This is a genomic window from Arthrobacter sp. 9V (assembly GCF_902506065.1).
Classification (GTDB): domain Bacteria; phylum Actinomycetota; class Actinomycetes; order Actinomycetales; family Micrococcaceae; genus Arthrobacter.
Genome location: NZ_LR732912.1, coordinates 4546867 through 4658424, shown reverse-complemented (window position 1 = coordinate 4658424; position 111558 = coordinate 4546867). Strand labels below are relative to the sequence as shown.

Below are 111558 nucleotides of genomic sequence, written 5' to 3'. Positions count from 1 at the left end.
TGATGTCGTCCACCAGCTTGGCGGTCATCAGCGATTCAAGGAGGCCCACCAGCGCCATGGACAAGGCGAAGGGTGCAATGATCTGGAACGTCTCCAGGTTCAGGGGGACGTTGGGCAGGAAGAACCCGGGCAGGCTGTCCGGGAGGTCCCCTTTGTCACTGACAGTAGGGACATCGATGCCACCCACCACGGTCACCAACGTGATGGCAACGATCGCTACCAGTGGCGCGGGAATGGCGGTAGTCAGCCGGGGGAGTCCGAACACGATCACCAAGCCCACAACTACAATGGGATAGACCATCCAGGGCACGTTGAAGAGCTCGGGCATCTGGGACATAAACACCAGGATTGCCAAAGCATTCACGAAGCCGATCATCACGGAGCGCGGGATGAAACGCATGAGCTTGGTGACGCCCAGGACGGCCAGGATGATCTGGAAAACGCCCGCCAGAATGATGGTGGCAATGAGGTAGTCGAGCCCATGCTCCTTCATCACCGGTGCAATCACCAGGGCCACAGCACCGGTGGCGGCGGAGATCATGGCCGGGCGGCCGCCAACCAAAGCAGTGACCACACCCATGGTGAAAGAAGCAAACAACCCGATGCGGGGATCCACGCCGGCAATCACTGAGAATGCGATTGCCTCGGGGATCAAGGCCAAGGCCACCACGAGCCCCGCGAGGGATTCAGTCAGCAGTCGGCGGGGCGAGCGGAACGTCGCCCGCAGTGACATGAGTTGCTCGGGAGTCATGGGTCCTTATGGTGCAGTTGTTCCTAGAGCGCAGTCTGGCGGTAGCGCTCAATCTGCTTCAGACGCCGCTGGAGGCTGTCGCGCCGCGGGTGCGGGACGACGTCGGGCGCCTCAGCAGTGAGATCAATGTGTTCGGTTCCGTACTGCCACAGCAGGAGGTCATCCAGTAGGCGGTCCGGGCCGGGGGAATAGCGGTGATCCAGGGCCTTGCGGACCTCGGTGATCCGGTTGGCGCTGAGCAACCCGGCAAGCTCCACGGTCTTGGTGAGTCCGTGGGCGGCAAGCAGTTCGGCAGCCCATCCCCAGTCATCATCAACTTTACGGTCAACGTGCGGCAGAAGCGTACGCCAGACGTCGCGGACCCGGTTGGGCGTCAGGGGCATGCCGCCATCACCTTCGAGGGCCCAGTAGCCCCGGACTTCCTCATACCGTTCGTGAAGATCGGCGAAGGCGCTCTCCACGGTCTCCAACATGGCTGCCGTGGCAGTGAACTGGCGGTCGAAGTGCGGCGTCCAAGCGCGGGGGTCTTCGGCCTTGAAACGGATGTCGTGCTCGATCTCGCTCCAAGCGTGCGCAAACACGGTACGGATCTGGCACTCGAAGAAATAGCTGCCATTGGCGGGCATGTCCGGGTTGAAGACGTGCTGGTACTCCTTCACGGCCTCGTTCTGGATGGTCCGCAGAATGAGGTGGCGGCTGGAGTAACCGTAGGTTCCGGACTCGATGGAGCCGATGTCCTTCTCGCGATCGCCGCGGCAATCAAAGAGTTGCCGCTGACGCTTGATGATGTTGGCCACCGCTGCGTTTTCCGCCGGAAGTTTGGTGATGACACGGATGCCCACCATGTCATTCAAGGTGCGGAACGGATCCGGGAACTTCAACATCCGCGGCCCGCCCGGCTCCAAAGGATCATCCGTGCGGGAAATCTTTTCGCGGAAGGACTCCACGGTTTTGGTCCGTCCCGTGACAAACAGGGGAGTCACCTCGGCGTCATTCAACATGTCCCGCAAAGTCAGCAGCACATCCCGTGTGACCCGCTTCAGTGCAGGGCGAACACGCTCATAGAGCGCCACATTCGCGTCCACTGCGTCCCGTTGAGCCTGGTCCAGGCTGTCCCAATTGCTTGCCATGCCCCCAGCTTACGGGCCGGGTCCGACACTGAACCGAGCCACCCGCCGTCGGGGTGCCTCTAGCCAAACTTCCGAATCGTCACGATAGGCTCAGTACAAAGGAGGGCGCAATGTTGCGGCACAAGTACAGCTACGGCGAACACCCCAGCCAATGGGGCGAACTCTTCATACCTGAACCGTCCAACGGAAACCATCGCGGCGCGGCCACAGTAGCCGGCGGAGTCGCCGTTGTGATCCATGGCGGTTACTGGCGGTCACAGTATGGCGCGGAGCTGGGCGAACCCCTTGCGCGGGACCTCGCAGCGCACGGCATTACCGCCTGGAACCTCGAGTACCGGCGGGCCGGCAACGGCGGTGGTTGGCCCCATACTTTCGAGGACATCCTCGCAGGAATCGACCATCTGTCCCATATCGCCGGGGATCACGACCTCAAGCTCGGCAAAGTGGTGGCGCTGGGCCACTCGGCCGGTGGCCATCTGGCCGTCTGGGCTGCGGGCCGGCAGAAGCTGTCCTCCATTGGAACGCCCGACGCCGATCGTCAACTTCAGCGCGGACCGGAGGACAATGCTGTGCACCTGACCGGCGTGGTCAGTCAGTCGGGCCTGCTGAACCTGGCGGCGGCGGAGAAACTGAACCTCAGCAACGGCGCAGTTTGTAACCTCATGGGCGGCGACTCCCATAGATTCCCCAAACGGCATAAATACGCCGACCCCATGAGTTCATTGCCTATCAACGTCCCCGTTTATGCCGTTCATGCCACGGATGACGACGACGTTCCTGCGAGCCAGTCCGAGGCGTACGTCGCGGCGGCAACGGCGGCGGGAAGCGCGGCGCAACTGCTTCGAGTCCCCGGCGACCACTTCGACCTCATCGACCCCAAAGCGGTGGCCTACAAGAAATGCCGCGAATTGGTGCAACGGCTCCTCTCGTAATTAGTGTTGGTCAGGGCCGGCCTCTGGCAGAGTTGTCCCCATGCTTACAGTCATTGGTGAAGCCTTGGTGGACGTCGTTCAGCGGTCCTCGGGAATTGAGGCGCACGTGGGCGGGAGCCCGCTCAACGTTGCCGTGGGCCTGGCGCGTCTGGATCACCCGGTTCAGTTCATCGGGCGCTACGGTCGGGACACTTACGGCGATTCCGTTGCTGCGCACCTGCGTTCGAGCTCGGTAATGGTCCCGCTTCCGCCGGATGAGAAGCCAACCAGCGTGGCCACCGCGCAGATCGACGACGACGGCGCCGCTACCTACGTTTTCGACCTCGCCTGGGAGCTGCCCGGGCTCGCCGGACGGTTGCCGCTCATGCTGCAAGGTTCCACCCTGCTGCACACCGGTTCCATTGCCACCTTCCTGGAGCCGGGCGCCGCGGAGGTGATTGCCGCCGTCGAGCATGCCCACCCGGGCAGCACCATCAGCTTCGATCCCAACTGTCGGCCCAGCATCATCACCGATGTTGAGTATGCGCGAGCCCAAGCCGAACGCTTTGTGGCGCTTTCCGACGTCGTGAAGGCCTCGGACGAGGATCTTGAATGGCTGTATCCCGGGGTTGATCCGGTGGAATCTGCGCGCCGCTGGCTGTCCTTGGGCGGGGAGGAAGGCCCGGCTTTGGTGGTGGTGACTCGTGGGGCGCTTGGTCCGTGGGGCATCACCCGGGCAGGTGAATCGCAGATTTCAGCCCCGGCCGTGGACGTGGTGGATACCGTGGGTGCCGGGGACTCGTTCATGGCAGGGCTGTTGTCCGCCCTTGTGGATCATGGCTTGGACGGCGCGCAGAACCGGCCCGATCTCCGGGCCATGCCAGTGGAGACGCTGGCCGCCATCATGGATCACGCCACCCGCGCTGCCGCCGTAACGGTGTCACGCGCGGGCGCGAATCCGCCCACTCGGGCTGAGCTCAACCACGGAGCGGCATAAACAGGGGCCCGGCGCGGGCGTAACGGCTTAACCGGCCCCGTGCCCTTCGGCCACCTCTTCGCCGGCCTTCACCGGTCCCGGAGGAGTGCCCTCACCGAACGGACTTCCGCCCAGCGATTCCCGTCCGTGATCGGTGAGCCAACCGGAGAGGTCCGGGCCCACGGGAACGATCTTGGTGGGGTTAATATCCTCGTGCACCATGTAGTAGTGCTGCTTGATCTGCACAAAGTCGATGGTGTCCCCGAAGCCCGGTGTCTGGAACAGGTCCCTGGCGTACGCCCAGAGTGCCGGCATTTCGCTGAGCTTGTTCCGGTTGCACTTGAAGTGGCCGTGGTAGACGGCATCGAAGCGGGCCAAGGTGGTGAAGAGCCGCACGTCAGCTTCCGTGATGGAATCACCCACCAGGTAACGCTGACCGCTCAGCCGCTCCTCCAGCCAGTCCAACGCAGTCCATAGCCGGTTGTAGGCGGCCTCGTATGCCTCTTGGGATCCGGCGAAGCCGCACCTGTACACACCGTTATTGACCTCGGTGAAGACACGCTTGTTGACCTGGTCTATTTCCTCGCGCAGGTGCTCCGGGTACAGCTTGGGTGCTCCGGGGCGGTGGAATTCCGTCCATTCAGAGGAGAAGTCAAGCGTGATCCGGGGGAAGTTGTTGGTGACCACTGCTCCGCTGGGAATGTCCACCATGGCGGGAACGGTGATGCCCCGGGGATAGTCCGGGAAGCGGCGGAAGAAGGCTTCCTGCAGGCGCTCGATGCCAAGTACGGGGTCCTTGCCGCCGGGGTCCAGATCGAAAGTCCAGGACCTTGCATCGTGCGTGGGCCCGGGTTGGCCAAGGCTGATGACATCCTCCAAGCCAAGAAGCCTGCGCACGATCACGGCGCGGTTGGCCCAAGGGCAGGCTCGCGCTGCGATCAGCCGGTAACGGCCAGGCTCTACAGGCCAACCAGGCTCACCGTTGGGTCCGGCCGCACCGTCACGGGTGATCCTGTCCTCGATGTAGTTGGTGTCCCGGGTGAACTCGCCGCCAGTGACGTAGGCCCCGCGGGTGCTGTGTTCTTCGACTTCGCTGGTCTTCTCACTCATGCCTTCACACTATGCCGCGGTCCCTGAACCGCGCGACCTTATGGGCCATTACGCCCACGTAGACTGGCATGATGCGGCTCGTAGCAAGCGATATTGACGGCACCATCCTCGGTCACGACGGCAAAATCAGTGACCGGACCATCAAGGCATTCCAGGCGTGCCGGGACGCAGGGGTGGAACTCGTCTTCGTTACGGGTCGCCCGCCGCGGTGGTTGTACCCGCTCCAGGACCAGCTGGGTCATAGCGGAATCGTGATTTGTTCCAACGGCGCCGTGGTGTGGGATCTCGAATCGGAGAAGGCCCTTTCCTCGTGTGTCCTGGATACAGAATCGGTCTTTGAAGCGCGCCGCATCATCAAATCCATCCGACCGGATGCCCTGTTCGCTGTTGAGACTCTCACGGGTTTCCAGCTTGAGCCGGGCTTCATCGAGAACGAAACCAGCGAGTTGCTCGCCGAATTCACCCCCGCACCGTTGGCCGAGACGCTCACGGCGGATGACGCCATCGTGAAGTTCCTGGCGATCACCCGGAAGGGTACGCCGGACGAGTTCCTGGCCGAAGTGCAGCCGGCGGTGGCCCATCTGGTGAGCACCACTCACTCAGCGCCGCGGACGGCGATGCTGGAAATGTCCGTCCCCGGCATCAACAAGGCCGTCACTTTGGCCAAGTACGCCGAATCGCTGGGGATCGAGGCCGCTGACGTTGTGGCGTTCGGGGACATGCCCAACGATATTGAAATGCTCCGTTGGGCCGGTCACGGCTATGCCATGGCCAGCGGCCACCCGGAAGCAATCCTCGCCGCCGGGCAGCAGGCGCCGCACTTTGACGACGACGGCGTGGCCCAGATTCTCGAGGCAAAGCTCACTGAGCAGCGGGTCTAGTTTCTTCGGAGGCGGGGAATCCAGCAGCGCACTGAGTGGCGGTATCGCTGGAACTCGGCGCCAAACCGGCGTTCCAGGTCAGCTTCTTCGTGTGGCCGGACGGCGTAATTCCACAGGAGTGAACCAACAACCGCGTAGGCCACCACAAGCCACGAACCCAGCATCAGTCCCACGGCTGCTCCTTGGGAAATGCCTGCCACTGCCATGGGATTCCGAACCCACTTGTACGGGCCGGCGATGACCAGGCGGTTGGGCATGGCGGAAGGCAAGGGGGTGCCACCTCCGGTGGAGGACATGGTCACCGCGGAAGCAATGCCGAGGGCACTGGCCAGAACCAGCAGCATCAGGCCGGTGGGCGCTGCGGCTGCGGGGAACGGCAGGGCAAGCAGCCACCGCTGCTCAAGCCACCAAATAGCTGATGGAAGAATCAGCAGAAAGAATCCCCAGAAGAAGAGCAACTGGCCCATGGTTGCCGTTACGTTGGCTGCAGTGCCGCGGCGGGTGGATGCAGGACGGAACGCGAACGGTCCTTGCACGATCAACTCCGTCGGGACGCGGCCCCGCACCACAAAGGACAGGGCGATGACTGAGCAAGCGGCGGCGGCAAGCATGATCAGGACGCCCCACCCTGCCTCGGTAGTGATGGTGGCGTAGGTGGCCAGGGCGATCGCAACCAGCACAGTCCACCCGGTAGCCACGGCAGCTGCGGCCCTGACGCCGAGGGCGGCGACACCCGAGCCGATGACAAACAAAGGAATGTCGAAGGCTGCTACGGCGACAGGATCCAGGCTGCCCAGAGTGGCAGTGCGAATGGCCGGTGACAGGAAGACTCCCACCCACCACGCCAGCCCGGCCATGGCTTGTACAGCGAAGTAGATCCGGCCCCACCCTTGTGCCCGCGATGTGGAAGGAGCCTGAGGATTCACGGGTGCCGCACGCCCTCGCCGGCCAGCAAAGCGCGGTAGCCCTCCTTGAACGTGGGGAAGGTGAGCTCAAATCCGGTGGCTCTTAACCGTGCATTCGAACAGCGCTTATCCCCGGGGCCGGCGTCGGACGCTCCGCCAGGTTCCGCCGTCGGGGGTTCCGGGAAGTTCATCTCTGAGGCGAGGAACCGCATGACGTCACCCATTTCCGCCGCGTAGTTATCCACGCCCACGTACACGTGATCCGGCGCCGCCTCCAGGGTGGTGAGGTGGACGATCATGGCCGCGGCGTCGTCCCGGTGCACGCGGTTGGTGTGGCGGGGTTGGGCAGGGATAACGGCTTTTCCAGTCCGCACCTGGTCGATCAAACGGGTGCGTCCAGGCCCGTAGATTCCGCCCAGGCGCAGCGAAATGGGCTGCGTCTTTGTTCCACGGGTGCGGCTGAACAACAGGTTTTCGGCTTCCACCAGGACTTTGCCGCTGAAGCGCGTGGGCTCCGTGGGGGTGGACTCGTCCACCACAGCTCCACCGGAGTCCTTATACACAGCCGTGGAGGAGACGAAGAGGGTGCGCCGCGGCTGGATGGATTGCCGGTCCAAGGCATCCAGCACGTTCTTTACGCCATTCACATACGCTGCCCCGTAAGCCTCTTCGGTGGAGGTATCGGCGGCGATGGCCACCACAACTATGTCCACGTCCTCAGGCAGTTCCGGCACTCTGAGGGAGAGGTCCGCGAAGACGCCCCTGATTTCGGCCGGCAGTTTCTCCGGGGACCGCCGCAAGCCCACCACCTCATGGCCCGCGGCCGCGAAGCGCAGTCCAACTTCGGTTCCAAGGTCGCCGCAGCCGGCAATCAACACAGTCATGCCCCTAGTTTGTCAGGTACCTCAATGTCACCTTGTTCCCAGCCTCCATACAACCTGCGTTCAACTTTGCTCCGTAGGCTTCCAGCCAAGAACCCGTTCGCACGGTTATCTGTCTCATTGAATTTTGTAGGGGGAACCATGGCTAAGCGTCGGATCAACAACGTCAACACCGCGCCTTTGCGGCGCATCGAACCGGATCACCACTGGCGCTCGCTTCGCCAGGGCGACCGCGTCAACGTCTCACTGACTCCTGGCTTTGAGTCGGCAGGCGTTGTGGACGCCGTTACCGGCGACGCCACGGCGGTTTGGGTGGAGCTCGACGACGGCCGCGGCCGGACGCTGGTTCACGTCAGTGACGGCGTGACTATTGTCCCGCAATCCACGACGGCGGTCCTCCCGCAGGAGAGCTAACCGCACCTTTGCGATGGGCTACGCTACGGGAGTGACGCTGCCCTATTTCCTTCGCAAGGACGGTTCTGTGGGTCCTTTGGCCTTGGCCCACAGGGGTTTCTCCCTGGATGGCCTGGAGAATTCCATGGCCGCCTTCACGGCGGCAGTGGACCTGGGAACCGTGCACCTTGAAACCGACGTGCACACCACCTCCGATGGTGTTCTGCTGGTGTTTCATGACTCTTCCTTGGACCGAGTGACAGACTCCGTGGGCAAGGTTTCGGAGCTGACGGCCGCTGAAGTTGCCCGCGCCCGTATCGGCGGGGTGGAGCCGGTGCCCACCTTTGACGAGCTGGTCACCGCGTTGCCGCATGCCCGGCTGAACCTGGACGTCAAGGACTGGAACTCCGTTGGCCCCATGGCAACTGCTATTGAGAAGCACGGCGTCCATAACCGGGTTTTGGTGACCAGCTTCTCGGACAGGCGGCGCCGCGCGGTCCTCGCCAGGCTGTCCCGCCGGGTGGCCTCCTCCGCAGGCAGTGCACTCACGGGGCTCTTCGTTCTGCTTGGGCCGGCGCTTCCGGTTCCTTTGGCGCGCAAGCTGCTCTCCGGCGTCGACGTCTTTCAGGTTCCTGTCCGCTACGGGCGGTTGCCTGTGGTGACGCCCGGCTTTGTTCGGCGCGCACACCGGCTGGGCAGGCAGGTTCATGTGTGGACCATCAATGATCCGGTGGAGATGGAGCGGCTGTTGGAGCTCGGTGTGGACGGGATCGTGTCCGATCGGCTCGACCTCCTCAAGGAAGTCCTGGTGCGTCGGGGTGAGTGGGTCTAGTAACCCCGCGCCGAGTTGGCACTTAATGCCAATCCCGGGCCCGCGGATTGGCATTAAATGGCATCTCGGCGAAAGGAATTACTCAGTACCCTTTCTATTTAAGTCGGATCGGCGCTAGGGTCGAAGTGTCCGTACTCTTCGTCGGCAGCATGACGCTCTCTGCGCCGGCACGGGAAGAAAGGAAGCTGAAAAATGGCTTCGGAATCGCAGACCACCACGGATCACGACGAAATCCGCAAATGGGTGGAAAGCAACGACGGTAAGCCGGCCAGCGTCAAGAAGACCGGCGACAAGAACGATGTAGGCATCCTTCGTATCGACTTTCCGGGAGGTGCCGGCGAGGACTCCCTGGACCACATCAGTTGGGATGAATGGTTCGAGAAGTTTGAGGACAGCAAGCTCGCATTCCTGTACCAAGCGAAGAAAGCCAGCGGCGAGGACAGCACATTCTTTAAGCTGGTCAGCCGCTGACAGCCATGCGTGCCCTTGTACTGAACTGCACCCTGAAATCCTCTCCGACGCCGTCCAATACAGACGTCCTGGCCAACGTCGTTATTGAGGCACTTCGGGAGAAGGGCGTGGACGTCGAAGTGATCCGGGCCGTGGATCATCGCATTCCGCCCGGAGTCGAAACTGACCTGGGGGAAGGTGATGAATGGCCCAAAATCTATGATTTGCTCATGGCTTCCTGGACGTATTGGAACATGGGCCCCGGGCCGGGTCCGTCCTACACGGAAACCGACCATGGCCACGAGTGGTCCGAGTCCACGGGCAAAACCATGGCGGCCAATTTGTTCGCAGCGGCCACCGCCCTTCAGGCAAACCCGCTGCCCCCGGCCGGGTAGCTCCCGGCCAACTCTGCAACACGTGTGAATGAACTAGTTCGAAAAGGAGATTGCCGTGGCTGAGCGAGGAAACACCAAGCACAACCAGGAACTTGACGACCAGATGGAACACGAAGTCCAGGGCATGGTGCGGGGAACCAAGCCCGCCCATGTTGAAGAAGCGCGTGAAACCGAACCCTTCCCGGACGAAACCGATCCGGAGGAGGTCAGGGACGCCCTGAACCCCAATACCGGCAAGGGAGAAGCAGGTGGGGGAGGGGGATCCAATGAGTGAGCAGCTTGCCAAATACTCCGGAATCTACCGCAAGCCAGGTCCATGGTGCGTGGCCTACGTGGACGCCAGCGCCGGCACCGTGGATGGTCTGGAGAACGCCGATGTGCAGCCGGACAACGTACGGAACGCCCTCGCCGGATTGGGTGCTTCCGAGGACGACCTTGAGGCCGTTCATGGAGCCATCCAGCCGGCAAAGGGTGAGCCCGCACCCGTGAGCCGTTTCGTTCTGGTTGCCCGGGGGGAGGTGGTGATTGACGAGGTCCTGCCCGGTGCGCTGGTAGGGCCGGAGATGATCTCCAGGGACGAGATTCCCAACCTTCTGCCGCTGCTGAAACACCATCCGAGCGGTTTTGCGTACGTGGTGGTGGAGGTCAGCCGTGACGAAGGCGAAATCCGCCTTTACAAAGCCGGCGCACCGGCCGTTGAAGAAAGCCAGCACATTCAGGGCGACGATGACTCCCTTAAGAAGGTGCCGGTAGGTGGATGGTCGCAAGGCCGCTATCAGCGGCACACGGAAGAAGTCTGGCGCCGCAACGCCGATCAAGTGGCCGAGGAAGTCAGCAGGATTGTGCGGGAGCGCCACGCCAAGCTCGTGATTCTTGCGGGAGACATCCGGGCGCGGCAGTTGGTGGCCGACCAGCTCTCCGAAGAGAGCAAAGCGGTCCTGTCCACCGTTGATTTCCATACCCTGGCAGCAGGATCGGACAGGGAAAAGTTCGAGGACGAGATCAACTCACTTGTCGCACAGCAGTGGGCCGAGGAACAGCAGCAACTCATGGACCGTCTTGCAGAACAGGAAGGGCAGGCCAACCCGCTCTCGGCCACCGGGATCGGAGCGGTTGTTCACGCACTCCAGCAGGCCCAGGTTGACGTGTTGATTCTCGACGACGGTTCCCTCGCCGGGCACAACTTGCTCGCATTGAGCGCCGAGCCATGGGTGGCCAGCTCCGAGGGCGAGTCGCTGGGTGCGGATGTTGTGGCGAAGGTGTCTGCTCCAGCGGCGCTTCTTCGTGCTGCCGCGCTGACCGATGCGCGTGTCCAGTTGGTTCCATCGGGCGCGCTGCCCGAGGGCGTCAACGTGGCTGCGTTGCTGCGTTGGCCAACCGGTCCCGAGGTGCCGGCGGGAACATAAGCACCTTTTGGCAACAGGGGCCGAGGCGCAAGTGCCTCGGCCCTTTTGCTGGATGGCAACGGGGGGACGTGGAAGGATAAATAGCGTGACCCGATTCCGTTTAGCCATCCTTGATGATTATCAGCAAGTCTCCGGCGATTATGCCCCTTGGGATTCATTGCTCGACGACGGCGTGAAGGTCAGCGTCTTCAGCTCACCTTTCCGCTCGGAAGAGCAAGCCGTGGCCGCCTTGGCACCGTTCGACATCATTGTGGCGATGCGCGAGCGAACCCGTTTTCCACAGGACGTCCTGGAGGCGTTGCCCAACCTGAAGCTGCTGGTGACCACTGGCATGGCGAATGCTGCGATCGATCTTGAAGCGGCGGCCGAACGCGGGATCGAGGTGTGTGGAACGGCGGGGTCACCCGCTGCGGCGCCCGAACTGACGTGGGCCCTGCTGCTCGCCTTTGCGCGCAATCTGTCTGTGGAGGAGAACTCGCTGCGGGCTGGTAACTGGCAGGCCGGCGTCGGGTTTGAACTTGAAGGCAAGACCCTGGGAATTGTTGGCTTGGGCAAAATCGGCAAGCGAATGGCGGGGTATGCCAAGGCGTTCGGAATGGACGTTCTCGCGTGGAGCCAGAACCTCACGGAGGAAACCGCGGCGACTGTCGGCGCCCGCAAGGTAAGCAAAGAGGAACTCTTCAGCGAGTCCGACGTCGTGACCCTCCACCTGCGGTTGTCCGAAAGGACCGAGGGAATCGTCGGCTCGGAGGAACTGCGACTCCTGGGTCCGGACGGGGTGTTGATCAACACTGCCCGTGGGCCGTTGGTGGATGAGGCGGCGCTGATCCGGGCTCTGGAAGAGGGGTGGATCCGCGGCGCCGCCCTGGATGTCTTCGACGAAGAACCCCTCCCGGCCGGGCATGCGCTGCTGCATTCGCCGAGGACCGTCCTTTCCCCGCACATCGGCTACGTAACGCATGAGAGCTACAGGCAGTTTTACGGCGGCGCGTTCGAAGATGTGAAGGCGTGGCTTGGAGGGGAACCGCTGCGGGTGATCGGCGGGTAGGTCCTGGAGCACTTGCGGCTTGGGACCGCATGTAAGCGCCAAGGTTACGCGGTTGGCAAGCGCTTTCCGAGTGAAGCTGGCAAGATGGACCCATGCGTATCCTCATCGCCCCGGACAAGTTCAAGGGATCCCTTACCGCCGCCGAAGCCGCCTCAGCCATGGCCGAAGGTGCCCTGCGTGTCTACCCGGACGCCGTAACCACCCAATTCCCAATAGCTGACGGCGGCGAAGGCACCTTGGACGCAGCAATTGCCGCGGGCTACGAGGAGCGGAACAACGCAGTTGTGGGGCCCATCCTCAAGCCTGTCGGAGCTTCGTGGGCCATCCGCAAGGACGCTTTCGGCGGGGCAACCGCAGTCATTGAGACCGCCATGGCCTCGGGCCTGGCGCACATGGAGCCGACACCGGAGAATTCGCTGCGCGCGCACAGCTATGGCTGCGGACAACTCGTCGCGGCGGCCCTCGACGCCGGAGCCACCGAGATCGTGCTTGGCCTTGGCGGTTCTGCCATGTCCGACGCCGGTAGCGGAGCCTTGCGTGCCTTGGGGCTCAAACCCCTTGATGCAGCAGGAAACATGGTGCCCCTCGGCGGAGGTTCCTTGGCCGACGTCGTGGCCTTGGATGTCTCCGAGCTGGATCCCCGGCTGTCCGCCGTGAAGTTCAGGATCGCCGTCGACGTTCAGAACCCGCTGTACGGACCCGAAGGTGCCGCGCATGTTTTCGGCGCCCAGAAGGGCGCTGATGAGGACGCCGTTGAGAAGCTCGACGCCGGTCTTCGCAACTGGGCATCGCTCCTTCGGGAGGCTTCGGGCCGGGACGTCAACATTCCGGGAGCTGGAGCAGCAGGCGGGTTCCCGGCGTCGTTCCTGGCATTTACTGACTCCGCACTGGAGGGCGGATTCGCGCTGGTAGCCGGGTTGACCGGGCTCGCGAAGCACTTGGGCGAGGCGGATCTGGTGATTACCGGTGAAGGTTCCATGGACGAGCAGTCGCTCACGGGTAAGGCGCCCATTGCGTTGGCCGATGCCGCGAGCGTGCACGGCATCCCGGTCATCGCAGTGGCTGGACGCATCACCGTGACGCCTGAAGACCTGGCCAAGCACGGCATTGTTGCTGCTGCCCAGTTGCTGGACGTCGCCCAGCGCAAGGACGGCATCCCGGACGTGGCCGATGCCGTGGCCAACGCAGCCAAATACCTCGCGTGGGCCACCAGTCAGGTGCTCGAGGGAGCCTAGTTACTGCCGGTAGCCCTCCACTTCGCTGATGGGGCGCGGCTCGGCTTCGTCAGGGTTCTCGCCGGCGTCTTTCTTGGCGCGACGCTGGCGTAGCAGGTCCCAGCACTGGTCCAGCTGGGCTTCGAGCTGAGCCAAGCGGGCACGACTGCCATCGCCGTCCAAGTCGTCCTCGCTTCCGCCACCTACTGACGCGGTGTCGCGGAGGCGATGCTCTTCCTCAACCAGAGACTGAATTCGCTCCAAAAGGTCCTGCTCGTCCATGTTCTCTCTCCTTGCTTCATGCGGGGCGTTACGTTGAACCTAGTCCTGCTGACCGGGTGCGTCTACGGGCGACCGGCGGCATACTTGGGACATGAAATTTACAACGACCATCGTGGGCGAGGGCAACAAGGCCGGCATTGAGGTTCCTGACGAGATTGTTCAGGAACTCGGGGCAGGTAAGCGACCGCCAGTGGTAGTGACCATCAACGGGCAGAGTTACCGAAGCAGCATCGCCGTGATGGGCGGGAAGTACATGGTGGGTGTCAGCTCGGCCAACCGGGAACTGACCGGGGCCGCGGCCGGGGACACCGTGGAGGTGGGGCTTGAAGTGGATACCCAGCCACGCGTTGTGGAAGTGCCCCATGATCTTGTGGCTGCACTGGACGCCGAGCCCGACGCTAAGGCTTTCTACGGAACGCTCAATTACAGCGCCCAGCGGCGTTATGTGGAACCGATCGCCGATGCGAAGACGCCCGAGACCCGCACGCGACGCATTGCCAAGGTGATCTCCGACTTGAAAGCCGGCAAGAAATAGCACTTTAGGCTGGCCCGTTCGCCCGAGCGATGGAAACGGCTTCCTCAATGCCCCTGGTCCACGGCTCGCCATGGCCGGGGAGAACAAGGCCGGCCCGCGTCTGCGCCAGCTGCTTGAGCGAGGCGAGGTTGAGCGCACTGTCAGCCGTTGCGGCGCCGGCCACAATTCTGGGGCCCGTGCGTTGCGTGTACGGATCCATGGTGACCAGCGCATCCCCGCTGAAGAGGATCCCGCGCTCGCGAAGAAAAAGTCCGCAATGGCCGCTGGTATGGCCGGGGGAGAAGATGATCTCCGGGCTGCCCGGCACGGGTAGCGCACCGGTTCCGGGGAAGTGACGGAGGTCGCTGAGCCCCTTGACGTTGAGCGCGCCAGCCTTGGTCATGCTGGCCATTACCGGCAGTCCCCGCGGATGGGTCAGGGCAAAGATGAATCGGGAGCGTTCATGCCGGTAGCGGTAGGGGTGGTTGGCAATGAAGGAATCCTCGGCATGCACCCACACGGGAATACTCAATTCCTGGTGAAGACGCTTGGCGAGTCCCAGATGGTCGAAATGTGCGTGGGTCAGCACCAGGGCGCGAATATCCTGGAGGGAGTGGCCTAAGGTTCTGAGCGACTGATCCAGCGGTGTCCACATGGCCGGTAGGCCGGAATCGATCAGCGTGAGGCCGTCGCGGCCCTCCACCACATAGAAATTCACGTAGGCGTCCGAGAAGCGATGGACACCGTCTGCCACCTGGGTCAGTGCCATGGCTGCTCCGCTCTCTGGTCTCGTCAGATAAGTGCCGGTGCAATCACTACCATAAGCTTGCTTAGTATTTCGGGGCAAGGTTCTGGTGGGTACTCGAACTGGTAGCGACTTCAGCTGTCGACTTCGTCGGCCATCTCATCCATGGATCCTTTGATAAGACCCGGAGAAGTGATGGCTCGCCTTGGATACGTCCGTGTCAGCCTGGCTGACCAAAACACTGATTTGCAGATCCGGGAACTGGAAGCAGCTGGGTGCGAGCGGATCTATAAGGACCAGGGGATCAGCGGGACCCGGGTAAGCCGCCCGGAACTGGACCGGATGCTGGACCGTCTCGGCGCAGGGGATGAAGTCGTGGTGTGGAAGCTGGACCGGTTGGGACGCAACACCCGCCACTTGCTCGAGCTCTTGGATGATTTCAAGGTGCGAGGCATCAAGTTCCGGTCCCTGCGGGATGGCATCGCCACTGACCCGGCCAGCGAGGTCGGGGGAGCGATGGCCCAGGCGATGGTTACCATCATTTCCGCTTTCGCCCAGCGTGAACGAGACCAGCTTTCCGAGCGCACCAAGGCTGGCATGGCTGCTGCAGCCGCTAACGGACGTAAAGCAGGCCGCCGGGAAGTCACGACAGACCACGAGAAGGTCAAGAGGGCACATGAACTGAAAGCTCGCGGTCTCAAGCCGACGGACATCGGAAAGATCATCGGAGCCAGCCGCGCCACCGTCTACCGATACCTCGGCATGGAATCCTGAGCCATAGAGGCAACTGTCCCGGAAGTTGTCTTGGAGTCTGCTGCTCACGGCAAATGATTTGGGACAACATCTGGGACGGAAATATTACGCGCAGGTCGGGCTGCGGATGGCAGAGCCAGTCGCCACCGGATAGTGACCATCCACGGGGGCGTCTCGGTTCTAAGGAAATGGCACATCCGACTGCACCGCCAATATCGGGTGACGTGCCTGTCTTGTAACTGACGATGATCACCGATCTCGAAACACTTAGTTGCGAGGCATAGTTGCAAGACCCGCCGGGGTTCAGAATGGCAAGCTGCGCAGGGGAGCAGGGCTACATCAGTGAGACGTCTCTTATCCCAAGGGTTACGAGACGTGAGCTACCGCCAGGTCTCATTGGCTGGTTAGACTCGGGCGGTGAAAGCTGCCGCAATTTTGGCGTTTCCTCACCGCTGCTTCAGGGCGCTCCTGTCATTGCGGGGGTTGCATGAGTCGAAACTCATTTCATTCCAACTCTCATTGTCACGGGTTCTCTACCGGAGGAGACTGAGGCGACGGCATCCCATCTCGGACCGCCTGCGAGGCCACCCGGCTGCGGGGCCTCACAGTAGCTTGTAGTGGCCTGGTGGATCAATGAGTTCTATGACACCCATCGAAAAGGCCGCTCAGCGGTCACGCCATCTCTTGCCCTTGCTGGCTATCGCACTGATTGGATGTCTCGGCGGGTGCGAGTATGAGTCCGACGACGCATCCCTGCCGTCTGCCAGTTCTCCGATGACGGAGGCTCGCACGGTCCCACCGCTGCCTGAGAGTCGCGACCCTCGCACGGTCCCGCCGCTGCCGAAGAGTGGCGATATCGACGCCGGCACATATCTAGTCCCCGTCGACGGCTACAAGGAGCCTTTCGAGATCACCGTTCCAGGCGGCTGGTCTGCTCTCGACGGCAACAGCCTGGGCAAGGATGACCCGGATCACCCGGCTGAATGGGCCGTCCGCCTGACCCTTGGGTCCGCGTTCTATGTGTCGATGGACGCATGCCACTGGAGGGGTGCCCTTGCCGATGTCGGTCCTGCGGACTGGGCCTTCACTAGGGCTATGGCGGCGCAATCGTCAACGGCAAGCACTCCTCCTGTCAAGATCATGGTGGGCGATTACCCCGGCTTCGAGTTCGACCACTCCGTCGAGGGCGACGTGGACATCCCGGCCTGCGACAGCGGCAAGTTCTGCATCCACTCAGAAATGATGTACCACTGCACACACTGGTACTCGACTCAGAATGAACACGAGACCTACCGGGTGGTCGACTTGGAGGGCCGGCGGGCTGTCGTTGCATTGGGCTATATCGACGAATCGATCAATCCGGAGCTGATAAGGGAGGCGCGCGCCGTTTTAGACTCGATCGTGTTCAGGTCCTTCAAGTGACCAGCTGATCCGATAGGCGATCCCGCCCGCGGTCTCCGACTCCTTCTTTGAACTCACCGGGGTGTCTCATAGCCTCTGTGTCTCGAAAAGCTGGGGTTTCGAGGCGAGTTGAGCGGGCGCCGGAGGAGGTTGCCTGCTGGCCAGCTCTAGCCCTGGGTGAGTGATCCGAGGCGACACGGAGCGACGCAAGAACAGCGCCATTTATCGCCAACATTCACATTCTCGCGTCTCCTGACCGATGGGGGAGTGTCCCGCTAATGGTGTCCCACTTCTAAGGAAATGGGACGGTAAGCATCTGGACCATACTCAAGAAGTGGACATACGAAGTGAAGTGCTGCTTATTTGGGGCCGCTCCGGCGTAGAAAAGAGTTCGATAGCGTTCGAGCTCCATGCCCAACAACTCGTCGCGGCTATGGGTGATGAACCTAGGGTTGTAGCCGTGCTTTTGACCGCTACCGTTGAGACTGCTCAGGCAAGATTAGGCCGCCGCAGCGCGGGGACCGATGTTCTCGAGCACATCAAGCGCAGTAATGCCAGAGCTCGCGAACTTGATGCGCTGACGCCTGAGTGGGTGCACCGGCTAGTCACGGATGGCCGCAGCGTCATTGATGCTGCCACACAACTGCGGTCAATTATCGGATAGTCCGCTGGCCGCCTCGCCGAGTAGAGGCGCCCCCTGGTGATCCCGGACCTAGTTGAACTGAGTGTCCGTCTGTCGTCCTGAACGGCTGCAAGTCTCCTGCAGCGACTTACATTAGTGCCATGTTCGTGGGCACTTTCCGAGGGCTTCGAAGTATTTGTCTTCACTCATTGCCGAGGGATACAGGTCGATGTATGGGTCCCATCCGCCAACGCCGCTTTGGACCTGCTCCACGAATGTCTGCTCAGATGGCGGACTTCCGGGGTCGTGGCCTTGGGCGGTGAGGCAGTCTGCCGTCGCCACCACCTTCGTGTACATTTCGCGGACTTGGTCGTCTGAATAGACCGGGGCGACGTCGTACCCGAAGGATGCTTCGCATGCTTTCAAATCAGCATTGTATGGTTCTTCCTGACCGGCCGGCACGGTCATGTTTACCCCGCCATCCGGCTTAACTTCTACGTCCCAACCTTTTTCCTGAAGACACCTCTCCATGTTTTCAGCCGCGTTGTCTAGATCTTGGGCTGTTGGAGTTTCGTCGCTCGGACTTGGCGAGCCGGTGCCAGCGCAGCCTGCAAGCAGGCCGAGGCTGACCATGCTGGCCAAGGCCAGCATGGTCAGCCTCGAAGATTTCGCTGCTACCAAAGCTTGCACCCGGTCGACCATCCGGCGCTGTTCCAATAGGCGGCGCTCGTGTAGGCATAACCATTTGTAGCTCTCTGGCTGTTGCCCGTGACAGAGTTCGTGCGGCTCGTCCCCGAGTGCTGCCACCAGCCTTGCGAGATTGAACCGTTGTCGTTGTAGACCTTGATATCTTGAATGCCGCTGGAGGTCAGGATCATTCTAGGGCTGTCGGGCCACCAGCACTCCCTGCCGCCGAAGTAGGCGCTTTGAGCCGCAGACGCTGGCACTGCTGATCCAAGCGCGAACGCCGTTGCCAGCACGGCCGCGCCAACAATGGTTTTTGTCTTTTTCAAGTTATTCCCCCCGGTTAGTAGACTGCACCCCTCGCGCAGCCTGTGGCTAGCTTTGCGACCCTCCGTCAGAAAGTCAAAGTTATTGGAGGAAAGACGATCTTCGATACCCGGACTGTCCATTCACGGCACGCGGAGTTCTCGGATGGGTTCTCGGGAACTGGCGACGATGGCCGGAAGAAGTGCGGCGGTGAGCGCGGTGGTTAGCGCGAGGGTTGCCAGCGCTGTAGTGAAACCGGCTCCTGGCCAAGGGTCCCCGCTGGCGAGGAGAATGATCATGGACGCGATGATGCCAATGACGATTCCGATGCCGGCTAACAGGGCTGTCTGTGTAAGGAGCAGCCCAATGATGAGACCTCGAGTGGCTCCGAGAGCGCGGCGCCGGCCGAAGTCTTTGCGGCGCATCATAACGAGGCCATAGAGGAGAACGGCGACCAGTAGGCCAGTCAACGCCAGCAGGGCGAGGATGAGTCCACGTGAGAAAGATCCAAGTTGCCCTTCGATCAACGAGCGAAGCTGAGCGAGCGTTGCGCTGGTCTGCACGTTTATCTTGCTTGGATCATCGGCGTCCAATATCGAAAGAACCGCGGCGCTTACTGGTGCGACAAGGTCGGGACGTTCAGCTATCACGATGAGAAGACCGATGCTTTCGGTCCCGGTTGAGTGCTGACGCGGTACTAAGACCACTGGTTCGAGGCCAGCTAGGAAGTCCGGCACCTCCATAGAGCCGACGAGGCTAAAGGAGTCTCCGGTGTTCAGTGAGATACCGCCGCTTTGATCGGGGAGGCCGAGCTGCTCGAGTGCCGCGGGAGAGGCCCAAGCTGATGTATCGGGTATCGCCGGATCTGTGGGGACCCCGAGTCGCTCAATGTGGGTGCCATAGAAGTATCGAACGGGCACTCGGGTCCCGCCTGGGATAGCGGCGTTGGTGGCGTCCACGGCTGTGGAGAATCCACCCGCCCATTCGATGCCTTCGATGGAGGCCAAGCGCTCCAGGACGCTGCTGGTGAGTCCGGATCCTGCTTCGGCTCGGAGCTTTATGGATCGTGTGTCGACGGAATCGATGGAGCCGAGTACCTGCTGCTCGGCTCCCACGGTGCGGCCGGTGGTGAGCATGACTGCGACGATCATAGCGATGAGAACGAGCACCGTAATCGACGAGGCCACGGGCTGGGATCGGGCCGAGGCCGAAGCTTCCCGGAGCACCGACGGGATCACAGTCGGATCTCCCTGTCGCAGAGGGTTGCGACGTCTAGTGAATGAGTGACCACAATGACGGCAGCCCCCGCGCGGGCGCGTTCGCGCATCGCTGCAACGACGGTCTCGGCGGTACCGGCATCGAGGTTCCCGGTCGGTTCGTCCGCTAGTACGATCACTGGGTCGTTCAGGAGCGCACGACACAGGGCGATGCGCTGGGCTTGCCCGCCGGAGACCTGCCCGGGCTTTCGAAGGACAGGAACGTCAACGCCAAAGCGCTCAAGGAGTTCTTGCGCCTGTGACGTGACCTTCGACCGCGGGAGCCCGCGATAGAGGGCCGTCTCAGTCACATTGTCGAGAACGGTTCGAGTTGCGTCGAGCGCGGAATCCTGGAAGACGAAGCCGTAAGAATGCGCGCGAAGCCTGGCCCGCTTGGTATCGCTGAGGTCCCCGCAGGTACGCCCCGAAACAAAGACCTGACCTGCACTAGGGCGTAGCATCAGCCCAAGCAGGTAGAGCAACGTGGACTTCCCCCGGCCCGAAGGGCCGGTGAGCGCGGTCATGGTTCCGGCTGGGAACTCAGCTGACCAGTTCTCGACGACCGGTCTGTCCGGTACGTACCCGAATGTCACATCGCGCGCTTCAAGGACGATGTCATTCATGGTGCGGCTTTCGCTGAGCCAGGGACTCGGACTGTCAACCCAGCCTCCGCGCCACTGATGACAGACATGCCCTTCGCAGATGCTTCCACGACGACTGGAATGCGGGTGCCCTCAGCATCGACTACCGCGGTCTGTCCGTTCGCAGTAGTGATCAGCGCGGATGAAGGTATGACGAGTCCGGTCACCTGTGGCACCGTGATGATCTTTGCCGGTAGCATCACCTCGCCCGCGACAGGAACCGTGCCACACTCCTCACCACAGATGACGTTGCCGCCATCTCCTGACACGCTCACCTGGATCGCGCCGGTCTTCGAGTCCAACGCCTGATCTGCCGCTACCCCAATCCATGTGCTTCCCTCAGGAGAGGTGATCTCGATACGAGTTCCAGCGCGGATCGTCGTGGCCTGAGTTTCTGTGACCGATAGTCTAAAGTCCGGGGACGTGGAAAGCCCGTTCACTAAGCGCTCACCCCCGACGAGCCTGGTGCCGAGTTGCACTCCGTCCGTGTCTAACGTGATGCGAGTGGGCAACGTCGGGACGAAAACGACGTCCCCGAGCTCCACGACACCGGATTTCTCCAGCCCAAGTGATCCTTGCCACTCCTTGATAGCACGGACCGTTCCGGTACCCGTCATCCCATCGATCGCGCCGCCATAGTATCCCAGGGCCGCGAGCATCGACTGCAACTGCTTGACATCCGCTCCAACGGTATTCGCCGCAAGGGCGCGGAATGCCGGGACTTCGCCTTGTGCAACCACAACCGGCCTGAGGTTCACGCTGTAGAGCCGCGTTCCCTGGACTACTTCTTGGCCACCTTCGACATCGATGCTGGTCACCACGCCCGTCGCCGCGTTTATGCCTGCTGGGACCGGTGTCCACTTCGCAATGGCGTTCAAGCTCAACGACGCACCCACCTCGCCCTGAGCAACCTCAGCAAAAGTGTGATCGGTCGCAACAAGCGGATCTTCAGTTGGCTGGAGCACCGTCAGCAGTGCCCAACTGCAGGCGGCACCAATGAGGAGCAAGAAGATTACCCCAACTCCAACGCTGAACCAGCGGCGTGCCGGGCGGCGGGGTTGAGTCATGACAGCAACTCTAAGTGATCGCTACGGGCTGCACCGCGATCAGTCCAGGGACTCTGCGGAGCTTTCTCATATGCAGGAAGGTTCCCCATGGTTCAAACCTAACCTTGCGGCTCACCGGCCGCCGTCAGGAGCCGCAGTTGCAGCCACTACTTGCCCGACTAGAAGTCCAAGGCTAATCATGCCCACGGATAGCAGGGCAGTTTTCTTCTTTGTCAATTTTCCCCCAATATGCAGGCACCTGCTGTGCCGGTTGCCGGTCACGATACCCAACTCCTTTTGAAGTCGCCAGTCACGTCGGCATCGGGCCCAATTCGCTGGTGCCACACCTTACAGAAGGCCGGATGCGACAATATCTACCAAGACACGATCAGCGGCACCAAGTCCCAACGCCCCGGCCTCGACCAAGCACTGGACAACCTGCGCGAGGGTGACACCCTGGTGGTGTGGAAGCTGGATCGTCTGGGCCGGAGCGTGAAAGACCTCCTGGACTTCGCCGGCAGACTGAATGACCGCGGCGTAGGGTTCGTTAGCCTCACCGATGTGATTGACACCACGACGGTCTCGGGACGTTTCTTCTTCAACGTCATGGCTTCCCTGGCCCAAATGGAACGGGGACCCATGGTCGCACGCACGCAGGCCGGACTGCCGGCCTCGCGCGAACCAAGGACGGGTCGGCGGCCGCAAACGCATCATGACGGATGCCAAGATCCGCTCAGTCCGAAAGCTCCTCAACCAGGGAACACCGCCCCGGGAGGTCGCCGACACCCTGGGAGTCTCCGTACCCACCCTCTACCGATGGGTCCCGGCAGCAACCGACCGCGGCACCAAAGAAGTAGTTCCTGCTGGTTGGTGCAAAGGACTACTGAGCAGAATGCTTTTCCGTGCAGGGCACTTCTGACATCTCAATGTCCATACTCGTCTGCACTACCTCGGAATTCCGCGGGTGCCAGTGCAGTCGACTTCTGAAAATGACGGGTCCGGGCCTGCGGGGGAGTATCTCGCCAGTGGTGTCCCAGTTCCAAGGAAGTGGGACGGCTAACCGTGTAGCGTTTAGGGCACCACGCCAGCCGAGGATGAGCGGTCATGGCGCAGGGTCCGCTTGAGGATCCCCGACCGACCGCAAGACGGCTGCTAAGTACGTAGAAGTGTGTCGTGGACCGCCACGTGCTCGCCGACCCGTACGATCAATTCGCCGCCCATTCCTTCCCAACGGGACCAGACGTGGAACTCAATGACGCCGCGCTCGTCTCGGACACTGATCTTCACCGGGGTCTCTCGTTCAAGAACAAGGCGCACTTCGTCACCGTTGAGCCAGCGGATGCTCGCTGACCCAGCTATCTCGTCCCAGGTGAGCGTTACGGTGCTTCCGTCGTTCCCCCACGCGACCAGAGAGACCACCCCAGGCTGATCAGACGGCTCGACCCCAACCCCGATATCACTCAGGTCTTCAAGCCTTGGAACTTCAAGCTGCGCGCTCATAACCACATGCTGCCATACCAGCCCGCCACAATGATCGGGCCAGCTGCACGCTGGAGGATCCCCTTACGTGCGGCACCGCACGGATTCCACGGGTCCGGCGAGTCTCTCCGCTCAGGCTTCGCCTTTACACGTCGCTATATCGTAGCCGGTAGCAGTGTTCTGGCTGATGACCTTACCATTCACCGAGATGCGGCAAATGACGTAGTTGCTCCCTCCGCGGCCCTGGGCGCTGATATAAACGAAATCCCCAGGATCAAAGGTGAACGTGAGGCCGGTGTCGCTGGCTCCGGCACTCTTCTTTTTCAAAGGGATGGAGACATCTTGCTGGCTGGTCCCGGTCGGCGTCTCCATGGTGATCGACGCACCCTTCTGCCCCCCGACCACTTCGTAGAGCACCTCGCTGGTGGTTGGGACGGTGGATCGGCTGCTGGTTGATGCCGCGGATGAGGAACACGCCGTGAGCGCTAGCGCGGAAATAACCAAAATGCCGACGAATACTGATGGCTGAAGCCTCATCGTGCCCCTAATACACTGTGAACACACCAGAAGCAGCAACCAGGAAAGTCTTGGTTGCGTGATCCAAGCAGGGCACAAGGCAGAATGGGCTCATGTGCGGCAGATACGTGATGTCCAAAGCAACAAGCGACCTTCTGAGCCACTTCGAGGCCAAAGAGGTCGATGGCAGCCCTCCAGGACCGAGCTGGAACGTCGCCCCGACCCAGAACGTGCCGATCGTGGCCGAACGCCTGGACGAGGGCACCCTTGACCGGCGCCTGCTGGTGGCCCGATGGGGTCTCGTGCCGTCCTGGGCAAAGGACACCAAAATCGGGTCCAAAATGATCAATGCCCGGAGTGAGACGATCCTGGAGAAGCCGTCCTTCCGCTCGGCCGCAGTCAAGCGCAGAGCCATTTTGCCTGCCGAGGGCTACTACGAATGGCAGAAGCCGAGGACGGGAAGAAGATCCCGAACTATCTGTTCTCGGAGAAAGAGCCGTTGCTGGGCTTCGCCGGCCTGTACGAGTTCTGGCCCGATCCGGAGCTGCCCGAGGACGATCCCGAACGGTGGCTACTGACCTGCACAGTCCTGACCACAACCACCCAGGACGCTTTGGGACACGTCCCTGACCGTTCGCCGGTCATTATCCAAAAGGATCGCTTCGCGGAGCCAGATAAAAGACCGCAACGGGTCTCAGCCCATGAAGCCACGAAGAAGGGCTGCTGAGAAGAGGACCAAGGAAATCGTTGAGGAGTCGGGCAGCCGGGGCGAGGCGGAGGTTTCATTCAGTAAGAATCAAATAAAAGCTCACAAAACCATGTCACGATTCGGTCAGTGGCTTCACTACTAAGTAAGTGACAGGCTGCTGGGTGCATTTCGGATGCGGAACCGCGGCCACGGTTGATGGGAAGACGAGACCCTTTCGTCGGCCGGTCACTGCGCACTGGCAAGGCCCCATATGTTGGCTGGCCGGCTGTGCGTAAAGTCCGCTTGCTCAGCGGACAGTGTGGCCGGTTCTGACTTAGACCCCCCGGGCCGGCCACACACCCCCCGAGTCCAGTAGGAATCCCGGTACCGTCTCGCGTAGTAAATCGTCCCTTGGCGCTACATATCCACCGAGACAGCGAATGCTTTTGGGGAGACGGGTATGGGGCAAAAGGACTGCCGGAACAACTACTGCCTGGAGGGGTGGATCTGGAAGCAAATGGGCGAGTTCCCTGATGGGCCTTGCCCGGATTGCTCGGCTGGGGATGAGCCCGTTGACCCGGACCATCCCGTCGGGCTGGCTGGGGAGCATGTTTCCGGCGGGGGGGGCAGCCACCAGGGCCTGTGACCGCTTAGGCTACTACCGCCGTCGTCGACGCCTTCCGCGCTATCAGCATGACTCCCGCCCCCGCCGCAAGGAAGACGGCACCCAGGATGCCCCAACCAAACGCGCCATGTTCGACGACGGCGGCGGTCACCACGAGCGGTGCGAGCATGGCCCCCAGGGCGGATCCCATGCCGAACATTCCTTGGTAAGCGCCTGCTTGGAGGGGGTTGGCCAGTTCGAAGCTGAGTCCCCAGGCTCCGGCTTGCGAAAGGATTTCCGCGAATGCGTGAAGGAGGGCCGCGCCGCACAGCAGGGCGATGGCGGCGACGACCGGCGCCCCGCCAGCCGAGGCGTAGAGCACGCACGCTACAGCCATGAGCAGGCCACCAGCCATGACGATATTTCCTGCACGACGGGGGTGGTCGGTGCCGCGCGACAACGGAACTTGCAGCAGGACCACACACAAAGTGTTAATGACAAGGATGGCGGATATCAGGACGTCCGGGGCGCTGGTGTCTTGGGAAATCCACAACGGGACGCCCATTTCGGCGAGGCCGAACTGCATTCCGGAGATACCGGACAGCACGGTCAGAAGCACGTAGCGGCCGTCCCTGAAGGGGGATACTCCGCGCTTCGGGGCGGGGTTGGCGGGATCGTGGCGCGGTGCGTCTACCCGCTTGGGGAGGCGGCGCAGGGACAGCCCGCTCAGGATGTAGACAACACCGGCGCCCACCATCATTCCCCGGAACGCGCCCGCGGTTCCGGCCAAAAGTGCCAGTCCGGCAACCATCCCTCCAACGGCGATGCCCAGGTTGGTGACGGTCCGGAGGACTGCGCGCGCATTCACCCGGTTCGGACCGTCGAAGGCCCGGGCGATGATCGCGGAGCGCGTGGCGTTCGCACCACGGTTGACCCCTACCGCGATACACGCAATCACGACGACGGTGCTGAAGTTCCCCGCGAACGTATAGCTTGCGATCGCGAGACCTTCGATGGCGACCATTCCAACCAGGAGCCGGCGTGCGGAAAAGTGGTCGGCGAGGCGGCCCCCGATATAGGACGTGGCGACGCCCACGCCGCTGGAGACGGAGAGGATCACAGCAATTTCAACGGCACTCAGTCCGACGAAGCGGCTGAAATACAGCACCGTCAACGTGAGGAAGATGCCGCGGCCCAGGGTGGACACGAGAATGGCAGAGGCGAGGATCCTCAGGGTGGGATCTGACAGCGCCGCGCGGAGGCTGTGCTGCGGGGCTTTGTTTATGCGGGATGTAGTCACGCCCCAAGTTCTTTCATTCCTGGAGGGTAACCGGTATTGATGTAGCGTTGTGCTTCATGTTGAAGTACGAGTTGTCAGACGCGGACTTGGGCGGTGTGCGGTTTGGCATCTCACCATTGTGTGAACTTGGGCTGTCCCTCAGAGCCATTCGAGACCCCGGCCACTATCCACTTCAGCTTCCTTGGTTGCGTCGGACAGAAGAGGCCCGCTCCCGCTTGGACCTGGACGGATTGCTGGCCTTGGTGGACAACCGATTGTGGACACCGGACTTCCTGAACCCCCGGCCTCACTCCCCGCTCACCCGGATCGATGACGAGTTCGCGGCCTTGGAGCAGATGTCAGCCGAGCAGTTCCATGGAGACCTGATCCGGGTGCACGGCGCTGTTCCCACGTTCTTTTCCGGCCCTGTCGCTCCGGCCATCCGGCGTATGGTCCGTGTCCTTCGGGAGTTCTGGGACACCTGCTTCGCACCTCATTGGGCGCGAATGCGCACCATCCTGGAAGCGGACATCGTCCACCGGGGCCGGCAGATTGCGCAGGGCGGGCTGTTTGCAATGCTGAACGACTTGTCCGGCGCGGTGGAGTTCGATGGTCGCGTCATTTCCGTGACACTGAAGAATCCGGCGTCGCGGACCGAGAAAACGGACGGCCTTGGGCTGACCCTTGTTCCCACCATGTTCACCCGCAGGGCCTCCGCACCCGTGAATCACGGCGACCCGCCGCTGCTCGAGTACCCGGCCCGGGGCCAAGGCGCCATGTGGGAGGCGGAGCGAATCACAAATCCGGCTGCAATTGTGGCCGTGCTGGGTGAGGTCCGGACCAGCCTGCTCACGGCACTGGCTACCCCGGCCTCGTCCACCGAGCTCGGCCTACGCTTCGGCGTCACAACGTCCGCAGTGAATCAACATCTCAGGGTGCTACGCGACGCCGGGCTCGTGACCTCAACCCGTTACGGCCGAAGCGTGCTCTACTTCAGGAGCGAGCTGGGTGCAGCGTTGCTGCAGGGGTGAGACGACTGAGGCGGGCCGACGGCGACTGGCGGGTGTCGCCGTCGTGCGTTCAGTCTTTTAGAAGGCTGTACGTGCTGACCACGTTGCCCTTGCTGGTGGCGTACTGGTTCTCCAGTACGAGCCGGTGCAAAGGATCGCCTTCTTCGAAAAGTCGTCGGCCGCTGCCAGCCACCACCGGGTGGGTCATCAGGGTCAGTTCGTCCAGGATGCCTGCGAACAGCAGCTGACGGACCAAGGAGATGCTGCCGCAAACGGCGATTTCGCCACCATCCCGGGACTTCAGGTCCGTGACGAACTGCTCAACATCGCCCTCGATCAGATGCGAGTTCTCCCATTCAAGAGGCTCAGACAAGGTGCGGGATGCGACGAACTTCTCCACAGGGTTGATAAAGGCGGCAAAGTCGTCGTCTTGCTGCGCATTCGGCCAATATCCGGCCCACTCCTGGTAACTGACGCGGCCCAACACCACGGTGTCCACAGTGTTGATCATCTTGGTCAGTCCGGTGCCGAGTTCGGCGTCGAAGCTGTCGAACTGAAACTTGAAGGGGTCCTGAACTACGCCGTCCACTGAGTGGAACAGGCCGGCGGTGACTTTGCGCATGTGTAACTCCTGTTGGACGGCGGGTACTTGACTTGTTGGGGTTAGGCGGCGCGGTTGGCGGTTTGAAGGCTGCGGGCCGGAAGTGCGGTCACGTTGCCGAAGTCCGCCGCGAGGCGCACCGGAACAGCGTGGAGTGCGGCGTAGCCCTGCAGCTGTTCGAGGGCATCTTGGTCAATAGTCGCCTTGGATAGGTCCATTTCGACGCCGAGTCCGCCGCCAAGGCTCCTGGTGCGTTGGACCACCGGGTAAAGCCCCTGGAGGCTCAAAGCGGTCACCCGACCGGTTGCTGCGATCTGGATCTGTTCGCCGTCAACGTCGACGCGAACAACTACGGAGAGCTTGTCGCTGGCCAATGTACTGCCTTTCATCCTTGCTGCCACGCTGCAGCGTCCCCCAGCGTATGCGGCGAGTGTGACCTGCGCAACATTACGACGGTACTTCGCTGCCCAAAGCTTTAGGCGGGGGACATTAGCCCCGTGAAGTTCAGCGTGCCGGCTCCGGTGTTGACGAATGGAACGGGAGCGACGATGCCGGTTGCGGTGGTGCGGATATCCCAGCAAAGCTTAACCGGGCATTGCAATTGAATAAGGCTGGGAAGGCCTACCAGGACCATGTTGAAATTCACGCAAAGCTTGGTGGGTACCACCGGATAGCCGGAGACGAGTGAGCCGCCTACCGGGAAATTGGTGCCTGAAAAGATTGCATTCATGTTGAATGCGCTGATGGAGCCGAACGTTCCAACGCCGGTACCAAGCCCGGCAGTGGAATTGTAGGTGCTTCCATTGGACATGGTCAGTATGGCGCTGGTCATGATGGCGGAGTATGCCGGTTGGAAAAGGCTGACGTCACAACCGCTGGAATCCACGTTCAGCGCAGAAACGATAGCGAGAGTTCCAGATTTGTTGGACACGAGAACCTGCGAGGTGAACGGCAGTGGGATAGCGCCGGGCTCAAAACATCCGGGGCAGGCTGGGGGTGGAACAGAAGCCGCAGCGGCCGGAGCTGCAACGGCCGCTGCGATGGCGGGCAGCGACCAAGCTGCACCCTTTGCGACCTTGCGCCTGGTAATCTTGCTTATTTCTTGAGGATCGGTCATTTCAATGAAACCTTCCCGAGACTGGGACCAGTAAAATTCGATTGCTGAAATGCACTCGATAAGGGATGTCAGCAAGCACTCCCACGGGAATTTACATCAGGTCAACATAGTGAATGAACTCGCTAACTCAAATGTCCTATTCCGCATTTCCTATCTGATCCCGAGGATTTGCGCGGCGCCCTCTCATCCCTAGTCTTGGGTAGTGGACTTTCTCATGTCTTTTTCGTCCTTATTCGGCAGTCTCGCCGGCTGTGTTGCGGTCATGTTCCTCGTCGCGGCCTGGGCCAAGCTCAGGTCCCCCGGAGCGGTCGCTGCCGGAATGGAATCCCTGGCTGTCCCTTCCTTCCTCAGGCGCCCACTTATTGCCCAGGGTCTGCCGTGGCTGGAGATGCTCATTGCGCTGGGCCTACTGGCCGCTCCGGGAAAGTGGTACTTCCCCTTCTCGGCAGCGGCACTGATGCTTTCCGGGGCGTTCCTGGCCGCTGTGTGGCGAGCAGCGGTTCGGGACCAGCCGGCGGAGTGCAATTGTTTTGGTGCCAAAAAGACCACCATCAGCTGGTGGACAGTCGTCCGGAATGCTGTGCTCACTCTTGTGGCAGCAGGGGCCCTGGTGGGAGGCGGCCCGGGGATCCTCTGGCGTCACGACCTATCTACTGTGGTTGTGGGCTTCCTGGTGCTGGCCCTGGCCGTACTGGCTGGAGTTGCGATGGCTCCCGAAATAGCCGGTGGAGAAAAGGGCGTGCCAGCCGTTAAACGGGCCGCGGAATTGGGCCTTCGGGACATCCGGCTTCAAACGGTGAACCTGCAAACAATTGCTCGTGATTGCCCTGTAGTGCTGCTGTTCACCAAGAAGGGTTGCCCCTCATGCATGATCGCCGGTGACGCACTGAATGCATGGAGGAGCCGAGCGGCCGGCCTTGCCACCGCGCGCCTGGTGCTGGACGAATCACCTCACAGCGCCCTTGAAATGCATCCGGACATGGCGGATTATCTGCTTCTTGATTCCGGAAGGATGGCGGCCCGCCTGATGAACATCAGCAAGTTCCCCAGCGCATTCCTGATCGGACGCGATGGCGATTTCGCCACCCCCGCGATTGAAGGAGCGAAGGATATTGCCGAGTTCCTGGATGTTCTGGGCGACACCTTGGTTGGTGGTGCCGGGTGACGTGGTGCCCCTTGATTGCGCCGACCCCTACCGGAATTTGTGATGACTTGGAGCCAGCGCTCACCTTAGTCGTCCGTTGAAGGCCGGGGCAGGGATGCCGTGGCCGTAACGTACTTGTGCAGCAACCTGGCGAATTGGATCCGCTCCTCATGTTCCCAGTCCTTGGTGATGTAGTCGAACGCCTGCCGCTGTTGACGGCGGGAGTGCGCGAGTGTCTGGTGCCCTTGGGAGGCGAGTCGGAGCGTGATGCTTCGCCCATCCGTTTGGGAAGCGACGCGCTCTAGTAGACCTTCAGACACGCAGCGGGCTACGAGCCGGCTGACTGCGGTCCGATCCATCGATAAAGCCGCGGCAACGGCGTTCACGCTCAAGAGGCCGTCGGATTCTTCAACCACCGCCAAGAGAAGGTCACGTTGGATATTGGTTCGTTCGATCGGGGGGTCCAAGGGAACGCTTGAGGTCCGCCGCCGCAGTTTGGAGAAAGCTGTGCCGATCGTCTCCAGAAGCGCCTCATCATCGGGAGCCTTCATGGAGTCGGGGCTCTGCTCATTCATAACTTCTCCTAAAACTGCGTGCAACTTGTCACATAGATGATACTATGCACGTATTGAAGCGAGGCCATCGACTGATGCATAACACGTGAAACGGGGACTATTCCTATGCGCACTGCAATTGTGGCTGACCGGGTATTTGACGGTACCAAGAACCTGGGCCGGAAGGTGGTAGTCCTCGCTGACGGTCTCATCGAGGCAATTATGGAGAGAGTCCCGGAAGGAACCGAGGTTATTGACGCCCCGGGGACAACGCTTCTCCCGGGTTTGATCGATGCGCACGTCCATACCGACGTCAATGGGCTGCGGATGGCGCTGCAGTTCGGTGTGACCACCGAGCTGGAAATGCAAGGCGTCAACACGGCCCGGGACCGGGACCATATTATGCAGAACGACTCATTGGCGGATGTGCGTTCTGCCGGTTTTGGGCTGACCCCGCCCGGTGGCCATCCGGAGGAGTTGTTCCCCAAGGACTTCCGTCCGGAGCGCGGAAGCGGTGGCCGGGGCGGGGGCCTGGCCGCCCGGCCGAGGGTGGACCCCATTGTGCGTGCGAAGGTCACTTCGCCGGAGGAAGCCATCTCCGTTGTACAGCAGCTTGCCGGCGCCGGCTCTGACTACATCAAATTCATGGTGGACGACGGAACTGTCGAAGGGCACCCGGGCCTGCCAATGCTCGATCAAGCCACACTGAACGCCGGAGTAGCGGAAGCACGCCGGCTAGGCATGACCACGATCGCGCACGCCCTCACTCTTGACGCGACGCGGATGAGCATCGAGGCCGGAATTGATGGTTTGGCACATCTGTTTATGGATCGTCCCCATACCCCCGAGATAGTGGACGCGATCGCTCAGTCCAACACTTTCGTGGTTGCGTGCGTGGTTCTCAATGCTTCCATGATGGGGATAACAGGGGCCCCGCTTGCAGATGATCCGAGGGTAGCGTCGAAGCTCTCAAAGGAGTGGGATGAAACTTTGCGCAGTAGCTTCAACCGTTTCCCTCAGGGCAGTCTTCAGGACGTTCTGAACACCTTGCGTGCGCTGGACGAGGCTGGAGTTGACCTGCTCATAGGTACGGATGTTTCCCAGCCACTGCCGTTCTTGGGCGGCTTGGCCCACGGTGCCAGCGTTCATCAGGAGCTCCAGCACTTCGTGGACGCCGGCCTGGCGCCCACGAAAGTGCTCAGCTCTGCAACGGAAGTCACCGCCCGGCGTTTTGGGCTCACCGACCGTGGAACCATCGCGGTGGGGCAGCGCGCAGACCTGCTCCTGGTCGACGGCGACCCCACCATTGCGATCAGCGACACCTTGAACATCCGCGACGTCTGGCGGCGCGGAACACGCGCCGGCCGGTTCGAGCACGCGGTGTCTGTGCCCAATTAAGCCCCATTTATTGGGGGCCGGTGACCCGCTAGGCGGTCTGCCCTGCGTGCTGCCCCTCGGAGATTTCCTCGACCACCTTGGCATTGAAGGCGGGGAGGTCGTCCGGGTTGCGGCTTGTGACCAAGCCCTGGTCCACCACCACTTCCTCGTCCGTCCAAGTGGCACCCGCGTTCTTCAGGTCCGTCTGGAGCGTGTGGTACGAGGTGACGTTGCGGCCCTTGATCACGCCGGCCTCAATGAGAATCCACGGCCCGTGGCAGATGGACGCCACCGGCTTGTGCTGCTCAAAGAATGCGCGCGTGAAGTTCTGCGCGTCTTTATCAACGCGGAGGTGATCCGCGTTGATAACGCCGCCGGGAAGAACCAGGGCGTCAAAGTCGGAAGCGTTGGCATCGGCGACGGCGAGGTCGACGTCGAACGTGTCACCCTTGTCCACGCCATTGAAGCCTTGGAGTTTTCCCTTGGAGGGAGCCACGAGCGTTGGCTCGCCTCCCGCGTCCTTGACCGCCTGCCATGGGCTGGTGAGTTCCACCTGCTCCACGCCGTCCGTCAACAGGAATGCGACCTTCTTGCCTGTGATGTTGTGTTCTGACATTGTTCCTCCTCCATGGCGCGGCGGACTGCTTTTTAGCGCGTGCCGCCGCTGTGAGAGTTGTTTGTCTGACCTGTTCAAGCCTAGGGAAAGAGGCTTTAGTAAGCAAGCTGACTATCTACGGGAGCCATAACTCCACTTGCTTAACTATCGAATATCGATAGAATAAGGTTGTTCTTCGATAAAGGAGTTCCCATGGGAAAGCTGACCATCCTCGCCTTGAGGGTAGTAATCGCACTGCTGCTGGCAGGTGCAGTATTTGTGCAGGTACGGATGGTGCCGCTGCTCTCAACTGACCTTATTGAGGCCGGAGCTCCGGACGGTCCCCGCATTGCGCTGCTGGCAATCGTGGTCCTGGGAATTCTGTGTGTCCAAGTGGTTGCAGTGTGCGTATGGCGTTTGCTGACCATGGCGCGCCGCGGGACGGTGTTCTCCCACAGGGCTTTCCGATTTGTGGACGTCATCTTCGGAGCCATCGCATTCGCAGCGGTGCTGATGTTTGGCATCGCAGTGATCCTGGCGCCAGGTGAGACAGCCCCTGGCATTGTGTTGCTGATATGCGGGGCGGCGTTGATGATCGGGGGAGTGGCCCTGATTGTGCTGGTGATGCGAACCCTCTTGGCCCAGGCTGTGGCACGGGATGTTGAAGCCGCTGAACTCCGGGCCGAGCTGGATGAGGTGATCTGATGGCCATCATCGTGGACATCGACGTCATGCTGGCCAAGCGCAAAATGCCCGTACGAGTTCTCGCCGAGAAGGTGGGCATCACCCCGGCGAACCTGGCTGTACTCAAGAACGGGCGTGCGAAGGCGGTCCGTTTTACTACGCTCGAAGCGCTGTGTGAGGTGCTGGAGTGTCAGCCAGGTGATCTGCTGCGATGGGAGTCTGAGGATCGCTGGGATAGCGGAGGCCCATCTGCCGACGAGCTTCATCCAACAGCTCCATGGTCCCAACCGACTCCTCAGGAGTCATGAACGGGCTCTGGGTCAGCCCGGCTTGGAGGCAACGGGTCACCTCGCGCAGCTCGTAAATGAACCCATGCCCGGACGCCTCAAATTTCTCCGTCCGCAGCGTGCCGCTACGAGGCTGAATGGTGAGCTCGGCCGGATTGAAAAGGGGAGCAGAGGACCGCAACCAACCCTCGGAGCCTCCTACCGTCACTACGCTGGGGCACTCTGCACCGATTGAGGTGATGACCTGTGCATATGCTCCGCTCGGGTAGCTCAGGGCCAGTGAATTCTGCAGGTCCACGCCCTCAGGAGTTATAACTCCGCTGGCAAGCATGCTGCCGGGCTCACCGAAAACTCCCAGCGCCCACGTCAACGGGTAAATGGCGAGGTCCAGCAACGCTCCACCGCCGGCGGCCGGATCCCAAATCCGGGCTTTGGGATCGTAGGCAGGCACGAAGCCAAGATTGGCCTGAAGCCAGCGTGGTTCTCCGATTTCTCCCGAACGCAGGATCTCCAAGGCTCTGCAGAAGCTCGGCAGGAACCGGGTCCACACAGCCTCCATCAGGAACAGTCCCTTGTCCCGGGCCAGGTCAGCCAGTTCACGGGCCTGCACGGCATCCATGGCGAGGGGCTTTTCGCACAGGACGTGCTTGCCCGCCTTGAGTGCGGCCAAAGCGACCGCGTAATGCTGCGCGTGCGGCGTGGCAACGTAGACCACCTCGACGGCGGGATCAGCGAGCAGCCGCTCGTAACCGAGCGTCTCTCCGACGTCGGAATACGCCGCAGCAAAGCCGAACTTCTCCGCGAAGGTCCGCGCCGATGCCTCCGAGCGGGAGCTGACAGCCTGGAGCACGGCGTCTTCAAGGAGCGCGAGGTCTTCCACTACGCGTTGGGCAATGGAGCCTGTGGCCACTACGCCCCAACTGATGGGGCGCCCTGTTGCCAGCGAAGGTGCGACGGTGCTGATTGGAGCAGGAAGCATGAAACAGCCTTTCGAGGCACAGTATGAAAGAGCTAAACGGAGTCCCGGATCACGATCGAGGTGGGCATTCTGGTGACGCGTTCTGCCGGTTTGCCCTCGATCAGGTTCACCAGGGTCTCGGCCATCTTCTTGCCGAGTTCAACAATGGGGTGATGCACGGTGGTCAGGGCAGGTGTTACGGAGGTAGCAAACGAATCATCGTCAAAACCGACCACGGCGATGTCCTCCGGGATGCGCAGGCCTCGCCCTTGGATGGCGGTGTAGGCACCGGCAGCCATCTGATCGTTCGCAGCGAATACGGCGTCAACGGGTACACCACGATCCAACAGGCGGTGCATTGCCTTGGCGCCGGAGGCCAACGTGAAGTCGCCTTCCTCCATCAAGCCCTCCCCAAGACCCGCCTCCCGTACGGCTGTTCTCCACCCGGCGAGGCGGTCCAGGCCCGGGGGCATGTCCTGCGGGCCGGCAATGGTGGCAACGTTCTTCCGGCCACTTTCAGTCAGGAGCCGTGTGACCTCGTAAGCCGCTTGCTCGTTGGCAACATCCACGTAGTAGCTCTCCTTGCCGCCCACCAAGGGGCGACCAGCGAACACCATGGGAAGTGACCCCGAGAGGTGCGTCCACGAGTTATCACCACTGTGGTGGGACACCACCAGGACGCCGTCCACGTTGCCACCGAGCAGGAAGCTGCGGGTCTTCTCCGGTTTCGATTCGGAGGAGATCACCATGTTCAGCGTGTACTCGGTGTCAGTGAGATACAAGGCGATGCCCTGCACTACCGAGGCGAAGAAGGGATCCGCGAAGACCTTGGACGTGGACTCCGGAACGATCAGCGTGACCGTGTTCGCGCGGCGTTTGGCCAGCGAACGGGCAGCACGGTTTGGTGTGTAGTCCAGCGCCAGGATGGCTTTCCTCACGGACTGCGCCAACTCCGGGTCCACGCTGGGGCTGTCATTGACCACGCGGGACACGGTGGCCCGCGACACCCCGGCCAAGGCAGCCACCATTTCAAGGGTGGGTACCGGCCGGGGGCCGCTGGTGTCCTGCGTCATGGTCATCTCCGGAACGTAAGAAAAAGTATGCCTCTGAAGGCTACTTTAGGCGTTCACTGTGGCGTCGGCCGATGCCTTGGCCGAGGCGATGACCCGGGAATATGCCAGTCCGCTGTCCTTTACCGTGCGCTCAAAGGTGCTGTAATCCACGCGAACCACTCCGAAGCGCTTGCCATAGCCCCAGGACCATTCAAAGTTGTCCAGGAGGGACCAAACGAAGTAGCCCCGGACGTCCGCACCTTGGTCCAATGCCTCACCGACTGCCGTGATGTGGTCCAGGACGAACTGGGTTCGCTCGGCGTCGTGGACGGCGCCGTCCGGACTGACAGTGTCGTCGTAAGCCGCACCGTTTTCCGTGATGTAGAGCGGCGGCAGCGTGGCATATTCCTCACCAAGGCGCACCAGCAACTTCCTTAGCCCATCCGGGTTGACCTCCCAGTTCATGGCGGTGCGGGGCAGCCCACGGCTTGGGAACGCGATGTCCTCGGAACCGATCCAGCACGACGACGTCGGGCGGGTTGCGCCGCCAGAGTGGCCGTCGCCGTGTTCAGCAACGGGGTGACCGCTGATCAGGTCATCGTGATAGTGGTTGACGCCCAGGAAATCGATGGGAGTCCCAATGATGTCCAGGTCGCCGGGCTTGATGACGTCCCGGATGCCGAACTGCTCGAGGTCGTTGAGCGTGTCCTCAGGGTAAGCGCCGCGGAGGATCGGATCGAGGAAGATCCTGTTCTGCAGCGAATCAAAGCGGCGGGCGGCATCAAGGTCCACAGGATCGGAAGGATCCCGCGGGATGGAATTGCTGAGGTTGAGTGTGATCCCCAACTGCCGGGCGCCGCGGCTCCGCAGCTCGTTGACCACCAGTCCGTGGGCGAGGTGCTGGTGATGGATTGCCGCGACGGCAGCCTCGGGTTCCTGACGGCCGGGGGCATGCACGCCGGCCGCGTAGCCAAGAAGTGACGAGCAGAAGGGTTCGTTGAACGTGGTCCAGTGCTGAACACGGTCGCCCAGCGCCGAATAGACGTCGTTCGCGTAGTCCACAAAGCGGTAGGCGGTGTCCCGGTTGGCCCAGCCGCCCTTCTCCTCCAGCGCCTGCGGCAGGTCCCAGTGGTAAAGGGTCAACCAAGGGAGGATGCCGGCGTCGAGCAGTTCATCCACAAGGCGGGAGTAGAAGTCCAAGCCTTCGGCGTTCGCGGCCCGGCCACCAGGCCGGACGCGGGACCAACTGGTGGAGAACCGGTAGGAATCCAAGCCCAGCTCTTTCATGATCCTGACGTCCTGTGGCATGCGGTGATAGTGCTGCACCGCGTCCTTCAGCGTCTCGCCGTTGGCTATGGCGCCCGGGATACGGGCGAAAGCATCCCACACGGAGTCTTCCTTGCCGCCTTCGTGGCTGGCGCCTTCCACTTGGGCTGCGGCGGTAGCCGAGCCCCAGAGGAAGCCCTTGGGCCACACCCTGTTAAAGGGGGTGATCGCGGGGTGGGTTGTTGCTTCGAATGGCATTAGCCCTTCACTGCTCCTTGCATGATTCCGGAAATGAGTTGACGTCCCGCCAGGACGAAGAGGGCCAGCAGCGGAAGTGTTGCCATGACGGCGCCGGCCAGGACAATTGAGTAGTCCACGTACCGGGCCGACTGCAGTTGGCTGAGCGCCGTCTGCAAGGTGGGGTTGCCGGCGTCGAGCACCAGCAGGGGCCAGAGGAAATCAGTCCACGCCGTCATGAACGTGAACAAGCCCAGGATTGCCATGGCCGGACGCGCCGCGGGCAGCGCCACATGCCAGAACGTGGAGATCATGGATGCGCCGTCCATGCGAGCCGACTCGATCAGCTCGTCCGGGATCACATCCACCAAATACTGCCGCATGAAGAAGACACCAAACGCTGTGACAAGAGTAGGAATCACGACGGCGCCGATCTCACCTGTCCATCCCAGCGTGCGCATCAGCATGAACAAAGGAATGATGCCCAGTTGGGTGGGGATGGCCATGGTGGCGATCACGGCCACCATCAGCCAGTTCCGGCCCCGGAAGCGCAGCTTGGCGAACGCATATCCGGCCAAAGTGGAGAACCCCACCACGGAGATGGTGATGATGCCCGAGATCAGGACGCTGTTGCCGAGCGCCAGCCAGAACGGGACGGTATCAAAAACTTCCCCAACGTTGGTCCAGAAATTGCCGCCCGGAGACAGCGGCGGCCAGGTTTCCCCGAGCGCTTCGTTGGAGCGGCTACCGATGATCACGGACCACCACAACGGATAGGCCGAGGCCAGGAAGAACGCCAGCAGCAACCCGTAGGTGAGGAAGCCGGGCCGGCGGCCGTTGCCAAAGAGGGCTTTGCGGGTGGCCAGGGCTCGGGAGGTCTGCTGCTTGGCCGGGGTTTGTGGCCGGTTTTGTGTGAGGGTCATTTCCCGCTCCTCGGGGTCGAGTCTGGTGCCGCTGCTGGTGCCGCTACCGCCTGGGCGCTGAGTCCGGCGTCGTCGGCTTTTGTGTGCGCAGCGGAACGCTTACGACGGCGGCGGCTGGCTGCTCCGCGATCGTCGCCATTGGTGGCGATGCGGCGGGAAATCAGCCAGTTCACGATGCCGAAGAGCAGGATGATCAGGAACAGGAGCCAGGCAATGGTGGAGGCCTTGCCGAAGTTCTGCCGCTGGAACGCCATCTCCCACAGGTACAGCACGGTGGTCTGGAACTGGCGTGCCGTTCCGCCGGCCGCCACGGGATCGAAGAGCCTTGGCTCGGTGAAGATCTGGAGCCCGCCGATGGTGGCTGTGACAATAACAAACACCATGGTGGGCCGGATGCTGGGCAGCGTGATGCTGAAGAACCGGCGGACCGAGCCGGCGCCGTCGATTGCCGCGGACTCATAAATATCGCGCGGTACCGACTGCATGGCGGCCAGGAGGATCAGCGCGTTGTAGCCGGTCCAGCGCCAGTTCACCATGGTGGCGATTGCGATGTGGCTGGGAAGGGTGTCGTTCTTCCACATGATGGGATCGATGCCGAAACTGGACAGGATGTTGTTGATCAGCCCGTATTGCTCGCCGAACATGTTGGTGAAGATCATGGCAACAGCCACGGGAGTCACAACGTAGGGGAGCAGGATGCTCATGCGCCAGAAGGTCTTGGCGCGGAGGTTCTGGTCCAGCACCGCAGCGATGATGGTGGCCATGATCAGCTGGGGAATGGTGGAGATCAGGAAGATGCTGACGGTGTTGAACAGGGAGTTCCAGAAGAACCTGTCCTGCAAGACCTCAACAAAGTTTTGGAATCCCACGAAGTCGCCCTGGCCTTTGAGCAGGTGCCAGTCGAAGAGGGAGACGAAGAATGTGTAGCCCAGGGGGAAGAGGCCCACCAGGGCAAACAGGATGAAAAACGGGGCAATGTAGAAGTACGGGGACGCCTTCATATCGAAGACGTTCAGGCGTTGGCGGAAGGTGGGTTTTGGCTTGGTGGCGGCCGTTCTGCCGGCTGCCGGGCGGTTCAAGGTGGTGGTCATGGTCGGGTCTCAGACTCTGTGAGGGGGCCTCCGGTTTCCCGGAGGCCCCACGGCCGGGTGCTGCTAGTTGTTGACCACGAGGTCGTTGAGGAGCTTGACGGCTTCATTCCACGCTTCATCGGCGGTGCCCTTGCCCGAGTCGAGCATCTTGAGGGCGGGGCCGAAGACGTTCTCCTGGATTACGGAGTCATCCGGACCCTTGAACTGGGCAATGACACCCTCAGCGCGTGATTCAAAGATGGCGCCATAGGGAGCATTGTTGAAGAGTTCGTTCGGCTTGGCTGCTTCAACGATCTTTGCCTGTGCTTCGAGGGTGCTGGGGAAGTTGTTCGCCGCAGCGGACTGCTTGATCTGCTGCTCAGGTGCGGTCAGCCATGCTGCCAGCTTGGCCGCTTCAGCGGGGTGCTTGGAGGTCTTGGGAACTGAGAGGAAAGCACCGCCCCAGTTGGAAGCACCGCCCGGGAAAACGTCTGCAACATCCCAGCCACTTGCTGCTCCGCCACCTGCTGACTCGAGCTGGCCCTTGATGGTGCCGAGCATCCACGCAGGGCAAACGTGCGTGGCGAAGGAACCGTCCACGAATGCCTTGCCGTTACCCCAATCGAACTGGGTCTGGTTGGCGGACAGGCCATCGGCGGTGCCGGCAGCGAGCATGTCGAACTTAGCCCGCATTTCCTTGTTGCCCTCGACGTTCAGCTTGCCGTCCTTGGTGTAGTAACCCTCATCCATCTGGTTGACCATGGAGTTCCACACAAAGCCGGACTGGTCATACCAGGCCTTGCCCGTTGCCTCTTTGTACTGGCGGCCCAGCTTGAAGTACGTTTCCCAGCTTCCGTCCTTGCCGCCGAAAAGTTCCGCCACTTTCTCACGATCACTCGGCAGGCCGGCAGCTTCAAAGAGCTTGCCATTGAAGCACAAGGCCTGCGGCCCGATGTCCGTGCCGTAACCAATCACGCGGCCGTTGGGGTCCGTGCCCTGCTTGAACTTCCAGTCCACCCAGTTGCCCTTGATGTCCTCGGCGCCGTACTCCTTGAGGTCCACAAACTGGTCCGAGACCTCCATGATGGAGCCGAGCCAGCCTTCCTCGATAGCCGTCACGTCGCTGAGTCCGGAACCTGCTGCCAGCTTGGTAAAGGCATCCGTCCGGGCGTTGGAGCCGCGGTCAATATTGGTGGCCTCGATAGTGACGCCGGGGTTCTGCTTCTCATATTCGGCATACAGGTCGTCGTATCCGAAAGTGCCGAAAGTGGTCACGGTCAGTGTGACGGGGTTGTCGGCGCTCGCCGCCTTGTCGCCGCCCCCGCCGCTGCAGCCTGCGGCCACGAGGGCCAGTGAGGCTACGCCCGCCAGGGCAGTGAATTTCCTTAGTCGCGAAAACTCCACGATCACTCCTTTGTGTGTTCGAGCGACCGTACGCCAATGGCGAGAGAGCGCTCTCTGGGATGTGGGACCACAGTATGTGCTGCAAGTCACGTGCGTCAAGAGAGCGCTCTCTGGCGATTCGATTTGTGTCATCAGAAGTCTGCCCGGATCCCCGGCTATGCCAGCGCTCAAGAAGATGGGCGGAGCTCCGGGATAGTAGGCTGTGCTGGATGACGTGGGGGCGCCGGTTCCTCCCGCACCCCCGAAGGAATTGTCGAATGAAGTTCTCCCTGTCCAGCTGCTCACGTTTATTGAAAACCTCAGGCAGACCGCCGGGAAGCGGGTTCTCCGGCGCAAAAGCCCTGGCTGGTTTGCTCACCAGCGTGGCTCTCGCTGCAGGGGCAGGGGCAGGGACGGCCAACGCGTCCGAAGAATCGCCCGTAGTCCGGAACGACCACGCCATGGGATCCACAATTCGTGGTCATGAAAGCGCAGACCAAATGTTCTCCACGCAGGCCATACAGTCCGCTTCGTCCATGCCTGGTGTGCCCGGTATGGACGTCAGTAGCCACCAAGGGGTGGTGGACTGGACCAAGGCCGCGGCCAACGGGGCCAAGTTTGCGTACGTCAAAGCCAGCGAGGGGACTGAATACAGCAATCCATACTTCGCCGACCAATACGCCGGAGCCGCTTCTGCGGGAATGCTGCGCGGCGCTTACCATTTCGCACTCCCCAACGCGTCGTCCGGTGCAGCTCAAGCCAACTACTTCCTCAAGAGCGGCGCAGCCTGGTCACCGGACGGCAAAACACTGCCTGCTTTGCTGGACCTGGAATACAACCCGTATGGCAGCGCTTGCTACGGAATGACCCCTGCTGAGATGGTTTGGTGGATCTCCGACTTCTCCACCACCATCCTGTCGCGAACCGGCCGTCTTCCTGCCATCTACACCAGCACCGACTGGTGGAACGGGTGCACGGGTATGGCCGATGGATTCGGCAACCACCCTTTGCACATCGCAAGGTGGTCAGCCACGCCCGGAGTGCTGCCCGCTGGTTGGAAGGCGTACACCCTGTGGCAGCACGCCGATTCCGGTGTGTTCCCGGGTGACCAGAATGTTTTCAACGGAACGGTCCAGCAGTTGGCAGCCTTCGCCGCCAACCCGGGCCCCATCTTTTCCGACATAACCGGCGGACAGTTCACCACCGAAGTCAATTGGCTCGGGTCCCGTGGCATTTCAACAGGATGGACCGAGGCCAACGGAGCCAGGACCTACCGGCCCCTGGCCCCAGTTGCCCGCGACGCAATGGCCGCTTTCCTGTATCGCTTGGAAGGCAGTCCGGAATTCAACGCTCCCACGAAGTCGCCGTTTACGGATGTTGCCACCACTAACCCGTTCTACAAACACATCACGTGGCTTGCCAGCCAGGGCATCAGCACGGGGTGGACTGAGGCAAACGGGACCAAGACGTACCGGCCGCTTGAACCGGTAGCCCGCGACGCCATGGCCGCGTTCATGTATCGACTGGCCGGTTCGCCCGCTTACACGGCGCCAGCGGAATCACCGTTTACGGATGTTGCCATTACTAACCCGTTCTACAAGCAGATTACGTGGCTTGCCAGCCAAGGCATCAGCACCGGGTGGACTGAGGCAAACGGGACCAAGACGTACCGGCCGCTTGAACCGGTAGCCCGCGACGCCATGGCCGCGTTCATGAGCCGCTTCGACGCCAAATACGGGAGCAGCCAGTGATGATTGCAGCGGAAGTGGCGCATCGTCTTGCGATTCCCGCCCTTTCCGGCATTGAGGCAGCCCCTACTTCCCCTTCTTCCCGCCCCGCTTAGCCGCAGCGTTCATGGCCGACTTCATTGCAGGCGGCAGCCCCGCCGTCTCGGTTTCCGGCTCAGCGACGGTCCCGCGCCAGCGAGCCAGCCCCTTCATGCCGTGGTAGATCACCAGTGCCGCAGCGGAACCAAGAGCGATGCCCGTGAACTTCAGCTCGCCAATGGTCCACGTGTAGTCAGCGATGCCGATGATCAGGGCAACAGCAGCGGTGGTCAGGTTGATCGGGTTGGAGAAGTTGACCTTGTTTTGCACCCAGATCTTCACGCCGAGCACACCGATCATGCCGTACAGCATGGTTGCTGCGCCGCCCAGCACGCCGGCCGGGACGGTGGCAATCAGTTCGCCGAATTTCGGGGAGAAGCTCAGCAGGATGGCGAACATGCCGGCCACCCAGTAGGCCGCCGTCGAGTAGACCTTGGTGGCGGCCATGACGCCGATGTTCTCGGCATAAGTGGTGGTGCCGGAACCGCCGCCGAAGCCGGCAAGAACCGTCGCGGCGCCGTCGGCCATCAGCGCGCGGCCGGAGACGGCGTCGAGGTTCTGGCCGGTCATGGCGGCCACCGACTTCACGTGCCCCACGTTCTCAGCCACCAGAACCAGCACCACTGGCACGAACAGGCCCACCACGCCGATGTGGAATTCAGGTGTTTGGAACAGCGGCAGCCCAATCCACGCGGCGGCGTCCATCTTCTCGTAGGACACTTCACCTCGCATCATGGCCACGAGATACCCCACCACAACCCCTACCAGGATGCTCAGTCGTCCGAGGATTCCGCGGAACAGAACTGAGACCAGGATGATGGTCACCAGCGTGATCAGCGCGGTGACGGGGGCGGCGTCGAAGTTGTTCTTCGCGGCCGGCGCGAGGTTCAGGCCGATCAGCGCCACAATGGCGCCGGTGACGATTGGCGGCATCAGCCGGTTGATCCACTCGGCGCCAAACTTCTGTACTACCGCACCAATAAGCGCCAGTACGACGCCGGCAAGCACCACGCCGCCTAAGGCGCCACTGACGCCGTACTGCTGCTGCGATGCCATAATGGGGGCGATGAACGCGAAGCTCGAACCCAGGTAACTGGGCACACGGCCCTTGGTGATCACCAGGAAGAGCAGTGTGCCGATACCCGAGAAGAGCAGGGTGGTTGCCGGGGGCATGCCCGTGATGATGGGGACCAGGAACGTGGCGCCGAACATGGCAACCACGTGTTGCATGCCGATGCCGATGGTCAGGGGCCAGGCGAGCCGCTCGTCGGGAGCCACCACGTGGCCGGGGCGAATGGACTTGCCGTTGCCGTGGAGCTTCCATTTGATGCCGAGCATGCTCATGGCGGGGCCTTCCTCAGAAGAGTTTTGGGATTCGGTGCAACATTACCGCCAAATGCCCGCCCGCATGCGTCCGTAGAGGAGGCTTACCGCGGGACCAGTTTGAACAGGAACTCGGTTTTGACCATCACCCACAGGGTGGCGAGCAGCGCGATGTACACGGCAGTGTTCAGCCAGAGGTTTCCATCCCGCAGGGCAGGGATGTTGGCAATGGCCACAATGAAGAACACGTGCATGATGAACACGTAGAGCGTGGCCTGGCCCAGAGGAATGAAGAACCAGCCGACAGCACGTGACAACGGCTTCCAGAAGGCACTCAACAATGCGTACAAGGCGATGGTGATGAGGAAGACATTCAGTACCCGCCCCGGGCCGAGGTAGGTCCGGCTGAAGAAGGTGTCGTAAACGTACCTGAAGGTTGCCTCGGGGATCAGCGCGAGACGAACGTCCAACTGGTTGGTCAGATAGGGACCGCTCCAAGAGAAAAGGGCACAAGCTGCTGCCAGGAAAATACACGCTCCAAGCAGGAGGCGTCGCCGTGGGTCACCGAACCACTCAATGATCTGACGCCGATAAAACCCTGCGGTCATCCCCGCAACGAACAGGAACTGCCATACGAGAAGCGGGAACGAGTCCTCAAACTGTGAGGGCAGCAGGCGGAAGCGGAAGACTGAGCCTGCAATGTAGAGGCCAACACTGAGCATGAGGACCAGCCACGTAAAACCACGGGAAAGCGCCACAAGGATCAGCGGGCTGATGAGCAGCAGGACCACGTAAAGCCCCATGATGTTGAACTGCCACGGCCCAACTTGCAGCAAGAGGAGAGCCGGAATGAGACCTTGCGGGACCGGGAACTGCAGCAGCCCCTCCATCCCGGCGTAGAGGTCATACGTTGTGCCCGCAGCTGCGCGTCCTGCCCCGCCGGTTCCTTGATCGGTAAAGGTTGTGACCGCTGCGGCATTGATGAAGGGAAGCAGGCTCAGGCCGTAAACGATCAGGACCACGGCCAGGGCCGTGAAGTACAACTTCCAGGCGCGTTTAGTGGTCCCATCCACAACGTCGCCAAGGTTAGTAGCGATCCGTGGTCCGTAAACCATTCCCAGGACCACTCCGGAGAGCATCACGAACAGTTCCGCCCCGGAGACTACTCCTATGGTCTCTTGGCTAAGTAGTTGAAACACTGAGTTGATGCCCACATGGTTGACCACAACAAATACGATGGCGAGCCCGCGGAGCATGTCGATCCGCGCGTCCCGCTTGCCCGTGCCGGTGTAGGACCACTTGCTGGCGAAGGCCCGGGAGGACAACAGCCACAACGCCGCAACAGCAACCAGCACAGAGCCGGCTGAAGCCCACGCGGCCCAGCCCTGAATGACGGTCCCCTTCTTCGGCTGTGGAGCTTCAAGACCGGGCACGTCCTCCAAGCCCTTCTCAGTAACGGGACCAAGGGTGAGGCCTGAGGTGTCCAACGAGGTTCGGAAGGGGTCTGCCAGTGAGGGCTCCGCCGTGGCCCTCCAGTCGATGGGCACCCGCCCCGGTTCCCGCACATCCGTGGTTTCATTCCAAACCACTGCCCGGACAGCCCCGTTACCGGGCTCGGCTACCGAGGCGAACACCTGGTGCCACCACGTTTGCTTGACGTCGAGCTCGCCGGCGCCACCGGCTCCGGGTGAGAAGAAGGCACCGCTCTCCACCAAGAGCGGCTTGTTGCGGGCCTGGGCGTAGATGTTGTAAAAATTGTCGGTTCCGGCCTCACCGGAGTTTCTGCTGCCGGACCCATGCAGCGCGTCATTGAACTCTCCCGCCGCGGGCTGGGTGTTGTTGGCCGCACCGGAGCCGGTGGTGTCGTGATAAACGGACAGGCCAACCCAGTCCACCACATCATCGCCCGGATAGTAGGGCTCGAACGCGGAATCATCCTGATCCCACATGCCGTTCCCGCTGGTGTCAAGCGAGGTGAGGGGCACACCCTTGGGAGGGGCGGACGTTGCTACCTGGAAGGGGTAATCTTTCTCAGCTGTGGGAGACCACACCATCACCGGATCCGGCAGGGTAGCCCTGAGCGCTGCCGCAACCTTGTCAAAGGCAGCCCGGTAAGCCTCAGGCTGCTGCCCCCAGCTGACCCACGGAGCGTTCATTTCCGGTGCGAAGCGGACGAACACTTTCCCTCGGAAGGCGGCCGCCGCCGTCGTGATTTGACGGGCAAAAGCGGACGCGACGTCGTCGTCGATGTCCTTCAGGTCGATCCCGGGGCGGACCGTAAGCAATGCGTGCGAGCCTTGGTCTGCGACCTGGGAGAAATAGCCCTTCAAGTATTCCCGGCCGCCATCGTCCAAAGGCATGGACACGTTCTGGCCGTAGAGGGCCGCCGGCTCACCGAGCCGCTGGGCGTAATCGGCTGCTGAATCCTTGTCCCAGTCCAACAAAGCACCAAAGAAACGTGTTCCGGAATCCTCGACGCCCGGCTGCTGCTGCACGGAACCCCGGGTCTGAGCCGAGGCCCGAGCCTGACCGCTTGGCATCAGGAACATCATCAAAAGCATGACAAGAACAGCCAGCGCCCGCTGACGGGCCGCTAAGGGAAAGGTAGGCATCAGGCCCCTTCTGGTGTCGTCAATCCCACGGCTGAATGTCCCCAACACGGGTGGCAGCTCGTATGCATGATGCTACCGACTTTTGCGCTGTGCCCAACGTCACGGGCCGTCATGGGAAGAGGACAAGGGAAGTTGAAGTTGCAACCATGGAAAGCAGAAGTGCCCGGCCGGCTCAGGGTCAGGCCAAGCGAAAGGTTCACCAAATGACGATCGCCCACGAAGAAGCAGTCATTGACGCCGCAGCAGTCGACGCCATTTTTGCCGAAGCCCGCACCGCCAACAGCTTCGCCGGTGAAGTCACCGACGAGCAGGCACGAGCCATCTACGAGCTCACCAAGTTCGGCCCCACCGCGTTCAACTCCCAGCCGCTCCGCGTGACCTACGTCCGCTCGGACGAAGCCCGCGCCAAGCTGGTGGACACGCTCTCCAACGGCAACAAGGCCAAGACCGCTTCCGCGCCGCTGGTAGCCATCCTCTCCTACGACACCGACTGGCAGGGTCAGTGGGACAAGTTCCTCCCCGCCTACGGCGCGCCCAAGGCCATGTACGACGCCGACCCCGCTTTCGCCGCTGCTACGGGCAACAACAACGCTCATTTGCAGGCCGGCTATTTCATCCTGGCCGTTCGCTCGCTCGGTTTCGCCGCCGGCCCGATGACCGGTGCCGACTTCTCCGCAATCGACGCCGCATTCTTCCCCGCCGGCGATCAGAAGAGCTTCCTGGTGGTCAACATCGGACAGCCAGGCCCGGACGCCTGGGGCGAAGCCAAACCCAAGTTCGCCTACGACGACGTTGTTCGCACCGTCTAAGTTTTCTCAGCAAAAATGCCCGCTCACGATCCTGTGAGCGGGCATTTTGCATTCACCGGTCTTTAGGAAGCTTCGTCGAAGTCATCGATGCCCGCAGCTTCAGCATTCCGGCGGCGCTGGACACGAGACGGCACCACCAAGGCTGCGAGGAGGGCCAGCACGCCAACTCCTGCCGAGACCCAGAAGCCCATGGTGAAGGCATCGTCCGCAGGTGCGCCCTGCGGGGTGATGTTGGAGGAAATGAGTGCTGCGATGACTGCCGTGCCAATGCTGCTGCCGATGGTCCGCAGCACTGTGTTGGCGCTGATGGCCTCGCCGGTCTGCGTCGCCGGAACACTTTCAACAATTGCGTTTGATGTTGCCGCGAGAGCCATTCCGATGCCAATGCCAGTGAGGATTCCTGAGAGAACAATCTGCCATTCCTCACCATGTCCCAGTGCCGGAATGACGAAGGCGAAAGTGACGGCCACTGCACCAAGGATCATGGGAATTTTAGGTCCCACCTTGCGGATGAGGGCACCTGCGATGACACCGGAGATGACCATGGCGACGACGGTGGGAAGCAGATAGAGACCTGCCTCGCTGACGGTTTTGCCGAAGCCGTAGCCAAGGACCGTGGGTAGCTGAAGAATCGTGGGAACCAGGACGAACGTGCCAAACATGGCGAATCCGAAGGCCAGCGCCACGATGTGCGCGGTCCACACGCCCCGGTTGCGGAACAGCCGGACATCGATCAGCGGTTCTGCCACCCGCAATTCCACCAGGACAAAGGCGATCAAGGCGATACCGCCACCAATGAGTAGGCTCAGCGTCTTCACATCGCTCCAACCCCACGTCTGCCCCTCGCTGATGGCGAGCAGCACGGCCACCAGGCCCACGGAGAGGATGCCGGTGCCGAGGAGATCCAGTTTGCCAGGGGTTTTGACGGGTGATTCGGGCATCCCGAAAATCGCTCCGAGGAGGGCAATGAGCACAAGGCCTGCGGGCAACCAAAACAGCCAGTGCCAAGATAGGGCCTCAACGATAGGACCGGCTGCGACAATCCCGACGCCGGCGCCGATGCCGAAGATCGCGGACAGCAGGCCGATGGTGACGCTGACACGCTCCTTGGGAAGTTCATCGCGGACAATCCCGATGGAAAGCGGCATCACTGCACCTGCCGCCCCTTGAAGAACACGCCCAATGATCAGCACCGTCAGGTTGGGGGCGATGGCGGCGAGAACTGCGCCTGCCAAAAGCAGCGAGAGAACAACGATCAGGACCTTGCGCTTACCCACCATGTCGCCCAAGCGTCCAAGGATGGGTGTGAGCACCGAAGCGGAGAGCAGATAAGCCGTGAGCACCCAGCTCGCATCGCTGGTTGAAACGCCCAGGTCCTTTCCGATGGTCCCCAACGCCGGCGCAACCAAGGACTGGAGGACGGCGAAGGAAAGACCTCCCAGGGAAAGGTAGGCGATGATGGCCGAGCCACGTTTGCGGTGAGCCTCCGGCCCCCGCGTGGAGGCGCTCTTGGGGCGCTCAATGGTGCTGGACATGGTTCTCCTCGGGCATGTAAACGATTGATTACATTGACTGTAAGCGTCGATGGTTGCCTATGTCAACAACCGTTTACTTGTGGGTTTGTCCGGCTAGAGTGGGGGTGTGGGCAATGAAGTACAGGAACCAAGAACACTCAACTTCGCGGCATCCTTGGCGGAGGACGAGTTGGTCCGCTCGGGACGGGACGCGCACGTCACCCGTCGGGCGCTGGTCCGTGCCGCCCGCAGACGTTTCGCCACGGAGGGCTACCGGGCCACCACGGTCCGGCATATCGCCGCAGATGCAGGCGTCAACGTCGCCCTCATCAACCGATATTTCGGTTCCAAAGAGGGACTCTTCGAAGCATGCATGAGCCGTACGGTGGACGAGCTCGATCCCAATATCAGGCCGCGGCCAGGCAGCGTGGACGAAGTCATTGCCCGGCTTCTGACCCACGTAGTCGAAGGGCCCAACGCCGACGATCCGCTCCAACTGTTGCTCCTGCTGCGTTCATCCGGCGATGAGAATGCCGATGCAATCCGCCGAAGGACCCTCGAACACTTCACGGAGCAGCTCGCCGCGGCAGCCGGATGGCGCGCTGAAGACGCCCATTCCGGGCCGATTCTCCTCCGCGCCCAATTGGCCATCGCCCTGATGCTCGGGCTGGTGATGCTCCGGACGGCCACGGAGGTGCAGCCTCTGGCCTCGGCTTCGGCCGATCAACTCACCGAACCCCTGGAGCAAGTGCTCCGCGTGCTGCTGGACACCCGGGACTAGCCGAACGCTCTTTCACATCCCTCGGGCTTGAGGCCAGCGCTCGCGCACATCCCTCGGGTTTCACAACAAATGTTGGAATCGCCTTGAGGGTGTCGGGCAATGGTGGGTGCGAGAGGGATCGGGATTTGCGCCCGGGATGTGCGCGAGGGATCGGGATTTGCGCCCGGGATGTGCGCGAGGGATCGGGAAAGCGGCCCGGGATGTGAGCGGGGGTTCGTGCCGGGCGGGCGGGGCCAGTGGCAAACTATGCCTATGCGGAACCTCATTTGGGTGGCTTTCACGGAGCCCGTCTCGCAGGGGCTGGTTTTTCCGCGCAGCGACTGGCCGCTGCACATCACGCTGTTAAGGTTCGACGTCGGCGCTGACGTTAGTGCCGACGTCGCGGATGTATTGGCGAACCTTGCCGAAGCGCCCGTCAAAGGTGCGCTGGGCACCAGGCTGTGGGTGGGCGAAGAAGCGGGTTTCGGGCACCTCGGTTCCATTCCGGTGAGCCTGATCGAACGCAACCCCCTGCTTCAAGGGCTGCACGAGGAAATTGTGGAGGCGGCAGCGGGCGTTGGAGCCAGGATTGCTACCCCTAACTACATCCTTGAGAACTATCGGCCGCACATCTCGCACCACGACGGCAAGCGGCCCAAGCCCGGAGACGTCGTCGTGCTTGACCAGGTAGCGCTGGTGGACATGGCGCCCGAAGGTGACCACAGCATTCGCCGTATCCTCAGGCTCTGGACGCAGGAAGCCCAGAGCCTGAGGAAGGGGAGCAGCTGAAAGCTAGGCGATAACGCCGTCTACCAGCGCCTTGGCCTCTTGCTGCACCTGAGCCAGGTGATCCGCGCCCTTGAAGGACTCGGCGTAGATCTTGTAGACGTCCTCGGTACCGGACGGGCGTGCCGCGAACCATGCGTTCTCTGTGACAACCTTCAGGCCACCGATCGAAGCGCCGTTGCCGGGAGCCTCGGTGAGCTTGGCCGTGATCTCTTCACCGGCAAGGGAAGTCGCGGTGACGTCCGCAGCGGAGAGCTTGCCCAGCTTGGACTTCTGCTCGCGGGTGGCCGCGGCGTCAATGCGGGCGTAAACGGGTGCGCCGAACTGATCGGTCAAGCCCTTGTACAGCTGTGAAGGCGAAGACCCTGTGACGGCAGTGATCTCTGAGGCAAGCAGTGCGAGCAGGATGCCGTCCTTGTCCGTGGTCCACACGCTGCCATCAAGCTTATTGAAGGACGCGCCGGCGGATTCTTCGCCACCAAACGCGCCCTCGCCGGACAACAGCCCGGGCACAAACCACTTGAAGCCCACAGGAACTTCAACCAACTTGCGGCCAAGCCCGCCCGCAACGCGGTCGATGATCGATGAGGACACCAGGGTCTTTCCCACCACGGACTCCGGGTTCCAGCCGCTGCGGTTCCGGTACAGGTAATCGATGGCGACGGCGAGGTAGTGGTTCGGGTTCATGAGGCCACCGTCAGGCGTCACGATCCCGTGGCGATCGGCGTCGGCGTCGTTACCGGTAGCTATGTCATAGGCGGAGGTTCCGTCAGCACCAGTGGCCATCCGCTTGATCAGGGACGCCATGGCCGACGGCGACGAGCAATCCATACGGATCTTCTCGTCCCAGTCGAGGGTCATGAAAGCCCACTGCGGATCAACGGTGGGGTTTACAACCGTGAGATTGAGCTGGTGGCGCTCGCCGATTTCACCCCAGTAGTCAACAGAGGCACCACCCATGGGATCTGCTCCGATGCGGACGCCTGCGTTGCGGATTGCCTCGAGGTTCAGCACGGAAGGGAGGTCATCCACGTAGCTGCTGAGGAAGTCGAACTTTCCGGTGGTGTCAGCGGCAAGGGCATCATTCAAAGGCATGCGCTTGACGCCGCGCAGGCCGTTCTCCAGCAGCTGGTTTGCGCGGTCGGCAATCCACCCGGTGGCGTCCGTGTCCGCCGGGCCGCCGTGGGGAGGGTTGTATTTGAAGCCGCCGTCGCCCGGCGGGTTGTGGCTGGGGGTGACCACGATGCCGTCCGCCTGGGGAGTGCCCGGCGCGGCTTCGCGGTTGTACTTAAGGATTGCGTGGCTCAGTGCCGGGGTGGGGGTATAGGCGTGGCGGGCGTCAACCAGAACGGTCACGCCATTTGCGGCAAGTACCTCCAGTGCAGAGTTTTGCGCCGGCTCGCTGAGGGCGTGGGTGTCGCGCCCGATGAACAACGGCCCGGTGATGCCCTGACGGCCGCGGTACTCAACGATTGCCTGCGTGATCGCGAGGATATGCGGCTCGTTGAAGGACGCCTTCAAGCTGGATCCGCGGTGCCCGGACGTACCAAACGCCACGCGTTGCGCAGGGTCACCCACATCCGGAGTCACGTCGAAGTACGCGTCCAGCAGGGCTGTGATGTCAACAAGGTCCTGGGGAAGGGCAACTGTGCCCGCTCGGCTAGCCATGGGGTCCAGCATGCCAGACCACGGCCTCTGCTGACACGTAATGTCCGCGGATCCGGCCCCTGTGACGCCGAATGGCGCCGGTCCTGCCGGGAAAATCCGGCGAAAACGGCCTGGCCGGCAAAGATTCACTCCTTGTTAAGCCCCGGCTGCTAGCAAAAAAGATTCGCCCCGCCCTGCCCCTGAACTCAAAAGTGCAGGATCCGAAAAGGACCAACAGGGGCAGGCGGAGCGAAAAATACCAAAGAGCTAGACGGCGGTGTAGCCGCCGTCCACCAGTACGTAGGAGCCGGTCATGAAGCTGGCCTTGTCCGACAGGAGGAAGGTAGTGACGTTTGCGACCTCTTCCGCCGTGCCAAGTCGGCCGAGCGGGTGCTTCGCTTCAAGTCCGCTGACAACTTCCTTTGGAGCAGCGGCCAGCAAGGGAGTGTCAATGTAGCCGGGGCCCACAGCATTGACGCGAAGCCCCTGCGCGCCGTATTCGGCAGCAGCATTCTTGGTCATGCCCACCACGCCGTGCTTGGCGGCGGTGTACGCGGCGTTGCCGGGTGCGGCTACAGCGCCATGGATGGATGCCATGTTCACAATGGCGCCTTCGGATGCTCCTGCGGCAAGGATGGCCGGGACTTGGTAACGCATTCCGTAGAGAACGCCGCTCAGGTTAATGGCGATGACGCGGTCCCAGTCTTCGATGTCGATCTCTCCAACAGGAGCGCTGGCGCCGCCGATGCCGGCGTTGTTGACGGCGTAATTGAGGGCTCCGTACGTTTCCACTGCGAAGTCCACCGCCTTCTTGCTGTCCTCGGCCACAGCTGTGTTGCCTTGGAACGGTACTGCTTTGCCGCCGTCGGCCGTGATCTGCTCGGCAACGCGGGTGGCGGCGTCCAGGTTGAGGTCTACAACGACTACGTTGACGCCGTTCTTCGCGAGGTCCTTGCTGATTGCTTCCCCGAGACCGGAGCCTCCGCCGGTGACGAGCGCGGTTTTGCCTTCGAAGTTACCCATGATTCCTCCTTTGCGGGACAGGTCCCGCAGATTTCGTTAGTGAGCGCTGTTTACGTCGCTATGGATGAAAACCAAGTCCGCCTCGGAAAAATTCCATGCGTATGCATGAATGTGATGATCCTCGCATTCGGGGCACACGCGGGGAACGCACGCTGCCTTCTGTGGCGCCCCCAGCGGCGGTAGTGTTGGGAGCAAAGACCACATTCAGGGGGATACCTATGTCAGACCAGCCATCAAAGGACAACGAGGACAAGCCCGCAGGCTACGAACCGCCTCAGTACGTCCCGCCCGCACAGTTCAGCGCGCCGGAGTCGAGCACTCCCCAATTCAGCGCGCCGGAGTCGAGCACGCCTGAACAGGGCGCACCGGGATACGGCGCACCTGAACACGGCGCGAACGCCACCCAGCCGCTCCCGCCGTACGAGCAGAGTGCGCACGGCCAGAACCCGTACACGCCGGGCGATTACAGCCAGCAGCCCCCTTCGCCGTACGGCCAACCGCCCAGCCCGTACCAGCAGCAGGCGTTCAACCAGCAGCCTTACGGTCAGCCGCAGTCACCCTACGGCCAGCCCGCTTACTACGCCATGCAGGCCGAGCCCAAGGGCCTGAGCATTGCCAGCATGTGCTGTGGCATCGCCGTCTACGTTGGCTTCGGGTTCTTCATCCTCCCGCAGATCGCCGCCGTGATCCTGGGCCACCTCGCCCTGAAGCGTGAGCCCGCCGGCAAGGGCATGGCGATCGCCGGCCTGGTGATGGGCTACTTGGGCGTGGTTCTGGCGCTGATCTTCATCATCTTCATTGTTATCGGCATCAACGCCTCAAACAGCAGCCGTTACGGCTACTGAAACGCGTACGACGGCGGCCCTTGCCTCAGGTGGAAATCCCACCGGAGGCAAGGGCCGCCGTCGTTAGGTGCGTGACGTCAGCCGAAGGGGCTAGCGAACGCCGCCCATCAGCTTCTTGATAGCGGGCGATGCCGCAGCCAAGCCAACGGCCAGGACCACAGCCACGCCGCCGATTCCCAGGAAGTACGGGAGTTCATCCTCGGGGTTGTACAGCCCGGCGAGGATGCCGGCCAGCGTGGTGCCGAGTGAGACGGACAGGAAGAACAGCGCCACCATCTGCGTGTGGAAGGCCTGCGGGGCGAGCTTGGTGCTCACGGACAGGCCGATGGGGGAGAGGAACAGCTCCGCCAAGGTGAACATGAACAGGATGCCCACAAGCGCGAGGAGCGGGGTTTTGCCCTCGCCGGCCAGCGGGATGAACGCCAGGAATGCCAGGCCCATGATCAGCAGGCCCGCAGAGAACTTCAGCGGGGAGCTCGGCTGCTTGGAGCCCAGTTTGGTCCAGAGGGCAGCCATGACGCCGGCGAAGATGATGATGAACACCGGGTTGATGGACTGGACCCAGGCAGCCGGCATTTCCCAGCCGAACAGATTGCGGTCCAGCTTCTCCTGCGAGTACACGGCAATGAACGTGAACTGCTGCTGGAACAGTGCCCAGAACCCGGCCGATGCGATGAACAAAGGGATGAAGGCGATCACGCGCTTGCGCTCCACGCCGGTAACCAGCGGGCTACGGAAGATCAGGAACAGGTAGATCACTGCGGCGCCGATTGCGGCGTAGGCCATGCTGCTGGCCAGGTTGTTCGCGTTGACGAGCCCTGTGCCCAGCAGGACGCCGATGACGATCAGGATGGCCAGGAAGATCAGGCCGTATTTGGTGCGGTCCTTGGCCGGGAGCGGGTTGGGAACGCGGTGGGCTTCCTCGGGGAGCCTCTTGCGGCCCAAGGAGTAGATGACCAGGCCGATCGCCATGCCCACGGCTGCTGCGCCGAAGCCTACGTGGAAGCCGTAGCTCGTCTGCAGCCAACCGGTGACCAGCGGGCCAATGAGGCCGCCTATGTTGATGCCCATGTAGAAGATGGAGAAGCCCGCGTCACGGCGCTCATCCTTCTCGCCATACAGGCTTCCAACCAATGCGGTGGCGTTGGCTTTCAGGCCACCGGAGCCGATGCCAACCAGAACCAAGCCTGCGATCAGGCCCGGAATGCCGGGCAGGAGTGCCAGTGCGATGTGGCCGGCCATGATCATGATGGCCGAGCCGAAGAGAACCTTCTCGGAGCCGAAGAGGCGGTCGGCGAGCCAGGCGCCGAGGATCGTGGACAGGTAAACGCCACCACCGTACGCGCCCACCAAACCGGCAGCGAGACCCTGGTCAATGGAAAGACCGCCCTGCTCGGCGGTGAAGTACATGTAGTAGAGCAGGATTCCCTGCATGCCGTAGAAGGAGAATCGCTCCCACATTTCCACGGAGAAGAGGCTGGCCAACATCTTTGGGTGGCCGAAGAATGACGTATCGCCCGCTGGCTTCGCGGACTCAGCCGTGGTTTGAGGTGTGCTCATTTTCTTAATGCTGGCACTGACTGCGGGCATTGTCACATCGATGAATGCCCGGGGCAACTACTTTCCATATGTTAGACGGGCCGCTCAGCGTGACCTGTGCGTGGCTAGCGGGTCTCGAGGACGGCTGCGAGCTGGAGAAGCAGCAGTTCAGATCCCGGCCGGCCAATGAGCTGGATCCCCATCGGCAATCCAGCGGCAGTTGTGTGCACCGGAATACTGATGGCCGGAAGCCCGCAGACGTTCACCATGGAGGACCACGGCGCATACTGGCACTGCCTCTTGTAGTCCTCATCAGCGTCGCCGGCCCACTCACTCGGCCACTGCTCGCCGCTGTGCCCGCCACCGGTAAACCAGCCGATCGGCCTCGGTGTCTGCGCCAGGGTGGGCATGAGGATCAGGTCCCACTCCGCGTATTGCGCCACGGTATCGTGCTCGAACTGCCGCAGGAAACTCAGTGCCTCGTTGACCTTCGACGCGCTTCGCTGTTGGGCACGACGCCGGAAAGTCCGGGTCAGCGGTGTCAGCAAGGCCTCGCGCTGGGGTGCTATCCGTGCACTTCCGACGCCGGCGGTCCAGGCTGTGGTGAACGCGTCGGGATAGCGGTTGTCATAACGGATTGCGGCTTCGCTAACGCTGTGACCGGCCTTCTCCAGCAGCTTGGTCCCGAGTTCCAGGGCGTCAACCGCTTCTTCCTCGATCTGGAACGGGTAAATACCGGCCCACGGACTGTCCAAGCTCACGCCGATTCTCAGGGGTTCCGGCGCCCGCCCAACACTGGCGAGGTATCCGCCGTCGGGCGCTTGATCCCGGGGAGCCAGCGCGTCCATCAGCAGTGCCGCGTCCGCAGCCGTCCGGGCGAGCGGTCCGGCGACGACGAGTTTGGCGGCATCACCCGCGCTTGCACCCGATGGCACCACGCCACGGCCCGGCTTCAATCCCACCAATCCACAGGCTCCTGCCGGGATCCGGATGGAGCCGCCGCCGTCGGTCCCCGGCGCAAAGGGGACCAGTCCGGCAGCCACCGCGGCAGCGCTTCCGCCCGACGATCCACCGGAACTGCGTCCCATGGCGTGCGGATTTCGCGACGGCGGTGCCACCCGGTTTTCGCTGTAAGCCGTGAGTCCGAATTCCGGAACCTGGGTCTTGCCAAGTGAGATGACGCCTTGCCCCTTCAACGTTGCAGCGAGAGCGCCGTCCTCCGGGGCGGGCTTGTGCTCCAGCGCCGCACTGCCGTGCGTGGTGGGAACCCCCGCCACGTCGGTGAGGTCCTTGAAAGCCACGGGCATGCCGTGAAGTAATCCGAGCTCCTCTTGTCTGTGCTCGCGGACCAGCCTCGTGTGCAGTCGATCTGCGTCCTCGGCGTGCCTAAGGGCTCGTTCCGCTGTGACAGTGACAAAAGCGCCAAGCTGCTTGTTTCCGGACTCGATCGCCGCCAGGAAGTGCCCGGTGGCCTCGCGGGCTGAAAGCTCACCCGAAGCCAGGGCATCACGGAGTTGAACCGCGCTGAGACAAGAAACGTCCGTCTTGTAAGTATCAGCCAAGGAAACGTGGCTCCAACCGTTCCTCCACAGCAACAGCGTCCACGCTCTCGCCGGCGCCCGCGGTCACCCGGAAGGCAGCCTTGTTCTTCACCTCGGACACCACCTCCACAAGTTCCGTGCCACGGTAAACCAGCCCAACGCCGTCGTCCGTGCAGTGGGTCTCGTCCAAGGTGCCGTTGGCCACCAGTTTGTGGATGGCCGGGGCGCGTCGCAGCTCGGAGTCGTAATGGACACCATTGGCATACGGGAGAAAGCCGAGCGCATTGGTGACGGGCTGCAGTTCAGGACCAAAGGAATCGGTCACACCGCCCTGATACCAACAGATGGAACCCGCGGACACGCCGGCCAGGACCACTCCGCTTTCCCACGCCTTCCGCAGGATTCCGTCCAGACCGTGTGCCCGCCACACAGCCAGCAGGTTCACCACCGATCCGCCGTTCACCCACACCACGTCCTGTTCCAGGAGGTGCGCTTCCGGGTCCTCGATGTTGGGCATGGTGAAGAGGTTGAGGTGGCTGAAATCGAAACCCGCAATGCGTGCGGCCTGGTCCATTTCCGCAGCCCACCACCGCTGGTCTCCGGATGCCGTGCCAAGGTGCGTCACGCGCGGCGCCCGGCCGCTCACGCCGGCCAAGTCCACTGCGTAATGCATCAAGTGATTGAACTCGATCCTGGTCCGATCACCCGGTTTGTAGCCGCCGGATGTCGCCAGGATGGTGGGTTGCTTAGCCGGCATGGGTGCTCCTAACGGGCCGATGGCAGGGATGCGCTTCCGTCCCAGTCTTAACGCCCGGGCGCCGGGAAGCAAGGGCAGGGGTCTTTGACGTTACGGTGGCACGCCTCGGGGACTAGGCTGGATGCTGGACTTAATCGATGGGAAGGGAACGCCATGAGCGACTTCGATACCGTACCTGTGGGCGACATTCCGGCAGATGCCAGCATTCTGGACGTCCGGGAAGACTACGAATGGGTGGCCGGGCACGCTGAAGGTGCACTGCACATCCCCATGGACCAGCTGCCCGCGCGCCTGGACGAACTCGATCCGGATGACGATCTCTTTGTTATCTGCCGCACGGGAGGCCGGTCATTCCGGGCCGTCCAGTGGCTTGTGGGGCAGGGCTACTCTGCCGTAAACGTGGCCGGCGGCATGGACATGTGGTTCGAGGCCGGAAAGCCCATGGTTTCGGACAACGGCCTCAAGCCGGTTGTTCTCTAAGCCACGTATATAACCAGCAAGGAATATCTCGAATGTCGGCAGTGACCTATACCTTCCTTGGCCCTGAGGGAACCTTCACCGAGGCAGCCCTCATGCAGGTACCAGGGGCTGCCGATGCCACCCGGATTCCGTGCACCAACGTCAACACCGCCCTTGATCGGGTCCGGGCCGGTGAGGCTGATGCCGCCATGGTGCCAATCGAGAACTCGGTGGAGGGCGGGGTTACAGCCACCTTGGACGCGATTGCCACAGGCCAAGAGCTCCGGATTATCCGTGAGGCCCTTGTTCCCATCACTTTCGTGCTCGTGGCGAGGCCCGGCGTCGAGCTTTCCGGGATCAAACGGATCTCCACCCACGGCCATGCCTGGGCCCAATGCCGTCTGTGGGTGGACGAGCACCTCCCGCACGCCGATTACGTCCCGGGATCCTCGACGGCGGCGTCCGCCATGGGCCTGCTGGAGGACGACGCTCCCTACGACGCCGCCATTTGTGCCCCGTTGGTTGCTGCAGGACAACCCGGCCTCAACGTTCTGGCCGAGGATATCGGCGACAACCCCGAGGCTGTCACCCGCTTCATCCTGGTGAGCAAGCCCGGCCTGCTTCCGGACCGCACGGGCGCGGACAAGACCACCGTGGTGGTGCCGTTGCCGGAGGACCACCCGGGCGCGCTCATGGAAATCCTGGACCAATTCGCATCCCGCGGCGTCAACCTGAGCCGCATCGAATCGCGGCCCACCGGCCAGTACCTGGGCCACTACTTCTTCAGCATCGACGCCGACGGTCACGCCACCGACTCTCGGGTGGCTGACGCGCTTGCCGGCCTCCACCGGATCAGTCCCGCAACCCGGTTCCTGGGCTCCTATGCCCGGGCAGACAAGCAGCCGGCCGTGGTTGCGCCACACACTTCCGACGCGGCTTTTGCCTCGGCACACGCGTGGGTGGATTCGATCCTCAAGGGCTCCTAGCCGCAATCCACAGGCAGAACGGCGGCCCTTTCGCAAGGATGCTTCTGTGCGTATGCTTGCCTGATCCATAAACGATGGATGAATGCCAAATGAAAGGAGCGGTCATGTCTGTCCACCGGGATGACAAAGACGGCCAGGGCATGATCGTCAATCCGAAGCCCACAGGCGAGAACCAGGACGACTGGAATGGCGACGAAGCCGATCGAGCAGACCGGCTCCGCTTTGAAGAAGAGCAAGCAATGATCAAGGAGCAGGCAGAAGCCCGCGCCGCGGCCAAGGCGGCCACTGAGGAAGCCGAAAGGAACGCTGCCCAACCGGACGTCGGCTCAATTTAGACCGGTCAGGGCTTTCGGCACTCGTACCAGCAGGGAAGCCGGCTCCACTTGCACGGTGACGGTTGTCGCCTCGCCTGAGGGGTCGCCGTCGAGCTGGGTAGGCATGGGTTCCTGGCTACGGATGATGACCTTGCCGGAGCGGTAGAAACTCATCATCGGCAGGTTGGCGTTGTGCTTGAACAGAACCTTTGTGTACATGGCGAGCCAGCCGAAAGCGCTGCGCGGGCTCATCACCACAATGTCCAGCATTCCGTCGTCAATCATGGCTTGGGGGATGAAGTCGATCCCGCCGGGAATCAGGCCGCAGTTGGCAAACAGCACGCTCCGGATCTTCCGTGCTTGCTCCGGCTGGTCATCCATGGTGATGGTGACGCGTTTGCGCCGTCCAGGCAGGTGGCGGACGCCAGCCTCCGTGTAGGCGAGCCAGCCAACGCTTTTCTTCAGGTCTTCCTTGGTGTCGCCAAGAACCTCGGCGTCCAAGCCCATGCCTGCGATCACCAGGAATGTGTGCTCGGCGGACTCGCCTGTGATGTCGTTGTCCACGCCCATGGTGGCGGTATCGATGTAGCGCTGGTGCCCGAAGAGAGCCACTTGGATGCAGTCCGCCAGGTCCGTAACGTCCAGATCCACGTTGCGGGCCAGCAGGTTCCCGGTGCCCAGCGGGATGAGGCCCATGGCAACGTTCTTGTGCGCCAGCGACTCCGCCACAACGCGTACTGTGCCGTCGCCGCCGCACGCCAGAACGACGTCGGCTCCGTAGGCCAGCGCTTGGCGCGACTGACCGTAGCCGGGGTCCTCCACCGTGGTTTCAAAGAACTTGGGCGCGTCCCAACCGGCGAGGTCGCAGGCGTCAATGATGCCCTGGCGGGCCTCTTCGGCATTGTTTTTCACCGGGTTGAGGATGACCGCCACGCGCTGGTCCCCGGGGCCGGGCCTGTGTGCGTCCTCCCGGACAGCGCTCCTGATATGGCGGGCTTTCAATCGGCGCACACCCCACCAACTGGAGACGGCAAACGCCACGCCCCCAGCGAGAATCAGGTACAGGATCCAGTCGCTCATGGTGCTCCAACACTATCCTCCTGAGCAGTCCCATCTTTCCCCTGCGCCGGGGACGTACGGGCGCTGCCCGCTATGGGCCGGAAATCCGCGGCAGATTCGAATACTCTTGTCTGGTGATCGACGTAAAAGACCTCAGCGAAAATCCGGACAAGTTCCGTGCCAGCCAGCGCGCCCGTGGCGCCGACGAGTCCGTTGTGGACGCGATCATCTCCGCTGACTCCGATCGCCGCGCTGCCCTGATCCGGCACGAAACCCTCCGCGCCGAGCAGAACGCCTTCGGCAAGAAGGTGGCTCAGGCCAAGGGCGAGGAAAAGCAGGCCCTGCTGGCCGAGGTCAAGGAACTGGCCAACTCGGTGAAGGCCGCTTCTGCTGAAGCCACTGCCGCGCAAGCCAAGCAGGAAGAACTCCTCCGTGTCATCCCCAACCTGGTGGTGGATGGCGTCCCGGAGGGCGGCGAGGACGACTACGTTGTGGTCAAAACCGTGGGTACCCCGCGGGAATTCACGGACTTCGAGCCGAAGGATCACCTGGAAATCGGTGAACTGATTGGCGCGATCGACATGGAACGTGGCGCCAAGGTTTCCGGTTCACGCTTCTACTTCCTCCGCGGCGTTGGTGCCCGCCTGGAAATGGCGCTGCTGCAGATGGCCATGGAGCAGGCCATCGACGCCGGCTTCGTGCCCATGATCACCCCCACTTTGGTGCGCCCCGAGACCATGCAGGGCACCGGTTTTGATGTAAAGCACGACGCCGAGATCTACCGTCTCGCTGAAGATGACCTTTATCTTGTGGGAACCTCGGAGGTGGCCCTCGCCGGCTACCACGCCGACGAAATCCTGGATCTTTCCGCCGGCCCCATCCGGTACGCGGGCCAGAGTTCCTGTTACCGCCGCGAGGCTGGCTCCCACGGCAAGGACACCCGCGGCATCATCCGCGTGCACCAGTTCAACAAGGTTGAGATGTTTATCTACACCACCGTTGAGGAAGCAGCTGCAGAGCACGAGCGCCTGCTGGCCTGGGAAGAGGAAATGCTGGCCAAGTGCGAGCTTCCTTACCGCGTGATCGACACCGCTGCCGGTGACCTGGGCATGTCCGCGGCCCGCAAGTTCGACTGCGAAGCCTGGGTCCCCACCCAGAATGCGTACCGCGAGCTCACTTCCACGTCCAACTGCACCACGTTCCAGGCTCGTCGACTCAACATCCGGGAACGCGTCGTCAATGACGAAGGTGTTGCCAAGGGAACCCGCGCGGTTGCCACCCTGAACGGGACGCTGGCCACTACACGTTGGATCGTTGCCATCCTTGAGCACCACCAGAACCCGGACGGCTCAGTCAACGTTCCCAAGGCACTGCAGAAGTACCTTGGCGGGCTTGAGGTTCTGCCGGTTCTCTAGTTCTTTGACGGATCCCGTCCGCGTTCGTTTCGCCCGCCGTTGTACGGCTGGCGTGACGGACCAGGGCGGGATTTGTTGTTGTCACTTGTCCTCCACATCCGGGGTTGTGCACATAGGGGTAGTCCATGGCTGAATGATGGCTTGTGCCGGGGCAGAGTGGAGTGATGGACTTACCACCTGGCCTCATTGAAACCCCGGCTATTCTCCGTTCCGGGGGCCGGACGGATGCCATCCACAGCAGCTTCATGGCGGGCAAGCTGGTGAGGATTCGTCGCGGCTTCTATGTAGAGACATCCCGGTGGCTGGCGGCTCAGCCGTGGATCCGCTTCGCTTGGACGGTTGCTGCAGCTGCCCGCGCCATTCCAGGTCTTGTCCTCTGCCGTGAAACTGCTGCCTTCGCCATGGGTATACCCATCCTGCAGACCCCGTCCTATGTGGAATGCGTGGCTCAGAACCCAAGCCGCTCGGGACGTCGCAGGCCCACATTGTCCATAGTGAGTAAGGGCAGGGACAGCCAGTTTGTCCTTAAGGATCGGGGCTTCCCGCTGCGGTACCACCTGAGTCCTGAGGTCACCCCTGTACGGCTGGGAGAATTCATGGGTACGGGACTCTTGCAAACAGCCCTGGACGTAGCATTCTCATCGACGCTTAGCCAGTCCCTGGTGGTTGCGGACGGAGTAGCCCGGAAGCTCTGGAAGACAGGAATCCTGGCGCCGGAGTCGAGCCTTCTGGACTTGGACCGGGTTGCGGCGGCCGTCCAGGCACACCCGCATGCTGCAGCCAGGTATCGAGCAGAATTGGCGCTGACACTTGCGTCTCCCCTGGCTGAATCCGCCGGAGAGTCCTTCAGTAGAGCGGCTTTTCAATTTCTTGGCATCGAACAGCCGGAGCTACAGCACGATTTCAGCGATATGGACGGTTTCATTGGCCGGAGTGATTTCTGGTGGCCCGGGACGGAGGGTCGCAAGGGCGTTGTGGGGGAGTTCGATGGAAAAGCCAAGTACACCACGCTGGAGCTACGTAACGGTGCCACAGCTGACGAAACTGTGTACAACGAGAAGCTGCGGGAAGACCGGATTCGTGCCTTGGGTTTTGGGTTCGCACGATGGGGTTGGGCAGACGTGGAGAATCCAGAGAGGTTGCGCCGGAAACTGATCGGTGCGGGACTACTCCCGGGCGTCCGTGCAGGATTGCCGGCGGTGAGACGTGGATAGCGTTCAAACCCCCATTCGTTCGTCACGCTCGGCGTTGTGCGGCGGGGGATGCGAACTAGGGCGGGCTTGGTCCTGTCGAGCTACGCGGGCTTGTGGGCAATCACGATCAATTCGCCCTGCCCGCTTCCCACGTCCTGGCCGCGCCAGCCACCGTACAGGTGATCCACCGTGAAGCCAGCCCTTTCCAGATCCTGGCGTAACTGCTCTTCTCCGCGGAACGCAAGGACCGAGATCTCTGTTTCCTCGGTGCTCCCGTTCAGCATGCGGTGCTCCGTCAGGGCGACGAGGCCATCGGTTTCTACGGTGCTTTCCATCCAGGATTCCACCATGGAGCCGTCGGGAAGAGTGTGTACGCGCCGCGTCTCAGCCGGAGTCCAGTGTTCCCACGCCCGGGCAGCAGGGTCGCGGGAATCGAAGACCAAGCTACCTCCGGGGACCAGTGCGCGATGGATGTCGGCAAGCGTTCGGGACCAGTCGCCGTCGTCGTTAATCGCTTGAGCTACGTGCGCAGTCATGATGGCCACGTCAAACATGGCGTCGTGGGGAATCGCAGCCGACGTCCCGTTAATCCATGTGACGCTTTCAGCGCCGGGCTTCCTTCCGGCCGCTGCAATTGAGTCGGGGTTTGGGTCTATGCCAATAACGGCGTGGCCATCAGCAGCAACCGCCAGGGTCATCCGCCCAGTGCCGCAACCAAGGTCCAACACCCGGCGATTCGGCCGCCGGTTGACGAAAGCCAGAAAGAAGTCGTCATCCTCGGCCCACTGATTCCCTGCGTCGTAGAGTGCCGACAATTGAGCTGCGGTCATTGGCGAAGGCATCCGCCTACCCTAACGCGCACCAGTCAAATCGCTCTCGTTCGTCACGCCCGGCGTTGTGCGGCGGGGGATTCGGACAAGGGCGGGAGGTGTGCAGAAACGGGCACAAAAAAGGAAGGGAATTATCCCTTCCATATTCAATTTATAACCCACATGGGGGCTTGCGGCAAGGCCCCCTCCGTGCCGAACAATTGATCCACGAACCCCCGCCACCCAAAGAAAAGGGACTCGTGTGATGCCCAAATTCAGTTCATCAGAAACCAGTGCTTTCGCATTGCCTGAGCACCTTGCCCGAAAGGCCGATCCGAAGCTGATCAGCGCCGACGAGCAGCAATTCGAAGCCATTCAAACCAGCCTGACGGAACAAATCGAGGAGTTATCCGCACGCCTTGATGCCACGCGGAAGCAGCCCGGCGGGCGAGGACAGGCGGCCTTGGACCGGGATCAGGAAATTCACCGGATCACCGCGAGACTGCGTGCTCTGAGGCGCTTCGGCCTGGACGTTTGCTTGGGCAGGATGGTCTCCGCGGACAGCTCGGAACCGGTGTACGTGGGCAGGCTCGGATTGACCGACAGCGCAGGCCGGCGGCTTCTGATCGATTGGCGCTCGCCCGCCGCCGAGCCCTTCTTCGGGGCAACCCACGCCAACCCGATGGGCTTGGTGAGCCGTCGCAGGTACAGGTGGACGCGGAGCGCGGGAGGGGATAGCCGGATCAGCGACTATTGGGACGAGGTTTTCACTCCCGAGGCCCTCGAAAGCAACGCTGCCCTGGATGACCAATCCGCTTTCATCGCCAGTTTGGGCAGCAGCCGCTCGCCTCGGATGCGGGACGTGTTGGGGACCATCCAAGCTGACCAGGACCAGATCATCCGTGCAGGCTCCCGTGGTGCTTTAGTGGTGGATGGCGGTCCGGGCACCGGAAAGACCGTGGTGGCGTTGCACCGAACGGCCTACCTCCTCTACTCGGACCCCCGGCTGAATCATCGCGGCAACCACCGTAGAAGCGATGTCCTGTTCGTCGGTCCGCATCAGCCCTATCTTGCTTACGTGGCTGATGTCCTTCCTAGCTTGGGTGAAGAAGGGGTGCAGACGTGCACGTTGAGGGACCTGGTCCCCGAGGGTGCCACGGCCGTCGTCGAGCCTGATTCCGAAGTGGCCCGGCTGAAGTCCTCAGTGGGGATGGTGAAAGCAATTGAGTCAGCGGTGAAGTTCTACGAGGCGCCCCCCACTGAAGGCCTGGAAGTTGAGACGCCCTACGCCGACCTTTGGCTCAGCAGCGAGGACTGGGCTGAGGCCTTCGACGCCGCGGAACCCGGCACCCCGCACAACGAGGCCCGCGATGACGTGTGGGAGGCTCTACTCGCCATCCTCGTTGACAAGATGGAAGAACAGGACATAGCGGAGAGTCTGCTTCGCCGCTCGGTTACCCATAACGCGGAACTGCGGACAGCATTCACCAAGGCGTGGCCCCTCCTGGAGTACCCGGCATTGGTAGCGGACTTGTGGCGGGTACCGGCTTACTTGAAGTTGTGCGCGCCATGGTTGCAGCCCGCTGAAGCAGCAACGCTTCAGCGCGAAAACCCCGAGGCATGGACGACGGCGGATCTGCCGCTCTTGGACGCAGCCCGCCAACGTCTGGGAGACCCTGAAGCTTCACGACGCAGGAGGGAACGGATAGCGACGCTGGCCGCTGAACGGGATCTCATGGACCGGGTGGTGGATGACCTGATAGCAGCTGACGACTCTGAAAACCTGGAGATGTACATGCTCCGGGGTGACGACATGCGGGAGAAGCTCGTGGATGGGGACGCACTGCCTGCAGCTGACCCGGATGTTCTCGCGGGCCCCTTCGCGCATGTCGTGGTGGACGAAGCACAGGAGTTGACGGACGCCGAGTGGCGGATGCTGTTGCTGCGTTGTCCCTCGCGGAGTTTCACGGTGGTGGGGGACAGGGCCCAAGCCAGGCACGGCTTCACGGAATCATGGGAAGAACGCCTGGAACGTGTGGGCCTTGGCGCCGCCACCGTCGCCGGTCTGAGCATCAACTACCGCACGCCGGAAGAGGTCATGGCCGCAGCTGAACCGGTGATCCGCCAAGCACTCCCAGACGCCAATGTGCCTACCTCGGTCCGTAGCAGTGGCATCCCGGTGGTCCACGGTGAAACCACGCAGCTCAGCACTATTTTGGATAACTGGCAGGAGAGCAACCCTGAGGGCGTCGCCTGTGTCATTAGCAGTCCAGAAGCCATCGCCAGGACTCAACAGGAGCGCGTCAGCTGGCTCACTCCTGAACTGGCAAAGGGCCTGGAGTTCGACCTCGTGGTCCTCATTGATCCGGAGGAGTTCGGCGCGGGCATTGAGGGCGCCGTAGACCGATACGTGGCCATGACCCGGGCCACCCAGCAACTGGTGATCCTTCGGAGTACCCCGGAATCGGTCAGCGATCAGCCACTTCAGCCACTATTCACCGCCCGTTAATCCACAGCTGTGGCGCCGGTCCTAGTTCAGTGTCGGAGGTTTCTGCTCTACTGTAAGCATGACTATTTTGACTGATACTCCAGTTGCTGGCATCGATGACCAGCCAAATAACAACAACAAGTACATGGTCGCATTGGACGTAGACGGCACACTCGTGGACCACGACGGCCACATGTCAGAGGCAGTTCGCTCCGCCGCCCAGGCAGTGGTTTCAAGCGGCCACGACGTCATGATCGCCACCGGCCGCTCGCTCAACGCGACGCTTCCCATCATCCAGAAGATCGGCCTCGAGCGAGGATACGCCGTCTGCTGCAATGGCGGCGTGACCCTCCGCCTGGACCCGTCGTTGGACAAGGGTTACGAGATCATCCACAAGGCAACCTTCGATCCTGCTCCGGCTTTGAACGCCTTGCGGGAACGGCTGCCCAACGCAAAGTACGCGCTTGAGGACGAGGACGGAAACTTCCTCTCCACGGAGCGTTTCCAGGACGCCAGTTTCGGCGTGGAGTCCATCGGCGTGGACTTCCAGACCATGTTGGACGCCACTGCTGTTCGCGTTGTGGTCTTCAGCAGCGAGAACACATCGGAGGAGTTCAACGAGGCCATCCGGCACATTGGTCTTTCCGGCGTGACGTACTCGGTGGGATGGACTGCCTGGCTGGATATCGCTGCCGAAGGCGTCACCAAGGCCAGCGCCTTGGAGGTTCTGCGACACAAGCTCGGCACGGATCAGGCCAACACGGTTGCTGTGGGTGATGGCCGCAATGACATCGAGATGCTGACGTGGGCCGGCCGCGGCGTCGCCATGGGTCAGGCTCCGGACGAGGTAATCGCCGTTTCGGATGAGGTCACCGCGTCAGTGCTCGACGACGGCGCGGCGCAGGTTTTGCGCAGCCTCCTGTAACTGCCGCTCGTCTTAGCCGGGCGAACCGCTGCGGCGAATCCACCTCTTGTTCGCCACCCCTACCGCCGAGCGGCGGGGGTATCGAACAAGTGCGGGATTCGTGGTCACCTTCACGGCCATGGGCGCCATTATCGGCGCGGTGCAGGGCTAGCAGCAGGGCTGCCGCCTCAAAAGCAGCAAGCTACTTGAAGTACGTTTGCACCGGCCCTCCACCTGCGGATTCAACAATGGCCTGCGCCACCACCCGGAGCTTGACGTTCCGGTTGCTGGAGGCCTTCTTGATCAGGTCCATGGCCTCCTGTTGGGTGCACCGGTTTTGGGCGATGATGATGCCCGTTGCCACGTCGATCACAGTCCGGGATTCCATGGCTGCCCGGAGGTTGGTGGCGGTCTGGCTGTGCTCTGCGATCAGCACGGCCAAGCGCAGGCCTTTGGAGGCTTGCTGTACGTAGTCGTTGACGCGTTGTACAGCGGCTTGGTCGAAGGCGTTTGTGTGTTCGGAGTAGAGGTTCAGGCCCGCCCTGGCCGAGTCCTCACTAAGCGGGAATGGGACGGCCAGTACAGACCGGATGCCGTGTTCTGTGACCAGCTTGTTGTACTCCGGCCAGGTGTTGTCTTTGGCGAAATCCGGTATGTGCACTTGGGTGATTTCACGGCAGGCTCGGAGGCATGGCCCGTCGGCGAAGTTGTACTGCAATTCATCCAGCATCCGGGCGCGCTCACCGCTGCTTGCCACCGTCCCTGCAGAGCGATGGCGCATCAGGGTGATTCCGCAGTAGACCTCGTTTCCGGGCGTACTGAACATGCTGGCTGAGTGTCTTGCCAGCTCTTCCAAGAACGCTTCGACGTCCGGAGTGTCGAGCAGCAGATCTTGGATATCGGCCACCACAGTAGTGGGCTCGGCGAGTTGCGGGTCTTCCATGAGGATCTCCGATCCCTGATTTGGCTTCCTTTCGAGACTAACCCCGAGCACCCGTTGAAAGCTAATAGTAAGTGTGCTTCTCTTTTTAAGGAGTCTTGCCGTGGGCTCACCCTCACCAGCCGGTTAAGGATTGAAGCCCCATGCGTCAAACCCAACCCCTCACCGTCCAGACCAGGACTCCTGCCTGCAAGCCCGAAGGCAGCATCCGTCAGAGCTTCCAGGACAGCCTGGTCCTGGATCACCTCAATCTGGCCAAATCCATTGCCGCCAGATACTCCGCCCACACACACGATCTCGACGACGTCAGGCAGGTCGCGTACATGGGCCTCATCAAGGCCTCACGCGGCTACGACGAGTCCAAAGGCGTGAGCTTCCCCGCCTACGCCGCCCCCACCATCGCCGGGGAGGTCAAACGCTACCTCCGCGACCATTGCTGGGTGGTGCGGCCTCCACGGACCATCCAGGATGTACGCCGCCAAGTGCTGGCCCGGACAGAGGAATTGACCCAAACCCTGCAACGTACCCCCTCTCCGGAGGAGGTAGCGGAAGATCTGCAGCTGGAGCCGTGCCAGGTCCGCGAAGCGCTGATGGCCGGAACCAGCAAACGCCCGGACTCACTGGATGCCCCGGCGTCCGAGGGGCGCGACGGTCTCCAAGGTTCACTTTCTGCTTTCGGATGCCCCACAGACCGGCTCGAGGACGTGCTGGCTCTGCGCAACGCCATCCGCGGCCTCAGTGCAGAGGACCGTCACCTGCTGTACCGCCGCTATTACCGGGAGGAAACGCAATCCACCATTGCCGAGGCCCTGGGAATGTCGCAGATGCAGGTCTCCCGCAAACTTTCCAAGATCCTGGTGTCCCTGCAGACGCAACTGTTGGACGAAGAAGCCCAACTGCAGGACGGAACAGCCCCCTAACCGGCGCCAACCCAGGGACGAATCAGCAGCCCAACCTCTCCACGGCGTCCAAAACGTCGCGGACGCTGACGGCCAAGAGAGCCGGATCAGGATCGGCGGAAAACACATCACCACGGCGGAGTTCGACGGCGGTCAGCACCACGTGCGGTCCCGGCGGCGGTCCCCATTCTTCCGCCGGTGCAGGGCCAAAGAGCACGACTGAGGGTCGGTCATATGCGGACGCGAGATGCGCTGCACCGGTATCGGCGGAGACCACCAGCCTGGCTTCTGCGATGGTGGCCGCGAACTCAGCGAGACTTTGCTGCCCGGCCAGCAGTCCGTCGTCGAGGTTTGCTCCCTTGAGCTTCGCCAAGGCGGCCGTCTCCTCCGCCCGGGCGCGCTCGGATGTGCCACCCGTCAGAACTACCTCGTGCCCGGCTTCGGTGAGTTCCACGGCAACCTCAGCGAACCGCTCCACCGGCCACAGCCTGCTGCCGTAGGCCGCGCCGACATGCACAACGGTTGCACCGGGACGCGGCGACGGAACGGAGGGACGGTTCAGCCGGTAGTCCAGGGGATCGGCCTCAATACCGTGCCAGTTGAGCAACCGCGTCCAGCGCTCGCGTTCGGGGATGCCTGTCACCCATTCAGGCCCGTCAGTGCCGTTGGAGGCATGTGCCACCACCCGGTTGGCCTGGAGTTCTTCAATCCTCAAACGGCTTTCAGCGCCATTCCCGTGAAGGTTGACAGCGATATCCACGGCACCCCGAGGGGCTGTCAGCGGGTCATCGAGCCCGGGCGTGGGCAGGTGGTGAATGCCGCCCACCAACTCCAAAGCCTCAGCAATCCAGGCAGGTGCGGCGTACAAAATTCGATGCTCAGGGAACGCCTTGCGCAAGCCCCGGAGCGCAGGGACGGCAACCAGCAGATCGCCCAATTTAAGGGCGCGCAGGGCAAGCAGCAGGGGCTGATCGTTGTTCTCATAACTGTCCAAAGCTGTGTCCAAGGTGACCTCCCGCTAGGAGTCTAGCGGGAGGAAACTTCTCAGGGCCGCATTGTTTAGCGCCGGGAGAACTGGGGAACGTTGCGGGTATGGGAGGAACCGTAACGTTGAAGGCGGTCCTGTTTGACCGCGATGGAACGCTGATCGTTGACGTGCCATATAACGGCGATCCGCAGCTGGTGCGACCCATGGGCGGTGCTCTTGAAGCACTGCGAAAAGTGCGTCGCGCAGGACTGGCCACGGGAGTGGTGACCAATCAGTCAGGCGTGGCGCGTGGGCTGTTGACGTTGGAGCAGATGCACTCCGTCAACCAGCGGGTGGATCAGCTGCTGGGGCCGTTCGACGTGTGGGAAGTGTGCCCGCATGGACCGGAGGACGCCTGCGACTGCCGGAAACCTGCACCGGGAATGATCCTGGGAGCGTGCAGCACCTTGGGGATCAACCCTGAGGAAGTCGCCTTCATTGGGGACATCGGTGCTGACATGGAGGCCGCCGCTGCTGCAGGTGCCCGGGCTGTGCTGGTGCCCACCGAAATCACCCGGCGCGAAGAGATCGAGGCTGCCGGCAATGTTGCCGAAGACCTGCACCATGCCGTGGAGCTTCTGCTCTCCGGAGCTCTGGAGCATACAACGGACCGGGCTTTGCACGAACAGGATGCGCCTGTATGAGCCGCGTCCTGGTAGCCCGCTTGGACAGTATGGGAGACGTCCTCCTGTCAGGACCTGCCCTGCGCGCCGTGGCAAACGGAAGCCGCCCTGATGGCAGCCGACCCAATGATGTGGTGCTGCTGTGCGGTCCCGAGGGATCCAGTGCGGCGGAAATGCTGCCCGGAGTGACGCAGGTGCACACTTGGGCGTGCCCCTGGATTGTGAACCCGGCGCCTCCCGTCACGGATGAAATGACCCGCGGGCTGATCGACTTTGTCCGTAGTTCGCGGATCCAGGAAGCCGTCATCCTCACCTCTTTCCACCAGTCCCCGCTTCCGCTGGCAATGCTCCTCCGTTTGGCCGGCGTCAAGAAAATCACGGGAGCATCAACGGACTACGCCGGCTCCCTTCTGGACGTCCGGCTCAAACCGGGAGAAGACTTCCCGGAGGACCAACCGGAAACGGTCCGGGCGCTCACCATCGCAGAGGCCGGCGGCTATGTGCTGCCCAACGGCGACGACGGGAAGCTCCGCATCACTTCCGGCCCGGACCCTGAAGGGGTGGCCGACGAACTGGCTGATGAGGGGCCATACATTGTGGTCCACCCGGGATCTGCTGCCCCGGCCAGGGCATGGCCCGCATTGCACCACGCAGCAACAGTGGAACTTTTGGAGGCTTACGGGCACCGGGTAGTGGTAACAGGCGGTCCGGGTGAAACCTCGCTCACGGCGACGGTGGCCGGCCCTTCCGCCCGGAACCTCGGGGGCGGAACCAACCTCCGCACGCTCGCAGCGGTACTGGCGGGAGCCGCCGTCGTGGTCACCGGCAATACCGGTCCTGCCCATCTGGCGGCAGCTGTTGGAACGCCAGTGGTGTGCCTGTTCGCCCCGGTGGTTCCGGCGATTCGATGGGCTCCCTACGGTGTTCCGCTGGAACTACTGGGAGATCAAGAGGCGGCCTGCAAGAACTCCCGGGCCCGTGTTTGCCCGGTCCCCGGCCATCCCTGCCTGAGTTCGGTAACTCCGGAGCAGGTTGTGGAAGCTGTTGAAAGGCTCTTGGGGGGCGTGTCCTCCCTGTCCACCCGACGAAAGGTTTGGAAACCATGAGGATCCTGGTGTGGCACGTCCACGGCGGATGGATGGAGGCATTCGTCCGCGGCCAGCACGAGTACCTGCTGCCGAAATCGGCCGACGGCGGTGCGTGGGGTTTGGGGCGCGGTGGCCGTGAGTGGCCTGCCGCGGCGCAGGAAGTGGACTTGGAAACCCTGGACCCGGCCAGCGTGGACGCTGTTGTCCTTCAGAGACCTGAAGAAATCGCTGCAGTGGCCCGCTCACTCGGACGCCGCCCGGGCGTTGACCTCCCCGCCGTGTACCTCGAACACAACACCCCCAAGGGTGACGTCCCCTTCACGTTGCACCCGTTGGCGGACCAGAGCACCATTCCCGTGGTCCACGTGACCCACTTCAACCAGCTCTTCTGGGACACCGGCACGGCAACCACCACGGTGATCGAACACGGCATTCCCGACCCGGGACGCCTGTACACCGGTGAGCGGGAAGAGATGGGCGTAGTGGTTAACGAACCTGTCCGGCGTGGACGGGTCACAGGAACCGATCTCCTGCCCGGATTCGCAGGGGTAGGGCCGCTGCGGGTCTTCGGCATGGGGACGGAGGCTTTGCCGGAAGCGCTGAACCTCAAGGGGTTCGGCCTCAGCGAGGAACGCCTCCGCATTGCCGGCGATGTTCCCGCTCCCAAACTTCACCAGGAACTTGCCCGCTGCCGGCTGTACCTCCACCCGCTCCGCTGGACCTCCCTGGGGTTGGCACTGCTGGAAGCAATGCACCTTGGCATGCCCGTCCTGGCACTGGCCACCACCGAGGCGAGCCGCGCCATTCCGCACGGCGCAGGCCTGGTCTCCAACGACGTCGACGATCTCCAACGGTTCGCCCGGCGGCTGCTGGATGACCCCGACGACGCCTATGCCATGGGCATGGTGGCCCGCGAAGCCGCGCTGCAGCGCTACGGTCTGGACAAGTTTCTTCGGGCCTGGGACGAACTCCTGGCCGAACTCCCTGAAGGCACCCGCCGGGGAAGCCGCCCGCAACCCGGAATGGCCAACGCCCGGCAAGAGGGCAACGCCCGGCAAGAGGGCAACGCCCGCCATGACACCAACGCCCGCCATGACACAGAGAGGACGCACCCATGAAAATCTCCATGGTCTCCGAGCACGCCAGTCCGCTGGCCGCCTTGGGAGGCGTTGACGCCGGAGGGCAAAACGTCCATGTTGCCGCGCTTTCGTCGGCCCTGGCAGATCGCGGCCATCAGGTCACTGTGTACACGCGGCGTGATGACCCCGATCTGCCAAGGCACGTGCGCGTTGGCCCCGGCCTCACCGTAGTTAATGTGGATGCCGGTCCCGCGCGCCGCATTCCCAAGGACGATCTCCTGCCTTACATGGGAGAGCTGGCCGACGGGATCTGCGAAGACTGGGACGGCGACGTGCCGGACGTGATGCACGCTCACTTTTGGATGTCCGGACTCGCTGCCATCCAGGCGTCCCGCCGGGCAGGAGCCGCCGATCCCGTTCCCGTGGTGCAAACGTTCCACGCCCTGGGCTCGGTGAAACGCAGGCACCAAGGCGCTGCTGACACCAGCCCGCCGGCCCGGGAGTGGCTGGAACCGTGGGTAGGACGCACTGCCGACTGGGTTATTGCCACCTGCCCGGACGAGGTCTTTGAACTCAAAGCCCTTGGGATCAGCCGGTCCAAAATCTCCATTGCACCCTGTGGAGTGGATCTGACCTTGTTCCCTGGAACGTCCGACGCCGAACCCAAGACCCGCACGCACCGGATCCTGAGCGTGGGACGCCTTGTGCAACGAAAGGGCGTGGACCTCATTATTCAGGCCCTGCCCCTGCTGGCAGAGGCGGGCTTCAACGACGTCGAACTCCTCATAGTTGGCGGTTCCGGCGATGCCCTCAACCTTGAGGAAGATCCCGAAGCGCAGCGTCTTAGAGTCATGGCCAAGGAACTTGGCGTGGAGGACAAGGTGACCATGCGCGGGCAGGTCCCGCGTGATGTCATGCCGGCATATTTCCGCAGTGCCGACGCCGTGGTGTGCACGCCCTGGTACGAGCCGTTCGGCATTGTGCCCCTTGAAGCCATGGCGTGCGGGGTCCCGGTGGTGGCCGCAGCCGTGGGTGGGCTCAGGGAAACCGTGGTGGATCAGAAAACCGGGCTGCATGTCCCGCCTCGTGATCCTGGAGCGCTGGCCGAGGCGCTTGGAAAGCTGCTGGCGGATCCGGATCTTCGCGCTGACATGGGCCGCGCAGGAGCACGCCGGGCACGATCCCGCTACTCCTGGGAACGCATAGCAGCGGATACCGAGAAAGCGTACCGATCCGTTCTGGCGGCCGGGCTGTCCCGGCAGGCAGGCGAACGTCTGGAACCACTGGAAGGAACAGCACTGTGAACATCAAAGGCTCTGTAACTACCAAAGGCGCTGTGACTATCCGAACCACCACCCAAACCAACGCCCCTTCCGCTGTTCCGGACACCCTCCCGGCGCGGTGGACCCCGGATCCCGGCGATTCCAATCACACCGCAGAGGTCACCAAACACCTGGACAACGTGCTGCCGGCGCTGGACTCCCTGCGCTCGCAGTCCGGCCTTTTGTCCGAGTGGGGAACCGTCCTGGCCAAGCGTCTGCTGTCCGGGCAACGTTTGCTGGCAGCGGGCAACGGCGGCTCCGCGGCTGAGGCGCAGCACTTCACCGCCGAACTGGTGGGCAGGTTCGATGAGGAGCGCGCCCCCTTTTCCGCCATCTCACTTCATGCAGAGTCCTCCGCCGTGACCGCACTCTCCAATGACTACGGCTACGAGGAAGTCTTCGCACGCCAGGTCAGGGCCCACGGCCGTGCCGGGGACGTTCTCATCCTCCTCTCCACCAGCGGCCGCAGCCCCAACCTGCTCAAAGCGGTGCGGGCAGCCAAGGAACGTGGCATCACCACCTGGGCACTCACCGGCACCGGGCCCAACCCGCTGGCCGACGCCTGCGATCAAGCCATCACCGTTGACGCCATCTCCGCCAATGCCCAGGAAGGCCACCTCATCGCCATCCACGCCGTGTGCCGGGCCTTTGATGCCGAGGTAGCCCGGCGGGCCGGCTCAAACTCTTTCGGAGGCGGGCAACCATGAGGATCACAGTAGTGGGGGACGTCCTCCTGGACGTAGACATCAACGGGGCCGCCACCCGGCTCAGCCCCGACGCTCCGGTGCCCGTGGTGGACGTCGCCGACATCCGGCGTCGTGCAGGTGGCGCTGGACTCGTGGCTACCGTGCTCGCGCAGGACGGTCACGACGTCGCGCTGGTCACCGCCCTCTCGGACGACGACGGCGCCAGCCACCTCAGGCGCGCGCTGACCGGTGTGGCCGTGCTTGCGGGAGCCCCGCTGGCCCCCACGCCTACCAAGACCCGCGTGCGGATCGGGACACATCCCATGGTCAGGTTCGACGAAGGCTGCGCACCCGCCCCCGTTCCTGCCAGTACCGAGCAAATGCTCGCAGCCATTGCCTCGTCCGACGCCATTGTGGTGGCCGACTACGGCCGGGGAATCACCGCCAACACAGACATCCGTGACGCCATTGCCCGCGCAGCCAGGCGCGTCCCCGTGGTGTGGGACCCGCATCCTGCCGGTTCCCAACCTGTGGAGGGGGTGGCCGTAGTAACGCCCAATCTCGCCGAGGCCCTGGCCTCCGCGAAAGCGGGTGGCTTGGAGCCGTCCCGTACAGGTGCCGAAGAAGCCGGCCGGTACTTGCTGGAAAAGTGGGGAAGCGACGCCGTTCTGGTCACCAGGGGTGAAGACGGAGCACTCCTGCTGTCAGCCGGGGAAGCAGTGCAGGGCATCCCCGCCCCCAAGACTAACGTCAGTGATCCCTGCGGAGCCGGGGACCGACTGGCCGGAAGCCTTGCCCTGCACTTGGGCCTGGGGCTTGACCTCGCGCAGGCCGCCTCCAAGGCGGTGGAGGACGCGTCGGCATTCCTTGCCGCGGGCGGAGCGGCATCGCTGGCGGTGGCGGCCGAAGCGCAGGAGCCCCGCCCCGAAGTCGAGCCCCGCCCCGAAGTCGAACCCCGCCCCGTCGTCGAACTTAAAGGCCTGGAACTCGTCGACCCGGGTGAGTTGGAACCCGACGGCGTCAGTCTGGCTCATGCGGTCCGGGCCAGGGGAGGAACGGTGGTGGCCACCGGCGGCTGCTTCGATCTCCTCCACGCAGGCCATGCGCGGACTTTGGCCGCCGCGCGCAGTATGGGCGATTGCCTGATTGTGTGCCTGAATTCCGATGAATCCGTCAGGCGGCTCAAGGGCGTTCACCGGCCGATCGTCAGCGTTGAAGACCGTGCCGAGTTACTGCTGGCACTCGAATGCGTGGACGCCGTGGTGGTCTTTGGAGAGGACACTCCCGAGGCCTGCCTGAGAGAAATCAGGCCCGATATTTGGGTCAAGGGTGGCGACTACACCCCCGAAGAATTGCCGGAAGCCCGCCTGGTGGCGGGTTGGGGAGGGCGCTGCGTCACTGTGCCCTTCCATCCGGCACGCTCCACCAGCGGCCTGGCTGCAGCACTGGCCAAGGTCAGCTGAACAAGTAAACATCAACCGGAAGGAACCGTATGAACACGCAAACACCCGGCCGCGTCATCGTCACCGGAGGCGGCTCAGGACTTGGTGCAGCGATCGTGGAAGCCATCCGCGACGCCGGCGGCACGCCCTTTGTCTTTGACCGTGATGTCAGCAACGTGTCCGGCGCGAAATCCTTGGAAGTGGACGTCTCCAACCGTGAAGCCGTAGAAGCCGCCGTCAAGGAGGCTGCCGGAACCCTGGGTGGCTTGGACGGAGTGGTCACCGCTGCAGGCATTGATCGCTGCGGCAAGCTGGGCGACGTCCCGGCAGCGGAATGGGAAAAGGTCATTGGCGTGAACCTGATGGGCACGGTTTCCGTGGTCCGCGCAGCGCTGCCGTACTTGAAGGAATCCCGCGGACGGGCCATCACCATCGCTTCAACGCTGGGCCTCCGGGCACTCCCGGATGCCACGGCATATTGCGCCTCCAAGTTCGGCGTGATCGGCTTCAGCCGTGCCTTGGCCGCAGAAACCGGGGGAGTCATAGGTGTCACCACCATCATCCCCGGTGGCATGAAGACCCACTTCTTTGACGATCGCGACGAACAGTACAAGCCGCAGGACGATTCCAAGTTGAACGATCCCGCCAATGTGGCCCAGGCCGTGGTGTTCGCCCTCTCGCAGCCGTTCGGCAGCGAGGTCCGCGAACTCCTTATCTGCCCCGCAGAAGAAGGCTCGTGGCCGTAAGGTCCAGCACATCCTGAACCACCGCGGCCACGGCGATGCCCTCAATGAGGGTGTCGTCGTGGCCGCAGTGCGGTGCCGTCCATCCCACCTGCGTGATGTCTATTCCGCAGCGCGGGCACTGAGTCGCCCAGGACATGTGGATGCGGTGCATGCTCCGGCCGCGCGGGCCGGCATTGAACACGTTTCCCACCCAGAAGATCCCCACGGTGGGCGTCCCCAGCACTTGGGCCAGGTGCCGGGGCCCGCTGTCACTGGCGAGCATCACCGTTGCCTCCGCCAGGAGCGCAGCCAGATCTCCAATGTCCAGCTCACCGGCAACGGATCGCACGGCGCTCCTGTTTTCTTCCGGGAGTTGACGGACCGCCAACTCCGCCACTTCCTGCGCCAAGGCTTTTTCGGATCGGTCGCCCACAATCAGCACCTGGGCACCTTCGGCGGCCAATCCCGCCGCTGCATCAGCGAAGTACGACGCCGGCCATCGCCTCCGCGGATCAGTGGCACCCGGGTGGACTACCACCAGCGATGCCCGCTGCGGATCCCGTAATCCCACAATGTTCTGCTGATGCTCAGGCCCGGGGAGCAAGGGCGGGGAGATAATGCTCGGCGCTCCGGCAAGACCCGCCACCTCCAGCCAACGGTCCGGCTCATTCTGGTAATAGATGTAGTCAAGGTTCCGATCCAACGGCTCCGCATCCTTGGTGCGAGTGCCCACCGTATGCCGCGCCCCCAAGCGCAACAGGAAAGGATTGGAAAACCGCCCGCCGCCGTGCATTTGGAACGCAACATCGAACTCCTTGGCCCGCATCGCCTCGAAGAAGGCTTCCTGCGCCGCCACGTCCTCAGCATCATCTTCAAAGCGCTCGCCGTTGCGCGGACCGTCATGGACTCCACGGGCCACGGGCAACATCTCGACGGCGTCTACGGGACCTTCCGTTGCGGCCACAACGGCCGCGTGGATCGGGGTGCCCAAGAGCGTGATGGTGGCTTGGGGATAGGCACTCTTCAGGGCGTAAAGGGCCGGGTAGGTATAGATCAGGTCGCCCAGTCCGCCGCCCCTGAGGACAGCGATTCGCGTGACGTCGCTGAACTTTTCCAGAACAGGACCCACGCCGGGGCTCGGAGTCGTCAGCGGTTTCTCCATGGATGATTCCTTTCGCTGGCAAGACGGCAGGCTGGTTCCTCCGCAGCCCCCGGCCCCCTGTGATTCCGTGCGGAAACTCCCGGAACCGGCGTGTGAAGCCCGTGCCTCGGGGTACCTGAGGGGAACAGGAAACTGTAAGCCCAATCGGAAGGTACCCCATGGCACGCCTATCCAATCAAGACGGCCCCGCCAATCAAGACGGCCCGTTGAATCAAGCTGCCCTATCCACTCAAGAAGGCTTGGCTGACTGGTTGCCAGGCCGTTTGGCCGACGCGCGTCCTGTTGTGACGGTCATTGGCGATTCCATTCTGGACGGCTGGTGGGATGGGACCATTGAGCGGTTCTGCCGTGAGGCTCCGGCTCCCGTGGTTCAGGTTCAGCGCCGGGACTTCGCCCCGGGAGGCGCGGCGAATACGGCCATGAACCTGGCCGCAATGGGGGCGCAGGTGCGTTTCGTTTCGCTGGTGGGGGAAGATTCGGGAGGGCAAACCCTCCGTGAGCAGCTTCAATCAGCGGGCGTGGACGTTTCGCATGTGGTGTCCCATCCGGAGATGACCACCACCACCAAATTCCGTGTGAGCAGCGGCGGGCAGGTGATGCTGCGCCTGGATGACGCCGCCGCTGAAGTCCCCGCTGATGGCCTTCGCCGAATGGCCGCTGCCATCCCCGGAGCCCTCACCGGCTCCTCAGCGGTGATCCTCTGCGACTACGGAGCAGGCGCCTTGGAAGGTGCTGTGAGGGACGCCGTTCTCCAAAACCTGGGGCCGCAAAGTGGGGGAGTGCAGGCTGACGAATCCCGGACTGACCGACGGGAGGGCGATTTTCCACCGGCCCGCCGGAACACCCTGGTAGTCGTGGATGCCCATTATCCGGGACGGTGGGCAAGCCTCCAGCCGGATCTCGCTACTCCCAATGCCCAGGAAGCGGCCACGCTGCTCGGTACGGAGTTCCCCGGCGGTGCTGCAAGGTGCCCCTTCGTGGAAGCCCACTCGGACCAGCTCCTTCGCGCCTCAGGTGCGGGCGCCGTCGTCGTGACTTTGGACCGCGAAGGAACCCTGACCATCCGGCCCAACAGCGCCTCTCAAAAGCCGGCAACTCACCGGACGTGGGCCCGGCCCCAGGCGGAAAAGCAAGCTTCAGGCGCCGGGGACACTTTTGTGGCGGCGCTGACCATTGCCCGTGCCGCGGGACTGCCGTTGACCACCAGCGTGAACTTGGCCCAAGCCGCTGCAGACGTGGTGGTGCACAGGCCTGGCACCTCCGTCTGCACCACTGAAGAATTGGCAAAGCACCTCCGAGGGTTCGCCGATACGGCGCTCACGGACTTCGAGTTGGCCCGGCAGGTGGAGGAGCATCGCCGGGAGGGCAAGCGGATTGTGCTGACCAACGGGTGCTTTGACGTCCTTCATCGAGGCCACACCCGTTACCTGAATCAGGCAAAGCAATTGGGCGACGTCCTGGTGGTGGCGCTGAACAGTGATTCGTCCGTAAGGAAACTCAAAGGCCCGGACCGGCCGGTCAACCACGAGGCCGACCGCGCAGCAGTCATCGCCGCCCTGAGCTGCGTGGACCATGTCACCGTGTTCGATACCCCCACGCCCATACCGCTGATTGACCTCCTCCGGCCGGATGTCTATGCCAAAGGCGGTGACTACACGCCGGAGATGCTCCAGGAAACCGAAGCGGTGGAACGCTACGGCGGCACCGTGACCATTCTGGACTACGTGCCCGAGCACTCCACCACAGCGGTCCTTGAACGCATCCGTTCAACCGGCGAAGCCCCGCAAGCCTGAGGAAGCAACCATGCGTATTGTGATCACCGGTGCAACAGGACACGGCGGAACGGAACTGCTGAAGCGGCTCCAGAGAGCCCGCTCGGAAGAAGGCGCGGACCTGGAACTGGTGGGCGTCGTACGGCGGCAACCGGACCAGGACGCCGCCCCCTATCACGGGGTGGAGTGGCACACCCTGGACATCAGCGCGGCGGAGGACCAACCAGCCCTGGAAGCTGCGCTGGCAGGAGCCGACGCTGTGGTTCATCTGGCGTGGCTGATCCAACCGAACCACAACCGGGAGATGCTTCGCCGGACGAACGTGGCCGGAACCGCCCACGTTCTTGCCGCCGCGCGTAAGGCCGGAGTGGGACACGTCGTGTGCGCATCGTCAGTGGGTGCGTACTCGCCTGCCCCAAAGGACCAGCGGACAAAGGAAGGCTGGCCCACTGGCGGCATCCGCAGCTCGCACTACAGCGTGGACAAAGCGGCACAGGAAAGGCTTCTGGACGGTTTTGCCAAAGACAATCCGGACATTGTGGTGGCACGGCTGCGCCCCGCGCTGATGTTCAGTGCTGGTGGCGGGAGCGAGGTTGGCCGGTACTTCCTGGGACGGGTGCTGCCCCGGCTGGTTCCGCGGAAGCCGTGGCTGCCACTGCTCGCCATCCCCAACGAGATGGTGTTCCAGGCAGCCCACACAGCTGACGTCGCTGATGCCTACTGGCGTGTGCTGGAGCGCAAGGCGGAAGGTGCTTTCAATATTGCCGCCGAGCCGGTCATTGACCCCAACGCCTTGGCCTGGATTCTCAACGCCCGGCGCGTGATGCCGTTCCCGCTCGCGGTGCTGCGCGCCGTCGTCGAGGTCAGTTGGCGACTCCGGCTGCAGGTGACCGACGGCGGATGGGTGGACATGGCGGCCAACGCGCCCATCATGGATACGGCCCGGGCACACTCCCTTTTGGGTTGGGCGCCCAAACATTCCTCGCTGGAGTCGCTGGCCGAAATGTTGGACGGGATCGGTGCAGGAAAGGGCAGGGAAGCCTCTCCTCCGCTGAAACCGAGGTAGCGCGTTACTCGGAGGACAACACCACCGTGAGGATCCGGCGCAGGCTCATGGCCACCGACGCCGGAGCGTTCACCGGGGATTGGTCGGCGGCTGCCTCGGCTACAGCGTCACTGAGGGCGTCAATGCTGTCTTTCGCCCGTGCCAAACGGTTGGCCAGCTCGCCGTTCTCGGCGTCACGCCAGTGATCCACCACGGACGCCACTGATTCCAATGCTTCGGAGAGCGGGGCCACTACCGCATCCGGGATGATCGTCCCTGCGCCCTCCTCCCAGATGGCGCTCGCCAGGACGTCGGTGATGTCCTGTACATGGAAAGTGAGCCGTTCAAGCGTTCGCAGGCCTGCGAGGTCGCTGGGCAAGCGGGTGGCACGACGACGCGACCTGGGGTTCGCTTTGGCGCTCAGTTCTGCTTGATGCACCGCGGTCCGCACGCCGGCTGCTGTCAGGGAAAGTTCATCGCTGCGGCTGGCCCAGGCCTCGTGGTTGGGCGGCCAGGATTCTTCCATGGCGCGGGCCATGTCCCTGAGCTGACGGGACAACGCGTTCTGGTGACCGGCGATGGCGGGATCGATGTCGTCCAGGTGCAGGGGCGGAAATATCAGCCAGTTCACCGCAAATCCAACGGTGACGCCCAAAGCCATCTGGAGGACGTAGGCAAAGGAGAAACCCTCCGCGTTTGAATCACCCAAGACCAGCACGAACAGCGCTGCCATGGGAATCCATTCGGATGCAGTGCCAAGCCGGGGAAGGCCGCCGATGAGCACGCCGAGTCCCACCACCACGGCAACGGCCAAGGCAGTGGGCGCGGCCACAGTGGTGATGACGAAGGCCATTCCGATGCCCAGCACCAAACCCACCAGGCTTTGCAGCCCATGTTTGGCGGAGTCGGCCACTGTGGGGTGCATGCTTACCAGTGCACCCAGCGGCGCATAGTACGGATACTCGGCGGCCGGGCCGGGCATAAAGGGGGCGAGGTACCAGGCCAGGCCTGCTGCTACAGCCGTTTTGGCGGCGAACAAGAGGCGGTGGCGGGTAACGGTTTTTCGTAGCGCGGGAATCAGCCGTCGCCTGTTGGGCAGTTGGCTCATCAACCCTACGTTGGCAGGTAAGTCCTCCCATGTCGAGCGGAAAGTACCGAAAGTGGGGCATGACATCTTTTGGAAATTGGTGTGATTAGAACCGGAGTAAGCGGGTACACACCCATTGATAGTAACGATACTTACTATCCCGGCTGCTGTCCGCAGCCTGCCAACTGTGGAAAGAGAGCGACAATGACTGAGAGCCAATCGCCGCAGGACGGAAGCTTCGCGGCGCCAACCACTGGTGCCCATGCAGGCACCGAACCGTTCACTGGAAACTACTTGGACACACCGGATATTGAGACCCAAACCGCAGGAACCACTGGAATCAGCGGAACCCCGGCCGGGTCCGGAACCGGTTCTGCCAGCTCGGGCAAGGTAGATACTGCCAAGGAGGAAGCTGCGGGGGTGGCCGGAGCCGTGTCGGACGCTGCCGGTGGTGTGGTTGACACCGCCAAGTCTGAGGCCGGCAACGTAGCCCACGAGGTGAAGGTGAACGCACGCCAACTGCTCACACAGACCAAGGGTGAACTGGCAGACCAGGCCCAGGTCCAGCAGCAGCGGGTAGCCGAAGGCTTGCGGTCCATCTCCGATGAACTGTCCACCATGGCCAATTCAAGCCAAAACGGTGGTGTTGCCACGGATCTGGTCCACCAGGCAGCCCAGCGTTCTTCCTCCATCGCCCAGTGGTTGGAGGGCCGGGACCCCGGCTCACTCCTGGACGATGTCAAGGGTTTCGCACGCCGCAAGCCAGGTACTTTCCTGCTGCTCGCTGCCGGAGCCGGAGTTCTTGCAGGCCGTCTGGGCCGGGGCATGGCAGACAACTCACCCGTGGGTAACGCGACCAGTGGAACCACCAACACCACTGAGACGCCGCGCGCCGTCTACTACCCCACACAGGGTGGAGCAGTAACGCCCCCCGCCGTGGATCTCCCCGGTCCCACCACAACAACTGCCGGATACGGTTCAGCCACCACTACGGGACTGGCAACAGGTGGCGCAGCCACTGGCTACGACGCCGGTACTACGGGCGGCTATGACGGATCCACCCTTCCGTATCCGGAGACAACCGCCGGCGGAGTCAAGGGACAAGGTGACCCGCTTGCTGGAGCCATTGACCCTGAGAGTCCCCTTGATCCGGATGACCCCCAGTACGGAGGTCCCCGATGAGCAGTCCCGCCGACCTGCCTCACACAACAGCCCATGAGAAAGCGGAAAACCTTCCCCTTGGTGAGCTGCTGAGCGACCTGACGCGCGACGTCTCCACGTTGATGCGCCAGGAAGTGGAGCTGGCCAAGGTGGAAATCAAGGAGTCTGCCACCAAGGCGGGGAAGGGCGCAGGAATGCTGGGCGGCGCTGCTTACGCCGGCCACATCACCGTGCTGTTTCTTTCCATCGCCCTGTGGTGGGCTTTGGGCCAGCTGGTTGGCCTCGGTTGGTCCGCTGTGATCGTTGCGGTCATCTGGGGAATTGTTGCGGCAGTCCTTGCTGCCATGGGAGGCAAGGAACTGAACGCCATCAAGGGCATGCCAAGGACTGCCGAGACAGTCAAGGAAATACCCCCCGCTTTGAAACCGAACACTGAGGAGACACGATGACGCAGAACCCCGACGCCCTGCGCGCCGATATCGAAGAAACTCGCCGGCGGCTCAGCACCAACGTTGATGCCGTAGCTGACAAGGTCACGCCTTCACACATCGTCAACCGCCGGGTGGACAGGATCAAGACTGCCGTCTTCGGTGCCCGTGACGACGTCCAGTACCGCGCCAGCGAAACGGCGCACCATGCCGGGGATGCTGTTTCCGGTGTGGTCTCGGACATCAGTGACGCGCCACAGGCCATCACCCGCAAGGCTCAAGGCAGCCCGGTCGCGGCCGGTCTTATCGCGTTCGGTGCGGGTTTGCTGGTCTCGGCCCTGATTCCGCCGTCGGATAAGGAACGTGAAGCTGCCCAGGCTCTGAAGGAAGCGGCCCAGCCGCTTACAGATGAGCTCAGCCACGCTGCCCAGGAAGTTGCCGAGCACCTGCGCGAACCCGCGCAGGACGCGATGCAGAACGTCAAGGACAGCGCCACGGAAGCCGCAGCCAACGTCAAGGACGAAGGTCAGGCAGCCGCCGCCGATGTCCAGGACCGCGCGCAGACGGCCAAGGACAACGTCAGCAACCAGTAACGTCCCACTCTGACCCAACTGAGTCGCAGAAGATGCCGTTTAGAACACCCGAAACGGCATTAACTGCGACTCAGTTGGGTTAAGCGGGTATTTAGGCCGGAGTAGGGGGATATTCGCCCTTGATGACGAAGTATGAGCCCCGGATAACACCGGCAAGCTTGGACTTCTGGCGCGCAAACTTGAACTTTGTTTCCAACTCGGCAGGGACCTCCATCCCGTCGGCCAACTTGAAACCAACTGCTCTTTTGCCGTCCTCGAGGCTGTACATCACGTTGATGGACAGTCCTGACTCGTAGAAAACATAGGCCATATGCAGGTCTTCCACCTGGAAGGCCGTGGCTTCCAGCGGGCGGGACTCAATAACGATGTCGCGTTCTTCGCGAAGGATCCGGCTGACGCGCTCCACCACCTCCGGGACCTCACTTGCCGGACTCACCTCAAACACGTGCTCATACTTGTTCCGGAAATACCGGGCTTCGTTGGCGCGTAAACCTGCAGCAGCCCCGGCTACCGGTGATGATTCCAAGCCGGTAGTGGAAACAGTCTTGAAGTCAACGGTGTAGGGCATGGGCTCTCCTGGGGTCATCACTTATCTGGTCAGCGAACTAGTCAAAATCAGCGAACTTCAAGAATCATTTGCAGCAAGCGGGCGGCGGCCGGACGGGCGGCGTGCTCCTCTGCCCACTGTGCCCGGGCCAGTGCCTTGCTTACTGCCTGGGTGGTGATGCCGAGCTCTTGGGCGACGGCTTTCTGTTGACCCCGGACACCCGGCGTGAGCAGATCCAGTACCCGCCATTCCGCTGTACTGCGGTGCTGGACGATGTGTCCCAGAAGCCTCAGCACGGCCTCCGCCTCAGAGGCCAAGGCGGCCAGCGGGCCATCAACTGCAACGGGGATACGTTCTTTGCCGTTGCGAAGGCGATCCACGGCCCGGCGTGCATAGACGAGACCATGACCGGAGGCATCCTTGACCAGGTTCGGCAGGGGTTCATTAATGGGGCCGACGCCGATTCCCACGTACCACTGGCCGGTCCGGAGCGCGATCAGGGCCGTCTCTACGGCTTGGTGGCTGTTTTCCACAATGCCCTGCACCTCATCCTCAACCGAGCGGTCAAAGTCGAGCCGCGCAGGAATGTGCCGCAGGTCCTTGAGCAATTGCGGCACAAGATCGCCGTCGTGGCGGCTGTCGCGTTGGTTGATGGTGAGAGTGAACATAGTGGATCAAATGCTACCGGCTGGTAGTCGGTCTGCAAGGGCCAAATTTTGCCCTGCCGGATCAACTCGTTCAGTCAAGCGCCGTCCGTCCGGTCAGTACGACGGCGGGCAGCGCACCTGCCGCCGTCCGCGCGGCGTCGGGTATTCCGGCGTCCTGCATGGCCTCTTGCATGGCAAGAACCAAGGGGGCGGGGTCCTGGTTGGTGGCGAAGACCCAGAAGGTTCCGCGGGCGTGGAAAACCACCGCACTCCGTCCTCCCGCGCCTAGGGAAACCTTGCGGCGTGCCACCAGCCTGTGATCGGGATCCGTGCCGTCGGCGGTGGTCACGGCCTTGATGCTGCCTGGCACCACGTCTCTCCAAGGAATCACCAATGTGGTGTGTTTCTGCGAATACTTGGCCACAATCCCGCGATCAAAGACCAGAACTTTCCGGAAGCTCCCCAGAAGGGTCATGGACCACAGCACCAGCCCGGTCAGAACGCTGGTCAACACAAAGAAGGCGGGATGGTTGAAGTGTCCTGCCTCCCGCGTGGAGCGGATGGGGCTGATGAACTCCGCTATTGTTCCGAAGACGAAGCCTACAACCAGGCAGGGGAGCAGGACCTTCCAGAAGATCTTCCTTGAGGACGCAACGTAACGGAGCCGCGCCAGTTCAGGCCCAAGCCTGGACTCGACGCGACGAATCAGCCGGTTATGGGCGGGCATCCGGACGCTGGCCGTAGAGGTTGGGCAAGTTGTGCCGCTCCGCCGCCGCGGCCTGCTCAGCTGCTGCAGCCTTGGGATCCGGGACGGGCTGCTGACCTTGAGCGATTCCCGAGCGCCGGTCAATGGCTGCAAACTTCGGGTCCCATGTGTCATCCCCGCCACCGCTGATGGCGGAGGCAATGAGCATCACCACAAAGAACGGGAAGAAAGACCAACAGATGGCACGCCAACCGCCCAACCAGGCTCCCGCCGTCGTGCCGTTCTTGATCCGCACGGACCTCATACCGGCGGCGGCGTCGCCCACGCTGCCCACGGATCCCCAGATCATGCCGTAAACGAACAGCCCCACGAACCACAGGACCACGTAGAGAGTCAGCCACAAACCGTCGTTGTACCCCAGGGCCGAGCCGCTGTCCATCATTGATTCCCGGACCACCGCAAGGATCACGGCCAGCACCGCGTAGCCAACCAGGAACACCAAGGCATCCAGCACCCGGCCCCAGAAGTGGGCTGTTCCGGATGCTTTGACGAAGTACGCGCCGGTATCGGTGTGGCGGCGGACAGTGCGTCCGGTCAACGGATCCACGAATCCGGTGGAGGTTGTGGGTTTAGGAGTGCTCATGAGGGGCTTTCAGCTCGACGGCGGGATGTGGCTTTGGGAGCGGAACGTCAGGCCAGGCCGGCCAACCCACCCAGGACGCGGGCCAGGGAAGCAGCGGAAGTTTCCTGCAACTCGAAGGCCACTGTTTCGCCCTGCTCCGGCTGATCCGATTTCGGGGCGCCTTCCACGCGCGGTGTCAGAACGTGAACGCCAGACGGGCCGGTGTAGACGGTGACGGTGGGGAATTCGTTGGTGTCGGAGTTGAACGCCACCACGTTGCTCGCAGCCTGGGTGTCGGCCAACGCCGTGGCGGCGTGCGCCTCGAACTGGGCCTCTGTGTAAAGGGCAGGATCGGTGTCGCGGGTCGCCGCCTTCTGCGGGTCCACGAACTCCGCCAGGCGGGGAACCAGTTGATCGCGGGTGACTACGGTGAAGCCGTGCAAACCGCTTTCGTCCACTTCTTCCAACAGGACGCCGTCATCGTGAAGGTAGCCGTAGAGCCAGCGCTTGCCGGTGGAGACGGTCCGTTCCACGGAGACAACGCTGCTGCCGCTGCGGCGGAGCGTGAGCGTGCCGGTGATTTCCTCGGTGGCGTGCAAGCGCGACGGCTCAGTTTCGCCCTCGAAGACCACCGGGTACACCAGCTCCTTGGCCAGCAGGCCGCGCAAGGCAATAGCGCACATCAGCTCCTTGCTGGCATCCTGGGCCGAAAGCCACGGCAGGGCTACCAACTGTTCGTGCTGAACGCCGTCCAGTGCCACAACTTCTTCATCGGTCAACGTGGGCAAAGGCGCGCCGATTGCGCTGGCACTGGCCAGGACCTTGGCTGCGGCCTCAACGTCCCGCTGGGTCCACTTCATGGTGCTGGTGGTCATCCGAATATCCCTCCGACAAAGTTTCCGACTGACTTGGCGGCGTCACTGACCCCGTCTGCCACCTTACTGCCTACGTCCTTTGCGAAGCCCGCCACCTCCTTGGCACCGTCGGCGATGTAGCTGCCGGGGTTGCGGGCGAAGTTGCTGATGGAGTCCCAGTTGTCCGCCACCAGATTGCCCAGTGCCCAAGCGCCCGCAACAATGCCTGCGCCGATGACGATCGGAGCACCGATCGGGCCCAGAAGCGCAGCACCACCGGCCGTCATGAGCATGATGCTGCCCACGCCGCCCACCACGGACAGCCCACCTGCCACACGGTCGCCGGTGCCTCGCCAGCCGTCGTGCTCCGGGTTGATCATGTCGCTGATGCCGCCCACAATGTTCAGCGGTGCTGCCAAGGCTCCAGCTACCCGGAGCCCCTTGGAGAACTTGCTGGCATCCTGGAACGCCTGGCTGTAGGGGATGTTGGCTTTGAGGTCGGTGAGGACATCAGTGACCTTCTCACCATTGCGCAGTGCGGTCATGGCGTCGCGGACCACGGTCCCGCCGGCCCGCCAGTTGGTCAGGACTTCGCGGGTCTTCACCCATTCGGCGTTGCCAAGCTTGAGGTATTTGTACGCCGTCCACAGCGGGGCACCCACGCCCTTGACGCCCATGGCCGTGTCATAGACGTCCTTGAGGACGCCCACAGATGTGCCCGAGCCGTCGTTGTGGCTGGCGAATTCCTGCTGGTTGGCGTGCTTCTTCAGTTGGCTCGCGTTCTCGCGCAACATGTTGGCGGCCTTGACCAGGCTCTGCCGATGCTGGGAATTCCAGTCGCCCTTGAACACCGTGGCGTCGCGGCCCTGCCACGCCGTGGTGGAGTTGATTGCGTTGGACAACTGCGTGCTTTGCAAGCTGATGGCATCGGCAGCTTTGCCCATCACGCCTGCCAGACTGCGAAGCTGCCCTATATCCGCGCCGTAGAACCCAGCCAATGGAACCCCCTTTAAACAAGCATCGAAAAGTCTCGTCCCAGCCTAAGGGGACGCACAGCTTGCCGCGATGGGGAGACGTGCCCATAAGTGACCCCGCGTTGCTTTAAAAAGTACGACGGCGGCCGGTGCGGTTCGCGGGGAACCGTACCAGCCGCCGTCGGGCGTAAATCAGAGGCGAACCTAGTGTGCTGCCGGAACGTAACGCTTGATGGAAGCTTCCAGCTCGGCTTCGGCAGCGGCGCGGTCGCCCCAGCCTTCAGCCTTGACCCACTTGCCTGGCTCCAGGTCCTTGTAACGGGTGAAGAAGTGCTCGATTTCCTTGATCAGGAATTCGCTGACGTCGCTGACTTCCTGGATGTGGTCGAACCGTGCATCAACGGGGACGCAAAGGACCTTGGCGTCTCCGCCGCCGTCGTCGGTCATGTTGAAGACGCCGATGGGACGGGATTCAACGATGACGCCCGGGTGGAGGTCGAAGTCCTGCAGGAGCACCAGTGCGTCCAGCGGATCGCCGTCTTCGCCCAAGGTGTTCTCGAAGAAACCGTAGTGCGTGGGGTACTGCATGGAGGTGAACAGGACGCGGTCCAGGCGGACACGGCCGGTTTCGTGGTCAACTTCGTACTTGACGCGCGATCCCTTGGGGATCTCGATGGTCACGTCGTGCTTCATGGAATGCTCCTTGACGGGTGTGGGTGGGGCGCGGCAGGCAAAAGCACCGCCGGCGCCGCCGACTACTATTGAGGATATAGCGAGAGGCCCGGGTTTCTTGAACCGGCGGGGACATTTCAGGACTGACAGGACCAAGCAACTTCCATGATGGGCGTTAAAAACGGGGGTGCCCGCAAGCGGGTGGCCGCGGCGTGGGGGCGCTTCACCTGGCCGGTGTTGCTGATCACGGTTCTGCTGTGCCTCGGCGCAATAGTGGTGGCGGGGATGTTTCCGGGCCTGCTCAGTGCCCCCAAATCACCGCCTTCGATTCCCGCCTGGCAAAAAGTGCCGGACCGCCTGTCGGATTCCACCAGTGTGCTTCCGTTGGATGCTCTGGCGCCCGTTCCTGTCCCTGCCCAAGTGGCCAAACTCCTCGACACCACGCTCAAGCCGGATGGTGCGGGCAGCATCAGCGGGGTGGTGATGGACGCATCCACCGGGCAGGTTCTCTTTGATCGGGACGCCAACGCCAACCGCATCCCGGCCTCGAACATGAAGCTGCTGACCGCCGTCGCTGCTTTGAAGGCGCTCGGTCCCGAGTCCCGGTTCACTACCCGCGTGCTCGCGTCCGAGAACCCCTCCGCAGTGGTGCTGACCGGGGGAGGGGATGTCCTCCTGGGCTCCGGTATCTCCGACTCTGCCGCCGTTCTTGGGCGCGCCGGACTGGCGTCTTTGGCGGCGGATACAGCTGCCGCTTTGACCGAGGCCGGGGTGTCGGGTCCGGTCACCGTCCAGGTTGACGATTCCCTCTTTACCGGCGCGCCCCTCAATCCGGCCTGGAGCCTGGACGATGTTGCTGCCGGAGAAACTGCGCCCCTTTACTCCTTGGCGTTGAACTCCGGCCGCTACAGCCCCAACGTTCTCAGCGGACCCCGGCCCCAGGATTCGGCTTCCACCACCGCCCAGGCGTTCGCCGAGCAGCTGGCGGCCGCCGGCGTGGCGGTGAGTCCCGGCGTCGAACGCGGCAAAGGCCTCCCCGCCAAAGTGCTGGCCGCCGCTGAGTCAGCCACCGTCAGCGAGCAAGTGGACCTTATGCTCGAATCCTCGGATAACTTCCTCGCCGAAGCGTTGGGACGGTTGACCGCTTTGGCGTCCGGTCAGCCAGGGACGTACGACGGCGCCACAGCGGCCGTGCGGCAAAGGCTGGGGGAGTTGGGGATCGCCACGGATTCGATGCAGTTGGCCGACGTTTCCGGCCTTGCCTTGGAGAATCAAGTCACGGCGTACCAGTTCGCCGAGGTTGTCCGGGCCATCACCAGCGGGCCGGACCTTGCCCTGCGGACAGCGCTGGACGGATTCCCCGTAGCCGGACTCACCGGAACCTTGGATGACAGATATGTGGACGCCGGTACGTCCGAGGGCGCCGGGCTGGTGCGCGCCAAAACCGGGACGTTGAACACGGTGATTGCGCTGAGCGGCTACGTGGTGGATGCTGACGGCCGGCTGCTGGTGTTCTCCTTCATCGGCAACAAGCTGGACCCCGGCGCTGCGGGCAACAAGGTGGCCATGGACCGTTCGGCGTCGGTGCTTGCCGCCTGCGGGTGCCAAGGCTGAATCCTCCGCGTGAATCCTCCGCGCGCAGCGAACTTAAGGCTCACTGTCGCCTCACGTGTGGTCTGATGGACCGTATGGTGTCATCTGCCCGAGATTCGTCAGCAGGGGCCCCGTCCCTGATCAATTGGGACCTGGCCGCCTCTACGGCTGCCCGGCTTGCCCCTCCCGGCCCGGAGCTTAGCTCCGCGGAGATCGGCAAGGCCGTGGACAATCTGCGCTTCAACGCGGATATCTCCGTCCCGCACGTGCACGACATCACCGGATTGGACGCCGCGAGGGACCTCCGTGATTCGCACGTCCTCGTGGTGGACCGCGCCTCGTGGTCCAAGGCCAATACACAGAGTTTCGCGGTGATGCTGCAACCCGCCTTGAAGAAAATGCTGGAAAGCCGCAGCGGAGTGGCCATGACCCCGGCCGCGGCTGCCGCCAGTGGTGCCATCACCGGCGCCCAGCTGGGCGCTGTGCTCTCCTTCCTCTCCAGCAAGGTCCTCGGCCAGTACGATCCTTTTGCTGCCCTCGCCCCGGATTCCAAGGTTCCCCCGGGCGGCAGGCTCCTGTTGGTTGCGCCCAACATCATCTCCGTGGAGCGCGAACTCAACGTCCACCCGGACGATTTCCGGCTCTGGGTCTGCCTGCACGAGCAAACCCACCGGGTCCAGTTCGCGGCAGCACCATGGCTCCGGCACCACATGCTGGATGAGATCGAAAAGCTCAGCGGCAACCTACTGGGCAACATGGACACGTTGGTGGAACGCGCCAGCGCTGCAGCCAAGTCCCTGCGGGACCGCAACCCCTCCGAGAAGACTCCGGGCCGCGGAGCCATCCTGGACCTCCTCCAGAACCCGGAGGAAAAGGCATCACTCTCCCACATCACGGCCGTCATGAGCCTTCTTGAGGGTCACGCCAACGTGGTGATGGACGCCGTGGATTCGAGTATCGTCCCCTCCGTGCGAACCATCCGCCAGCGCTTCAACGAGCGCGGCAAGGACCGGGGCGTAGTGGAGAAGTTCATCCGCAACCTCCTTGGCCTGGATGCCAAGATGCGGCAGTACACCGACGGCGCCAAGTTCGTCCGCGAAGTGGTTGCCGTGGCCGGCATGGAGGGCTTCAACCGGGTGTGGGAAACCGCCGAGTACCTACCCACCGAAGACGAGATCCACAACTCCAAGCTGTGGCTTGAGCGGATGGGGCTTTGAGCGTTCCTGCTGGTTCCGCAGGTGGTTCTTCCAGTGGGTCCCGTGTTGGTTCCGCGGGTTCGGCTGGTTCTTCTGGTTCCGCGGGTAAGGGACGACGACGGCCCGGGCGTTTGGCGCCGGTGGTGGGCAAGGCCCGGAAGCAGTTGCAGAACGCCTTGGCCTCAGCGGGATACCCGTCCCAGGTGCTTGTTGCCTGTAGCGGAGGGCCGGATTCGTTGGCTTTGGCTGCCATAGCCGCCTACTTCGGCCGGCGGGGTCACGTGGACGGGCATCCGGTGTCCGTTGCCGGTGTGGTGGTGGATCATCAGCTCCAGGCAGGCTCGGCGGAGGTCGCGTCCCGAACCGCTGCAGTGCTGCGTGAACTGGGTTTAGCGCCGGTTGAAGTGCGAACTGTAGAAGTTGCCGCCACTGGCTTTGGGCCGGAGGCTGCTGCCAGGGACGCTCGCCATTTTGCTCTGGAATCGGCCGCTGACCAGCTCGGCTGTGATGCGATCCTGCTCGGCCACACCTTGGACGACCAAGCAGAGCAAGTACTCCTGGGCTTGGCCCGCGGGTCCGGGACACGATCACTGGCTGGCATGAGACCGGCCCGTGGACGACTACTCCGGCCCTTCCTTGGCCTTCGCCGTGAGGAAACACTGGAAATTTGCCGGGTAGAGGATCTCTCACCCTGGCACGACCCCAGCAATTCCGATCCCGCCTTTGCCAGATCGCGGACACGTGTTGAAGTCATGCCTGTGCTGGAGGAAAAGCTTGGTCCCGGAGTTGCCGAATCACTCGCCCGCACGGCCGCGATCCTGCAGCAAGACGCAGACTTCCTCGAAGATCTCGCCCACGAGACCTATCTCTCACTTGTCCAGCGTATGGAGGACGGTGTCTGGTTGCCCGAGGACGCCGTTCGTGAGCTGCCCGCAGCGCTCAGGTTCCGGGTCATCGCCAAGGCGGCGGCCGACGTCGGGGGTCAACAACCCGGCTACGGACGCCTCCATGCCGCGGAAGCGCTGCTTCGCCGGCAAGGGTCGGCGGGCCCCGTGGAACTTCCGGGGCATGTCAGTGTGTTCCGCTTATCCCTCAGTGATTTGGAGCAGGAACGCGCTGTCTCAACGGGTGCTTCGTCGGCTGTTTCGGCGGGTGCTGCGGCCGACGGCGTTCCCCGACTGGCCTCCCCCTGTGGGAAGCTAGTATTCCGGCATCAGAAACCGTCCCAACAGTAGCCGCACCGAGCATCAAAACAGGAGCCATTGGTGGATTCAAACGACGTCCAGGCAGATCTCAAGCACGTTCTTTACACCAAAGAGCAAATCCAAACGCGTATCGCGGAACTTGCTGCGCAGATCGACAAAGACTACGAAGGCCGCGACATCCTCATTGTCGGTGTCCTCAAGGGTGCGGTCATGGTCATGGCTGACCTCGCACGTGCGCTGCACAGCCACGTCAGCATGGACTGGATGGCTGTCTCGTCCTACGGTTCGGGCACACAGTCCTCCGGTGTTGTCCGGATCCTGAAGGACCTCGACACCGACCTCATGGGCAAAGATGTCTTGATCGTCGAGGACATCATTGACTCCGGCCTGACCCTGTCCTGGCTCAAGTCCAACCTTGAATCCCGTGGCACGGCAAGCGTCGAAATCTGCACGGCTTTCCGCAAGCCGACAGCCGCCAAGGTGGAAATCGACGTCAAGTACGTTGGCTACGACATCCCCAACGAATTCGTGGTGGGCTACGGCCTCGACTACGCAGAGAAGTACCGCAACCTGGACTTCGTGGGCACCCTGGCCCCGCACGTTTACGAGTAAGCCCTCTTTTCGCGTTCTCCGCTGACGCCGCGCCCCTTTCCGCCGTTTGCACCCGTAACCTCTGGTGCGTGTGGCGGGTGTGGGTGCGGCGCTGGTGCTTAAGGGGTGCGTTCGGCGGTAGCGGGTGCGGATGTGGAGTTCGTGAAACCTGCCGCTACGCCCAGCCCCCGCGCTAAACTGGACCATGACCGGTGCTCCTGCCCGTCTCCTGACGTGGCTCGCCGTCATGGCGACTTTCCTTACGGCCTGCACTCCTGCGATCGATCTCACGGAGACCGATGCCGGCCAACCCGTGGCGTCAGTTTCCGCAGCGCCCACCGCGGGTGAGCTCGCCGAAGACCCATCAACGAACGCCACCCAGACTCCTGCGCCACCGCCGTCTGCACCGGTGCCACCTCCGCGGTCAGCTGCGCCCGAGGCTTTCGCTTTGAACCTCTACCAAGAGGGGGACTTTGTCCCGCAGTACACCTTTGACTGGTGTGTTGCTGCGAGCATTCAGATGGCACATAACCTCATCGATGACACTGGAGGTGGAACGTGGGCAGCCTCTGCACAGCAAGGCGAGCTGTGGGAGATGGCCCGTGCACGGTCATCTAATTCGTTCAACGGTGCCAATCCTTTGGGCTGGGCGCAGGTGTTAACTGAGGCCGGAATGGGCCCGTACTCGGTGGTAAGCATTGCGAATTACGAGGACGCGCTGCAGACAGCTGCGCGTGCAATAGCCGAAACCGGGCGGCCGGTGGGGCTGGTTATGTGGAGCGGCCGGCATGCCTGGGTGATGAGCGGCTTTGAGTCGATGGGTGATCCCGCGCAGTTCCGTGAGTTTCAGGTTACGGGGATTCGTGTCTTGGACCCGCTCTATCCATACGGCAGCGGGCAGTGGGGTCCTTCTCCCGAGCCCAACAGTCTGCTTACGCCGGAACAGTTAGCCGCACAGTTCGTGGTGCGTGAGCCGCGGCGCTGGAGCACGGACCTGCCCACTGGTTACTTGCTGGTGCTGCCGGTCGCGGCCTGACTTAACTGGATTCCTTAGGCAGCACGGAGAGAGCGAAGACCGCCGTCATTCAGAATACGAGCGAACACGCGTGGGTTCATCATGTCGGACCAGTCCCATCGAATAACGGAAAGGCCAAGTGCCCGAAGCGCGTTTTCGCGGGCCTTCTCAGCCATGACGGCCTGCTGGATGGTCTGGCCTCCGCGCAGCTCATGTCTCAAGTACTTTCCGTGCCCATCGAATTCCCCCACCAGATCGAGCTCGGGCCACCAGAAATCAGTTCGGGCAGTTCTTCCGTTTCCCAGGGTAAATGAGCTTTGAAGGCTAGGCATGGGAAAGTTGAGCAAGATCATTTGAGCTCGGCTCATGGATTCACCCACTGATTCGGAGTGCTCTGAGGAGAGATCCAGAATCGATGCGGCACGTCGCTTCCTTGAGAGGCTGGTGAGGGCGGTGACAGCTTCAGTCAATTCGTCCATCCGTGCTGGAGGACCCCACGGCTTGTCCTTATTCCAATTGTCGGCCTCAAAAGCGTCTCCCCATCTCTGCTTTCGTCGGCTGGAGTCCGCAACGGCCAAGGCCTCAGCAAAATTCAGGCAGGCTGCCAGCTCTACCGTGGTGCGGACCTTGTCTGTGACATGGAATGCGCCCAGTTCGGCTACTCCAATGTCCAAGGACCCCAAGCTTCTCCGGATCCCGTGCTTTGACCTGCCGCCTCGAGGGTCATCGGTGACCGTACATAGGCGCTTCGGCACGCCCACTACGCCGAGCCCCCAAAGGAGTGCGGCCGTCTGCAAGTTGAAGAGGGGCGCAGTCATGGCTCCATTGACCAGAGCAGCTGCTTGAAGTCCGTGCCGCTGGCGCTCATTTAATTCCGACCAATAAGCAGAGGGAATGTATGCGCCCCGCCGGACCCGGACGAGCTCACCACGTTTGGCCTGCTTAGCGAGCTGGCGCGCGTCCTGTCCGATACGTGTGGCGTCTGAAGCAAGTATGAGTTCTGGGATGGGCATGGGTTCCACGCTTCCCGTTCTTGTTCGACGTCGAAAGCGTTAATCCGGGCTATGTGGAAAAACAGCAGCAAGCCACACGATAGAAGCAGCAAACCACACGAAAGAAACGAAGAGTGCACGACGCCAAATTGCGCGAATCGGGGGGAGCTCCTCCAGGTCTGCACCCTTTTCCGCCGAGCGCACCAGTTCCTCAACAGGCCCGCACCCTTTTGCGCCGTGCGCGCCGGTGGTTACGGGGGCAGAGGGCGCGTGCGGGTGCGCGGGCCAGAGGAAGCGGTGGTTACGGGTGCGGAGGGCGCGAGCGGGTGCGCTGCCCGGTGGTCTGTGAAGGTTCCAGAGGTGTGGTTCGGTGGGAGTCAGAAGGCTGTTTCGGGTGGTGGAGCTCCTCCAGGCCTGCACCCTTTTGCGCCGAGCGCGCCCGTTCCTCACCATGCCCGCACCCCTTTCCGCCATTCGCGCCGGTGGTTACGGGGGCAGAGGGCGCGTGCGGGTGCGCGGGCCAGAGGAAGCGGTGGTTACGGGTGCGGAGGGCGCGTGCGGGTGCGCGGGCCAGAGGAAGCGGTGGTTACGGGTGCGGAGGGCGCGTGCGGGTGCGCTGCCCGGTGGTCTGTGAAGGTTACAGGGGTGTGGTTCGGTGGGAGTCAGAAGGCTGTTTCGGGTGGTGGAGCTCCTCCAGGTCTGCACCCTTTTGCGCCGAGCGCGCCCGTTCCTCACCATGCCCGCACCCCTTTCCGCCATTCGCGCCGGTGGTTACGGGGGCAGAGGGCGCGAGCGGGTGCGCTGCCCAGAGGGAGCGGTGGTTACGGGGGCAGAGGGCGCGTGCGGGTGCGCGGGCCAGAGGAAGCGGTGCGCCGGCAACGAGGGCAACACCGGGCGGGACCACCAGAGCAACACAAAACCCTGTTCCAGCACACACAACGCGAGTATCCTGTGTACGCCCAGAGGGAACTTTTGGACTTTCCGATGCGTGAATTACTGGGAACGGTGTATAGCTTGAAACTGAAGCAGCACCACTCGCGCGCAGAAGTTGCGCCTTGAAGCACTACCAGGAGGGACGGGGCAAAACCCCGATCAGATGAAAGCTAAGAGTTTCTTCAAGGGCCCGGGCATCTGGATTGTTGTCGTCGTTGGCTTGCTCCTGGTGGCATTCGCAACACTGGCTCCGGGCGGGTCCACGCGCATTGACACCAAAGAGGGCCTCGAACTCCTTTCCCAAAGCGGGAAGGTTGAGCAGGCCAAAATTTTCGACGCCGAGAACCGCGTTGACCTGGTGCTTAAGGACAACCTGAACCTGGATGGCCAGGACAAGGGCAAGAACGTGCAGTTCTTCTACGTCACGGACCGTGGTCCGGACGTGGTTAAGGCTGTTACCAACGCCAACCCGGACAAGGGCTTCACGGACCAGCCGGTGGAAAACAACTGGTTCTCCGGGCTGTTCTCCCTGCTGATCCCTGTGTTGCTGCTCGGTGTCCTGTTCTGGTTCCTGCTTTCCCGCATGCAGGGCGGCGGCTCCAAGGTGATGCAGTTCGGTAAGTCCAAGGCCAAGCTGGTCAATAAGGACATGCCGCAGGTGACCTTCTCTGACGTTGCCGGCGCTGACGAAGCCGTGGAAGAGCTCCAGGAAATCAAGGAGTTCCTCCAGGAACCGGCTAAGTTCCAGGCAGTGGGGGCCAAGATCCCCAAGGGTGTTCTGCTCTACGGCCCTCCAGGTACCGGTAAGACGCTTCTTGCCCGCGCTGTTGCCGGCGAGGCAGGCGTTCCGTTCTTCTCCATCTCCGGCTCGGACTTCGTTGAGATGTTCGTCGGTGTTGGTGCTTCACGTGTTCGCGACCTCTTCGAACAGGCCAAGGCAAGCTCACCGGCCATCATCTTTGTTGATGAAATCGACGCCGTCGGACGTCACCGCGGTGCGGGCATCGGCGGCGGCAATGATGAGCGCGAGCAGACGTTGAACCAGCTCCTCGTTGAGATGGACGGCTTCGACGTCAAGACCAATGTGATCCTCATTGCGGCTACCAACCGTCCCGACGTCCTGGATCCTGCGTTGCTGCGCCCGGGCCGTTTCGACCGCCAGATCACCGTGGAAGCACCGGACATGATCGGCCGTGAGCAGATCCTCAACGTGCACGCCAAGGGCAAGCCGATGGCTCCTGGCATCGACCTCAGGGGTGTTGCCAAGAAGACTCCGGGTTACACGGGTGCGGACCTGGCCAACGTCCTGAACGAAGCTGCGCTGCTCACTGCGCGTTCCAATGCCAATCTGATCGACGACCGCGCGCTGGACGAGGCAATCGACCGCGTCATGGCGGGCCCGCAGAAGCGCAGCCGCGTCATGAAGGAACTCGAGCGCAAGATCACCGCGTACCACGAAGGCGGCCACGCCCTGGTTGCTGCCGCACTGCGCAACTCTGCGCCGGTCACCAAGATCACCATCCTTCCCCGCGGACGCGCCCTGGGTTACACCATGGTGATTCCCGAGGACGACAAGTACTCGGTCACCCGCAACGAGCTGCTTGACCAGATGGCCTACGCCATGGGCGGCCGTGTTGCTGAGGAAATCGTGTTCCACGACCCCTCCACAGGTGCATCCAACGACATCGAAAAGGCCACCTCCACGGCCCGGAAGATGGTCACTCAGTACGGCATGAGCGAACGTGTTGGTGCCGTGAAGCTGGGCCAGGGCGGTGGCGAGCCGTTCCTCGGCCGCGATGCCGCACAGGAGCGCAACTTCTCGGATCAGATCGCCTACGTTGTGGACGAGGAAGTGCGTCGCCTGATCGACCAGGCGCACGATGAGGCTTACGCCATCCTCACCGAAAACCGGGACGTTTTGGATCGCCTGGCGCTGGAACTGCTGGAACGGGAAACCCTGAACCAGACAGAGATCGCCGAGATCTTCCACGACATCCGGAAGCGCGATTTCCGCGAGATCTGGCTGTCCAAGGAATCCCGTCCGGTGCAGTCCATCCCGCCGGTGGAATCACGCGCGGAGAAGGCTGAACGCGAAGCCCAGGAAGAAGCCAAGAAGGCCCGTCTGGACGAGCCTTTGGACGTCGTGGCGCCTCACGCCCAGGGAGTGAGCAGCCAGGAGTCATTCCAAGCCCCGCAGCCCGACGGCGGCAACGACCACCCGCATCACGGCTAAGCTTTCTGCTGTGACTCATTTCGACGACGACGACGACCTCGCCGCCGCCCACGGTTCCGCCGCGGGCTCTACGCACGCCCACAAAGTGGATCGCCCGCGCATTGAAGCGGCTGTCCGTGAGATTCTCCTGGCAATTGGTGAAGATCCTGAGCGTGGGGGCCTTTTGGACACGCCCAAGCGCGTGGCCAAGGCTTACGCGGAGGTCTTTGCGGGTCTGCACCAGCACCCTGCGGATGTCCTTTCCACCACCTTTGACCTCGACCATGAAGAGCTTGTCCTGGTAAAGGACATCCCCTTCTACTCGACGTGTGAGCATCACTTGGTGCCGTTCCACGGGGTGGCGCATGTTGGTTATATTCCGTCACATGATGGAAAGGTGACCGGCCTGAGCAAGTTGGCACGGTTGGTGGATATCTATGCGCGGCGGCCCCAGGTGCAGGAGCGCCTCACTACCCAGATCGTTGAGGCATTGGTGAAGCACCTCAACCCGCGCGGCGCGATTGTCGTCGTCGAATGTGAACACATGTGCATGTCCATGCGCGGCATTCGCAAGCCCGGCGCAAAGACCGTCACCAGTGCGGTGCGCGGTCAACTCCATGACCCGGCCACCCGCGCCGAGGCCATGAGCCTCATACTCGGAAGGTAAGCACTATGGACTCCCTCGCTGCAGCACCCGGAACCGGCCCGGCCACAAGCCCGCTGCCGATTCTCCGCAAACCGCGTCCCGCGGCCAGGTTCGAGGACCTGCCAAAGGACCGCACGCTCGTCATGGGAATCCTCAATGTCACCCCGGATTCCTTTAGCGACGGCGGCACTCACCGGACGCCGGATACCGCGATCGCACTGGGCCTGCGGATGTTTTATGCCGGTGCGGACATCATCGACGTCGGTGGTGAATCCACGCGCTCGGGCGCTGAACCGGTTTCCCCTGAGGAAGAACAGCACCGGGTGATCCCGGTGATCAAGGCGCTGGTGAAGGCCGGCGCGCTGGTCAGCATCGACACCATGCACACGTCCACCGCGGCAGCTGCCGTGGAGGCGGGTGCTGCCATCATCAACGACGTCTCCGGCCTGACCATTGAACCGGATATGCCGGAGCTCGTGGCCCGGACCAAGGTTCCGTACATCCTGACTCACCGCCGGGGCGACGCCCTGACCATGGACAGCCTCACGGATTACAACAACGTGACAGAGGACGTGGTTGCTGAGCTCAGCGGCGTCCGCGACAAACTTTATGCAGCAGGCGTTGCGCCGGAGCAGATCATCATTGATCCCGGAGTTGGTTTCTCCAAGAACGAGGATCAGAACTGGGAAATCCTGAAGAACCTGGACCAGCTTTTCTCGTTGGGCCACAAGGTCGTGGTTGCTGCGTCCCGTAAGCGGTTCCTCGGTTCGCTTCTCACTGTGGCAGGCAAGTCTGCCGCACCTCTGGAGCGGGACGCCGCTACCGCTGCCATCACCGCCTTGAGTGCCACCAAGGGCGCTTGGGCTGTCCGGGTTCACGACGTCGGCCCCAGCCTTGACGCCGTCAAGGTTGCCGCCCGCATTTCCCGCTGATTGGATACCGCTGTGGACAGGATCACGCTGACCGGCGTCACCGCCGTCGGTTATCACGGAGTGTTTGATTTCGAACGTCGTGACGGCCAGCCTTTCGTTGTGGACGCCGTGTTGTACACGGACTTCACCAAGGCTGCTGAGACGGATGATCTCCAGTACACGGCCCACTACGGTGAAGTGGCTGAACTGATTACCAAGCACATTGAGGGCGAGCCCCTGAACCTCATCGAGGGCTTGGCGGTCCGGATCGCCGAGGGCATCCTTGAGAACTACAACGTGGCCGCCGTCGACGTCACCGTTCACAAGCCCAAGGCGCCGATCGAGGTCCCGTTCGGCGACGTTACTGTCAGCGTCCACCGGGAGCGATCATGACATCCGGCTATACCAGGGCCATCCTGGCCCTTGGGAGCAACCTTGGGGAGCGGAACGACACCTTGTCCACCGCCGTTGCGGATCTGGTGGACCCGCCGGAGGTGCGCCTCTTGGGTGTCTCCCCCGTGGTGCAGACCAAGGCGGTGGGTGGTCCGGAGGGCCAACCGGATTTTCTGAACATGGTCATGGCTGTGGAGACCACGCTGACTCCCATGGAGCTCCTGAAGCACTGCCATTCAGTGGAACAGAAGCATCACCGCACCCGCGAGGTGCGTTGGGGTCCAAGGACGCTGGACGTGGACGTGATCGTGTTCGGCGATGTCACCAGCGATGATCCTGTTCTGACCATTCCGCATCCCCGGGCAGCCGAGCGCGCTTTTGTGCTCTACCCGTGGTCCCTGCTGGAGCCGCACGCCACACTGGGTGGCCGGAGCGTGGCTGAACTGGCCGCCGTCGCCGATGACATGCCGGACATCCGGCGTTTCGACGGTTTCGGAGACGTGGCCGGCATACCCGCTGCCGGAGCAGTGGAGCAGCAATGAAAGCAATGCGACCCGTAGTTCTGGTGCTCATCGCGGTCATCGCTGCCGTGATTGGTTGGTTGGCTACGGTCACTACCAATCGTTTCAGCATGCCAACCCCTGTGCTGCCGGTCTCTGCGCTCATCACCATGGCTTTCATAGCAGTGCTGACACTCATCATGGGCGTCCGGGTGCTTCGTTGGCGCAATGGTAAGAAGAGGAATCTGCTGAATCCGATCCTGGCAGCGCGGACCCTGATTCTGGCCCAGGCCTGCGCCTACGCCGGAACGCTGCTCCTGGGCTGGCATGCCGGAATCGCCACGGATCTTCTCCGCATTGGTGGTTTGCGTGGCGGCGAAGGAGTTCTCTGGAATGCCCTGCTGATGGGCGGTGGCGGCGTGGTGATGGTGGTGGTGGGGATCGTGGTGGAGCGGTTCTGCCGGATCCCTCCGGAGGATCTTGAAGGTGGCACCGCCGGACCGGAAAGTCGTCGCGGCGAAACCAAAGGTGAAGGCGAGTATGCATACCGAGGCGATTGATCCTCCCGGCGTCCAGTGGCTGCGGGTTTCCCCGAAGTACGTCACGGTTCGCTTGGTGGAGTGGGCTATCGGCAACGTTGTGATGTTGGCGGTCCTTAGTTTGCCTCTCATTTTTGTTCTGCTTGGCTGGTGGCGCTGGCCGCCGTTATGGCTGGCAATCGCGGTTCCTGCGGTGATGCTGGTGTTGGCCTTGTGGCGTCTGGTGCTGATTCCCCGCCAGGTGCGGGCAATCGGGTACACCGAACGCGACGACGACCTCCTCATCCGCCGCGGCATCTTCTTCCAGAGAACCATGGTGGTCCCTTACGGCCGGATGCAATATGTGGACGTGGCGGTGGGTCCAGTTGAACGCAGCCTGGGGCTGTGCACCCTCAAACTCCATACGGCCTCGGCGGGAACCAACGCGCACTTGCCTGGGCTTCCCTCGGCAGAAGGGGCACGTTTGCGCGAGCAGCTTTCGGCTCGCGGAGAAGCCAGGTTGGCCGGGCTGTGAGCCTGGAGAACGACGCCACTCATAGCCTCCCGGCCAAGTCTGAACAAGCGGTCGACGGCGACTGGAACCGTGTCCACCCTGCGTCACCGTTCGTTCGCGGCTGGGTGGCGCTTGCCGCCGTCGGGTTCTTCTTTGGACGTGACGCTTTCGAACGGATGCTGCAGGGGCGGGATTTTGTAGATCCGAATCTCAGCGGCCGGGTGCCGTGGCTTCTGGCCGGCGGCGCCGTGGTGTTGCTGTTGACGGTTGGTGGTTTCATTCTCAGCTGGTATTTCACGCGCTACCAAGTGGCGGAGGGGTACGTCCGGGTCAACACCGGTTTCCTCTTCAAGCAGCAACGGCAGGCTCGCTTGGATCGTGTGCAGGCAATCGACATTGTGCAACCGCTCCTGGCGCGGATCTTCGGGCTTGCCGAACTCAAATTCGAAGTGGCCGACGCCGGCGAGTCGGCCGTGCGGCTGGCTTACCTTCCGCTGGACCAGGCCAAACAGTTGCGTGCCACCATCCTCGCGCGGGCGGCGGGCGTGGTCAGCGGATCCGAGACTACTGAGGAAATTCCGGAAGCTCCTGAGCACGTTGTGCTGTCCGTGCCCCCGTCCCGGCTTATTGGTTCCCTCCTGCTCAGTGAGCAAACCATTGGTATTTTGCTGGGGGCCGCAGTTGTAGTCACAACCTCTGTGGTGTTCGAAAACAACGCAATTTTCCTGGCGCTCATCCCCGGCATCCTGGGTATTGCTGCCTCCTATTGGAGTTCGTTCAATAAGGGCTACAACTTCACGGCCGCAATTTCCCCGGACGGGATCCGGCTCCGGTACGGGCTTCTGGACACGCAGGCGCAGACTCTTCCGCCCGGTAGGATTCAAGCGCTCATGGTGGCTCAGCCGCCCATTTGGCGCATCTTCGGCTGGTACCGGATTCACGTCAACGTGGCGGGCTATGGTTTGGCTGCCAGCACTGAGGGTGCCCGCACTTTGCTGCTTCCCGTTGGCATGAGGCCTGAGGTCCTGCGGATGATGTCCCTCGTGCTGCCGGATCCCGGGGTTGCGGATCCGGAGCGGGTTTTCACTGCCGGGCTGGACGGACTTGGACCGGCCGGAACGGACTTGGCAACGAGCGACGACTTCACCACTACTCCCCGCCGCGCCCGCCTGTTGGCCCCGCTCGGGTGGCGACGCAACGGGTTCCTCGCAACGCAAACTGCCTTACTCATCCGATCCGGGCGCTGGTGGCACACTCTGGTGATGGTTCCGCACCAGCGGACGCAATCCATGGCACTGCACCAAGGCCCTTTGGCAAGGCGATTCGGCGTGGCCGATCTTGTCCTCCACACCACGGCGGGGCCCGTTTCGCCCAGAGTGTTCCAGGCAGGCGTTGAGCAGGCCGTGGAGCTCTTCGATCAGCAGGCTGCCCGGGCCAGGGAAGCCCGGAAGCGGCAAACCAGCGAACAATGGCTGGCTCAGGTGGCCCCGCAGGCTCCGGAGCTTGCGCCGGCTCAGTCCGAACAACGGGCTCAGCCCGAACAACCGGCTCAGCCCGAACAACCCCGCATTTCACTACAACAGGAGGACCGCCACGATGGCTAGGCCAGGACGACTCGGCGTCGGGATTATCGGCGCCGGCAAGGTGGGTGCCGTGTTGGGTGCCGCTTTGCGCGCAGCCGAGCACGCCGTCGTCGGTGTTTCTGCTGTGTCCGAGGCGAGTCGCGAGCGAGCAGAGAACCTGCTTCCGGGCGTCCCCGTTCTGGAGATCCAGGACATCGTGGAACGCTCCGAGCTGGTTTTGCTGGCCGTGCCGGACGACGCCCTTGGCGAGTTGGTTGCGGGGCTGGCCAAACTCGGCGCGTGGCAGCCCGGACAGCTGGTGGCGCATACCTCGGGCCGGTTCGGCGTCGGAATCCTCAACCCTGTCCGCGCGGTCGGCGCGATTCCGCTTGCCCTGCACCCCGCCATGACCTTCACGGGCATGAGCCTGGACTTGACCCGTCTCATGGATTGCACGTTCGGAGTCACGGCCGATGCTGCCATGTTGCCGATCGCGCAGGCATTGGTGGTTGAGATGGGCGCCGAGCCGGTGGTGATTGCCGAGGCCGACCGTACCCTGTATCACGCTGCCCTTGCGCATAGCTCCAATCACATGGTCACCCTGGTGGCGCAGGCGTCGCAGATGCTGCGGGAGATCGGCGTCGAAACTCCCGAGGCCATGCTTGGTCCGCTGTTGCGTGCGACGCTGGAGAACGCCCTTGCCTCCGGCGAATCTGCGCTGACCGGTCCGGTTGCGCGGGGGGATGTGGGAACCGTGTCCGCGCACGCCCAGGCTTTGAAAGAGTACGACGGCGGTGCGGGCGGCGACGTCCTCGCGGCTTACCAAGCAATGGCACGGGCCACTGCGCGCAGGGCGGGAAACCGCGGACTGCTGCGCCCGGAACAACTGAATGACATTGACCAGGCCTTGGGCGCCGAACCCGGGTCGCCGGAAGGAAACTGAACAGCATGGCCATCAAACTTGTAACCACTGCGACGGAACTGCGGGCGGAGAGCGCAAGGCTCCTGGCCGTCAAAGGCGGGAATTCACAGGGGCTGGTGCCCACCATGGGAGCCCTGCACTCCGGTCACGCGGCGCTTGCCAGGACAGCCGTGGCAGAGAATGACGTGGTTGTGGCCACCATTTTCGTCAACCCCCTGCAGTTCGGTGATGCCGTGGACCTGGACCGCTACCCACGCACCCTCGACGCCGACATGGCCCTGCTTGATGCCGAGGGCGTTGACCTGGTGTTCGCACCATCAGTGGACGAGGTGTACCCGGGAGGCCAACCACTGGTGCGGGTGACAGCGGGCGCGCTGGGCGAAAAGTGGGAAGGTGCCTCGCGCCCCGGGCACTTCGACGGTGCCCTCACCGTGGTGGCCAAGTTGCTGCACTACGGACTCCCGGGAGGGGCCGCTGCGGACGGCACGACGGCGGCCTACCGGGCCTATTTCGGCCAGAAGGACGCGCAGCAGCTGGCTTTGGTGAAGCGCATGGTCTCGGACCTGAACTTCCCTGTAGAGATCGTCCCGGTGCCAATCGTTCGTAGTGACGGCGGTTTGGCGCTCTCCAGCCGCAATCGGTTCCTTTCCGAGGAAGAGCACGAAGCAGCGTTGGTGTTGTCGCGGGCTTTACGCCTCATCGAGTCCCGCGCAAACGCGCATGAACCGCTGGACCTCGATTCCGCCGTCGCGCTTGTTCAGTCCCAGCCGCTGGTGGAACTGGACTATTTTGACGTCGTTGATCCCGTAACGCTGGAGCCCCTGGCGGAGAACTGCAAGGAAACACCCTTCCGCGGTGAGGGGTTGGCGATCATCGCAGCCAAGGTGGGGCCGGTGCGGCTGATCGACAACGCTCCTTTGTTCTCCTAGCGTTCAGGAATTTTCCTACTGACGGGAATTGGATGGGCGTTTAGACTGTTTTAGTCTTCACCGGCACAGATCGCCGGACACCAAATCCAAACCTTGGGGAATCCTCATGTCTACCGACGTCACGTCCGACGCCAACGGCAAACCTGAATCAGGCGTTTCCGGCACCGTCACCTCCGCAGAGGCGCAGGTGTCACAGGCGCAGGCTTCACAGGCGCCGGCCTCGAACGGCCCGGTGTCCGACGCCTCGGTGTCCGGGAAGATGTCACGTGAATCCGTGACAGTCATCGTCACGCTGCTGGTGGCAACCTTCGTTGTCATCCTCAACGAGACCATCATGAACGTCGCCCTCCAGCGACTCATGACAGACCTTCAAGTGAGCGCTTCCACCGTGCAGTGGCTGGCCACCGGCTTCATGCTGACCATGGCCGTGGTTATCCCCACCACCGGGTTCATCCTGCAACGGATGAGCACCCGCGGAGCATTCATGCTGGCCATGGGACTGTTCAGTGGTGGAACCTTGCTGGCCGCACTGGCGCCGGGTTTCCTGGTGTTGCTGTTGGCACGCATCGTTCAGGCCGGTGGTACCGCCATTATGCTGCCGCTGCTGATGACCACCATTCTCACACTGGTGCCCATGTCCAAGCGTGGTGCCGTCATGGGCAACGTGAGCATAGCCATCTCCGTGGCTCCGGCCATGGGCCCCACCGTTTCAGGCATCATCCTGGACAACTTCTCGTGGCGCTTCATGTTCGTGTTCGTGCTGCCCGTTGCCTTGGCTGCCTTCGCGATCGGGGCCAAGTACCTCACCAACGTGGGAGAACGCGAGAAGACCACCCTGGATGTTCCTTCGGTGATCCTCACCGTGCCCGCATTCGGTGGCTTGGTTTACGGCCTGAGCCAGATCGGCGGCGCGGACGCCGGCGTTGTTCCCGTCATCGCACTGGTGGTGGGTATCCTCTGCCTGGCATTGTTTGTCTTCCGGCAACTCAAGCTCCAGAAGTCCGACGCCCCGCTGCTTGACCTTCGCGCCTTCAAGTTCCGCATGTTCACGGTGTCCACGCTGCTGATGGTCGTTGCCATGATGGCGCTGTTCGGCGGCGTGATCCTGTTGCCGCTGTACCTCCAGAACACCCTTCACCTTCAGCCTTTGGAAACCGGGCTGGCACTGTTGCCCGGCGGTTTGGCCATGGGCCTGCTGGGACCGGTCATCGGGCGGATCTTCGACAAAGTGGGCCCGCTCCCTCTGACCGTAACCGGCTCCGTGCTGATGGTCCTGACGCTCTGGCAGTTCTCCCGTCTGGATGAGGGAAGTTCGCTTGGCTGGGTTATTGCCCTGCACGTCACCCTGAGCCTCGGCTTGGCCTTGCTCTTTACACCCGCCTTCACCACAGGCTTGAACCCGTTGCCTCCGCACCTCTACTCCCACGGTTCCGCAATCATCAGCACCGCACAGCAGGTGGCCGGTGCAGCTGGTACGGCTTTGCTCGTGTCCATCTACGCGGTGGTCTCTGCCTCGTCCGGCCTGGTGGCCGGTATGCAGGCAGCGTTCCTGGCCGCCACCGCTATTGCAGTCGCAGCCGTGGTGCTCGGTGCCATGATGCGCAAGACCGAAGGCGCCGGAGGGCACGGGGGCCACTAACCCCGGTTAAGGCTGTGGGCTGTGGTGGCTGCAGCCTGTGTTGAGGGCGGCGGTCGTTGTGGGCTGTGGTGGCGGCGGTCATGTTCGGTGTGCTCGGTCGTTCCTCCCTTGGACGCGCGCTGCCGGATGACCGCCGCCCCTCCCGACGCTCGCTCACCTTCCCTCGGGTTTGGGCTGGACGCTCGTGCAGGTCCCTCGGGCTTATTGTCGACGCTCGCTCATTTCCCTCGGGTTTGGTCTGGACGCTCTCTCACTTTTGGTGGGGGAGCGTTGTGGTTTAAAGGTTCGACGGCGGTGGTTGGGTTTGGGGTTTGGGTTTGGGGGCGGGTGTGTGGGTGGTTGGTTGTGTGATGGGCTTCACGGGAAGTTGTTGGTGGGTTTGCTCCGCTGGCCGCCAAGCAAGCAAGCTTGCCAGCAACCAAAAAACAACGGGGGAGGAAAGAAAGTAGCTGGCCGGGTCACACCGCTCCCTCACCAATCCTCTGCAAAGGACACAAAACCAATGAACACCACAGAACCCCAGGAACCGGCGTTTCAGCACAAGACGGACGCAGATTGGTTCTATGCCTTGGACCTGGACAATGCCGAAGATCGCCGACTCGCCAACGGCGGGCATGATCCGCTCACTGACGGACCTCTCTAGAAGGGCAAGGAGACGCCATGCTTACCCACCGCATAGCCCTTTACATCCCGTCGCGACTCAGCGAGAACGTCACCGTGGCCAGCCTTGATGCCCGTCACAGCAGCCTTCAAATCATCGTCGGCGGCGGCCTGGAGTGCATCGCCAGAGGAGACTGGCAGGTCTACCTGAACGCCGACACGCAAACGACCGGACCATCGAACGTCCGCGCCGCGCAGCTGCTCCACGAAACCGGGCTTGATCTGCCCGTCACCGGGAACGCCGTGTTCCTGGGCAGGGAAGGTCTCAGTCATGACGTCGACGTTCCGGAGTACTTGATCCGCCGTGCCGAAGCACTCTTCGACACCCGGCTGACCCAGCCAGCGGCCTAAACCAATAGGGTGGCCGGGACCAGCTCCCGGCCACCCTCCCAAGTTTTGAGGAAACAGAACCATGACGAACTTCTGGGATGAAGACGGCGATTTCGACTACGAAGCCCACCACGAGGCAGGCCAACGCGACCAAGCAGTCGAGACGGCCGCAAGGATCGGCTACCCGGGAATGGCGGATGCTTTCTACTACTTCGGGCTGCAGGGCAAACCGGATGCAACCTTCACGCCCGAACTGCTCACGGCGTTGGATACGTGGCAGGTCCAGCTCAAGAAAATAGAAGCTGCCCCGGCCGACGAGGAAATCAAGGATCTACAGCGCCAGACCGAGGAAGCCACCAACGCGATCCTCACCAAGATCGACAGCGCCACGTAAGCCGGGTGGGCCGTTCGCCTTTCGTGGGCGGGCGGTCCGCCGCAGGTGGCCGGCACTTGTGGGTGGTTGCCGGCGACGGACCGCCGTTCCCGCCCAAGGGCCGGCACTGCTCACCTGGTGCGTGCGGCAAGCCCGGGCCGGGATTGACTTGGGCGGATCCCCCGCGGACCAGGGAGAGGCATGCTCGCGGGGCTCGCACCCTTTTGGGCGTCCACTCCGCTTCGCTCCGTGGCCGGCTGTTGGGCCCGGTCCCGACGTCGCAGAGCTCCGCCGTGCCCGGTCCTGTTGTGTCTACGACGTTTTTTGGCTGCTGTCCTTCGGATTCTATGTGTCCGCTCCACCCCGTCTAGCCCCTCCGCGGGCTCCGGGGCCTGCGGTGCAGGAATTTCCCTACGGCGCTCCTGCGTCGCTTATTTCCTCCGGGAATTTCCCACACCTTGCCCAAGGGTAGACAGGCCTCCGTCGGCCACAGCTCCGCAAGCTTCGCCAGCAGCCAAAAAACAACGGGGGAGGAAAGAAAGTAGCTGGCCGGGTCACACCGCTCCCTCACCAACCATTCCTCTGCAAAGGACACAAAACCATGAACGCAGCACCAACGCTCGAACTGCTTGACCCCACCACCTTGACCGTGGACACCAACGTTCGCAAGGATGCCGGACTCACCAAGGAGTTCGTGGCCAGCATCAAGGAACACGGCGTGCTGGTGCCCGTCGTCGCCCACCGGACCGAGGACGGAACCGTGCACGTGCTGATGGGACAGCGCCGCACCCTTGGAGCCGTTGAGGCAGGAGCCGCGAGCATTCCCGTGCTCGTCGGTGCCAGCCCCGAGGAAGCGGAACGCCTCGCCACGCAGGTAGTTGAGAACGACCATCGCAGCGCACTCACCGACGGCGACCGCGCCGAAGCGTTCCACCAAATGGCACTGCTGGGCGTGAGCGCTAACGTCATCGCCCGGAAGATGGGAGCAAAGAAAGCAGTGGTGGAAACCGCGCTGAAGGTCAAAGCGAACGCCACCGCAGCCCAGGCACTGGACCAAGGCCTGACGCTGGAACAGTCAGCCGTGATCGAGGAATTCGCAGACGACGCCGAGGCAGTGGCTCTGCTCGAAAGCCTCGCCACTGAGAATCCCGGGAACTTCGCCCACCGGGCGCAGCGGCTCCGCGACGAGCGCAAGAACAACGCCCTGCTCGCCGAAGCCTGCGCCGAGGCTGCCGCTAAAGGTCTCACGGTGCTGGAACAAGACCCCAGCTACTACGACTACAAGGGACCCGCCGCCCTGATCTCAGCACTGACCACCGCCGAGGGTGAACGCCTCAGCGAGACGGACGCCGACGCGGTGTACATCGGCATCGGTTACAGCGGTTTGATGACGAGGTTCGCCGTGGCTGACTGGAAGGCCCGCGGGCTGCGGAAGGACGGCAAGGCCCCGGCAGGAGGGATGACCGAGGAGGAAAAGGCCGCACGCCGGGAGGTCATTGAAAACAACAAAGCCATGGATTCGGCCGAGGTGGTACGCAGGGAGTTCGTCAAAACCCTGCTGGCGCGCAAGGCCCTGCCAAAGAACGCCCAGAAGTTCATCGCCCACACGATTGCCCACGCCAGCTACATCCTGACCAAGGCCTTGAACAAGACCGAACTCACGGCGGAACTACTGGGCACCGGCACCGGGTACGGCGAGTTCACGGCCTACGTGGACAAGCCCACCACCAAACCCGAAACGGTCACCCTCGCCATGATGATCACCGCCTACGAGGCAAACATCGATCGCACGAGCTGGCGGAGTAGCAACAGCAGCAACCGCTACTACCTCGCCCAGCTCACGGCATGGGGATACGAAGCCAGCGACGTCGAAAAGATCATCCTCACCGACCCCAAGACCGAGGAAACCACGGAAAGTGCGGACCAACCCGAAGCCGCCTAGACCCCTTGCCGGGCGGAACCCCACCGCCCGGCAAGGCCCCCGGCCACTCACCACGAGCAGGGCCGGGAACCTCCCAAACGTCGGGCGGTCCGCCGCCCAGGGCGAACCACAGCAGTCAATCACCAGCGACGGACCGCCGTTCAACGCGACCAAGCACACGGGAACCAAAATCCGCGCTCCCGCCGCCCCTGGCTACTCGTATCGGGTCCCCACAGAGAAGTCTGTCGGAGGCCACCGTTAGGCTCATCCCATGGCAGCGCAGACAGGAGTCACCATGAATACGCAGACACCCCCAGGGGTCACTCTCGCTGAGATCTTCCCTGGCCTGTCCCCAATCCTTGACCAGGTGGTGATGGGGGCGTTGATCTTCACGGCCGTCGCCACGATCTATCTGGGCATCGGGTGGATGATCGCGCACTCCAGAATGGAAGACCTCGATGACGACACCGACACCATGCCGTTCCACATCGGCTTCGTCACCGCCATCTCCTTGCCCCTGATCCTGATGAACAACATGCGGAGCATTACCGGGCTGATCATCGGCGCAGCGATCGGAGCCGCCCTCGCCCTGGGCATTTACCTTCTCTTGCGCCGCTACCGGGCAACACACCCGCGAACCACGCGCTGACGGGCAAGACTTCAGTCTTGTAGACTGAACCACAGATTTCCTTTTGCAGAGGGAAAATAGGAAGGGCCGGCACTTACAGTGCCGGCCCTTCACCCTTTAACCCGACTAGCCGCCCAGCCCGCGCCACCTGGGAACAGTTAGCTACCAGAGCAGAACGACCGGCAACGTCTCCCATGGGCCAGGACACCCGCCGCCGACCGGCCACGCGCTGAGGAAAGTTTCTTTCAGCCGGGACGACACATGGGGGCCACGCGAAATCACCTGATGCAGGCATAAGAACCAGCCAC

Annotated in this window: 115 protein-coding genes and 2 pseudogenes (1 of these 117 only partly in view); 70 read left to right on the top strand and 47 right to left on the bottom strand. The window is 62.6% G+C overall.

Annotation, left to right across the window (positions count from 1 at the left end):
• On the bottom strand, window positions 1-751 hold the 5' portion of the coding sequence (locus BACI9J_RS21480; protein WP_159736156.1) for a SulP family inorganic anion transporter. 746 nt of this gene lie to the left of the window's left edge; the window shows 751 of its 1497 coding nt (coding positions 1-751); it begins with the start codon at window positions 749-751; its stop codon lies off the left edge, out of view.
• Between the two features lie 23 nt (window positions 752-774).
• A complete protein-coding gene (locus tag BACI9J_RS21475) occupies window positions 775-1881 on the bottom strand; it encodes a GTP pyrophosphokinase (protein ID WP_159736155.1) in 1107 nt (368 codons plus the stop codon).
• A gap of 110 nt (window positions 1882-1991) precedes the next feature.
• On the opposite strand from BACI9J_RS21475, the gene BACI9J_RS21470 reads away from it, so the two are divergent.
• Both BACI9J_RS21470 and BACI9J_RS21465 read left to right on the top strand, forming a co-directional pair.
• The gene (locus BACI9J_RS21470; RefSeq protein WP_159736154.1) at window positions 1992-2813 is read left to right on the top strand and encodes an alpha/beta hydrolase fold domain-containing protein; all 822 of its coding nucleotides are present in this window, start codon (window positions 1992-1994) and stop codon (window positions 2811-2813) included.
• Between the two features lie 40 nt (window positions 2814-2853).
• A complete protein-coding gene (locus BACI9J_RS21465) occupies window positions 2854-3789 on the top strand; it encodes a carbohydrate kinase family protein (protein ID WP_159736153.1) in 936 nt (311 codons plus the stop codon).
• 27 nt (window positions 3790-3816) lie between these two features.
• Here the strand turns inward: BACI9J_RS21465 and BACI9J_RS21460 are convergent, their stop codons facing one another.
• Complete coding sequence (locus BACI9J_RS21460) at window positions 3817-4878, bottom strand: glutathione S-transferase family protein (protein ID WP_159736152.1); 1062 nt, start codon at window positions 4876-4878, stop codon at window positions 3817-3819.
• 71 nt (window positions 4879-4949) lie between these two features.
• On the opposite strand from BACI9J_RS21460, the gene BACI9J_RS21455 reads away from it, so the two are divergent.
• Window positions 4950-5759 (top strand): HAD family hydrolase, encoded by an 810-nt coding sequence (locus BACI9J_RS21455; protein WP_201296638.1) that lies wholly within the window; start codon window positions 4950-4952, stop codon window positions 5757-5759.
• On the opposite strand, the gene BACI9J_RS21450 is transcribed toward BACI9J_RS21455, so the two are convergent.
• Complete coding sequence (locus BACI9J_RS21450; protein ID WP_159736150.1) at window positions 5756-6685, bottom strand: methyltransferase family protein; 930 nt, start codon at window positions 6683-6685, stop codon at window positions 5756-5758. The two genes, BACI9J_RS21455 and BACI9J_RS21450, sit on opposite strands and share 4 nt — an antisense overlap.
• Complete coding sequence (locus tag BACI9J_RS21445; protein WP_159736149.1) at window positions 6682-7548, bottom strand: SDR family oxidoreductase; 867 nt, start codon at window positions 7546-7548, stop codon at window positions 6682-6684. Before BACI9J_RS21445 ends, BACI9J_RS21450 begins: the two co-directional genes overlap by 4 nt.
• Window positions 7549-7686: 138 nt before the next feature.
• Here BACI9J_RS21445 and BACI9J_RS21440 point away from each other — a divergent pair, with 138 nt between their 5' ends.
• The 8 genes from BACI9J_RS21440 (at window position 7687) to BACI9J_RS21405 (ending at window position 13304) form a co-directional block, all read left to right on the top strand.
• Window positions 7687-7959: a hypothetical protein gene (locus BACI9J_RS21440; RefSeq protein WP_159736148.1), complete on the top strand. Its 273-nt coding sequence runs from the start codon at window positions 7687-7689 to the stop codon at window positions 7957-7959.
• Between the two features lie 13 nt (window positions 7960-7972).
• The gene (locus BACI9J_RS21435; RefSeq protein WP_159736147.1) at window positions 7973-8770 is read left to right on the top strand and encodes a glycerophosphodiester phosphodiesterase; all 798 of its coding nucleotides are present in this window, start codon (window positions 7973-7975) and stop codon (window positions 8768-8770) included.
• Between the two features lie 192 nt (window positions 8771-8962).
• Window positions 8963-9241, top strand: coding sequence for a hypothetical protein (locus BACI9J_RS21430; RefSeq protein ID WP_159736146.1), 279 nt, complete (start codon window positions 8963-8965; stop codon window positions 9239-9241).
• Between the two features lie 5 nt (window positions 9242-9246).
• Window positions 9247-9615: a flavodoxin family protein gene (locus tag BACI9J_RS21425; RefSeq protein ID WP_159736145.1), complete on the top strand. Its 369-nt coding sequence runs from the start codon at window positions 9247-9249 to the stop codon at window positions 9613-9615.
• A gap of 55 nt (window positions 9616-9670) precedes the next feature.
• Window positions 9671-9889, top strand: coding sequence for a hypothetical protein (locus BACI9J_RS21420; protein WP_159736144.1), 219 nt, complete (start codon window positions 9671-9673; stop codon window positions 9887-9889).
• On the top strand, window positions 9882-11021 hold the full coding sequence (locus BACI9J_RS21415) for a baeRF2 domain-containing protein (protein WP_159736143.1): 1140 nt from the start codon (window positions 9882-9884) through the stop codon (window positions 11019-11021). Before BACI9J_RS21420 ends, BACI9J_RS21415 begins: the two co-directional genes overlap by 8 nt.
• A gap of 85 nt (window positions 11022-11106) precedes the next feature.
• Window positions 11107-12069 (top strand): D-2-hydroxyacid dehydrogenase family protein, encoded by a 963-nt coding sequence (locus BACI9J_RS21410; RefSeq protein WP_236558808.1) that lies wholly within the window; start codon window positions 11107-11109, stop codon window positions 12067-12069.
• 92 nt (window positions 12070-12161) lie between these two features.
• Window positions 12162-13304, top strand: a complete 1143-nt coding sequence (locus BACI9J_RS21405) for a glycerate kinase (RefSeq protein WP_159736141.1) — start codon at window positions 12162-12164, stop codon at window positions 13302-13304.
• Here BACI9J_RS21405 and BACI9J_RS21400 read toward each other — a convergent pair whose 3' ends face one another.
• Entirely contained in the window at window positions 13305-13565 is a 261-nt protein-coding gene (locus BACI9J_RS21400) for a DUF2630 family protein (RefSeq protein ID WP_159736140.1), read from the bottom strand.
• A 91-nt stretch (window positions 13566-13656) separates the two neighbouring features.
• Between BACI9J_RS21400 and BACI9J_RS21395 the strand changes: the two genes are divergently transcribed.
• A complete protein-coding gene (locus tag BACI9J_RS21395; RefSeq protein ID WP_159736139.1) occupies window positions 13657-14100 on the top strand; it encodes a YdeI/OmpD-associated family protein in 444 nt (147 codons plus the stop codon).
• 4 nt (window positions 14101-14104) lie between these two features.
• Here the strand turns inward: BACI9J_RS21395 and BACI9J_RS21390 are convergent, their stop codons facing one another.
• Complete coding sequence (locus BACI9J_RS21390; RefSeq protein ID WP_159736138.1) at window positions 14105-14848, bottom strand: MBL fold metallo-hydrolase; 744 nt, start codon at window positions 14846-14848, stop codon at window positions 14105-14107.
• Window positions 14849-15019: 171 nt separating this feature from the next.
• Here BACI9J_RS21390 and BACI9J_RS21385 point away from each other — a divergent pair, with 171 nt between their 5' ends.
• The 3 genes from BACI9J_RS21385 (at window position 15020) to BACI9J_RS21375 (ending at window position 17642) form a co-directional block, all read left to right on the top strand.
• Complete coding sequence (locus tag BACI9J_RS21385; protein ID WP_159736137.1) at window positions 15020-15598, top strand: recombinase family protein; 579 nt, start codon at window positions 15020-15022, stop codon at window positions 15596-15598.
• 612 nt (window positions 15599-16210) lie between these two features.
• Complete coding sequence (locus BACI9J_RS21380; protein ID WP_159736136.1) at window positions 16211-16999, top strand: hypothetical protein; 789 nt, start codon at window positions 16211-16213, stop codon at window positions 16997-16999.
• A gap of 313 nt (window positions 17000-17312) precedes the next feature.
• Window positions 17313-17642 (top strand): hypothetical protein, encoded by a 330-nt coding sequence (locus BACI9J_RS21375; RefSeq protein WP_159736135.1) that lies wholly within the window; start codon window positions 17313-17315, stop codon window positions 17640-17642.
• 111 nt (window positions 17643-17753) lie between these two features.
• Here the strand turns inward: BACI9J_RS21375 and BACI9J_RS21370 are convergent, their stop codons facing one another.
• From BACI9J_RS21370 to BACI9J_RS21355, 4 genes are all read right to left on the bottom strand, one after another.
• On the bottom strand, window positions 17754-18407 hold the full coding sequence (locus BACI9J_RS21370) for a hypothetical protein (protein ID WP_159736134.1): 654 nt from the start codon (window positions 18405-18407) through the stop codon (window positions 17754-17756).
• Between the two features lie 326 nt (window positions 18408-18733).
• Complete coding sequence (locus BACI9J_RS21365; protein ID WP_159736133.1) at window positions 18734-19828, bottom strand: FtsX-like permease family protein; 1095 nt, start codon at window positions 19826-19828, stop codon at window positions 18734-18736.
• Window positions 19825-20469 (bottom strand): ABC transporter ATP-binding protein, encoded by a 645-nt coding sequence (locus tag BACI9J_RS21360; RefSeq protein ID WP_159736132.1) that lies wholly within the window; start codon window positions 20467-20469, stop codon window positions 19825-19827. The genes BACI9J_RS21365 and BACI9J_RS21360 overlap by 4 nt, the downstream gene beginning before the upstream one ends.
• Window positions 20466-21554: a peptidoglycan-binding domain-containing protein gene (locus BACI9J_RS21355; protein WP_159736131.1), complete on the bottom strand. Its 1089-nt coding sequence runs from the start codon at window positions 21552-21554 to the stop codon at window positions 20466-20468. Before BACI9J_RS21355 ends, BACI9J_RS21360 begins: the two co-directional genes overlap by 4 nt.
• Before the next feature lie 228 nt (window positions 21555-21782).
• Here BACI9J_RS21355 and BACI9J_RS24505 point away from each other — a divergent pair.
• Window positions 21783-22151 (top strand): annotated as a pseudogene (locus BACI9J_RS24505) (recombinase family protein); the annotation flags it as partial.
• A gap of 94 nt (window positions 22152-22245) precedes the next feature.
• Entirely contained in the window at window positions 22246-22452 is a 207-nt protein-coding gene (locus BACI9J_RS24500; protein WP_236558807.1) for a helix-turn-helix domain-containing protein, read from the top strand.
• Window positions 22453-22685: 233 nt separating this feature from the next.
• Here the strand turns inward: BACI9J_RS24500 and BACI9J_RS21345 are convergent, their stop codons facing one another.
• Together BACI9J_RS21345 and BACI9J_RS21340 are read right to left on the bottom strand one after the other, a co-directional pair.
• On the bottom strand, window positions 22686-23033 hold the full coding sequence (locus BACI9J_RS21345) for a hypothetical protein (RefSeq protein WP_159736130.1): 348 nt from the start codon (window positions 23031-23033) through the stop codon (window positions 22686-22688).
• A gap of 111 nt (window positions 23034-23144) precedes the next feature.
• Window positions 23145-23549, bottom strand: coding sequence for a hypothetical protein (locus tag BACI9J_RS21340; protein ID WP_159736129.1), 405 nt, complete (start codon window positions 23547-23549; stop codon window positions 23145-23147).
• Window positions 23550-23641: 92 nt separating this feature from the next.
• Here BACI9J_RS21340 and BACI9J_RS21335 point away from each other — a divergent pair, with 92 nt between their 5' ends.
• The gene (locus BACI9J_RS21335) at window positions 23642-24106 is read left to right on the top strand and encodes an SOS response-associated peptidase (RefSeq protein WP_159736128.1); all 465 of its coding nucleotides are present in this window, start codon (window positions 23642-23644) and stop codon (window positions 24104-24106) included.
• Complete coding sequence (locus BACI9J_RS24495; RefSeq protein WP_236558806.1) at window positions 24028-24255, top strand: SOS response-associated peptidase family protein; 228 nt, start codon at window positions 24028-24030, stop codon at window positions 24253-24255. The genes BACI9J_RS21335 and BACI9J_RS24495 overlap by 79 nt, the downstream gene beginning before the upstream one ends.
• 611 nt (window positions 24256-24866) lie before the next feature.
• On the opposite strand, the gene BACI9J_RS21330 is transcribed toward BACI9J_RS24495, so the two are convergent.
• The gene (locus BACI9J_RS21330) at window positions 24867-26120 is read right to left on the bottom strand and encodes an MFS transporter (protein ID WP_159736126.1); all 1254 of its coding nucleotides are present in this window, start codon (window positions 26118-26120) and stop codon (window positions 24867-24869) included.
• A 56-nt stretch (window positions 26121-26176) separates the two neighbouring features.
• Here BACI9J_RS21330 and BACI9J_RS21325 point away from each other — a divergent pair, with 56 nt between their 5' ends.
• A complete protein-coding gene (locus tag BACI9J_RS21325; protein WP_159736125.1) occupies window positions 26177-27130 on the top strand; it encodes an ArsR/SmtB family transcription factor in 954 nt (317 codons plus the stop codon).
• A gap of 49 nt (window positions 27131-27179) precedes the next feature.
• On the opposite strand, the gene BACI9J_RS21320 is transcribed toward BACI9J_RS21325, so the two are convergent.
• The 3 genes from BACI9J_RS21320 to BACI9J_RS24490 all read right to left on the bottom strand — a co-directional run bounded on the left by BACI9J_RS21320 (window position 27180) and on the right by BACI9J_RS24490 (window position 28827).
• Window positions 27180-27731 carry a dihydrofolate reductase family protein gene (locus BACI9J_RS21320; RefSeq protein WP_159736124.1) on the bottom strand — a complete coding sequence of 184 codons (552 nt, stop codon included), beginning with the start codon at window positions 27729-27731 and terminating at the stop codon, window positions 27180-27182.
• Window positions 27732-27772: 41 nt separating this feature from the next.
• The gene (locus tag BACI9J_RS21315) at window positions 27773-28099 is read right to left on the bottom strand and encodes a hypothetical protein (protein WP_159736123.1); all 327 of its coding nucleotides are present in this window, start codon (window positions 28097-28099) and stop codon (window positions 27773-27775) included.
• A gap of 86 nt (window positions 28100-28185) precedes the next feature.
• The gene (locus BACI9J_RS24490; protein ID WP_236558805.1) at window positions 28186-28827 is read right to left on the bottom strand and encodes a hypothetical protein; all 642 of its coding nucleotides are present in this window, start codon (window positions 28825-28827) and stop codon (window positions 28186-28188) included.
• A gap of 214 nt (window positions 28828-29041) precedes the next feature.
• Between BACI9J_RS24490 and BACI9J_RS21305 the strand changes: the two genes are divergently transcribed.
• The gene (locus BACI9J_RS21305) at window positions 29042-29992 is read left to right on the top strand and encodes a MauE/DoxX family redox-associated membrane protein (protein ID WP_159736122.1); all 951 of its coding nucleotides are present in this window, start codon (window positions 29042-29044) and stop codon (window positions 29990-29992) included.
• Window positions 29993-30057: 65 nt separating this feature from the next.
• Here BACI9J_RS21305 and BACI9J_RS21300 read toward each other — a convergent pair whose 3' ends face one another.
• The gene (locus tag BACI9J_RS21300; protein ID WP_159736121.1) at window positions 30058-30546 is read right to left on the bottom strand and encodes a MarR family winged helix-turn-helix transcriptional regulator; all 489 of its coding nucleotides are present in this window, start codon (window positions 30544-30546) and stop codon (window positions 30058-30060) included.
• 105 nt (window positions 30547-30651) lie between these two features.
• Between BACI9J_RS21300 and BACI9J_RS21295 the strand changes: the two genes are divergently transcribed.
• Window positions 30652-31923 carry an amidohydrolase family protein gene (locus BACI9J_RS21295; protein ID WP_159736120.1) on the top strand — a complete coding sequence of 424 codons (1272 nt, stop codon included), beginning with the start codon at window positions 30652-30654 and terminating at the stop codon, window positions 31921-31923.
• 28 nt (window positions 31924-31951) lie between these two features.
• Here the strand turns inward: BACI9J_RS21295 and BACI9J_RS21290 are convergent, their stop codons facing one another.
• The gene (locus BACI9J_RS21290) at window positions 31952-32518 is read right to left on the bottom strand and encodes a type 1 glutamine amidotransferase domain-containing protein (protein ID WP_159736119.1); all 567 of its coding nucleotides are present in this window, start codon (window positions 32516-32518) and stop codon (window positions 31952-31954) included.
• A 192-nt stretch (window positions 32519-32710) separates the two neighbouring features.
• On the opposite strand from BACI9J_RS21290, the gene BACI9J_RS21285 reads away from it, so the two are divergent.
• Together BACI9J_RS21285 and BACI9J_RS21280 are read left to right on the top strand one after the other, a co-directional pair.
• The gene (locus BACI9J_RS21285; protein WP_159736118.1) at window positions 32711-33202 is read left to right on the top strand and encodes a DUF2975 domain-containing protein; all 492 of its coding nucleotides are present in this window, start codon (window positions 32711-32713) and stop codon (window positions 33200-33202) included.
• Window positions 33202-33489, top strand: coding sequence for a helix-turn-helix domain-containing protein (locus BACI9J_RS21280; protein WP_328699811.1), 288 nt, complete (start codon window positions 33202-33204; stop codon window positions 33487-33489). Before BACI9J_RS21285 ends, BACI9J_RS21280 begins: the two co-directional genes overlap by 1 nt.
• 166 nt (window positions 33490-33655) lie before the next feature.
• On the opposite strand, the pseudogene BACI9J_RS24800 reads toward BACI9J_RS21280, so the two are convergent.
• The 6 genes and pseudogenes from BACI9J_RS24800 to BACI9J_RS21250 all read right to left on the bottom strand — a co-directional run.
• Window positions 33656-34447, bottom strand: a pseudogene (locus BACI9J_RS24800) (Gfo/Idh/MocA family protein); the annotation flags it as partial.
• 32 nt (window positions 34448-34479) lie between these two features.
• On the bottom strand, window positions 34480-35499 hold the full coding sequence (locus BACI9J_RS21270; RefSeq protein WP_159736594.1) for a LacI family DNA-binding transcriptional regulator: 1020 nt from the start codon (window positions 35497-35499) through the stop codon (window positions 34480-34482).
• Window positions 35500-35544: 45 nt separating this feature from the next.
• Window positions 35545-37002 carry a GH1 family beta-glucosidase gene (locus BACI9J_RS21265; protein ID WP_159736116.1) on the bottom strand — a complete coding sequence of 486 codons (1458 nt, stop codon included), beginning with the start codon at window positions 37000-37002 and terminating at the stop codon, window positions 35545-35547.
• Complete coding sequence (locus tag BACI9J_RS21260) at window positions 37002-37904, bottom strand: carbohydrate ABC transporter permease (protein ID WP_159736115.1); 903 nt, start codon at window positions 37902-37904, stop codon at window positions 37002-37004. Before BACI9J_RS21260 ends, BACI9J_RS21265 begins: the two co-directional genes overlap by 1 nt.
• A complete protein-coding gene (locus tag BACI9J_RS21255) occupies window positions 37901-38995 on the bottom strand; it encodes a carbohydrate ABC transporter permease (protein ID WP_159736114.1) in 1095 nt (364 codons plus the stop codon). The genes BACI9J_RS21260 and BACI9J_RS21255 overlap by 4 nt, the downstream gene beginning before the upstream one ends.
• Before the next feature lie 63 nt (window positions 38996-39058).
• Window positions 39059-40378, bottom strand: coding sequence for an ABC transporter substrate-binding protein (locus BACI9J_RS21250; protein WP_159736113.1), 1320 nt, complete (start codon window positions 40376-40378; stop codon window positions 39059-39061).
• 257 nt (window positions 40379-40635) lie between these two features.
• Here BACI9J_RS21250 and BACI9J_RS21245 point away from each other — a divergent pair, with 257 nt between their 5' ends.
• On the top strand, window positions 40636-42108 hold the full coding sequence (locus BACI9J_RS21245) for a GH25 family lysozyme (RefSeq protein WP_159736112.1): 1473 nt from the start codon (window positions 40636-40638) through the stop codon (window positions 42106-42108).
• Between the two features lie 63 nt (window positions 42109-42171).
• Here BACI9J_RS21245 and BACI9J_RS21240 read toward each other — a convergent pair whose 3' ends face one another.
• Together BACI9J_RS21240 and opgC are read right to left on the bottom strand one after the other, a co-directional pair.
• Window positions 42172-43527 carry a uracil-xanthine permease family protein gene (locus tag BACI9J_RS21240; protein WP_159736111.1) on the bottom strand — a complete coding sequence of 452 codons (1356 nt, stop codon included), beginning with the start codon at window positions 43525-43527 and terminating at the stop codon, window positions 42172-42174.
• A gap of 83 nt (window positions 43528-43610) precedes the next feature.
• Window positions 43611-46118 (bottom strand): OpgC domain-containing protein, encoded by a 2508-nt coding sequence (opgC, locus tag BACI9J_RS21235; protein ID WP_159736110.1) that lies wholly within the window; start codon window positions 46116-46118, stop codon window positions 43611-43613.
• A 203-nt stretch (window positions 46119-46321) separates the two neighbouring features.
• On the opposite strand from opgC, the gene BACI9J_RS21230 reads away from it, so the two are divergent.
• Window positions 46322-46927, top strand: coding sequence for a malonic semialdehyde reductase (locus BACI9J_RS21230; protein WP_159736109.1), 606 nt, complete (start codon window positions 46322-46324; stop codon window positions 46925-46927).
• Window positions 46928-46989: 62 nt separating this feature from the next.
• Here BACI9J_RS21230 and BACI9J_RS21225 read toward each other — a convergent pair whose 3' ends face one another.
• Window positions 46990-48462, bottom strand: coding sequence for an MFS transporter (locus tag BACI9J_RS21225; protein WP_159736108.1), 1473 nt, complete (start codon window positions 48460-48462; stop codon window positions 46990-46992).
• 106 nt (window positions 48463-48568) lie between these two features.
• On the opposite strand from BACI9J_RS21225, the gene BACI9J_RS21220 reads away from it, so the two are divergent.
• Both BACI9J_RS21220 and BACI9J_RS21215 read left to right on the top strand, forming a co-directional pair.
• Window positions 48569-49222 (top strand): TetR/AcrR family transcriptional regulator, encoded by a 654-nt coding sequence (locus tag BACI9J_RS21220; protein WP_201296637.1) that lies wholly within the window; start codon window positions 48569-48571, stop codon window positions 49220-49222.
• Between the two features lie 252 nt (window positions 49223-49474).
• Entirely contained in the window at window positions 49475-49990 is a 516-nt protein-coding gene (locus BACI9J_RS21215; RefSeq protein WP_159736107.1) for a 2'-5' RNA ligase family protein, read from the top strand.
• Window positions 49991-49993: 3 nt separating this feature from the next.
• Here BACI9J_RS21215 and pgm read toward each other — a convergent pair whose 3' ends face one another.
• Both pgm and BACI9J_RS21205 read right to left on the bottom strand, forming a co-directional pair.
• Window positions 49994-51655 carry a phosphoglucomutase (alpha-D-glucose-1,6-bisphosphate-dependent) gene (pgm, locus tag BACI9J_RS21210; protein ID WP_236558804.1) on the bottom strand — a complete coding sequence of 554 codons (1662 nt, stop codon included), beginning with the start codon at window positions 51653-51655 and terminating at the stop codon, window positions 49994-49996.
• Between the two features lie 246 nt (window positions 51656-51901).
• Complete coding sequence (locus BACI9J_RS21205) at window positions 51902-52657, bottom strand: SDR family NAD(P)-dependent oxidoreductase (RefSeq protein ID WP_159736105.1); 756 nt, start codon at window positions 52655-52657, stop codon at window positions 51902-51904.
• A 218-nt stretch (window positions 52658-52875) separates the two neighbouring features.
• On the opposite strand from BACI9J_RS21205, the gene BACI9J_RS21200 reads away from it, so the two are divergent.
• A complete protein-coding gene (locus tag BACI9J_RS21200) occupies window positions 52876-53502 on the top strand; it encodes a DUF4190 domain-containing protein (RefSeq protein WP_159736104.1) in 627 nt (208 codons plus the stop codon).
• A 90-nt stretch (window positions 53503-53592) separates the two neighbouring features.
• On the opposite strand, the gene BACI9J_RS21195 is transcribed toward BACI9J_RS21200, so the two are convergent.
• The 3 genes from BACI9J_RS21195 to BACI9J_RS21185 form a co-directional block, all read right to left on the bottom strand.
• Window positions 53593-55092, bottom strand: a complete 1500-nt coding sequence (locus tag BACI9J_RS21195; RefSeq protein WP_159736103.1) for a peptide MFS transporter — start codon at window positions 55090-55092, stop codon at window positions 53593-53595.
• A 74-nt stretch (window positions 55093-55166) separates the two neighbouring features.
• The gene (locus BACI9J_RS21190) at window positions 55167-56603 is read right to left on the bottom strand and encodes an amidase (RefSeq protein WP_159736102.1); all 1437 of its coding nucleotides are present in this window, start codon (window positions 56601-56603) and stop codon (window positions 55167-55169) included.
• The gene (locus tag BACI9J_RS21185; RefSeq protein ID WP_159736101.1) at window positions 56596-57339 is read right to left on the bottom strand and encodes a peptidase E; all 744 of its coding nucleotides are present in this window, start codon (window positions 57337-57339) and stop codon (window positions 56596-56598) included. The genes BACI9J_RS21190 and BACI9J_RS21185 overlap by 8 nt, the downstream gene beginning before the upstream one ends.
• 153 nt (window positions 57340-57492) lie before the next feature.
• Here BACI9J_RS21185 and BACI9J_RS21180 point away from each other — a divergent pair, with 153 nt between their 5' ends.
• From BACI9J_RS21180 to BACI9J_RS21170, 3 genes are all read left to right on the top strand, one after another.
• Window positions 57493-57819 (top strand): rhodanese-like domain-containing protein, encoded by a 327-nt coding sequence (locus BACI9J_RS21180; RefSeq protein ID WP_159736100.1) that lies wholly within the window; start codon window positions 57493-57495, stop codon window positions 57817-57819.
• Window positions 57820-57851: 32 nt separating this feature from the next.
• Entirely contained in the window at window positions 57852-58784 is a 933-nt protein-coding gene (gene pheA, locus BACI9J_RS21175; RefSeq protein ID WP_159736099.1) for a prephenate dehydratase, read from the top strand.
• Between the two features lie 104 nt (window positions 58785-58888).
• Window positions 58889-59119, top strand: coding sequence for a hypothetical protein (locus tag BACI9J_RS21170; RefSeq protein ID WP_159736098.1), 231 nt, complete (start codon window positions 58889-58891; stop codon window positions 59117-59119).
• Here the strand turns inward: BACI9J_RS21170 and BACI9J_RS21165 are convergent.
• Window positions 59111-60178 carry a diacylglycerol/lipid kinase family protein gene (locus tag BACI9J_RS21165; RefSeq protein WP_159736097.1) on the bottom strand — a complete coding sequence of 356 codons (1068 nt, stop codon included), beginning with the start codon at window positions 60176-60178 and terminating at the stop codon, window positions 59111-59113. The genes BACI9J_RS21170 and BACI9J_RS21165 overlap by 9 nt on opposite strands.
• A gap of 113 nt (window positions 60179-60291) precedes the next feature.
• Here BACI9J_RS21165 and serS point away from each other — a divergent pair, with 113 nt between their 5' ends.
• The gene (gene serS, locus BACI9J_RS21160) at window positions 60292-61572 is read left to right on the top strand and encodes a serine--tRNA ligase (protein WP_159736096.1); all 1281 of its coding nucleotides are present in this window, start codon (window positions 60292-60294) and stop codon (window positions 61570-61572) included.
• A gap of 164 nt (window positions 61573-61736) precedes the next feature.
• Complete coding sequence (locus BACI9J_RS21155; RefSeq protein WP_159736095.1) at window positions 61737-62786, top strand: hypothetical protein; 1050 nt, start codon at window positions 61737-61739, stop codon at window positions 62784-62786.
• An 80-nt stretch (window positions 62787-62866) separates the two neighbouring features.
• On the opposite strand, the gene BACI9J_RS21150 is transcribed toward BACI9J_RS21155, so the two are convergent.
• Window positions 62867-63595 (bottom strand): class I SAM-dependent methyltransferase, encoded by a 729-nt coding sequence (locus tag BACI9J_RS21150; protein ID WP_236558803.1) that lies wholly within the window; start codon window positions 63593-63595, stop codon window positions 62867-62869.
• Between the two features lie 244 nt (window positions 63596-63839).
• Here BACI9J_RS21150 and helR point away from each other — a divergent pair, with 244 nt between their 5' ends.
• Together helR and BACI9J_RS21140 are read left to right on the top strand one after the other, a co-directional pair.
• Window positions 63840-66083 (top strand): RNA polymerase recycling motor ATPase HelR, encoded by a 2244-nt coding sequence (helR, locus tag BACI9J_RS21145; protein WP_159736093.1) that lies wholly within the window; start codon window positions 63840-63842, stop codon window positions 66081-66083.
• A 58-nt stretch (window positions 66084-66141) separates the two neighbouring features.
• Window positions 66142-66987: an HAD family hydrolase gene (locus BACI9J_RS21140; protein ID WP_159736092.1), complete on the top strand. Its 846-nt coding sequence runs from the start codon at window positions 66142-66144 to the stop codon at window positions 66985-66987.
• Window positions 66988-67168: 181 nt separating this feature from the next.
• Here the strand turns inward: BACI9J_RS21140 and BACI9J_RS21135 are convergent, their stop codons facing one another.
• Window positions 67169-67909 carry a GAF and ANTAR domain-containing protein gene (locus BACI9J_RS21135; RefSeq protein ID WP_159736091.1) on the bottom strand — a complete coding sequence of 247 codons (741 nt, stop codon included), beginning with the start codon at window positions 67907-67909 and terminating at the stop codon, window positions 67169-67171.
• Window positions 67910-68049: 140 nt separating this feature from the next.
• On the opposite strand from BACI9J_RS21135, the gene BACI9J_RS21130 reads away from it, so the two are divergent.
• On the top strand, window positions 68050-68826 hold the full coding sequence (locus BACI9J_RS21130; RefSeq protein WP_159736090.1) for a sigma-70 family RNA polymerase sigma factor: 777 nt from the start codon (window positions 68050-68052) through the stop codon (window positions 68824-68826).
• 22 nt (window positions 68827-68848) lie between these two features.
• On the opposite strand, the gene BACI9J_RS21125 is transcribed toward BACI9J_RS21130, so the two are convergent.
• The gene (locus tag BACI9J_RS21125; RefSeq protein ID WP_159736089.1) at window positions 68849-69811 is read right to left on the bottom strand and encodes a glycosyltransferase family 9 protein; all 963 of its coding nucleotides are present in this window, start codon (window positions 69809-69811) and stop codon (window positions 68849-68851) included.
• A gap of 86 nt (window positions 69812-69897) precedes the next feature.
• Here BACI9J_RS21125 and BACI9J_RS21120 point away from each other — a divergent pair, with 86 nt between their 5' ends.
• The 7 genes from BACI9J_RS21120 to BACI9J_RS21090 are packed head-to-tail and all read left to right on the top strand — an operon-like array spanning window position 69898 to window position 76818.
• Window positions 69898-70476, top strand: coding sequence for a D-glycero-alpha-D-manno-heptose-1,7-bisphosphate 7-phosphatase (locus BACI9J_RS21120; protein ID WP_159736088.1), 579 nt, complete (start codon window positions 69898-69900; stop codon window positions 70474-70476).
• Window positions 70473-71561: a glycosyltransferase family 9 protein gene (locus BACI9J_RS21115; RefSeq protein ID WP_159736087.1), complete on the top strand. Its 1089-nt coding sequence runs from the start codon at window positions 70473-70475 to the stop codon at window positions 71559-71561. Before BACI9J_RS21120 ends, BACI9J_RS21115 begins: the two co-directional genes overlap by 4 nt.
• Window positions 71558-72661, top strand: coding sequence for a glycosyltransferase (locus BACI9J_RS21110; protein ID WP_159736086.1), 1104 nt, complete (start codon window positions 71558-71560; stop codon window positions 72659-72661). The genes BACI9J_RS21115 and BACI9J_RS21110 overlap by 4 nt, the downstream gene beginning before the upstream one ends.
• Window positions 72658-73926, top strand: a complete 1269-nt coding sequence (locus BACI9J_RS21105; protein ID WP_159736085.1) for a glycosyltransferase — start codon at window positions 72658-72660, stop codon at window positions 73924-73926. Before BACI9J_RS21110 ends, BACI9J_RS21105 begins: the two co-directional genes overlap by 4 nt.
• A gap of 32 nt (window positions 73927-73958) precedes the next feature.
• Window positions 73959-74651 (top strand): D-sedoheptulose-7-phosphate isomerase, encoded by a 693-nt coding sequence (locus BACI9J_RS21100; protein WP_442858664.1) that lies wholly within the window; start codon window positions 73959-73961, stop codon window positions 74649-74651.
• Window positions 74648-76093: a PfkB family carbohydrate kinase gene (locus tag BACI9J_RS21095; RefSeq protein WP_159736084.1), complete on the top strand. Its 1446-nt coding sequence runs from the start codon at window positions 74648-74650 to the stop codon at window positions 76091-76093. The genes BACI9J_RS21100 and BACI9J_RS21095 overlap by 4 nt, the downstream gene beginning before the upstream one ends.
• Before the next feature lie 29 nt (window positions 76094-76122).
• Window positions 76123-76818, top strand: a complete 696-nt coding sequence (locus BACI9J_RS21090; RefSeq protein WP_159736083.1) for an SDR family oxidoreductase — start codon at window positions 76123-76125, stop codon at window positions 76816-76818.
• On the opposite strand, the gene BACI9J_RS21085 is transcribed toward BACI9J_RS21090, so the two are convergent.
• A complete protein-coding gene (locus BACI9J_RS21085) occupies window positions 76784-77959 on the bottom strand; it encodes a glycosyltransferase family 9 protein (RefSeq protein ID WP_236558802.1) in 1176 nt (391 codons plus the stop codon). The two genes, BACI9J_RS21090 and BACI9J_RS21085, sit on opposite strands and share 35 nt — an antisense overlap.
• 158 nt (window positions 77960-78117) lie before the next feature.
• On the opposite strand from BACI9J_RS21085, the gene rfaE2 reads away from it, so the two are divergent.
• Both rfaE2 and BACI9J_RS21075 read left to right on the top strand, forming a co-directional pair.
• On the top strand, window positions 78118-79752 hold the full coding sequence (gene rfaE2, locus BACI9J_RS21080) for a D-glycero-beta-D-manno-heptose 1-phosphate adenylyltransferase (RefSeq protein ID WP_159736081.1): 1635 nt from the start codon (window positions 78118-78120) through the stop codon (window positions 79750-79752).
• Between the two features lie 10 nt (window positions 79753-79762).
• The gene (locus BACI9J_RS21075) at window positions 79763-80797 is read left to right on the top strand and encodes an NAD-dependent epimerase/dehydratase family protein (RefSeq protein WP_159736080.1); all 1035 of its coding nucleotides are present in this window, start codon (window positions 79763-79765) and stop codon (window positions 80795-80797) included.
• A gap of 4 nt (window positions 80798-80801) precedes the next feature.
• On the opposite strand, the gene BACI9J_RS21070 is transcribed toward BACI9J_RS21075, so the two are convergent.
• The gene (locus BACI9J_RS21070) at window positions 80802-81884 is read right to left on the bottom strand and encodes an FUSC family protein (protein WP_236558801.1); all 1083 of its coding nucleotides are present in this window, start codon (window positions 81882-81884) and stop codon (window positions 80802-80804) included.
• A 183-nt stretch (window positions 81885-82067) separates the two neighbouring features.
• Between BACI9J_RS21070 and BACI9J_RS21065 the strand changes: the two genes are divergently transcribed.
• Genes BACI9J_RS21065 through BACI9J_RS21055 form a run of 3 tightly spaced genes read left to right on the top strand, consistent with a single transcriptional unit; the run spans window position 82068 to window position 84045 of the window.
• Window positions 82068-83045: a hypothetical protein gene (locus BACI9J_RS21065; RefSeq protein ID WP_201296636.1), complete on the top strand. Its 978-nt coding sequence runs from the start codon at window positions 82068-82070 to the stop codon at window positions 83043-83045.
• Window positions 83042-83473, top strand: a complete 432-nt coding sequence (locus tag BACI9J_RS21060) for a phage holin family protein (RefSeq protein ID WP_159736078.1) — start codon at window positions 83042-83044, stop codon at window positions 83471-83473. The genes BACI9J_RS21065 and BACI9J_RS21060 overlap by 4 nt, the downstream gene beginning before the upstream one ends.
• Entirely contained in the window at window positions 83470-84045 is a 576-nt protein-coding gene (locus tag BACI9J_RS21055; RefSeq protein ID WP_159736077.1) for a DUF3618 domain-containing protein, read from the top strand. Before BACI9J_RS21060 ends, BACI9J_RS21055 begins: the two co-directional genes overlap by 4 nt.
• A 91-nt stretch (window positions 84046-84136) precedes the next feature.
• Here the strand turns inward: BACI9J_RS21055 and BACI9J_RS21050 are convergent, their stop codons facing one another.
• The 7 genes from BACI9J_RS21050 to BACI9J_RS21020 all read right to left on the bottom strand — a co-directional run bounded on the left by BACI9J_RS21050 (window position 84137) and on the right by BACI9J_RS21020 (window position 89088).
• Window positions 84137-84613 carry a phage tail protein gene (locus BACI9J_RS21050; RefSeq protein WP_159736076.1) on the bottom strand — a complete coding sequence of 159 codons (477 nt, stop codon included), beginning with the start codon at window positions 84611-84613 and terminating at the stop codon, window positions 84137-84139.
• A 47-nt stretch (window positions 84614-84660) separates the two neighbouring features.
• The gene (locus tag BACI9J_RS21045; protein ID WP_159736075.1) at window positions 84661-85260 is read right to left on the bottom strand and encodes a hypothetical protein; all 600 of its coding nucleotides are present in this window, start codon (window positions 85258-85260) and stop codon (window positions 84661-84663) included.
• Between the two features lie 70 nt (window positions 85261-85330).
• Window positions 85331-85966, bottom strand: coding sequence for a hypothetical protein (locus BACI9J_RS21040; RefSeq protein WP_159736074.1), 636 nt, complete (start codon window positions 85964-85966; stop codon window positions 85331-85333).
• A complete protein-coding gene (locus BACI9J_RS21035) occupies window positions 85953-86588 on the bottom strand; it encodes a hypothetical protein (protein WP_159736073.1) in 636 nt (211 codons plus the stop codon). The genes BACI9J_RS21040 and BACI9J_RS21035 overlap by 14 nt, the downstream gene beginning before the upstream one ends.
• Window positions 86589-86635: 47 nt before the next feature.
• Window positions 86636-87442, bottom strand: coding sequence for a hypothetical protein (locus BACI9J_RS21030; protein WP_159736072.1), 807 nt, complete (start codon window positions 87440-87442; stop codon window positions 86636-86638).
• Complete coding sequence (locus BACI9J_RS21025) at window positions 87439-88419, bottom strand: hypothetical protein (RefSeq protein WP_159736071.1); 981 nt, start codon at window positions 88417-88419, stop codon at window positions 87439-87441. Before BACI9J_RS21025 ends, BACI9J_RS21030 begins: the two co-directional genes overlap by 4 nt.
• 180 nt (window positions 88420-88599) lie before the next feature.
• Entirely contained in the window at window positions 88600-89088 is a 489-nt protein-coding gene (locus tag BACI9J_RS21020; protein WP_024818962.1) for an inorganic diphosphatase, read from the bottom strand.
• Between the two features lie 147 nt (window positions 89089-89235).
• On the opposite strand from BACI9J_RS21020, the gene dacB reads away from it, so the two are divergent.
• From dacB to BACI9J_RS20995, 5 genes are all read left to right on the top strand, one after another.
• The gene (gene dacB / locus BACI9J_RS21015; protein ID WP_159736590.1) at window positions 89236-90681 is read left to right on the top strand and encodes a D-alanyl-D-alanine carboxypeptidase/D-alanyl-D-alanine endopeptidase; all 1446 of its coding nucleotides are present in this window, start codon (window positions 89236-89238) and stop codon (window positions 90679-90681) included.
• 74 nt (window positions 90682-90755) lie between these two features.
• Window positions 90756-91877, top strand: coding sequence for a zinc-dependent metalloprotease (locus BACI9J_RS21010; protein ID WP_159736588.1), 1122 nt, complete (start codon window positions 90756-90758; stop codon window positions 91875-91877).
• Between the two features lie 143 nt (window positions 91878-92020).
• Window positions 92021-93091 carry a tRNA lysidine(34) synthetase TilS gene (gene tilS / locus BACI9J_RS21005; RefSeq protein WP_159736589.1) on the top strand — a complete coding sequence of 357 codons (1071 nt, stop codon included), beginning with the start codon at window positions 92021-92023 and terminating at the stop codon, window positions 93089-93091.
• 30 nt (window positions 93092-93121) lie between these two features.
• Window positions 93122-93673: a hypoxanthine phosphoribosyltransferase gene (hpt, locus tag BACI9J_RS21000; protein WP_011772910.1), complete on the top strand. Its 552-nt coding sequence runs from the start codon at window positions 93122-93124 to the stop codon at window positions 93671-93673.
• Between the two features lie 184 nt (window positions 93674-93857).
• Window positions 93858-94688, top strand: coding sequence for a hypothetical protein (locus BACI9J_RS20995; RefSeq protein ID WP_159736070.1), 831 nt, complete (start codon window positions 93858-93860; stop codon window positions 94686-94688).
• Between the two features lie 14 nt (window positions 94689-94702).
• Here BACI9J_RS20995 and BACI9J_RS20990 read toward each other — a convergent pair whose 3' ends face one another.
• Window positions 94703-95680 carry a type IV toxin-antitoxin system AbiEi family antitoxin domain-containing protein gene (locus BACI9J_RS20990; RefSeq protein WP_159736069.1) on the bottom strand — a complete coding sequence of 326 codons (978 nt, stop codon included), beginning with the start codon at window positions 95678-95680 and terminating at the stop codon, window positions 94703-94705.
• 1075 nt (window positions 95681-96755) lie between these two features.
• Between BACI9J_RS20990 and ftsH the strand changes: the two genes are divergently transcribed.
• From ftsH to BACI9J_RS20910, 16 genes are all read left to right on the top strand, one after another.
• Complete coding sequence (gene ftsH / locus BACI9J_RS20985) at window positions 96756-98825, top strand: ATP-dependent zinc metalloprotease FtsH (RefSeq protein ID WP_159736068.1); 2070 nt, start codon at window positions 96756-96758, stop codon at window positions 98823-98825.
• A gap of 10 nt (window positions 98826-98835) precedes the next feature.
• Window positions 98836-99471 (top strand): GTP cyclohydrolase I FolE, encoded by a 636-nt coding sequence (folE, locus tag BACI9J_RS20980; RefSeq protein ID WP_159736067.1) that lies wholly within the window; start codon window positions 98836-98838, stop codon window positions 99469-99471.
• A gap of 5 nt (window positions 99472-99476) precedes the next feature.
• Window positions 99477-100382: a dihydropteroate synthase gene (folP, locus tag BACI9J_RS20975; protein WP_159736066.1), complete on the top strand. Its 906-nt coding sequence runs from the start codon at window positions 99477-99479 to the stop codon at window positions 100380-100382.
• 12 nt (window positions 100383-100394) lie between these two features.
• Complete coding sequence (gene folB / locus BACI9J_RS20970; RefSeq protein ID WP_159736065.1) at window positions 100395-100754, top strand: dihydroneopterin aldolase; 360 nt, start codon at window positions 100395-100397, stop codon at window positions 100752-100754.
• Entirely contained in the window at window positions 100751-101296 is a 546-nt protein-coding gene (gene folK / locus BACI9J_RS20965) for a 2-amino-4-hydroxy-6-hydroxymethyldihydropteridine diphosphokinase (protein ID WP_159736064.1), read from the top strand. The genes folB and folK overlap by 4 nt, the downstream gene beginning before the upstream one ends.
• Window positions 101293-101814, top strand: a complete 522-nt coding sequence (locus BACI9J_RS20960) for a DUF3180 domain-containing protein (protein WP_159736063.1) — start codon at window positions 101293-101295, stop codon at window positions 101812-101814. The genes folK and BACI9J_RS20960 overlap by 4 nt, the downstream gene beginning before the upstream one ends.
• Window positions 101795-102307 (top strand): PH domain-containing protein, encoded by a 513-nt coding sequence (locus BACI9J_RS20955; RefSeq protein WP_159736062.1) that lies wholly within the window; start codon window positions 101795-101797, stop codon window positions 102305-102307. Before BACI9J_RS20960 ends, BACI9J_RS20955 begins: the two co-directional genes overlap by 20 nt.
• Window positions 102304-103890, top strand: a complete 1587-nt coding sequence (locus BACI9J_RS20950) for a PH domain-containing protein (RefSeq protein WP_159736061.1) — start codon at window positions 102304-102306, stop codon at window positions 103888-103890. The genes BACI9J_RS20955 and BACI9J_RS20950 overlap by 4 nt, the downstream gene beginning before the upstream one ends.
• Window positions 103883-104791 (top strand): Rossmann-like and DUF2520 domain-containing protein, encoded by a 909-nt coding sequence (locus BACI9J_RS20945; RefSeq protein ID WP_159736060.1) that lies wholly within the window; start codon window positions 103883-103885, stop codon window positions 104789-104791. Before BACI9J_RS20950 ends, BACI9J_RS20945 begins: the two co-directional genes overlap by 8 nt.
• Before the next feature lie 5 nt (window positions 104792-104796).
• Window positions 104797-105699 (top strand): pantoate--beta-alanine ligase, encoded by a 903-nt coding sequence (gene panC, locus BACI9J_RS20940; protein WP_159736059.1) that lies wholly within the window; start codon window positions 104797-104799, stop codon window positions 105697-105699.
• A 106-nt stretch (window positions 105700-105805) separates the two neighbouring features.
• Window positions 105806-107338 (top strand): DHA2 family efflux MFS transporter permease subunit, encoded by a 1533-nt coding sequence (locus BACI9J_RS20935; RefSeq protein WP_159736058.1) that lies wholly within the window; start codon window positions 105806-105808, stop codon window positions 107336-107338.
• A 502-nt stretch (window positions 107339-107840) separates the two neighbouring features.
• A complete protein-coding gene (locus BACI9J_RS20930) occupies window positions 107841-107981 on the top strand; it encodes a hypothetical protein (RefSeq protein WP_014923442.1) in 141 nt (46 codons plus the stop codon).
• 17 nt (window positions 107982-107998) lie between these two features.
• The gene (locus BACI9J_RS20925; RefSeq protein ID WP_159736057.1) at window positions 107999-108349 is read left to right on the top strand and encodes a hypothetical protein; all 351 of its coding nucleotides are present in this window, start codon (window positions 107999-108001) and stop codon (window positions 108347-108349) included.
• 61 nt (window positions 108350-108410) lie between these two features.
• A complete protein-coding gene (locus tag BACI9J_RS20920) occupies window positions 108411-108722 on the top strand; it encodes a hypothetical protein (protein ID WP_159736056.1) in 312 nt (103 codons plus the stop codon).
• A 580-nt stretch (window positions 108723-109302) separates the two neighbouring features.
• Window positions 109303-110643 carry a ParB/RepB/Spo0J family partition protein gene (locus BACI9J_RS20915; protein WP_159736055.1) on the top strand — a complete coding sequence of 447 codons (1341 nt, stop codon included), beginning with the start codon at window positions 109303-109305 and terminating at the stop codon, window positions 110641-110643.
• Window positions 110644-110893: 250 nt separating this feature from the next.
• The gene (locus tag BACI9J_RS20910) at window positions 110894-111271 is read left to right on the top strand and encodes a hypothetical protein (protein ID WP_236558800.1); all 378 of its coding nucleotides are present in this window, start codon (window positions 110894-110896) and stop codon (window positions 111269-111271) included.
• Window positions 111272-111558 lie beyond the last annotated feature (287 nt).

Coding starts and splice junctions, on each gene's coding strand:
- BACI9J_RS21475 (WP_159736155.1), bottom strand. CDS start 1,881: ATGGCAAGCAATTGGGACAGCCTGGACCAGGCTCAACGGGACGCAGTG.
- BACI9J_RS21470 (WP_159736154.1), top strand. CDS start 1,992: ATGTTGCGGCACAAGTACAGCTACGGCGAACACCCCAGCCAATGGGGC.
- BACI9J_RS21465 (WP_159736153.1), top strand. CDS start 2,854: ATGCTTACAGTCATTGGTGAAGCCTTGGTGGACGTCGTTCAGCGGTCC.
- BACI9J_RS21460 (WP_159736152.1), bottom strand. CDS start 4,878: ATGAGTGAGAAGACCAGCGAAGTCGAAGAACACAGCACCCGCGGGGCC.
- BACI9J_RS21455 (WP_201296638.1), top strand. CDS start 4,950: ATGCGGCTCGTAGCAAGCGATATTGACGGCACCATCCTCGGTCACGAC.
- BACI9J_RS21445 (WP_159736149.1), bottom strand. CDS start 7,548: ATGACTGTGTTGATTGCCGGCTGCGGCGACCTTGGAACCGAAGTTGGA.
- BACI9J_RS21440 (WP_159736148.1), top strand. CDS start 7,687: ATGGCTAAGCGTCGGATCAACAACGTCAACACCGCGCCTTTGCGGCGC.
- BACI9J_RS21435 (WP_159736147.1), top strand. CDS start 7,973: ATGGGCTACGCTACGGGAGTGACGCTGCCCTATTTCCTTCGCAAGGAC.
- BACI9J_RS21430 (WP_159736146.1), top strand. CDS start 8,963: ATGGCTTCGGAATCGCAGACCACCACGGATCACGACGAAATCCGCAAA.
- BACI9J_RS21425 (WP_159736145.1), top strand. CDS start 9,247: ATGCGTGCCCTTGTACTGAACTGCACCCTGAAATCCTCTCCGACGCCG.
- BACI9J_RS21415 (WP_159736143.1), top strand. CDS start 9,882: ATGAGTGAGCAGCTTGCCAAATACTCCGGAATCTACCGCAAGCCAGGT.
- BACI9J_RS21405 (WP_159736141.1), top strand. CDS start 12,162: ATGCGTATCCTCATCGCCCCGGACAAGTTCAAGGGATCCCTTACCGCC.
- BACI9J_RS21400 (WP_159736140.1), bottom strand. CDS start 13,565: ATGGACGAGCAGGACCTTTTGGAGCGAATTCAGTCTCTGGTTGAGGAA.
- BACI9J_RS21395 (WP_159736139.1), top strand. CDS start 13,657: ATGAAATTTACAACGACCATCGTGGGCGAGGGCAACAAGGCCGGCATT.
- BACI9J_RS21390 (WP_159736138.1), bottom strand. CDS start 14,848: ATGGCACTGACCCAGGTGGCAGACGGTGTCCATCGCTTCTCGGACGCC.
- BACI9J_RS21385 (WP_159736137.1), top strand. CDS start 15,020: ATGGCTCGCCTTGGATACGTCCGTGTCAGCCTGGCTGACCAAAACACT.
- BACI9J_RS21380 (WP_159736136.1), top strand. CDS start 16,211: ATGAGTTCTATGACACCCATCGAAAAGGCCGCTCAGCGGTCACGCCAT.
- BACI9J_RS21360 (WP_159736132.1), bottom strand. CDS start 20,469: ATGAATGACATCGTCCTTGAAGCGCGCGATGTGACATTCGGGTACGTA.
- BACI9J_RS21355 (WP_159736131.1), bottom strand. CDS start 21,554: ATGACTCAACCCCGCCGCCCGGCACGCCGCTGGTTCAGCGTTGGAGTT.
- BACI9J_RS24500 (WP_236558807.1), top strand. CDS start 22,246: ATGACGGATGCCAAGATCCGCTCAGTCCGAAAGCTCCTCAACCAGGGA.
- BACI9J_RS21345 (WP_159736130.1), bottom strand. CDS start 23,033: ATGAGCGCGCAGCTTGAAGTTCCAAGGCTTGAAGACCTGAGTGATATC.
- BACI9J_RS21340 (WP_159736129.1), bottom strand. CDS start 23,549: ATGAGGCTTCAGCCATCAGTATTCGTCGGCATTTTGGTTATTTCCGCG.
- BACI9J_RS21335 (WP_159736128.1), top strand. CDS start 23,642: ATGTGCGGCAGATACGTGATGTCCAAAGCAACAAGCGACCTTCTGAGC.
- BACI9J_RS21325 (WP_159736125.1), top strand. CDS start 26,177: ATGTTGAAGTACGAGTTGTCAGACGCGGACTTGGGCGGTGTGCGGTTT.
- BACI9J_RS21320 (WP_159736124.1), bottom strand. CDS start 27,731: ATGCGCAAAGTCACCGCCGGCCTGTTCCACTCAGTGGACGGCGTAGTT.
- BACI9J_RS21315 (WP_159736123.1), bottom strand. CDS start 28,099: ATGAAAGGCAGTACATTGGCCAGCGACAAGCTCTCCGTAGTTGTTCGC.
- BACI9J_RS24490 (WP_236558805.1), bottom strand. CDS start 28,827: ATGACCGATCCTCAAGAAATAAGCAAGATTACCAGGCGCAAGGTCGCA.
- BACI9J_RS21305 (WP_159736122.1), top strand. CDS start 29,042: ATGTCTTTTTCGTCCTTATTCGGCAGTCTCGCCGGCTGTGTTGCGGTC.
- BACI9J_RS21300 (WP_159736121.1), bottom strand. CDS start 30,546: ATGAATGAGCAGAGCCCCGACTCCATGAAGGCTCCCGATGATGAGGCG.
- BACI9J_RS21295 (WP_159736120.1), top strand. CDS start 30,652: ATGCGCACTGCAATTGTGGCTGACCGGGTATTTGACGGTACCAAGAAC.
- BACI9J_RS21290 (WP_159736119.1), bottom strand. CDS start 32,518: ATGTCAGAACACAACATCACAGGCAAGAAGGTCGCATTCCTGTTGACG.
- BACI9J_RS21285 (WP_159736118.1), top strand. CDS start 32,711: ATGGGAAAGCTGACCATCCTCGCCTTGAGGGTAGTAATCGCACTGCTG.
- BACI9J_RS21280 (WP_328699811.1), top strand. CDS start 33,202: ATGGCCATCATCGTGGACATCGACGTCATGCTGGCCAAGCGCAAAATG.
- BACI9J_RS21270 (WP_159736594.1), bottom strand. CDS start 35,499: ATGACGCAGGACACCAGCGGCCCCCGGCCGGTACCCACCCTTGAAATG.
- BACI9J_RS21265 (WP_159736116.1), bottom strand. CDS start 37,002: ATGCCATTCGAAGCAACAACCCACCCCGCGATCACCCCCTTTAACAGG.
- BACI9J_RS21260 (WP_159736115.1), bottom strand. CDS start 37,904: ATGACCCTCACACAAAACCGGCCACAAACCCCGGCCAAGCAGCAGACC.
- BACI9J_RS21255 (WP_159736114.1), bottom strand. CDS start 38,995: ATGACCACCACCTTGAACCGCCCGGCAGCCGGCAGAACGGCCGCCACC.
- BACI9J_RS21245 (WP_159736112.1), top strand. CDS start 40,636: ATGAAGTTCTCCCTGTCCAGCTGCTCACGTTTATTGAAAACCTCAGGC.
- BACI9J_RS21240 (WP_159736111.1), bottom strand. CDS start 43,527: ATGAGCATGCTCGGCATCAAATGGAAGCTCCACGGCAACGGCAAGTCC.
- opgC (WP_159736110.1), bottom strand. CDS start 46,118: ATGCCTACCTTTCCCTTAGCGGCCCGTCAGCGGGCGCTGGCTGTTCTT.
- BACI9J_RS21230 (WP_159736109.1), top strand. CDS start 46,322: ATGACGATCGCCCACGAAGAAGCAGTCATTGACGCCGCAGCAGTCGAC.
- BACI9J_RS21225 (WP_159736108.1), bottom strand. CDS start 48,462: ATGTCCAGCACCATTGAGCGCCCCAAGAGCGCCTCCACGCGGGGGCCG.
- BACI9J_RS21215 (WP_159736107.1), top strand. CDS start 49,475: ATGCGGAACCTCATTTGGGTGGCTTTCACGGAGCCCGTCTCGCAGGGG.
- pgm (WP_236558804.1), bottom strand. CDS start 51,655: ATGGCTAGCCGAGCGGGCACAGTTGCCCTTCCCCAGGACCTTGTTGAC.
- BACI9J_RS21205 (WP_159736105.1), bottom strand. CDS start 52,657: ATGGGTAACTTCGAAGGCAAAACCGCGCTCGTCACCGGCGGAGGCTCC.
- BACI9J_RS21200 (WP_159736104.1), top strand. CDS start 52,876: ATGTCAGACCAGCCATCAAAGGACAACGAGGACAAGCCCGCAGGCTAC.
- BACI9J_RS21195 (WP_159736103.1), bottom strand. CDS start 55,092: ATGCCCGCAGTCAGTGCCAGCATTAAGAAAATGAGCACACCTCAAACC.
- BACI9J_RS21185 (WP_159736101.1), bottom strand. CDS start 57,339: ATGCCGGCTAAGCAACCCACCATCCTGGCGACATCCGGCGGCTACAAA.
- BACI9J_RS21180 (WP_159736100.1), top strand. CDS start 57,493: ATGAGCGACTTCGATACCGTACCTGTGGGCGACATTCCGGCAGATGCC.
- pheA (WP_159736099.1), top strand. CDS start 57,852: ATGTCGGCAGTGACCTATACCTTCCTTGGCCCTGAGGGAACCTTCACC.
- BACI9J_RS21170 (WP_159736098.1), top strand. CDS start 58,889: ATGTCTGTCCACCGGGATGACAAAGACGGCCAGGGCATGATCGTCAAT.
- BACI9J_RS21165 (WP_159736097.1), bottom strand. CDS start 60,178: ATGAGCGACTGGATCCTGTACCTGATTCTCGCTGGGGGCGTGGCGTTT.
- BACI9J_RS21155 (WP_159736095.1), top strand. CDS start 61,737: ATGGACTTACCACCTGGCCTCATTGAAACCCCGGCTATTCTCCGTTCC.
- BACI9J_RS21150 (WP_236558803.1), bottom strand. CDS start 63,595: ATGACCGCAGCTCAATTGTCGGCACTCTACGACGCAGGGAATCAGTGG.
- helR (WP_159736093.1), top strand. CDS start 63,840: ATGCCCAAATTCAGTTCATCAGAAACCAGTGCTTTCGCATTGCCTGAG.
- BACI9J_RS21140 (WP_159736092.1), top strand. CDS start 66,142: ATGACTATTTTGACTGATACTCCAGTTGCTGGCATCGATGACCAGCCA.
- BACI9J_RS21135 (WP_159736091.1), bottom strand. CDS start 67,909: ATGGAAGACCCGCAACTCGCCGAGCCCACTACTGTGGTGGCCGATATC.
- BACI9J_RS21130 (WP_159736090.1), top strand. CDS start 68,050: ATGCGTCAAACCCAACCCCTCACCGTCCAGACCAGGACTCCTGCCTGC.
- BACI9J_RS21120 (WP_159736088.1), top strand. CDS start 69,898: ATGGGAGGAACCGTAACGTTGAAGGCGGTCCTGTTTGACCGCGATGGA.
- BACI9J_RS21115 (WP_159736087.1), top strand. CDS start 70,473: ATGAGCCGCGTCCTGGTAGCCCGCTTGGACAGTATGGGAGACGTCCTC.
- BACI9J_RS21110 (WP_159736086.1), top strand. CDS start 71,558: ATGAGGATCCTGGTGTGGCACGTCCACGGCGGATGGATGGAGGCATTC.
- BACI9J_RS21105 (WP_159736085.1), top strand. CDS start 72,658: ATGAAAATCTCCATGGTCTCCGAGCACGCCAGTCCGCTGGCCGCCTTG.
- BACI9J_RS21095 (WP_159736084.1), top strand. CDS start 74,648: ATGAGGATCACAGTAGTGGGGGACGTCCTCCTGGACGTAGACATCAAC.
- BACI9J_RS21090 (WP_159736083.1), top strand. CDS start 76,123: ATGAACACGCAAACACCCGGCCGCGTCATCGTCACCGGAGGCGGCTCA.
- BACI9J_RS21085 (WP_236558802.1), bottom strand. CDS start 77,959: ATGGAGAAACCGCTGACGACTCCGAGCCCCGGCGTGGGTCCTGTTCTG.
- rfaE2 (WP_159736081.1), top strand. CDS start 78,118: ATGGCACGCCTATCCAATCAAGACGGCCCCGCCAATCAAGACGGCCCG.
- BACI9J_RS21075 (WP_159736080.1), top strand. CDS start 79,763: ATGCGTATTGTGATCACCGGTGCAACAGGACACGGCGGAACGGAACTG.
- BACI9J_RS21070 (WP_236558801.1), bottom strand. CDS start 81,884: ATGAGCCAACTGCCCAACAGGCGACGGCTGATTCCCGCGCTACGAAAA.
- BACI9J_RS21065 (WP_201296636.1), top strand. CDS start 82,068: ATGACTGAGAGCCAATCGCCGCAGGACGGAAGCTTCGCGGCGCCAACC.
- BACI9J_RS21060 (WP_159736078.1), top strand. CDS start 83,042: ATGAGCAGTCCCGCCGACCTGCCTCACACAACAGCCCATGAGAAAGCG.
- BACI9J_RS21055 (WP_159736077.1), top strand. CDS start 83,470: ATGACGCAGAACCCCGACGCCCTGCGCGCCGATATCGAAGAAACTCGC.
- BACI9J_RS21050 (WP_159736076.1), bottom strand. CDS start 84,613: ATGCCCTACACCGTTGACTTCAAGACTGTTTCCACTACCGGCTTGGAA.
- BACI9J_RS21045 (WP_159736075.1), bottom strand. CDS start 85,260: ATGTTCACTCTCACCATCAACCAACGCGACAGCCGCCACGACGGCGAT.
- BACI9J_RS21040 (WP_159736074.1), bottom strand. CDS start 85,966: ATGCCCGCCCATAACCGGCTGATTCGTCGCGTCGAGTCCAGGCTTGGG.
- BACI9J_RS21035 (WP_159736073.1), bottom strand. CDS start 86,588: ATGAGCACTCCTAAACCCACAACCTCCACCGGATTCGTGGATCCGTTG.
- BACI9J_RS21030 (WP_159736072.1), bottom strand. CDS start 87,442: ATGACCACCAGCACCATGAAGTGGACCCAGCGGGACGTTGAGGCCGCA.
- BACI9J_RS21020 (WP_024818962.1), bottom strand. CDS start 89,088: ATGAAGCACGACGTGACCATCGAGATCCCCAAGGGATCGCGCGTCAAG.
- dacB (WP_159736590.1), top strand. CDS start 89,236: ATGGGCGTTAAAAACGGGGGTGCCCGCAAGCGGGTGGCCGCGGCGTGG.
- BACI9J_RS21010 (WP_159736588.1), top strand. CDS start 90,756: ATGGTGTCATCTGCCCGAGATTCGTCAGCAGGGGCCCCGTCCCTGATC.
- BACI9J_RS20995 (WP_159736070.1), top strand. CDS start 93,858: ATGACCGGTGCTCCTGCCCGTCTCCTGACGTGGCTCGCCGTCATGGCG.
- BACI9J_RS20990 (WP_159736069.1), bottom strand. CDS start 95,680: ATGCCCATCCCAGAACTCATACTTGCTTCAGACGCCACACGTATCGGA.
- ftsH (WP_159736068.1), top strand. CDS start 96,756: ATGAAAGCTAAGAGTTTCTTCAAGGGCCCGGGCATCTGGATTGTTGTC.
- folP (WP_159736066.1), top strand. CDS start 99,477: ATGGACTCCCTCGCTGCAGCACCCGGAACCGGCCCGGCCACAAGCCCG.
- folK (WP_159736064.1), top strand. CDS start 100,751: ATGACATCCGGCTATACCAGGGCCATCCTGGCCCTTGGGAGCAACCTT.
- BACI9J_RS20960 (WP_159736063.1), top strand. CDS start 101,293: ATGAAAGCAATGCGACCCGTAGTTCTGGTGCTCATCGCGGTCATCGCT.
- BACI9J_RS20955 (WP_159736062.1), top strand. CDS start 101,795: ATGCATACCGAGGCGATTGATCCTCCCGGCGTCCAGTGGCTGCGGGTT.
- BACI9J_RS20945 (WP_159736060.1), top strand. CDS start 103,883: ATGGCTAGGCCAGGACGACTCGGCGTCGGGATTATCGGCGCCGGCAAG.
- panC (WP_159736059.1), top strand. CDS start 104,797: ATGGCCATCAAACTTGTAACCACTGCGACGGAACTGCGGGCGGAGAGC.
- BACI9J_RS20935 (WP_159736058.1), top strand. CDS start 105,806: ATGTCTACCGACGTCACGTCCGACGCCAACGGCAAACCTGAATCAGGC.
- BACI9J_RS20930 (WP_014923442.1), top strand. CDS start 107,841: ATGAACACCACAGAACCCCAGGAACCGGCGTTTCAGCACAAGACGGAC.
- BACI9J_RS20925 (WP_159736057.1), top strand. CDS start 107,999: ATGCTTACCCACCGCATAGCCCTTTACATCCCGTCGCGACTCAGCGAG.
- BACI9J_RS20920 (WP_159736056.1), top strand. CDS start 108,411: ATGACGAACTTCTGGGATGAAGACGGCGATTTCGACTACGAAGCCCAC.
- BACI9J_RS20915 (WP_159736055.1), top strand. CDS start 109,303: ATGAACGCAGCACCAACGCTCGAACTGCTTGACCCCACCACCTTGACC.
- BACI9J_RS20910 (WP_236558800.1), top strand. CDS start 110,894: ATGGCAGCGCAGACAGGAGTCACCATGAATACGCAGACACCCCCAGGG.